Source organism: Natrialba sp. SSL1 (assembly GCF_001861355.1).
Lineage (GTDB): Archaea > Halobacteriota > Halobacteria > Halobacteriales > Natrialbaceae > Natrialba.
In genome coordinates this window covers 1-112,667 of sequence record NZ_MASN01000001.1, presented here as the reverse complement: position 1 = coordinate 112,667, position 112,667 = coordinate 1, and the positions used below count along the sequence as shown (strand labels likewise).

The 112,667-nt window shown below is 60.0% G+C and carries 117 protein-coding genes, 2 tRNA genes and 4 pseudogenes (1 of these 123 running past the window's edge); 50 read left to right on the top strand and 73 right to left on the bottom strand.

The genetic code is table 11. The features are described from left to right. The 3 genes from BBD46_RS00585 to BBD46_RS00575 form a co-directional block, all read right to left on the bottom strand. A protein-coding gene (locus tag BBD46_RS00585) for an alkaline phosphatase family protein (RefSeq protein WP_071399831.1) crosses the window boundary here: on the bottom strand, positions 1-389 show its 5' end (the start). 955 nt of this gene lie to the left of the window's left edge; the window shows 389 of its 1,344 coding nt (coding positions 1-389); the start codon lies at positions 387-389; the stop codon falls past the left edge of the window. 606 nt (positions 390-995) lie between these two features. Then, positions 996-1,157: a hydrolase gene (locus BBD46_RS00580; protein WP_071399830.1), complete on the bottom strand. Its 162-nt coding sequence runs from the start codon at positions 1,155-1,157 to the stop codon at positions 996-998. Positions 1,158-1,354: 197 nt separating this feature from the next. Further along, positions 1,355-1,888, bottom strand: a complete 534-nt coding sequence (locus tag BBD46_RS00575) for an inorganic diphosphatase (protein WP_006168057.1) — start codon at positions 1,886-1,888, stop codon at positions 1,355-1,357. A gap of 203 nt (positions 1,889-2,091) precedes the next feature. On the opposite strand from BBD46_RS00575, the gene BBD46_RS00570 reads away from it, so the two are divergent. Further along, positions 2,092-2,451 (top strand): PadR family transcriptional regulator, encoded by a 360-nt coding sequence (locus tag BBD46_RS00570; RefSeq protein WP_006168056.1) that lies wholly within the window; start codon positions 2,092-2,094, stop codon positions 2,449-2,451. A gap of 198 nt (positions 2,452-2,649) precedes the next feature. Here BBD46_RS00570 and BBD46_RS00565 read toward each other — a convergent pair whose 3' ends face one another. Both BBD46_RS00565 and rnhA read right to left on the bottom strand, forming a co-directional pair. After that, positions 2,650-3,264: a DUF7108 family protein gene (locus BBD46_RS00565; RefSeq protein ID WP_071399829.1), complete on the bottom strand. Its 615-nt coding sequence runs from the start codon at positions 3,262-3,264 to the stop codon at positions 2,650-2,652. 79 nt (positions 3,265-3,343) lie between these two features. Beyond that, on the bottom strand, positions 3,344-3,937 hold the full coding sequence (gene rnhA, locus BBD46_RS00560; RefSeq protein WP_071399828.1) for a ribonuclease HI: 594 nt from the start codon (positions 3,935-3,937) through the stop codon (positions 3,344-3,346). Between the two features lie 162 nt (positions 3,938-4,099). Here rnhA and BBD46_RS00555 point away from each other — a divergent pair, with 162 nt between their 5' ends. Then, complete coding sequence (locus tag BBD46_RS00555) at positions 4,100-5,062, top strand: transcription initiation factor IIB (RefSeq protein ID WP_004213785.1); 963 nt, start codon at positions 4,100-4,102, stop codon at positions 5,060-5,062. 147 nt (positions 5,063-5,209) lie between these two features. Here the strand turns inward: BBD46_RS00555 and BBD46_RS00550 are convergent, their stop codons facing one another. After that, complete coding sequence (locus BBD46_RS00550; protein WP_071399827.1) at positions 5,210-5,740, bottom strand: SPW repeat domain-containing protein; 531 nt, start codon at positions 5,738-5,740, stop codon at positions 5,210-5,212. Between the two features lie 267 nt (positions 5,741-6,007). Here BBD46_RS00550 and gyrB point away from each other — a divergent pair, with 267 nt between their 5' ends. Both gyrB and gyrA read left to right on the top strand, forming a co-directional pair. Next, positions 6,008-7,939 (top strand): DNA topoisomerase (ATP-hydrolyzing) subunit B, encoded by a 1,932-nt coding sequence (gene gyrB / locus BBD46_RS00545; RefSeq protein WP_071399826.1) that lies wholly within the window; start codon positions 6,008-6,010, stop codon positions 7,937-7,939. 13 nt (positions 7,940-7,952) lie between these two features. Beyond that, positions 7,953-10,469, top strand: coding sequence for a DNA gyrase subunit A (gyrA, locus tag BBD46_RS00540; protein WP_071399825.1), 2,517 nt, complete (start codon positions 7,953-7,955; stop codon positions 10,467-10,469). Between the two features lie 301 nt (positions 10,470-10,770). Here gyrA and BBD46_RS00535 read toward each other — a convergent pair whose 3' ends face one another. The 3 genes from BBD46_RS00535 to BBD46_RS00525 form a co-directional block, all read right to left on the bottom strand. Then, a complete protein-coding gene (locus BBD46_RS00535) occupies positions 10,771-11,304 on the bottom strand; it encodes an Rrf2 family transcriptional regulator (RefSeq protein WP_006651567.1) in 534 nt (177 codons plus the stop codon). A gap of 205 nt (positions 11,305-11,509) precedes the next feature. Next, complete coding sequence (locus BBD46_RS00530) at positions 11,510-12,475, bottom strand: ZIP family metal transporter (protein ID WP_084777629.1); 966 nt, start codon at positions 12,473-12,475, stop codon at positions 11,510-11,512. Positions 12,476-12,689: 214 nt separating this feature from the next. Beyond that, the gene (locus BBD46_RS00525; RefSeq protein ID WP_071399823.1) at positions 12,690-13,370 is read right to left on the bottom strand and encodes a metal-dependent transcriptional regulator; all 681 of its coding nucleotides are present in this window, start codon (positions 13,368-13,370) and stop codon (positions 12,690-12,692) included. Positions 13,371-13,548: 178 nt separating this feature from the next. Between BBD46_RS00525 and BBD46_RS00520 the strand changes: the two genes are divergently transcribed. Beyond that, entirely contained in the window at positions 13,549-14,718 is a 1,170-nt protein-coding gene (locus BBD46_RS00520; protein ID WP_071399822.1) for an NAD(P)/FAD-dependent oxidoreductase, read from the top strand. 271 nt (positions 14,719-14,989) lie between these two features. On the opposite strand, the gene BBD46_RS00515 is transcribed toward BBD46_RS00520, so the two are convergent. Together BBD46_RS00515 and BBD46_RS00510 are read right to left on the bottom strand one after the other, a co-directional pair. Then, positions 14,990-15,556, bottom strand: a complete 567-nt coding sequence (locus BBD46_RS00515) for an acyltransferase (protein ID WP_071399821.1) — start codon at positions 15,554-15,556, stop codon at positions 14,990-14,992. A 96-nt stretch (positions 15,557-15,652) separates the two neighbouring features. Next, positions 15,653-16,480, bottom strand: a complete 828-nt coding sequence (locus tag BBD46_RS00510) for a hypothetical protein (RefSeq protein ID WP_071399820.1) — start codon at positions 16,478-16,480, stop codon at positions 15,653-15,655. Positions 16,481-16,579: 99 nt separating this feature from the next. On the opposite strand from BBD46_RS00510, the gene BBD46_RS22445 reads away from it, so the two are divergent. Then, entirely contained in the window at positions 16,580-16,738 is a 159-nt protein-coding gene (locus BBD46_RS22445; protein ID WP_171908124.1) for a hypothetical protein, read from the top strand. Between the two features lie 18 nt (positions 16,739-16,756). Here BBD46_RS22445 and BBD46_RS00505 read toward each other — a convergent pair whose 3' ends face one another. The 5 genes from BBD46_RS00505 to BBD46_RS00485 all read right to left on the bottom strand — a co-directional run bounded on the left by BBD46_RS00505 (position 16,757) and on the right by BBD46_RS00485 (position 20,271). Next, the gene (locus tag BBD46_RS00505; RefSeq protein WP_071399819.1) at positions 16,757-17,020 is read right to left on the bottom strand and encodes a HalOD1 output domain-containing protein; all 264 of its coding nucleotides are present in this window, start codon (positions 17,018-17,020) and stop codon (positions 16,757-16,759) included. A gap of 244 nt (positions 17,021-17,264) precedes the next feature. Next, a tRNA-Pro gene (locus BBD46_RS00500) sits at positions 17,265-17,335 on the bottom strand. Positions 17,336-17,487: 152 nt separating this feature from the next. Next, positions 17,488-18,480 carry an RNA-guided pseudouridylation complex pseudouridine synthase subunit Cbf5 gene (locus BBD46_RS00495; protein WP_071399818.1) on the bottom strand — a complete coding sequence of 331 codons (993 nt, stop codon included), beginning with the start codon at positions 18,478-18,480 and terminating at the stop codon, positions 17,488-17,490. Between the two features lies 1 nt (position 18,481). Next, complete coding sequence (gene cmk / locus BBD46_RS00490) at positions 18,482-19,057, bottom strand: (d)CMP kinase (protein ID WP_071399817.1); 576 nt, start codon at positions 19,055-19,057, stop codon at positions 18,482-18,484. Between the two features lie 257 nt (positions 19,058-19,314). Then, positions 19,315-20,271 carry a DUF106 domain-containing protein gene (locus BBD46_RS00485; protein ID WP_071399816.1) on the bottom strand — a complete coding sequence of 319 codons (957 nt, stop codon included), beginning with the start codon at positions 20,269-20,271 and terminating at the stop codon, positions 19,315-19,317. 152 nt (positions 20,272-20,423) lie between these two features. Between BBD46_RS00485 and BBD46_RS00480 the strand changes: the two genes are divergently transcribed. Both BBD46_RS00480 and BBD46_RS00475 read left to right on the top strand, forming a co-directional pair. Further along, positions 20,424-21,911, top strand: a complete 1,488-nt coding sequence (locus tag BBD46_RS00480; RefSeq protein ID WP_139173449.1) for a DUF7289 family protein — start codon at positions 20,424-20,426, stop codon at positions 21,909-21,911. Positions 21,912-22,209: 298 nt separating this feature from the next. Continuing rightward, positions 22,210-23,694, top strand: a complete 1,485-nt coding sequence (locus BBD46_RS00475) for a DUF7289 family protein (protein ID WP_420883929.1) — start codon at positions 22,210-22,212, stop codon at positions 23,692-23,694. A 12-nt stretch (positions 23,695-23,706) separates the two neighbouring features. Here BBD46_RS00475 and BBD46_RS00470 read toward each other — a convergent pair whose 3' ends face one another. Further along, complete coding sequence (locus BBD46_RS00470) at positions 23,707-24,342, bottom strand: adenylate kinase (RefSeq protein ID WP_071399813.1); 636 nt, start codon at positions 24,340-24,342, stop codon at positions 23,707-23,709. A gap of 59 nt (positions 24,343-24,401) precedes the next feature. Here BBD46_RS00470 and BBD46_RS00465 point away from each other — a divergent pair, with 59 nt between their 5' ends. After that, positions 24,402-24,914, top strand: coding sequence for a hypothetical protein (locus BBD46_RS00465; protein ID WP_071399812.1), 513 nt, complete (start codon positions 24,402-24,404; stop codon positions 24,912-24,914). Positions 24,915-25,012: 98 nt separating this feature from the next. Here the strand turns inward: BBD46_RS00465 and BBD46_RS00460 are convergent, their stop codons facing one another. Continuing rightward, on the bottom strand, positions 25,013-25,303 hold the full coding sequence (locus BBD46_RS00460) for an amphi-Trp domain-containing protein (RefSeq protein WP_006651548.1): 291 nt from the start codon (positions 25,301-25,303) through the stop codon (positions 25,013-25,015). Between the two features lie 602 nt (positions 25,304-25,905). On the opposite strand from BBD46_RS00460, the gene coxB reads away from it, so the two are divergent. The 4 genes from coxB to BBD46_RS00440 all read left to right on the top strand — a co-directional run bounded on the left by coxB (position 25,906) and on the right by BBD46_RS00440 (position 32,244). Beyond that, positions 25,906-26,937, top strand: a complete 1,032-nt coding sequence (coxB, locus tag BBD46_RS00455) for a cytochrome c oxidase subunit II (RefSeq protein WP_071399993.1) — start codon at positions 25,906-25,908, stop codon at positions 26,935-26,937. After that, positions 26,937-29,417 (top strand): cbb3-type cytochrome c oxidase subunit I, encoded by a 2,481-nt coding sequence (locus BBD46_RS00450; RefSeq protein WP_071399811.1) that lies wholly within the window; start codon positions 26,937-26,939, stop codon positions 29,415-29,417. Before coxB ends, BBD46_RS00450 begins: the two co-directional genes overlap by 1 nt. A gap of 159 nt (positions 29,418-29,576) precedes the next feature. Further along, a complete protein-coding gene (locus BBD46_RS00445) occupies positions 29,577-29,837 on the top strand; it encodes a cytochrome C oxidase subunit IV family protein (protein ID WP_006651545.1) in 261 nt (86 codons plus the stop codon). Between the two features lie 295 nt (positions 29,838-30,132). Then, positions 30,133-32,244: a hypothetical protein gene (locus BBD46_RS00440; RefSeq protein ID WP_071399810.1), complete on the top strand. Its 2,112-nt coding sequence runs from the start codon at positions 30,133-30,135 to the stop codon at positions 32,242-32,244. Positions 32,245-32,743: 499 nt separating this feature from the next. Here the strand turns inward: BBD46_RS00440 and secY are convergent, their stop codons facing one another. From secY to BBD46_RS00315, 25 genes are read right to left on the bottom strand one after another with little or no spacing between them, the layout of a single operon-like run. Next, on the bottom strand, positions 32,744-34,213 hold the full coding sequence (gene secY, locus BBD46_RS00435; RefSeq protein WP_071399809.1) for a preprotein translocase subunit SecY: 1,470 nt from the start codon (positions 34,211-34,213) through the stop codon (positions 32,744-32,746). A gap of 3 nt (positions 34,214-34,216) precedes the next feature. After that, the gene (locus tag BBD46_RS00430; protein ID WP_071399808.1) at positions 34,217-34,729 is read right to left on the bottom strand and encodes an uL15m family ribosomal protein; all 513 of its coding nucleotides are present in this window, start codon (positions 34,727-34,729) and stop codon (positions 34,217-34,219) included. 2 nt (positions 34,730-34,731) lie between these two features. Beyond that, a complete protein-coding gene (rpmD, locus tag BBD46_RS00425) occupies positions 34,732-35,199 on the bottom strand; it encodes a 50S ribosomal protein L30 (protein ID WP_071399807.1) in 468 nt (155 codons plus the stop codon). Further along, positions 35,196-35,861, bottom strand: a complete 666-nt coding sequence (locus BBD46_RS00420) for a 30S ribosomal protein S5 (protein WP_071399806.1) — start codon at positions 35,859-35,861, stop codon at positions 35,196-35,198. The genes rpmD and BBD46_RS00420 overlap by 4 nt, the downstream gene beginning before the upstream one ends. Then, the gene (locus tag BBD46_RS00415; RefSeq protein ID WP_006167995.1) at positions 35,858-36,406 is read right to left on the bottom strand and encodes a 50S ribosomal protein L18; all 549 of its coding nucleotides are present in this window, start codon (positions 36,404-36,406) and stop codon (positions 35,858-35,860) included. The genes BBD46_RS00420 and BBD46_RS00415 overlap by 4 nt, the downstream gene beginning before the upstream one ends. Then, entirely contained in the window at positions 36,406-36,855 is a 450-nt protein-coding gene (locus tag BBD46_RS00410) for a 50S ribosomal protein L19e (protein ID WP_006651538.1), read from the bottom strand. The genes BBD46_RS00415 and BBD46_RS00410 overlap by 1 nt, the downstream gene beginning before the upstream one ends. Beyond that, entirely contained in the window at positions 36,848-37,570 is a 723-nt protein-coding gene (locus BBD46_RS00405; RefSeq protein WP_071399805.1) for a 50S ribosomal protein L32e, read from the bottom strand. Before BBD46_RS00405 ends, BBD46_RS00410 begins: the two co-directional genes overlap by 8 nt. A gap of 3 nt (positions 37,571-37,573) precedes the next feature. Next, positions 37,574-38,107, bottom strand: a complete 534-nt coding sequence (locus tag BBD46_RS00400; protein WP_071399804.1) for a 50S ribosomal protein L6 — start codon at positions 38,105-38,107, stop codon at positions 37,574-37,576. A gap of 2 nt (positions 38,108-38,109) precedes the next feature. After that, positions 38,110-38,502, bottom strand: a complete 393-nt coding sequence (locus BBD46_RS00395) for a 30S ribosomal protein S8 (protein WP_006651535.1) — start codon at positions 38,500-38,502, stop codon at positions 38,110-38,112. Position 38,503: 1 nt separating this feature from the next. Beyond that, complete coding sequence (locus BBD46_RS00390) at positions 38,504-38,716, bottom strand: 30S ribosomal protein S14 (protein WP_004213682.1); 213 nt, start codon at positions 38,714-38,716, stop codon at positions 38,504-38,506. Then, positions 38,709-39,248, bottom strand: a complete 540-nt coding sequence (locus BBD46_RS00385) for a 50S ribosomal protein L5 (protein WP_006651534.1) — start codon at positions 39,246-39,248, stop codon at positions 38,709-38,711. The genes BBD46_RS00390 and BBD46_RS00385 overlap by 8 nt, the downstream gene beginning before the upstream one ends. Then, positions 39,245-39,943, bottom strand: coding sequence for a 30S ribosomal protein S4e (locus BBD46_RS00380; protein ID WP_071399803.1), 699 nt, complete (start codon positions 39,941-39,943; stop codon positions 39,245-39,247). The genes BBD46_RS00385 and BBD46_RS00380 overlap by 4 nt, the downstream gene beginning before the upstream one ends. Continuing rightward, positions 39,940-40,317, bottom strand: coding sequence for a 50S ribosomal protein L24 (rplX, locus tag BBD46_RS00375; protein ID WP_071399802.1), 378 nt, complete (start codon positions 40,315-40,317; stop codon positions 39,940-39,942). Before rplX ends, BBD46_RS00380 begins: the two co-directional genes overlap by 4 nt. 8 nt (positions 40,318-40,325) lie before the next feature. After that, positions 40,326-40,724 (bottom strand): 50S ribosomal protein L14, encoded by a 399-nt coding sequence (locus tag BBD46_RS00370; protein WP_004213668.1) that lies wholly within the window; start codon positions 40,722-40,724, stop codon positions 40,326-40,328. Beyond that, on the bottom strand, positions 40,724-41,167 hold the full coding sequence (locus BBD46_RS00365) for a 30S ribosomal protein S17 (protein WP_004213667.1): 444 nt from the start codon (positions 41,165-41,167) through the stop codon (positions 40,724-40,726). Before BBD46_RS00365 ends, BBD46_RS00370 begins: the two co-directional genes overlap by 1 nt. Next, positions 41,158-41,562: a ribonuclease P protein component 1 gene (locus BBD46_RS00360; RefSeq protein ID WP_071399801.1), complete on the bottom strand. Its 405-nt coding sequence runs from the start codon at positions 41,560-41,562 to the stop codon at positions 41,158-41,160. Before BBD46_RS00360 ends, BBD46_RS00365 begins: the two co-directional genes overlap by 10 nt. A gap of 15 nt (positions 41,563-41,577) precedes the next feature. Beyond that, positions 41,578-41,790 (bottom strand): 50S ribosomal protein L29, encoded by a 213-nt coding sequence (rpmC, locus tag BBD46_RS00355; protein WP_071399800.1) that lies wholly within the window; start codon positions 41,788-41,790, stop codon positions 41,578-41,580. Then, on the bottom strand, positions 41,790-42,767 hold the full coding sequence (locus BBD46_RS00350) for a 30S ribosomal protein S3 (protein ID WP_071399799.1): 978 nt from the start codon (positions 42,765-42,767) through the stop codon (positions 41,790-41,792). Before BBD46_RS00350 ends, rpmC begins: the two co-directional genes overlap by 1 nt. After that, a complete protein-coding gene (locus tag BBD46_RS00345) occupies positions 42,767-43,264 on the bottom strand; it encodes a 50S ribosomal protein L22 (protein WP_071399798.1) in 498 nt (165 codons plus the stop codon). Before BBD46_RS00345 ends, BBD46_RS00350 begins: the two co-directional genes overlap by 1 nt. 7 nt (positions 43,265-43,271) lie before the next feature. After that, entirely contained in the window at positions 43,272-43,697 is a 426-nt protein-coding gene (locus BBD46_RS00340) for a 30S ribosomal protein S19 (protein ID WP_071399797.1), read from the bottom strand. After that, positions 43,694-44,416: a 50S ribosomal protein L2 gene (locus BBD46_RS00335; RefSeq protein WP_071399796.1), complete on the bottom strand. Its 723-nt coding sequence runs from the start codon at positions 44,414-44,416 to the stop codon at positions 43,694-43,696. Before BBD46_RS00335 ends, BBD46_RS00340 begins: the two co-directional genes overlap by 4 nt. A gap of 2 nt (positions 44,417-44,418) precedes the next feature. Beyond that, positions 44,419-44,673, bottom strand: coding sequence for a 50S ribosomal protein L23 (locus tag BBD46_RS00330; protein WP_004213654.1), 255 nt, complete (start codon positions 44,671-44,673; stop codon positions 44,419-44,421). Beyond that, positions 44,670-45,422, bottom strand: a complete 753-nt coding sequence (rpl4p, locus tag BBD46_RS00325) for a 50S ribosomal protein L4 (RefSeq protein ID WP_071399795.1) — start codon at positions 45,420-45,422, stop codon at positions 44,670-44,672. The genes BBD46_RS00330 and rpl4p overlap by 4 nt, the downstream gene beginning before the upstream one ends. 3 nt (positions 45,423-45,425) lie before the next feature. Further along, positions 45,426-46,448, bottom strand: a complete 1,023-nt coding sequence (locus BBD46_RS00320; protein WP_006651522.1) for a 50S ribosomal protein L3 — start codon at positions 46,446-46,448, stop codon at positions 45,426-45,428. A gap of 4 nt (positions 46,449-46,452) precedes the next feature. Further along, the gene (locus BBD46_RS00315) at positions 46,453-47,403 is read right to left on the bottom strand and encodes a putative RNA uridine N3 methyltransferase (protein WP_071399794.1); all 951 of its coding nucleotides are present in this window, start codon (positions 47,401-47,403) and stop codon (positions 46,453-46,455) included. 288 nt (positions 47,404-47,691) lie between these two features. Between BBD46_RS00315 and BBD46_RS00310 the strand changes: the two genes are divergently transcribed. The 8 genes from BBD46_RS00310 (at position 47,692) to BBD46_RS00275 (ending at position 52,258) form a co-directional block, all read left to right on the top strand. Continuing rightward, positions 47,692-47,762 (top strand) — tRNA-Gly (locus tag BBD46_RS00310). Between the two features lie 415 nt (positions 47,763-48,177). Further along, entirely contained in the window at positions 48,178-48,543 is a 366-nt protein-coding gene (locus tag BBD46_RS00305) for a HalOD1 output domain-containing protein (protein WP_071399793.1), read from the top strand. 160 nt (positions 48,544-48,703) lie between these two features. Further along, positions 48,704-49,018: an MTH1187 family thiamine-binding protein gene (locus tag BBD46_RS00300; protein WP_071399792.1), complete on the top strand. Its 315-nt coding sequence runs from the start codon at positions 48,704-48,706 to the stop codon at positions 49,016-49,018. Between the two features lie 85 nt (positions 49,019-49,103). Then, positions 49,104-49,313, top strand: coding sequence for a heavy-metal-associated domain-containing protein (locus tag BBD46_RS00295; RefSeq protein WP_071399791.1), 210 nt, complete (start codon positions 49,104-49,106; stop codon positions 49,311-49,313). A 101-nt stretch (positions 49,314-49,414) separates the two neighbouring features. Then, a complete protein-coding gene (gene mch / locus BBD46_RS00290; RefSeq protein ID WP_071399790.1) occupies positions 49,415-50,347 on the top strand; it encodes a methenyltetrahydromethanopterin cyclohydrolase in 933 nt (310 codons plus the stop codon). Positions 50,348-50,445: 98 nt separating this feature from the next. Further along, a complete protein-coding gene (locus BBD46_RS00285) occupies positions 50,446-50,976 on the top strand; it encodes a hypothetical protein (RefSeq protein WP_071399789.1) in 531 nt (176 codons plus the stop codon). A gap of 69 nt (positions 50,977-51,045) precedes the next feature. Next, a complete protein-coding gene (locus tag BBD46_RS00280) occupies positions 51,046-51,732 on the top strand; it encodes an HAD family hydrolase (protein ID WP_071399788.1) in 687 nt (228 codons plus the stop codon). Positions 51,733-51,871: 139 nt separating this feature from the next. Further along, positions 51,872-52,258, top strand: a complete 387-nt coding sequence (locus BBD46_RS00275; protein ID WP_071399787.1) for a hypothetical protein — start codon at positions 51,872-51,874, stop codon at positions 52,256-52,258. Here the strand turns inward: BBD46_RS00275 and BBD46_RS00270 are convergent. Both BBD46_RS00270 and BBD46_RS00265 read right to left on the bottom strand, forming a co-directional pair. After that, a complete protein-coding gene (locus BBD46_RS00270; protein WP_071399786.1) occupies positions 52,255-52,608 on the bottom strand; it encodes a hypothetical protein in 354 nt (117 codons plus the stop codon). The two genes, BBD46_RS00275 and BBD46_RS00270, sit on opposite strands and share 4 nt — an antisense overlap. A 143-nt stretch (positions 52,609-52,751) precedes the next feature. Further along, entirely contained in the window at positions 52,752-54,353 is a 1,602-nt protein-coding gene (locus BBD46_RS00265; RefSeq protein WP_071399785.1) for a GTPBP1 family GTP-binding protein, read from the bottom strand. A gap of 137 nt (positions 54,354-54,490) precedes the next feature. Between BBD46_RS00265 and BBD46_RS00260 the strand changes: the two genes are divergently transcribed. From BBD46_RS00260 to BBD46_RS00250, 3 genes are all read left to right on the top strand, one after another. After that, positions 54,491-54,676 carry a hypothetical protein gene (locus BBD46_RS00260; protein ID WP_071399784.1) on the top strand — a complete coding sequence of 62 codons (186 nt, stop codon included), beginning with the start codon at positions 54,491-54,493 and terminating at the stop codon, positions 54,674-54,676. A 6-nt stretch (positions 54,677-54,682) separates the two neighbouring features. Further along, positions 54,683-54,979 carry a hypothetical protein gene (locus BBD46_RS00255; protein ID WP_071399783.1) on the top strand — a complete coding sequence of 99 codons (297 nt, stop codon included), beginning with the start codon at positions 54,683-54,685 and terminating at the stop codon, positions 54,977-54,979. Positions 54,980-55,146: 167 nt separating this feature from the next. Continuing rightward, entirely contained in the window at positions 55,147-55,773 is a 627-nt protein-coding gene (locus BBD46_RS00250; RefSeq protein WP_071399782.1) for an OsmC family protein, read from the top strand. Between the two features lie 173 nt (positions 55,774-55,946). Here BBD46_RS00250 and pyrF read toward each other — a convergent pair whose 3' ends face one another. Next, on the bottom strand, positions 55,947-56,747 hold the full coding sequence (pyrF, locus tag BBD46_RS00245) for an orotidine-5'-phosphate decarboxylase (protein ID WP_071399781.1): 801 nt from the start codon (positions 56,745-56,747) through the stop codon (positions 55,947-55,949). A gap of 171 nt (positions 56,748-56,918) precedes the next feature. Between pyrF and BBD46_RS00240 the strand changes: the two genes are divergently transcribed. Further along, a complete protein-coding gene (locus BBD46_RS00240) occupies positions 56,919-57,287 on the top strand; it encodes a hypothetical protein (RefSeq protein WP_071399780.1) in 369 nt (122 codons plus the stop codon). A 91-nt stretch (positions 57,288-57,378) separates the two neighbouring features. Here the strand turns inward: BBD46_RS00240 and BBD46_RS00235 are convergent, their stop codons facing one another. Further along, the gene (locus BBD46_RS00235) at positions 57,379-57,861 is read right to left on the bottom strand and encodes a VOC family protein (RefSeq protein ID WP_071399779.1); all 483 of its coding nucleotides are present in this window, start codon (positions 57,859-57,861) and stop codon (positions 57,379-57,381) included. Between the two features lie 210 nt (positions 57,862-58,071). Between BBD46_RS00235 and BBD46_RS00230 the strand changes: the two genes are divergently transcribed. From BBD46_RS00230 to BBD46_RS00210, 5 genes are all read left to right on the top strand, one after another. Further along, positions 58,072-58,440, top strand: a complete 369-nt coding sequence (locus BBD46_RS00230) for a methylglyoxal synthase (protein WP_071399778.1) — start codon at positions 58,072-58,074, stop codon at positions 58,438-58,440. A gap of 176 nt (positions 58,441-58,616) precedes the next feature. Then, complete coding sequence (locus BBD46_RS00225; RefSeq protein WP_071399777.1) at positions 58,617-60,413, top strand: cation:proton antiporter; 1,797 nt, start codon at positions 58,617-58,619, stop codon at positions 60,411-60,413. Further along, positions 60,406-62,064, top strand: a complete 1,659-nt coding sequence (locus tag BBD46_RS00220; RefSeq protein WP_071399776.1) for a cation:proton antiporter — start codon at positions 60,406-60,408, stop codon at positions 62,062-62,064. Before BBD46_RS00225 ends, BBD46_RS00220 begins: the two co-directional genes overlap by 8 nt. Before the next feature lie 138 nt (positions 62,065-62,202). Continuing rightward, complete coding sequence (locus tag BBD46_RS00215; protein WP_071399775.1) at positions 62,203-63,936, top strand: cation:proton antiporter; 1,734 nt, start codon at positions 62,203-62,205, stop codon at positions 63,934-63,936. Then, positions 63,923-65,611: a cation:proton antiporter gene (locus BBD46_RS00210; protein WP_084777628.1), complete on the top strand. Its 1,689-nt coding sequence runs from the start codon at positions 63,923-63,925 to the stop codon at positions 65,609-65,611. Before BBD46_RS00215 ends, BBD46_RS00210 begins: the two co-directional genes overlap by 14 nt. 101 nt (positions 65,612-65,712) lie before the next feature. On the opposite strand, the gene BBD46_RS00205 is transcribed toward BBD46_RS00210, so the two are convergent. From BBD46_RS00205 to BBD46_RS00185, 5 genes are all read right to left on the bottom strand, one after another. Next, positions 65,713-67,431 (bottom strand): cation:proton antiporter, encoded by a 1,719-nt coding sequence (locus tag BBD46_RS00205; protein ID WP_071399991.1) that lies wholly within the window; start codon positions 67,429-67,431, stop codon positions 65,713-65,715. Beyond that, positions 67,424-69,271 (bottom strand): cation:proton antiporter, encoded by a 1,848-nt coding sequence (locus BBD46_RS00200; RefSeq protein WP_071399774.1) that lies wholly within the window; start codon positions 69,269-69,271, stop codon positions 67,424-67,426. Before BBD46_RS00200 ends, BBD46_RS00205 begins: the two co-directional genes overlap by 8 nt. 230 nt (positions 69,272-69,501) lie before the next feature. After that, entirely contained in the window at positions 69,502-69,933 is a 432-nt protein-coding gene (locus BBD46_RS00195; protein WP_071399773.1) for a hypothetical protein, read from the bottom strand. Between the two features lie 131 nt (positions 69,934-70,064). Next, on the bottom strand, positions 70,065-70,523 hold the full coding sequence (locus BBD46_RS00190) for a DUF2240 family protein (protein WP_071399772.1): 459 nt from the start codon (positions 70,521-70,523) through the stop codon (positions 70,065-70,067). Between the two features lie 94 nt (positions 70,524-70,617). Continuing rightward, the gene (locus BBD46_RS00185; RefSeq protein WP_071399771.1) at positions 70,618-71,265 is read right to left on the bottom strand and encodes a reverse transcriptase-like protein; all 648 of its coding nucleotides are present in this window, start codon (positions 71,263-71,265) and stop codon (positions 70,618-70,620) included. A gap of 195 nt (positions 71,266-71,460) precedes the next feature. On the opposite strand from BBD46_RS00185, the gene BBD46_RS00180 reads away from it, so the two are divergent. The 7 genes from BBD46_RS00180 (at position 71,461) to BBD46_RS00150 (ending at position 79,780) form a co-directional block, all read left to right on the top strand. Continuing rightward, the gene (locus BBD46_RS00180; RefSeq protein WP_071399770.1) at positions 71,461-73,017 is read left to right on the top strand and encodes an ABC transporter substrate-binding protein; all 1,557 of its coding nucleotides are present in this window, start codon (positions 71,461-71,463) and stop codon (positions 73,015-73,017) included. 265 nt (positions 73,018-73,282) lie between these two features. Continuing rightward, the gene (locus BBD46_RS00175; protein WP_071399769.1) at positions 73,283-74,272 is read left to right on the top strand and encodes an ABC transporter permease; all 990 of its coding nucleotides are present in this window, start codon (positions 73,283-73,285) and stop codon (positions 74,270-74,272) included. After that, positions 74,269-75,279, top strand: a complete 1,011-nt coding sequence (locus BBD46_RS00170) for an ABC transporter permease (protein WP_071399768.1) — start codon at positions 74,269-74,271, stop codon at positions 75,277-75,279. Before BBD46_RS00175 ends, BBD46_RS00170 begins: the two co-directional genes overlap by 4 nt. A gap of 1 nt (position 75,280) precedes the next feature. Beyond that, positions 75,281-76,567, top strand: coding sequence for an ABC transporter ATP-binding protein (locus BBD46_RS00165; RefSeq protein ID WP_071399767.1), 1,287 nt, complete (start codon positions 75,281-75,283; stop codon positions 76,565-76,567). Beyond that, on the top strand, positions 76,567-78,030 hold the full coding sequence (locus BBD46_RS00160) for an oligopeptide/dipeptide ABC transporter ATP-binding protein (protein ID WP_071399990.1): 1,464 nt from the start codon (positions 76,567-76,569) through the stop codon (positions 78,028-78,030). Before BBD46_RS00165 ends, BBD46_RS00160 begins: the two co-directional genes overlap by 1 nt. A gap of 203 nt (positions 78,031-78,233) precedes the next feature. Next, complete coding sequence (locus BBD46_RS00155; protein ID WP_171908123.1) at positions 78,234-78,611, top strand: DUF7344 domain-containing protein; 378 nt, start codon at positions 78,234-78,236, stop codon at positions 78,609-78,611. A gap of 230 nt (positions 78,612-78,841) precedes the next feature. Further along, positions 78,842-79,780: a DMT family transporter gene (locus BBD46_RS00150; protein ID WP_071399765.1), complete on the top strand. Its 939-nt coding sequence runs from the start codon at positions 78,842-78,844 to the stop codon at positions 79,778-79,780. A 79-nt stretch (positions 79,781-79,859) separates the two neighbouring features. On the opposite strand, the gene BBD46_RS00145 is transcribed toward BBD46_RS00150, so the two are convergent. After that, positions 79,860-80,240 carry a hypothetical protein gene (locus BBD46_RS00145; RefSeq protein WP_071399764.1) on the bottom strand — a complete coding sequence of 127 codons (381 nt, stop codon included), beginning with the start codon at positions 80,238-80,240 and terminating at the stop codon, positions 79,860-79,862. Between the two features lie 436 nt (positions 80,241-80,676). Next, positions 80,677-82,905 (bottom strand): CDC48 family AAA ATPase, encoded by a 2,229-nt coding sequence (locus BBD46_RS00140; protein ID WP_071399763.1) that lies wholly within the window; start codon positions 82,903-82,905, stop codon positions 80,677-80,679. A 407-nt stretch (positions 82,906-83,312) separates the two neighbouring features. Here BBD46_RS00140 and larC point away from each other — a divergent pair, with 407 nt between their 5' ends. Beyond that, positions 83,313-84,668 carry a nickel pincer cofactor biosynthesis protein LarC gene (gene larC / locus BBD46_RS00135; RefSeq protein ID WP_071399762.1) on the top strand — a complete coding sequence of 452 codons (1,356 nt, stop codon included), beginning with the start codon at positions 83,313-83,315 and terminating at the stop codon, positions 84,666-84,668. 83 nt (positions 84,669-84,751) lie between these two features. On the opposite strand, the gene BBD46_RS00130 is transcribed toward larC, so the two are convergent. After that, the gene (locus BBD46_RS00130; protein ID WP_071399761.1) at positions 84,752-85,144 is read right to left on the bottom strand and encodes a hypothetical protein; all 393 of its coding nucleotides are present in this window, start codon (positions 85,142-85,144) and stop codon (positions 84,752-84,754) included. Between the two features lie 690 nt (positions 85,145-85,834). Between BBD46_RS00130 and BBD46_RS00125 the strand changes: the two genes are divergently transcribed. The 4 genes from BBD46_RS00125 (at position 85,835) to BBD46_RS00110 (ending at position 91,018) form a co-directional block, all read left to right on the top strand. Next, complete coding sequence (locus BBD46_RS00125) at positions 85,835-87,388, top strand: hypothetical protein (protein WP_084777627.1); 1,554 nt, start codon at positions 85,835-85,837, stop codon at positions 87,386-87,388. Positions 87,389-88,073: 685 nt separating this feature from the next. Further along, positions 88,074-88,820, top strand: a complete 747-nt coding sequence (locus BBD46_RS00120) for a hypothetical protein (protein ID WP_071399760.1) — start codon at positions 88,074-88,076, stop codon at positions 88,818-88,820. A gap of 308 nt (positions 88,821-89,128) precedes the next feature. Continuing rightward, positions 89,129-89,977 (top strand): DUF4330 family protein, encoded by an 849-nt coding sequence (locus tag BBD46_RS00115; protein ID WP_071399759.1) that lies wholly within the window; start codon positions 89,129-89,131, stop codon positions 89,975-89,977. Positions 89,978-90,118: 141 nt separating this feature from the next. Beyond that, on the top strand, positions 90,119-91,018 hold the full coding sequence (locus BBD46_RS00110; protein WP_071399988.1) for a hypothetical protein: 900 nt from the start codon (positions 90,119-90,121) through the stop codon (positions 91,016-91,018). Between the two features lie 11 nt (positions 91,019-91,029). Here BBD46_RS00110 and BBD46_RS00105 read toward each other — a convergent pair whose 3' ends face one another. The 5 genes from BBD46_RS00105 to BBD46_RS00085 all read right to left on the bottom strand — a co-directional run bounded on the left by BBD46_RS00105 (position 91,030) and on the right by BBD46_RS00085 (position 96,337). Beyond that, positions 91,030-92,082, bottom strand: coding sequence for a PAS domain S-box protein (locus BBD46_RS00105; RefSeq protein ID WP_071399758.1), 1,053 nt, complete (start codon positions 92,080-92,082; stop codon positions 91,030-91,032). Between the two features lie 258 nt (positions 92,083-92,340). Beyond that, positions 92,341-94,515 (bottom strand): PAS domain S-box protein, encoded by a 2,175-nt coding sequence (locus BBD46_RS00100; protein ID WP_071399757.1) that lies wholly within the window; start codon positions 94,513-94,515, stop codon positions 92,341-92,343. 93 nt (positions 94,516-94,608) lie between these two features. Further along, the gene (locus BBD46_RS23460) at positions 94,609-94,896 is read right to left on the bottom strand and encodes a type II toxin-antitoxin system RelE family toxin (protein ID WP_071399756.1); all 288 of its coding nucleotides are present in this window, start codon (positions 94,894-94,896) and stop codon (positions 94,609-94,611) included. Continuing rightward, positions 94,886-95,179, bottom strand: coding sequence for a ribbon-helix-helix domain-containing protein (locus tag BBD46_RS00090; protein WP_071399755.1), 294 nt, complete (start codon positions 95,177-95,179; stop codon positions 94,886-94,888). The genes BBD46_RS23460 and BBD46_RS00090 overlap by 11 nt, the downstream gene beginning before the upstream one ends. A gap of 171 nt (positions 95,180-95,350) precedes the next feature. Beyond that, positions 95,351-96,337: a GDP-mannose 4,6-dehydratase gene (locus BBD46_RS00085; protein WP_071399754.1), complete on the bottom strand. Its 987-nt coding sequence runs from the start codon at positions 96,335-96,337 to the stop codon at positions 95,351-95,353. Between the two features lie 400 nt (positions 96,338-96,737). On the opposite strand from BBD46_RS00085, the gene BBD46_RS23325 reads away from it, so the two are divergent. Then, positions 96,738-97,052, top strand: coding sequence for a HalOD1 output domain-containing protein (locus tag BBD46_RS23325; protein WP_171908122.1), 315 nt, complete (start codon positions 96,738-96,740; stop codon positions 97,050-97,052). Positions 97,053-97,198: 146 nt separating this feature from the next. Here BBD46_RS23325 and BBD46_RS00080 read toward each other — a convergent pair whose 3' ends face one another. After that, complete coding sequence (locus tag BBD46_RS00080) at positions 97,199-97,549, bottom strand: growth inhibitor (protein WP_071399753.1); 351 nt, start codon at positions 97,547-97,549, stop codon at positions 97,199-97,201. Beyond that, positions 97,546-97,926, bottom strand: coding sequence for a MarR family transcriptional regulator (locus tag BBD46_RS00075; RefSeq protein WP_071399752.1), 381 nt, complete (start codon positions 97,924-97,926; stop codon positions 97,546-97,548). The genes BBD46_RS00080 and BBD46_RS00075 overlap by 4 nt, the downstream gene beginning before the upstream one ends. A 394-nt stretch (positions 97,927-98,320) precedes the next feature. Between BBD46_RS00075 and BBD46_RS00070 the strand changes: the two are divergent. The 4 genes and pseudogenes from BBD46_RS00070 to BBD46_RS00060 all read left to right on the top strand — a co-directional run bounded on the left by BBD46_RS00070 (position 98,321) and on the right by BBD46_RS00060 (position 100,910). After that, positions 98,321-99,667, top strand: a pseudogene (locus BBD46_RS00070) (RNA-guided endonuclease InsQ/TnpB family protein). Between the two features lie 29 nt (positions 99,668-99,696). Then, positions 99,697-99,840 (top strand): hypothetical protein, encoded by a 144-nt coding sequence (locus BBD46_RS22435; RefSeq protein ID WP_171908116.1) that lies wholly within the window; start codon positions 99,697-99,699, stop codon positions 99,838-99,840. 229 nt (positions 99,841-100,069) lie between these two features. Then, a complete protein-coding gene (locus BBD46_RS00065; RefSeq protein WP_071399751.1) occupies positions 100,070-100,672 on the top strand; it encodes a hypothetical protein in 603 nt (200 codons plus the stop codon). Beyond that, positions 100,650-100,910 (top strand): hypothetical protein, encoded by a 261-nt coding sequence (locus BBD46_RS00060; RefSeq protein WP_071399750.1) that lies wholly within the window; start codon positions 100,650-100,652, stop codon positions 100,908-100,910. The genes BBD46_RS00065 and BBD46_RS00060 overlap by 23 nt, the downstream gene beginning before the upstream one ends. 51 nt (positions 100,911-100,961) lie before the next feature. Here BBD46_RS00060 and BBD46_RS00055 read toward each other — a convergent pair whose 3' ends face one another. Both BBD46_RS00055 and BBD46_RS00050 read right to left on the bottom strand, forming a co-directional pair. Continuing rightward, the gene (locus tag BBD46_RS00055; RefSeq protein WP_171908121.1) at positions 100,962-101,411 is read right to left on the bottom strand and encodes a hypothetical protein; all 450 of its coding nucleotides are present in this window, start codon (positions 101,409-101,411) and stop codon (positions 100,962-100,964) included. Positions 101,412-101,435: 24 nt separating this feature from the next. Beyond that, positions 101,436-101,774, bottom strand: a complete 339-nt coding sequence (locus tag BBD46_RS00050) for a toxin-antitoxin system TumE family protein (protein WP_171908120.1) — start codon at positions 101,772-101,774, stop codon at positions 101,436-101,438. A gap of 107 nt (positions 101,775-101,881) precedes the next feature. Here BBD46_RS00050 and BBD46_RS00045 point away from each other — a divergent pair. Continuing rightward, positions 101,882-102,163, top strand: a pseudogene (locus tag BBD46_RS00045) (ArsR family transcriptional regulator); the annotation flags it as partial. A 174-nt stretch (positions 102,164-102,337) separates the two neighbouring features. On the opposite strand, the gene BBD46_RS00040 reads toward BBD46_RS00045, so the two are convergent. The 5 genes and pseudogenes from BBD46_RS00040 to BBD46_RS23620 form a co-directional block, all read right to left on the bottom strand. Then, positions 102,338-102,544, bottom strand: coding sequence for an antitoxin VapB family protein (locus tag BBD46_RS00040; RefSeq protein WP_071399747.1), 207 nt, complete (start codon positions 102,542-102,544; stop codon positions 102,338-102,340). Positions 102,545-102,776: 232 nt separating this feature from the next. Then, entirely contained in the window at positions 102,777-103,217 is a 441-nt protein-coding gene (locus BBD46_RS00035) for a DUF3368 domain-containing protein (protein WP_216094812.1), read from the bottom strand. 57 nt (positions 103,218-103,274) lie between these two features. After that, positions 103,275-103,523 carry a UPF0175 family protein gene (locus BBD46_RS00030; RefSeq protein WP_071399746.1) on the bottom strand — a complete coding sequence of 83 codons (249 nt, stop codon included), beginning with the start codon at positions 103,521-103,523 and terminating at the stop codon, positions 103,275-103,277. A gap of 511 nt (positions 103,524-104,034) precedes the next feature. Then, a pseudogene (locus BBD46_RS21375) lies at positions 104,035-104,382 on the bottom strand (zinc ribbon domain-containing protein); the annotation flags it as partial. Between the two features lie 72 nt (positions 104,383-104,454). Continuing rightward, complete coding sequence (locus BBD46_RS23620) at positions 104,455-104,613, bottom strand: DUF7563 family protein (protein WP_420883928.1); 159 nt, start codon at positions 104,611-104,613, stop codon at positions 104,455-104,457. An 807-nt stretch (positions 104,614-105,420) separates the two neighbouring features. Between BBD46_RS23620 and BBD46_RS00020 the strand changes: the two genes are divergently transcribed. After that, complete coding sequence (locus BBD46_RS00020; protein WP_071399744.1) at positions 105,421-106,101, top strand: IS6 family transposase; 681 nt, start codon at positions 105,421-105,423, stop codon at positions 106,099-106,101. Between the two features lie 23 nt (positions 106,102-106,124). On the opposite strand, the gene BBD46_RS00015 is transcribed toward BBD46_RS00020, so the two are convergent. Further along, a complete protein-coding gene (locus BBD46_RS00015; protein WP_171908119.1) occupies positions 106,125-106,958 on the bottom strand; it encodes an FkbM family methyltransferase in 834 nt (277 codons plus the stop codon). A gap of 563 nt (positions 106,959-107,521) precedes the next feature. Here BBD46_RS00015 and BBD46_RS21370 point away from each other — a divergent pair. Further along, entirely contained in the window at positions 107,522-108,682 is a 1,161-nt protein-coding gene (locus BBD46_RS21370) for a glycosyltransferase family 2 protein (protein WP_084777635.1), read from the top strand. Between the two features lie 298 nt (positions 108,683-108,980). On the opposite strand, the pseudogene BBD46_RS23000 reads toward BBD46_RS21370, so the two are convergent. The 3 genes and pseudogenes from BBD46_RS23000 to BBD46_RS21990 form a co-directional block, all read right to left on the bottom strand. Continuing rightward, positions 108,981-110,155 (bottom strand): annotated as a pseudogene (locus BBD46_RS23000) (IS4 family transposase); the annotation flags it as partial. 37 nt (positions 110,156-110,192) lie between these two features. Beyond that, positions 110,193-111,329, bottom strand: a complete 1,137-nt coding sequence (locus BBD46_RS21365; RefSeq protein WP_084777626.1) for a glycosyltransferase — start codon at positions 111,327-111,329, stop codon at positions 110,193-110,195. Between the two features lie 645 nt (positions 111,330-111,974). Then, on the bottom strand, positions 111,975-112,637 hold the full coding sequence (locus BBD46_RS21990; RefSeq protein WP_171908118.1) for a sulfatase-like hydrolase/transferase: 663 nt from the start codon (positions 112,635-112,637) through the stop codon (positions 111,975-111,977). Positions 112,638-112,667: the final 30 nt, after the last annotated feature.

Sequence of the window (112,667 nt, the reverse complement as noted above, 5' to 3'; positions counted from 1 at the left end):
CGCTGAACGTTGCGCTGCGGTGGGAAGGTGACGGGGACGTTCAGCACGGTGGCCCGCCGGCCCTCCTCCTGGACGCGGTCCCAGACGCGGTCGGCCTGGACTTCGTTACCCATTGGGACGTAGGTGTCGTAGGTGCCGACCTCACGGTCCTGGAAGCCGTAGACGCCGGTCTCACCGGGATTGACGCCGGTCGTCAGCGACGGCCAGCAGGCGCTCGATTCCGGCGGGACGATACTCGAGATTTCGCTCGCCGTCCCCTCGTCGGCGAGTGTTGCAAAGTTCGGGAACAGGTCTTCGTTCTCCGAGAGCAGACTGTACGGCACGCCGTCGACCCCGATAAATGCGACGCGGGGGGCATCATCGCCCCGCAACCGGTCGAATAGACCCATGGACGGACGTAGTTCAACCGTATACAAGAAGGTTCGTTTCGGGACACTCTTTTGAGAAGGACGAAACCGTTCTCAGTTGAATCTGGAGTCGGCGGCGGTCTGATCGGTAGTGTGTTTTCGGTATGGCAGTAGTGTGGGGTTCAGGTATGACAGATAGATGGATTCGGTGTGATAGATGGATGGTTTCGGAACGACAGATGGGTGAGCGATTTCGGTATGGCAGGTGGGTGGATTCGGTTTGACATCCTCCTCCGCGTGAACACGGAGGAATCCTGAGTCAAGCGAATCGAGGATTCGCGTACGTCGCAAACCTCCGGTTTGCTCAGCGTTGGAGATTTTAGGTTTACAGCTCCACCGACCATCCAATCAGTACGAATCTGAGAGGGATGCTCGTGGTCTGTAGCGGGTGGGACTGCTGGGAGTGCCAAGACCCCGGTACTCCTATCCTCGACTAGGTTCGACCCTCGTGGTTGTTTTTGCCCGGCAAGGGTCGAGTCAGTGTCACCAGACTCGGAGTTACTATAACAGGTGTATTCGTGGTGTGAAGGAGAAACTGGTCGATGTGGAGACAGTGCAGGAGGACGGCACACAAACGCGGAAACCGGCTCAGTCGTCCTGACCGTCGGTATCGCCACTGGCGACGGAATCGGTATCGGTCTCGGCGGCTTCGAAGTTGGTTGGGACGACCGTCACGTGATGCATGCCGACACCGGCTTCCTGCTCGTCGACCGGTACCGATTCACGCGAGGACGGGTTGGTTACTGCCATGACGGATCAGTGTACCACCTACACGGGGTTAAAATTACCCATGCTCATAATGCATGAGCCACCCGTGACTGGATAACCACGGTGAATCGACTCGCCGAGCGGTGTCAAACTGGCGTGCGTCGGTCGACGTAGAAATGCTGAGAAACCGCAAGCAACGGCGAGAAACGGTGAGAAACGACGCAAAGAGAGCGACGTCGTTACTCGAAGTTCTCTTCGTAGAGATCCTGGGCGTGCTCGATCGCGTCGTAGGCTGCTTGCTTGTCTTCCCAGCCCAGCGTCTCGACTTCCTTGTCCGCTTCGAGGTTCTTGTAGGTCGCGAAGAACTCGTCGATCTCGTCGAGTTGCTGCTGTGGGATGTCCTCGAGGTCTTCGATATGATCGTAGCGTGGGTCCTCCGTCGGAACGGCAATGACCTTGTCGTCCTGCTCGCCGTCGTCGTCCATCTTCATCAGGGCGACGGGGCGGGCTTCGATGACACAGCCGGGGAACGTCTGGTCTTCGACGAGGACGAGCACGTCGAAGGGATCCTCGTCGTCGTAGTACGACTGCGGGATGAACCCGTAGTCACTGGGGTAGTGGACGTTGCTGTGGAGTACGCGGTCGAGGACGACGCCCGGCACGTCCTTGTCATACTCGTACTTGTTCCGTTCGCCCTTGAGACACTCGACGACAGCGTAGATCTCTTCGGGCGGATTCGGTCCGGTCTCGATATCTTCCCAGAGATTGACCATGCACCGCACTCTCCACGGTGGATCAAAAAGTACTTTCCTAATCACGTTTCACATTCTACGTGACGGTTGCCAGACAGCCGACACACACGGGCACCGAGTACAGGCCCGCCTGTACTCATCGTCACCGGTTAGATGCAATCTAACCCGACGATATTACCGAATGGTTGGCAAGTCTTAAATAGTCTGGTGACATTTGCACAGGTATGTCAGAGGCACAATCAATCACCGGCGAACAGAGTATTGCACGAGAACTTACAGCGTTCCAGAACAACATCCTCGTCATCCTCGCCAAGGAACCGATGTACGGCCTGGCGATCAAGCGCGAACTCGAGGACTACTACGGAACCGAAGTCAACCACGGGCGTCTCTACCCAAACCTCGACGAACTCGTCGACCTCGGGCTGGTCGAAAAGAGTGAACTCGACAAGCGAACGAACCAGTACTCGCTGACCGACGACGGCTACGACGCCGTCCTCGACGGACTCAGCTGGACGCTCTCGAAGGTCGTCACGGGCGACGACCGCGCAGACGAGATCAGCGAGATCATCGAGAACAGCTACTGAACTGTCGGGCAGTTCGGTACTCCGTTTTGCGGTCAGCGCGACAGTACGACGGTAGATCGCGGGTAGTGTGGCGTCAGTACAGCGACGGTCACAAGAGCACACCACCGCTCCAACCGACCGCAGTACAGCACTCGACGCCCTCTCACGGGCGCTTCACCTCCAGAGGCGTCTTCAAAGGCAGTCCTCCTCTCCAACCCCCTACTCTCGGTTACCAGAGACAGAATCGTCCACCGTCGACGGCTCCACCTCTCCCGTCGCTTCCGGGTGCGGTTCGTCAGCGGCGTCGAACACCAACTCGAGTGACTCCGCGAGCGCAGTCTCTTGCGCGTCGGTCGGCCACGCGTTTCGAACGACGTACTCGGAGCGGAACTCCGCGAGTTCGTCGGGAGTCAGCGACGTGATCGGCTTTGCGTAGTGATTGCCAGCGAAGTCCGCGAGTAGGCGCGCGTTTTCGCCGTGAACGTCGCCGTGTTCCTCGCAGACTGCGTCGACGAGTTCTCGGTTGGCGGCGTCGACGGTCTCCCAGTCGTCCGGATCGGCGGTGCCCTCGAGTTGGATTTCGACTGCGCGCGAGAGGTCGTCGATCCGGTCGGTTCTGATGACGCCTGCCTCGCTGTCGTGCCACTCGGCGGGGTGGAGCACGAGGACGGCGTCGCCGTCGTCGCGGATGCGCGCGCGGTACTCGTGGGTGGCGAGCAGGTCGTCCCGGCGGCCCTCGTAGGCTGCGGCCTCGTTCTCATCAGGAGTCTTGCGCGCGAGACGAGTGAGGCGCTCGGCATCCTCGACGACGGTATCGGGGAGATCAGCAGTCATACGAGAGTGTTCGTGCGCGAGGATTTGTGGCTTGCTGATCCGGCGTTCGATCGGTCATCGGCGGGCCTGACCGACGTGCTTACGAGCCATCCAGTGCTTCGTTCGCAAGCTCGTCCGCCCGACTGTTGACCTCGCGGGGAACGTGCTCCAGTGTCCACTCGTCGAACGCGCGCAACAGTTCGTGGACCGTCACGCGCCGCTCCCGCAACTCCGGATTGTTCGTGTTGTACTCTCCGCGCACTTGCTTGACGATGAGCTCCGAATCCCCGCGGACGTGAATTTCATCGTAGTCGTAGTCGCGCGCGGCCTCGAGTGCAGCGATCAGCGCCTCGTACTCCGCTTGATTGTTCGTCGCGCGCCCGATTCGTTTACTGCCTTCCGCGACAATCCCCTCGCTGGTGACGATCACCCAGCCGATTCCGGCCGGGCCGGGGTTCCCGCGCGCGCCACCGTCGAAGTAGACGTGCGCTCGGCCTCCGCCCTCGCGAAGGATGGACTCGAGTACCCGGGGCTCGCTGCCCTGGATAACGATCTTGTCGTCGTAGGCGACGGCGGTCGCGCCGCCGCGGCTCGCACGCCAGCGCTCGTGGTCCGTGTTCCCGGATTCGACGGGGACACCGGCGTCTGTGAGGCGTTCACGCGCGTCGTCGACGTCACACTCGATAACCGGCATTCGGTGCTGTGGTCGGCCAGTTTCGGATAAAGGCTTTCCGGTTTCAAATCGTAAACCAGGTATCTTAGCCCTCAGAAGTCGTGATTTCGGGCGTCTTCCGTCAATAGTCGAAACAGGTTACCAAAGGTTTATGTATGCTGGTGATACTACTATAAAAGTGCGATGACACGGTCCACCCGCCAGCGGGAGCGAACGCGTGAGAAGGACGAGACCGAGGATCAGGAGGGGGTACGTGCCTGCCCTGAGTGTGAATCGGATAATCTCGTAAAGGACTCCGACCGGGGTGAGCTCATCTGTGAGGACTGTGGGCTCGTCGTGGAGGAAGAAAAAATCGACCCAGGCCCTGAGTGGCGGGCGTTTAACCACCAGGAACGGCAGGAGAAGTCCCGTGTCGGTGCCCCAACGACACAGACGATGCACGACAAGGGGCTGACGACGACGATCGACTGGAAAGACAAGGACGCCTACGGACGCTCTATTTCCTCGAAAAAGCGCAGTCAGATGCACCGACTGCGCAAGTGGCAAGAGCGTATTCGTACGAAGGACGCTGGCGAACGCAATCTGCAGTTCGCACTCAGCGAAATCGATCGGATGGCATCCGCGCTCGGTGTCCCGCGCTCGGTCCGCGAAGTCGCGTCGGTGATCTACCGCCGCGCGCTCAAAGAAGACCTCATTCGCGGCCGTTCGATCGAAGGTGTCGCAACGTCTGCGCTGTATGCTGCCTGTCGCAAGGAAGGCATTCCACGCAGTCTCGAAGAAATCTCGGAAGTCTCACGCGTCGAACGCAAGGAGATCGGTCGAACGTATCGGTATATCTCGCAGGAACTCGGCCTCGAGATGCGCCCCGTCGACCCGAAAAAGTACGTTCCCCGCTTCTGTTCTGAACTCGAACTGTCCGAAGAAGTCCAGACCAAGGCCAACGAAATCATCGAGAAGACGGCCGAGGAAGGACTCCTCTCGGGCAAGTCGCCGACCGGGTACGCCGCCGCTGCGATCTACGCTGCGTCGCTTCTCTGCAACGAGAAGAAGACCCAGCGCGAGGTCGCAGACGTGGCCCAGGTGACCGAAGTCACCATCCGGAATCGGTACCAGGAACAGATCGAAGCGATGGGAATCCACGGTTAACACCGTTCGCTCGCGGTTGCGGTCCAACAGTTACAGTCCTTTTTTGGCGGCTGCTCCCGCTGATCGGCGACCGACTGGTGGCGGGTGACGGGTAACAGATAACGGGTAACGGATAACGAGTGGCGGTGACAGGTCCCAGATCACGGATCACTGCCCGCGTCGGTCGTACACCGCAGTTTCGCGAGCAGCAGCGTCTCGTCGCCGCGCCCGTGCTGTGACGGCACTGTAACTTCCGACCCCAAATACAAGGAGGCCGACGGCGGCAATCACTGCTGCGCTGACGTCGTTCGCCGCCGCGACGGTGCCGGTCTCGGAGCCGATGACGAACGGCGATGCGACGAGCCAGAGGCCGAGAATTGCGGTGAGTGTCGCGACACCGACGCTTCCGAACGCTGCGTCCGCTCTCCTGGCGTAGTTGTACGCACCAGTTGCGATCAGTGCTGCACCGACGAGAATCGCGTTCCAGAGCTGACTCGCGGCGATATCGAAGGCGACCGCCTGCACGATCGCGACGGCTCCCAGAACGACGATACCCACCGAGAGCCATCGTCCGCGTCGGTCCGGATTTGGGTTGTGCACAACGATATCTCGCGCAGTTGCACCGTCGCCGGAACGCCCGCGCTCGTCGTGTTTCGCGCTTGATTCGTGCTCGTCTGCCTCCCAGTTCGGTCTGGTCATCGGATATGCGGCGCTCAACTCCCGGTCAAAAAGAGTCTGGTGCTCACCCCTGCAGGGACAGGCGGAGAGCGTCTGGCCCGCCTGCCTGTCCACTGCATATCTCCACGCACGGAACAGGTGGGAGAAGCGGTGAGGATAGCCCACAGGTGTACGCTGAGAGCGACGCTGTGCGGGCGAGAAACGAGTCGTCGCTGCCGTTCGCGCTCGCGCGCGTACGTGAGTTTTATTAGGGGTCGGCCGCTATCCGAAGACAGGTTTTAGAGTTATATGTCCCAGGAAAGCGAGTACGGAGCCGGTCAGATCCAGGTCTTGGAAGGCCTGGAAGCCGTGCGCAAGCGGCCGGCGATGTACATCGGTTCTACCGACTCTCGAGGCCTCCACCATCTCGTCTACGAAGTGGTGGACAACTCGATCGACGAGGCACTGGCCGGACACTGCGACGAGATCACCGTCTCTATCAACGAAGACGACTCGATCAGCGTTGCAGACGACGGCCGCGGAATCCCCGTCGACACGCACGAAGAGTACGACCGCCCCGCACTCGAGGTCATTCTGACCGTCCTCCACGCGGGTGGCAAGTTCGACAACAAGTCCTACCAGGTCTCCGGCGGCCTCCACGGTGTGGGTGTGAGCGTCGTCAACGCCCTCTCGAGTCGACTCGAGACGACCGTCAAACGCGACGGGGGTGTCTACGAACACGCCTTCGAAATTGGCGAACCCATCGGCGACATGGAGCGCGTCCGCGACATGGAGCCAGACGAGGAGACCGGCACCGAGATTCAGTTCTGGCCGGACGACGATATCTTCGAGACGACCGATATGTCGTTCTCGACGCTGTCGAACCGGCTTCGGGAACTGGCCTTCCTCAACTCGGGCGTCCGTATCACGCTCCGCGACGAGCGCGAGCGCACCGAGGACGGCGAGGCCGTCGCAGAGACCTACGAGTACGAAGGTGGCATCCGCGAATTCGTCGAGTACCTGAACGAGACGCGCTCGGCAATGCACGAGGACATCATCTACTTCGAAGACGAGGACCAGAACGTCCGCGTCGAAGTGGCGATGCAGGCAACCCAGGAGCTCCAGGGCTCGATTCACGCCTTCGCGAACAACATCAACACCCGCGAGGGCGGGACCCACCTCACCGGGTTCAAGACGGCGCTCACGCGCGTCATCAACGACTACGGCAACGAGAACAATCTGCTCTCGGATATCGAGGAGAACCTCAAGGGCGAAGACATCCGCGAGGGCCTCACCGCCGTCGTCTCCGTCAAACACCCCGACCCGCAGTTCGAGGGTCAGACGAAGACGAAACTCGGCAACTCGGAGGTCCGCGGAATCGTCGAGGGTGCCATGCACGACCGCCTCGGTACCTACTTCGAGGAACACCCCGACACCGCCCAGGCCATCGTCATGAAGGCCGTCGAGGCGGCGAAAGCACGCAAAGCCGCCCAGAAGGCAGAAGAACTGACCCGCCGCAAGTCCGCACTCGAGTCCACCTCGCTGCCGGGCAAGCTCGCGGACTGTCAGACCAAGGACCCCGAGGAGGCAGAACTGTTCATCGCGGAGGGTGACTCCGCAGGTGGCAGCGCAAAGCAGGCTCGGAATCCGGAGTTCCAGGCCGTGCTCCCGATCAAGGGGAAGATTCTGAACGTCGAGAAACACCGCCTCGACCGCATTCTGGAGAACGACGAGATCCGGAACATGATCACCGGGATCGGCGCGGGGATCGGCGACGAGTTCGACGTCGAGGACGTCCGGTACAAGAAGATCATCATGGCGACGGACGCTGACGTCGACGGGGCGCACATCCGGACGCTCATGCTCACGTTCTTCTACCGGCACATGCGGCCGCTACTCGAGGGTGGCTACGTTTACGCGACCCAGCCGCCGCTGTACCGCATCCGCTATCGCGGCGAGACCTACGACGCGATGACGGACGCAGAGCGAGACAAAATCGTCGAGGAGAAGTGTGACGGCAGCCCCTCGCAGGTCCAGCGGTTCAAGGGTCTCGGCGAGATGAACCCCGAACAGCTCTGGGAGACGACGATGAACCCGGAGAATCGCATCCTCAAGCAGATCACGGTCGAGGACGCGGCCGCAGCGGACAAGATGTTCTCGGTGCTGATGGGCGACGCCGTCGAGCCGCGAAAGCAGTTCATCAAGGAGAACGCGCCGGAGGCAGAGTGGATCGACATCTAGTGGTGAGACAGACATGAGTTCAGACGTACCCGATCCGACAGACGTAGAGGCTCGTGCGGTCGAAAACGTCCGCATCGAAGACGAGATGGAACAGAGCTACATCGACTACGCGATGTCCGTCATCGCCGGTCGTGCCCTCCCGGACGTCCGGGACGGCCTGAAGCCCGTCCACCGGCGCATCCTGTATGCGATGCACGAGATGGGCGTCACCTCGCGGTCGTCCCACCGCAAGTCCTCCTCGATCGTCGGGGAGACGATGGGTGACTACCACCCCCACGGCGACAGCGCGATCTACGACACCCTGGTCCGCATGGCCCAGGACTTCTCGATGCGCTACCCGCTCGTAGACGGGCAGGGGAACTTCGGCTCCATGGACGGTGACCCGGCCGCAGCACCCCGGTACACTGAGGCCCGAATGGCCGCCGTCTCCGAGGAGCTACTCGAGGACATCGACAAGGATACGGTCGACTTCTCGTCGAACTACGACGACCGTCTGCAGGAACCGGACGTCCTTCCGTCGGCGTTCCCGAACCTGCTGGTCAACGGCTCCTCGGGCATCGCCGTCGGGATGTCGACCAACATCCCGCCGCACAACTTGGGCGAGATCATCGACGCGACGATCGAACTGATCGACGACCCCGACGCGACGGTCGAAGACCTGATGGAGCACGTCAAGGGGCCGGACTTCCCGACCGGAGCGAACATCGTCGGTCGCGACGCAATCTACTCGGCGTACAAGACCGGCCGCGGGCGCATTCGCGTTCGCGCCGAGTTCGAGGTCGAGGAGTGGAAGTCGGGCCGCGAGCGGATCGTCATCACCGAACTCCCCTATCAGGAGAACAAGGCCCGCCTCGTCGAGCGCATCGCCGAGGACGTCACCGAAGGTGATATCGAGGGGATCTCGGACCTGCGCGACGAGTCCGACCGCGACGGCGTCCGCATCGTCGTCGAGTGCAAGCGCGGGGCGAACGTCGAGGTCGTGAAAAACAAGCTACTCGAGAACCATCTCGAGCGGACCTTCGGCGTCATCAACCTCGCGCTGGTCGACGGCCAGCCGCAGGTGCTCTCGCTGAAGGAGACCCTAGAGGAGTACATCGCCCACCGCCGCGAGGTCGTTCGCCGGCGCAGCGAGTACGATCTCGAAGAGGCAGAAGACCGCGCACACATCCTCGAAGGCCGGCTAAAGGCCGTCGAGAACGCGGAGGATGTCGTCGATCTGATCCGCAACAGCGAGACCCGCGACGACGCGAAGGCGGCGCTGCAGGAAGCCTACGACTTCTCCGCAGAGCAGGCGACTCACATCGTCCGGATGCAACTCGGCAGCCTCACCTCGATGGAGGCCGCAGAGATTGAAGATGAGTACGAAGACGTGCAGGCCGAGATCGAGCGCCTGACGACGATCCTCGAGAGCGAGCAGGAACTGCTCTCGGTGATCAAAGCGGAACTCCGCGAGATCAAAGACGAGTACGACGACGACCGTCGGACCTCCATCATCGAGGACCAGGGGACGGTCACCCACGAGGACCTCATCCCGGAAGAAGAGGTGTTCGTCGTCATGACCGAAGACGACTACGTCAAGCGGATGCCGATCAGCCAGTTCGACCCCCAGGGTCGAGGCGGTAAGGGGATCATCGGCGCGGACGTCAAGGAAGACGACCGCGTCGCAACGGTCTTCCGGGCGAACACCCACGACTACCTGCTCTGCTTTACGAATCAGGGCAAAGTCTACCAGCTCAAGACCTACGAAATTCCCGAGATGGGGCGCACGGCCCGCGGGAAATCCGCAGTCAACATCCTCGACCTCGATCCCGGCGAGGATATCACGGCCATCGTCGACACCGATGCCTTCGGTGACGAGGAGTTCGTTACGATGGCGACCCGACACGGCTACGTCAAGCGAACCGCCGGCTCGGAGTTCGACAACATCCGTTCGACCGGGATCATCGCCGCCGACCTGCAGGATGGCGACGAACTCGTCGATGTCGAGGTTACCGACGGCACCAAAGACCTCGTCATCGCCAGCGAGAACGGCATGACCATTCGGTTCGACGAGGACGAAGTCCGGGCGATGGGGCGCAACGCTCGCGGGGTCAACGGCATCGACCTCCAGAGCGACGACGCCGTGGCCGGACTGGTCGCCACCGACGAGGGCGACGAGCAGGATCTGCTGACCGTAACGCAGAACGGCTACGGCAAGCGGACGCCGCTCTCTGAGTATCGCACCCAGTCTCGCTACGGCAAGGGGCTGATCGACATCAAGACGGGCGAGCGAAACGGTCCCGTCACGACCGCGAAGGCGGTTTCGGCAGATGACCAGCTGGTGATGATGAGCGAGCGCGGCCAGATCGTTCGCACCCGCGTCGACGAGATTTCGACGGTTGGGCGCAACACCATGGGCGTGATCGTGATGGACGCCGAAGACGGCGATGCGGTCGCTAGCGTCGACGTTATTCCGGCGGCAGTGAGCGAGGCGGATGACGAAGGTGAAGACGAAGGAACAGAGACGGTCGAAGCGGACGCGGCGAACTAACTCAGGCTGCATTCAGGCAGGGCAGGTTGAGTCAGCTGAATCGACCGCATTCAGGCCATTGCCCACTGCCACTCCACAAACCGGTCTGATCACTGCTTTTGGGACGGTTCGAGCGACAACGCTGGTGACGACAGTACGGCGTGAGTCGGACGACAGCAGGACGGTAGCAGTTCGTTTCCACTCACCAACAGCGCAGTTCACTGCAAACGGCGGCTGTAGTCGGGAATTGTACTCAAACCAGTGGCACTGCTAGGTGAAGCGAGAGAACAGCAGATGAGAGAACAGATTCGACTGTGACCCCTCAGTGCTCAGGTTCTTCGGCCGGCGCGAGCATATCCTCGATACGCAGGATGAGAATATTGTTCGTATCGTCCTTCCCGTCAACGCGACCGTCGATAACGAGCTTCGAAAGCGGCGTCGGGCCGACGGTTACCTCGTCGTCCTCGTGAATCCCGCTGATCGCACCCTGCATGTGAATCTCGGCACGGCAGAGCTCTGGATGGTGGACACTCGAGAGGTCGATCTCTTCGACGATGACGTCGGTGACCGGTTCGCCCTCGTGCTCGAGTGGGACCGAGGCGGGGTCGTCCATCTGCTGGATCTCGAGTGCCTCGAAGGCGGCGGCGGTTGGCTTGTAGCCGCCCTTTGGGCCGGGGACGCCCTCGACGAGCTGGAGGGCTTTGAGACTCTGCATCTGGTTGCGGATGGTGCCGGGGTTGCGGTCTACCTGTTCGGCGATGTCCTCGCCTTTAATGGCGTCTTCGGACTCTTTGTGGAGGTTTGTAAGCGCGCGAAGGATTTTCTTCTGACTGGGGGTCAGTTCGATTGATGACATGGTGAATTATTCGTAATTGGATTCCTTAAACCCGACGGGTACGGTCGGGCAGTGGCAGGGTTTTGACGTGGGAGCGAGCGACAATGACGCAGCGTCGCGATGGACCAGTGTCAGTAGCGACTCCGATCGGTGACGAGGGTCGGGTAGGACACCCAATAAGGAAAACGGGAGGCGTTGTGCGACGGACAGGCGAACCAAAGCCGACTCAGACCGGTATCAGCCAGCCCTCGAGAAGCACGTCGACGAGGACGTCCTCGAGCAGGAACATGAGGGCGAATCCGATACAGAACGTCGCCGTATTGGTTCGGGTGAAGACGTCCTCAGCGTCGAATCGGATGAGGTCTGCAACCTCGATGAGCACCTGGAGGATCGCACCGATCGCGATCGCAAAGCAGAGGACGGCGAGGATGTTCGACTGGGCGAAACTGCCGAGCCAGCCGCCGAGGATGACCGGACCGCCAGCGATGATGCCCATTGCAGCGAAGTGTCGCAGCGGCGGCGTCGCTCTGTCTCGGGCGACTGCAGCGACGACTGTCGGTCCTTCCATCACGTTGTGCATAACGAACGCCAGCACGAGCAACATGAGCAGCGTCGCGTCACCCTGGATGTAGGCGACGCCGATTCCCAGCCCCTCACCGATGCTGTGCAGTCCGAGTGCGAGCGCGACGAGATAGGCGATTTCGAGACCGCTCTTCTCGCTTTCCGTTGCCTTGCGCTGACGCCACTCGCTTGCGGCGTACATGACGGCGAACGTTCCGCCGACGCCGACGACTGCGGTTACTGCAGCAAGCGTCGACCCGCCGACAGAGAGACCAGCTACCGTAGTATCAGTGACTTCAGTGCTGTAATCGAAGATCAGATCTTCCACCATCTCGACGGCGATGAACGCGAGCACACCGCCAGCCAGCGCCAGGAAGGCGTGCAGATATCGTGGATCGAGGTCGCGGATGAACGGGAACCAGAGCATCCCGATAACGACCGGAATAATTCCCGCGATCGCACCGATGATCGTCAGCATCCAGAGGATCTCGAGTGTGCTTGCTTCCTCGACCCCAGAGAGGTCACCGAACGGCGATGTCAGGTACAGTACTCCGAAAACCGCGATGAGGATTGCAACGGGACCGATAGCGAGGACCCACCGTGGGACGCGATCGTACATATAGTCACTCACGAACGATCCGCCTCCACAGCATCGATTGGCATCTCATTGGTAGAGGTTTAGACGGCTCTAAACTTATAGTTTACTCACGGGATGTACCGTTAGATACAATCTAATCCGCAGAAATAGACCAACTCGAGTGTGAGGACGATCGGGCAAGACAGTGGTGGAACAGGCGAGAGAGCAAAGCCCTGCTGATCGGGACGGCACGGACTGCGGTGAGGAATTACGATTCGACTTCGGCGGGCGGGCTTACTCGAACGTGGTGGGCGACACCCTCTGGAAGCGACACGTCCTCCTCGCCCGCACTCGAGCGCGCGGTCACCATGCCGAAGGGTGCGACCTCGAGAATCTCGAGTTCAACGCCGGGTTCGACGCCATGGTTTGCGAGATAGGAGAGGACCTCCGGATCACGGTCGGCCACCTCCTCGACCACGACGACGTCCCCTTCCGAGAACTCGGTGACTGATTTGCCGTCGGGCCGCTCCGGTGGTTCGAGGTCCGCGCTCGGGATCGGCGACCCGTGTGGGTCGACTGTTGGTTCGCCCAGGGCGTCCGCAACGCGCTGTTCGAAATCCTCGCTGATGTGGTGTTCGAGGCGGTCTGCCTCGGCGTGGACTTCGGACCAGTCGTAATCGAGGTGCTCGGTGAGGTACGCCTCGAGCAGTCGGTGGTGGCGAACGACCTCGAGTGCGACCGTCTCACCTTCATCGGTGAGCGTGACCCCGCGGTACTTCTCGCGGTCGACGAGTCCGCGGTCTTCTAGCTTCTCGAGCATGCTGGTGACGGTCGGCGACGTGACATCTAGTGCCTCTGCGATTTCGGACGTTTTGATCCGTTCGTCGTGGTCGCGCTGGAGCTGATAGATCGCCTTGAGGTAGTCTTCCATCACGTCGCTCAGCATCATCCTATTCGGGTTTAGACCCATCTAACCCTAAACCTGTCGACGCCACGACGGTGGGTCCGGAAGTGGTGTGGACGACAGTTAGTGTGGCAGTAACTGCCACCACTGGTGGTGTGTCATCACAGAACATACAGACACGAGTTCCAACACCTTTGTATCGTAGTGTTTCAGAGTGTGACGTATGACTGATAACGTCGTCGTGCTCGGTGCTGGATACGCCGGTACCGGTGCGGTTTCCAAGCTGCAGTCGGAACTCGGTGGCAGCGCGCGGCTAACCTGGATTGCTGACGTGGACTACCATCTCGTTCTCCACGAGGCCCACCGCGTCGTCCGCGACCCGGACGTTCGCTCGGACATCACGTTCCCGGTCGACCAGATCGCCGATCCGTCGACCCGGTTCATCCAGGACGATGTCGTCGGTCTCGACGTCGACGAACAGGTCGTCGAACTCGCCGAGGGCGACGACGTCGACTACGACTACGTGCTCGTCGCACTGGGCAGTCAGACCGCCTACTACGGCATTCCCGGCCTCGAAGAGCACTCGCTCACCCTGAAGAGCCTCGACGACGCTATGGCAATCCATGAGGAGATCACCCAGGCCAGCCAGGACGCGACCCGCGGCGAGCCCGCGCAGGTCGTCGTCGGCGGTGCCGGTCTCTCCGGGATCCAGACCGCCGGTGAAATCGCGGAGTTCCGCGACAACCACCGCGCTCCGATCGAGATCCACCTCGTCGAGGCACTCGACGAAATCTTCCCCGGTAACGATCCCGAAATTCAACAGGCGCTTCGCGACCTCCTCGAGGACGCCGGCGTCCGCATCCACACGGACGACCCGATCACGGAGGCCAAAGACGACGTCATCGAGTTCGACGAGGGCGAACCACTCGAGCACGACGTGCTCATCTGGACCGGTGGCATCACCGGTCGCGACGCGCTCGACGAGGCCGAACTCGAGAAGGAACACAACCGCGTCAACGTCGAGGCGAACTTCCAGACAACTGAGGAAAACGTGTTCGCAATCGGTGACTCTGCGCTAATCGATCAGGGTGACCGCCCTGCACCACCGACTGCACAGGCTGCCTGGCAGGCGGCCGAGGTCGTCGGCGAGAACATTTCGCGTGCGATTGAGAACCGCCCGCTCAAGACCTGGGAGTACGACGACAAGGGGACCGTCGTCTCCGTCGGCGACAAGGCAGTAGCCCACGAAGTCAAGCCGGCATTCGGCGTTTCGCTGCCGGTCGACACCTTCGGCGGCATTCCCGCAAAGAACCTGAAGAAAATGATCGCCGCCAAGTGGATCGCCAGCGTCACCTCCTGGAACGAGGCCCGCAAGTCCTGGTCGTCGCTGTAGACGAGCCGGAACGCGGACAGAACGGAATCACTGTCCGGGTCGAATCAGAACAGAACAGAACAGGTCCTGACATCGGAACCGAGAACGAACTCGACGCCGTTTTTCGTCCGACTCACTGCCAAAGAGTGGTAACTCGATCAGTGAGTCCGTTTCAGTTTCGTCTACCACCCTCAGCACGCTCCATCGACGAGCGACATCGGTACGCAACACCGCCGGCAGTGCACCAAACCGTCACACGACAAACCACACCAAATAACAATCGAAAACCGACTCACTCCGATCCCGCAGCCCCGTCGTCACCGTCCGACTGGTCACTCGAGTGCCCGCCCATCGGCCGTGCGGGTACACCCGCGACGGTGGTCCCCGGGGGCACGTCCTGGGTCACCAGCGAGTTCGCCGCCACGCTCGCATCCGCACCGATTTCGACACCGGGAAGGACGATCGCACCCGCCCCGATCATCGCCCGTTCGCCGACGACGACCTCGCCCGTCCGATACTCGTCCTGCAAGAACTCGTGGCAGAGCAACGTCGCATCGTAGCCGACGATTGCGTGGTCCTCGAGTGTGATCAGTTCTGGCCAGAAGGTATCTGGGGTCGCCTCGAGTCCCCAGGAGACGCCAGTGCCGACAGTAACACCGATGCGGCGCAGACACCAGCGGCGAAGACGGAGGCTCGGCGAGATGCGGGCGAGCCAGACGAAAATGTAGTTGATCGCGACGCGGAGCGGGTGTTTCGCCGACGTCCAGTGGGCGAGGGAGTTCCGTGCGCCCGGTGTCGGATGGCGGCGAATGCGGTCGTGGCGGGACGATCCCGAACTGTCGGCGGTGTCGTCGGTCACTTGCGTGGTCTTCGGGGGATCGCTACAAGAAACTGACCGATTCTCTCATCGGACGTACGGAGTCAGGACGGACAGCAGATGGGCACGAGCGACGTGTCAACGTGTGCTCGAGCGACCAATCGCTGCATCCGGGTCGGTTCTCTCTTCGAGCGGCCCAACTAGCCGTCTAAACTCTTCGCCCGTACACTCACAGCGGTAGGCCGGTTTGTACATCATATTCTCGCCACCTTCCGTGACTGCCCACTCCGCTGCGATTTCATCGCGAAGGTAGTACTGTGCGCGCTCGTTGCCCGGTTTAACCTCGTACTCACTGAGTCGAATCGGGTGCCGGTCGAACAGCCCACCCGGTTCGCGGCCGTCGATGAAGACGACCGACTTATCCGCGAGATAGAGGCCATCATCGCGGGCCCGCTTCGCGTGGGCATTGTCCGAATGTGCTGCCAGAATCTCCGCACGCTCGGCCGCAGGCGTCTCCGGAGTCACGACATCGACTCGGTCGACCGTGACGTAGCCGATCAGATACCGGTGAGCACGGCCACCGTCCGGTCGACGAAGTCCGGCGTAGAAGCCGACAGCATCACCCGACTCGAGTGCACTGAGTCGCGACAGGTACCCGCTGGTTCGGTGTTCGCCATACGTCAGCGCCTCGAAATTCGGGTCGTGGTGAAACGGCCAGTTCTCGAGTGCGTCACCGGAGACCGTTTCGACGCCGCCGCGGACGGGTTGGGGTTCAATTCGGGTTGTAAGGTCGGCAGCGGTGCGGTCGTCGTGCTGGAGCGTCCAGGAGCCGAGCGTTTCGGATTCCGTCGTCTTACTCGTTTTCTCTGGGATCGGAATATACTCGAAACGGCCGTCGTCGTACAGCGGCCCGAGCGTTCCGAGGTTCGTGCTATCGGCACCGACACCGGCGAGGACGACAGTCATCGATTCGTTCGAGTGGTTCGAGGGCGGCGAGTTAAACCACTCGGTCCGGGTATCCGGTGGCCGGCCAACTCTTTTCGTGCTCACCCGCGTGCAACGCATATGGCGTCCAGAGCACCCATCGAATGTCCTCTCTGTCGGGAGTCGCCACAGGAGGTGCGACTCGAAGACCATCTCGTCGAATCCCACACGAAGCGAAAGCTTGCACGGTACGTCGTCTCGGAAACGACGGCAAGAACTGAAGGCGACATTTCGGAGTGAGGCGGAGGGAACGCGATCTTAGCCCGTCGGTTCGACCGAAACCGAACCGGACGCATCGACAGTGACGCGATGCTCGCAGTAGGTGAACGTCACCTGGCCAGTCGGCCGGTTGTGTGTTGCAGTCGATGCAAAGAGCTTACAGACAGCGTCCGGTTCAACGGCATTGTACAGCGGTGGGAGGTCGGTTACATCGCACTGTTCGTGTGCTGCAACCGCCTCGACGATCCGGCGACAGAGCTCATCCGTGGTGATTGGGGACTGGGGTTTCGGGGAGGTTGCCATCATTCGTATGAGTGGGCTGTGCCGGATAAGCGTAGTCCAAGTATTCGCCCCATATCGTACTGGAATCGAACTGGATTGCCCATTTCCGGTGAGAGGGTGATAACTGCGCCCGAATTCGATTGGTTCGGTGATGTTCGCTACTCGCTTCTCTAACCGGTGCCATCAGCTCACAGGTGATTTCGAGTGGGACCCACCGAGATGCCGCGAAGCTGCATCTCGTACTCCCATTTTACCTTCGGAAAAGTGGGACCGCCGAGAATTGAACTCGGGTCCTACGGACCCCATCCGCAGAGGATACCACTACCCCACGGTCCCGCACGTGATACGATGAGTGTCTGCTGTTTAAGCGTGTCGTTTCAGGCTCCGTTCGAGGCATGCTGACCGCTACGGGAACGCGAATCTGAACGGAAGACACTGGCTGCGACACGCTATGATGACGGTGTGGCGGGGCGGGGGATAACCGCAACTCAAACGAGGACACGTTCGAGATCCACGACGACACCCGATTCCGCATCGGGATCACCAACGAGTTCGCCGAGACAGACCGCTGAGCCAACCTGAGTATAGCAGGCCACGAGATCGCCGCGCTCGAGTACAGTCTCAGCGTCGACCTCCTGTACCCCCGGTGCGTAAACCGGCGCGCCTTCTGCGACTTCCCGTGCAGCCGTCGAGTCGATTATGACGCGCGGAACCGCCTCGAGGATCCGTTCGGCGGGATCGACGATGTCGTACAGCAGGCTTGGATCGTCGTCCTCGAGCCAGAACGCCAGTGCGTCGAGAAACTCCGTCGCGGTGTAGAGATCTGTATCGTCGAACGGCGAGGTCGCTGTTCGTCGGAGGTGTCCCATGTGGCCGCCAGTCCCGAGTGCCAGCCCGAGATCGTGACAGAGCTTTCGGACGTAGGTACCGCTCTCACAGCGAATCCGTACCAGCAGTTGGCGGTCGCCCTCTTCGAGGACTTCCAGATCGTAAATCTCGCGGACGCGAAGCCGGCGCGAGACCGCACTCTTTCGCGGCGGCTTCTGATAGATCGGCCCCTCGAATTCGGCGACCGTCGATGCGGCGTCCGCCGGAATCGAGCCGTGGCACTCGAGTACCGCGACGTACTCCTTGTGTCCCTCGAGGAAGACCTGTGCGAGGCGGGTTGCATCGCCAAGCATGGTTGGGAGGCAGCCGGTGACTTTGGGATCGAGTGTGCCGGCGTGGGCTGCCTGATCGATTGTTGGGGTGGTATCACTGTCACTGTCACTGTCGCTGTTGCTGTTGCTTTTGCTGTCACTGCCGCCCTCCCCACCGTGATCAGCCTCCGCCAGCGCATCGACAACGGCATCGCGAAGCCAGCCGCTAACCTGGTGTGAGGACGGACCGGGTGGCTTATCGAGATTGACGACGCCGAACTGCAGGAGTTCGGCTGGTGTGCGGTCGCCCGGTGCGGGGCGGAGACGCTGGCGTCGAGTCATGCTAGATATCGTACTCGAGTGGGACGGCAGCCTGGCCCTCGTCACCTGTGGCATCGTACTCCTCGACGGCCGTGACGAGCATGTCGAGGACGGCGTCGGGCTCCCAGCGAGCCGTATTGACCGAGAGGTCGTAGATGGTCAGGTTACGAATGTCGATCCCGTAGTACTCCTCGTAGCGCTGGGCCTCGCTCGCTTCGCGAGCCTGGGTTTCCTCCGTCGCACGGTCTGGGTCCTTGTCCTCACGCTCGCCGATTCGCTCGCCACGAACCGCTGGCGGCGCATCGAGCCAGAACCGAAAGTCCGCATGGTCGCCGGCGAGCCAGCCAGCCAGCCGGGACTCGAGTACCAGGTCGTCTTCCTTGACGGCGATTTCACGGAGTCGCCGGTCGAGATCGCGGTCGATTTGGTCGTTCTCCTCTGCGAGTTTGTTGAACTCGAGTGGGGTGTAGCCGCGTTCGTCCGCGAGCTGGCGAAAGATGTCGCCGCCGCTGACGTGGTCGAGATCGAACGCGTCGGCGAGCAATTCGGCGGTGGTGCTCTTCCCGCTGCCTGGCGGGCCAGAGACGGTCAGTAACATATGTTATCTGTGCCGTGCCGGGTAAAATGGGTTTTGAATCGGTGGAGTGGTGTGAGTGGGGGTTTGGGCGTGGGCGTAGGTGTGAACACTCTCGAGCATTGGTCAGCAGCGGAGATGCGTCCACGAGCTGGGTGGACAGAGAGTACGTGATTCGAGAGTTCACGGGGTCTGAGAACAGAGCAGAATAGAACAGAATCGATGCGGGATGGGCACGACACCCACCAGTTACGATCACCGAATCGGTGTGGGTCCCGACGTCAGGTCGTCGACGGGGTCATATCGATGTTGAGCGACTTCCGGAGCAGCTGGGTAAAGCCCATCGAGCACAGGAAGTACCAGAGGATCCAGGCCGGCATCGGGCCGATAACGCCGTCGGTCCAGTCAACGACACCGACGATCGGCATCACGACGGTCCACTCAGCACCGGCGACGTTTCCGCCGTGGATCTTCCAGTACATCCACAGGAAGATCGGGATCGTAAACAGCATGATCCAGACCATTGGACGGATCTGTTCTTTGAACATCCCCATGTTCTCGGCCATCGCCTCCATCTGCTCTTCGCGGACCTGTTCGAGTTCGTTTTCGAGTTGCTCGAGTTCGGCCTCGCTCGCACCGCGTTCTTCGGCTTCCTGCTTGCGGTCACGAACGTCCTGCTGTTTGTCCTGCATCGCCTTCATCCGCTTTTGGTACTTGCCGAGCACCTCGGGGTTCATCAGATTTGCCTGCAAGAGCGTCGAGTAGAGCCCCGTCAGGAGTGCAACGGAGAGGATGACGGCGTAGAACGGCAGCGCGGCATCGAGCGGTCCGAGCAGGAGATTCAGCGTTCCACCGACCGTGTCGCGAACCGGGTCGAGCCAGTAGCCGAACATCAGCAAGAGCGAGCCGACCCCGGCGAGTTTGTCCCACTGGGACCACTTGGATGCTTCTGCGTCGATATCGACGTCGGCGTCGGGGAAGGCCGAACCGGTTCCGTCACCGTCGAGCGCCTCGTCGTAGGCTTCGCGGTCGGCGATTTCGAAGCCCTCATCGCCGTCGACCAATACGCCCTTCTCGATCAGTCGACCCCACTGGCCGCTCGTCAGATCGTCACTGACGTCGCCCCACTGGACTTCGCCGCCGTTTTCGTCGGCTGTCGCCCGGATGGACTCGAGTGCCTCGGTCATCGAGGAGTCCTCCCGAACGAGTGCATTGATCTTTTCGGCTGTCCGTGTCATCTGGGTATGTTAGGGCTAGGGCAGGTTCGGTATACAAGTGTTTATCTTCGGGCGTCCGTCCTGGAACGTACTCACCACAGGTGACAGGAGATACATAATAGAGTTCTTACTATGCGAACGTTTTATTATACTGATAGTCAATACACTGGACAATGATCGGACGAGACTGCTGCGGGTGGGGTGCTGTCTCGCAGCGCGGGCAGTCGGCACTACTTGGCTTCGTCCTGTTGGTGGGGATGGTCGCAGCAGTTAGTGTTGGTGTCTTGCTCGTTGCTGGCGAGACAATAACCGGAACAGAACAGCAAGCTGAGACCGAGCGTGTCGAACAAGCGTTCGTTGAGATGAGCCAACAACTGTCTTCAACTGCGGTGAACAGTGACATCACCCAGTCGATGGACATCGAAACCGGTGAGGACGGTGCGATAGTACTGAAAAATACGGGGAATATTCACATATACGGTTCATCGTTCGATGAAAATATTTCGATCGGTGCAATCGAGTATGAAGGGCAAAACGGCGACCGAATAGCCTATCAGGCAGGTGGTGTCTTCAGAGAGACGATGGACGAAACACAGGTGGTTTCTGCACCACCGGTTCATTTCAAAGATCAAACACTCTCATTCCCAGTTGTCGAACTCGATGATGAAGGCGCACTTGACTCCGGGAGCATGCAATTAGATCACGACGGAACGACACTGATCAGTGATAGTGACGTTATCGAGAACGACGTCGTGACGATCAATATTACGAGCCAGTACTACAAAGGGTGGGAAAACTACTTCGAGCGACAAGCGGGAGAAAATGCCATCACAGAATCGGAAGCGATCAACGAAACACACGGCTACGTCACAGTCGAATTGGGATACACTGGCATTGAGGCCGTCTTCGAAAACGCAGTCGTCTCGGACGAACAACCGGCTGATCCAAACAACCCTAATGCCGGAATACATGGGAATCTGATGTACGGTGAAGAGGTGGAAATCGACCCCATCGATAGTGAGATAGAGTCGATGGTCGAGAACGCCGAGACCGAGTACGACGAACTCCCAACAGATTCACAGCAAATCACAGCGGGTGACTACTACGTTGGTGATAACTTCGACACAACATCGTATGATGTGAATGAGTTCAACGTATCCAACGGGAATATCACAGTTATCGTCGATGGCGATCTCGAGGTTCACGACGAAATTCGAGTCGAGGGATGGGAAGAAACTTCGGGCGAGGTTCAGTTCTACACCAACGGAAGCTTTGACTTAAACGCTGATATGTACGTCGGAGAGTCCGCGTACAGTCCGGGAGCGGGACAGGGAAGTGAACCCGACGAATCGAACCTGCATTCCAGGTATCTCCAGGTATACGGCACCAGTGATTTCGAGATGCAACTCGGTGGAAACGATCACTACGAAGGGATCGTTTACGCACCAGGCGGGACCGTCAAATCCGATGGCGGTGGTGGGACTGCGGATATCTACGGCTCGGTCGTCACTGGAACTGTCGACATTAGCGGTGGAAACAGCGAAATCTGGCACGACACCGACCTCACGAACTTCGAGCCCCGAATGGAAGATGGTGGACAACTCCCACCACAGATTACGTATCTGAACGTTGCAAAACACGACGTGTCCGTCGACTCGTAATCGTCTCATCTCACCAACTCTTTCGTCGTCTGATTTCGCTCCCGTAATCGTCTGGCAGTATCGTTGGCTCCGCCCAGTTGATTCTCGTTGACGACTACACACAGATTTCGTCAGCAGAGTCGTATTGTCGTGAGAACGTTGGGATCGTTCAAAATCGTCCACTCGGGTGTCGGCCACGGGCGACGGTAGAATCGGTATCTTACCAATGCATATAACTATCGAAGAAACGAATGTGAACTGTTCTGAATGGTATGATCAAACGATGTAATTCATGTACTGACGAGCGAGCGGGAATGCTATGCTCAGACGGAGTTCGGGAGTTCAGTCCCGACAGTCATCACGGGCCCAGTCCGCTATGATCGGGTTCGTGATACTGATCGGAATGGTTGCAGCAGTTAGCACAGGTATTTTTCTCGTCGCCGGTGAAACCGTCACCAGTCTCGAGCAGAGTTCCGAGCAGGAGCGCGTCGAAACCGCGTTCGTGGAACTGAGTCAACAGATGAGTACTGCCTCGTCAAATACTGATGTACTCCAGTCGATGGATCTCGAGGTTGGCAACGACGGCGCAATCGTAAAGAAAGATACCGGAAATATCACTGTTTCCTCGGAGGCGCTTGATAAGGACATCGACCTCACCATCGGAACGATTGAGTACGAAGGAGAGGATGGAACGATTCTAGCATATCAAGCGGGAAGCGTTTTCCGCGAAACTGGCAACGAAACGCGAGTTATCTCTTCTCCACCAATCTATTACGAAAAGACCACTGAAACGCTGACGTTGCCAGTGGTCACGGTGAGCGGCGAACAGGACCTCGGGACCGGGGGTGTCGGTATCAGCCACGAGGAGACGACGACGTTTCGTGAATCTGCCGTCGTCGAGAACGAGAGCGTAACGATCACCGTCGAGAGCGAATACTATCGCGGTTGGGAGTCCTATTTCGAGCAGCAGGCGGGTGACACGGTTGTCCGAAACGTCGACCACGATAATCGGACCGTCGAAGTCCGGGTTGGTTACCTGAACGTTGATGAGGCGTTCGAAGACGGTATGGTTGTCTCCGAGAACTTCGATGACTTCGAAAACGCCGACGTAGAGAACGGGACTGTCAGAGAGGGATCGATGCCCGAACTTGATCCAGTCATCGAGGAGATGATTGACGACCACGAAGACGACGATTCACTTCCGACGACGAATGGAACCATCGCCGGCAACAAGACGTACTTCGAGGACGAAATTACGATCGACGGTAAAGATGAACTGGTCGTCGACACGTCAGCCGGGAATACGACGATTATCGTCGATGGAAACACGAGTGTCGAAGGCCAGCTTGTCGCGGATCCTGACGGTTCGGATAACGAACTGCGAATATATACGACAGGCCATCTCGATATCGAAGGCGGAAACGTTTCCGTAACGGACGGGAACGCGGGTCAGTTACAGTTGTACGGGACTTCGAATACTCACGTTGGCATTGGGCCTGGAGAATCCTCCTTCCACGGAACGATCTATGCCCCGCGTGATGAACCCTGGGGTGACACAGAGAACGAGGTGTTCCACCAGGGACAGTGTTCGGAACAGGTCTGCATGCAGTCGGACGTCGATTTCACTGGTGCGCTCGTTGCGTCATCGACAAACGTCCACTCTGCCTCAGTCTCCTTCAAATACGACGACGAACTCGAGAACAACGAAATCGATCTCTACCCAGACACCTACACATTGCCGCCGCAGCTAACGTACCTCAACGTCGCTCATCACGAAGTGAATATCGATAACCGAGGGAGATAGTCCGTAGTTCGTCTACGTTGTCGATTCGATCGTCTCTTTCACTGACTCCCAAACGTCGTCGGGTGCCTGCTCGCCGTCGACGCGCTCGAGTGTCCCCTGGTCGTCGTAGTACTCCACGACCGGTTCCGTGTTCTCTCGATAAACGCGAAGTCGTTCGCGGACGGTCTCCTCGGTGTCGTCCTCACGCTGTTCGAGTCGGTCTTCGACCTCGGGATCCTCCGGCGGGTTATACTCGACGTGGTAAATCTCACCCGTCTCGGGATCCATCCGCCGGCCGGTAAGGCGGTGAACGAGTTCCTCCTCGCTGACATCCAGATAGAGCACAACGTCGAGATCGGTCATCCCCTCGAGTTCCTCCGCCTGCTCTAAGTTCCGCGGATAGCCGTCGAGGACGAAGCCGTCGGTCTGGGAAAGTGCTTCATCGACGATAGCGTTGACGACCTCGTCGGGGACGAGCTCGCCCTGGTCCATGTACTCGCCCGGGGTGTCGTACTCCGTGTCCATGTCGGAGATATCCATCTGCTTGTTCGAACGGAGCGCATCACCAGTCGTGACGTGTTCGACGTCGAACTCGTCGGTGATATTCGCACTCTGTGTCCCTTTGCCTGCCCCGGGAGCCCCGAGAATCAAGATTCGTGGCTGTGCCATATCTGCTCGTTCAGCGCCAGCGCATAAAGGCTTAAAGAAACGGGCACATCTACTGCTGTATGACCAGATTCGATGCCGAAGCGCCCGCAGATCGCCGAAATCTGTACGTCGACGCCATTACAGCACACCGAACGCGTGCAAGCGGATTCGTCACGTTCGAAGCGGACGAGAGCGTGTTCGACTCGAGTACGACTGAGAATGAGACGGCACTCGAGAGCGACGATGCTGGTGACGACGAAGGAAGCGGGTCGGAGAGTGGGAATGTAAGTGAAAGTGAGGCTGAAGACGACCTAGAACTGGACCCGTCACTCGGTGTTCCGTGGCTGCAGTTCGGTGACGGCACGATCAACCTCGACTGCACCGACCAGGAGCTCGACCGTCTGAAACAGCTGTTGAACGACTTCCCTGTGTTCAAAATTGAGGAGATTACCCGGCCCGAAGATGCCGACGGCGTCAACGTCCACGTCAGTGCAAAAGCGGATCCGAACCGGATCGGTCAGTTTATCGACGCCGTCTTTCGGACGGTATATGGGTTACCGTCGTCGTTTCGGGTGTGGGTCGTCGAACTTTGATTTGAGCCGGATTGGTAGTTAGACGGGATCAGTATTCTCGGTAGGCAGCTGTTTTGTACCCGTAGGTAGCTGTGCTGTAGACGTATTTCAGGATCAGCTCACTCGATCTGCAGCGAGCCATCCGCCGAGTCGTCGGTGTCTGCGCCCTTTTTCCACTCGAGTTCGAACTCGATACTGAGTTCGCCGGGATCGGACTCGTTCGAGTACTCGTGTTCGGCTTTGATCTCGAACGTTGGGTTTGCTGGTGGCGACATGGTGACGGAGTCGGAGCCGGCAGAGAGGGTGATGTCCTCGCCCTGTTCTAAGTTGTCGGCTGCGGCACGGAGGTAGGCGGCGATCTCGTCGCGGCTCAGTTGCTGTTCGAATTTGAAGAGAACGTCTTCTGGCATACGTCGTGGTTAGAGAGCAACAGTATAGAGGGTTGCGCTCTGTCCAGTGCGCTGAGAGAGGTGGGTATCGGGTATCGAGTGTCGGGTATCGTGTATCGGGCCTTTGCACGTCGCTGCGAAGACTGGTAGTACCCGTTGGACGGTACGTTGTGGGGCTTTGCGCGTGTATACTGTGTCTCTCTGTGAGTGTGTGTACGGTCAGGTGAATACCCTTCCACGACCGACTCTCTGATTTCAGTAGGCATCCGCGCGCGAGCGTAACTCGGTGTGAGAGACGGAGTTCGGTGTGTACACAGCCACAACGTGAATCAGCTGTGCCGAACCTGTTCGCATCGGTCGCCTCGCGGCAGGGAAATACTCCGGGTTTCTAACGAAAATCGCGCATCGCCAACGATAGAAAGAAGAGGACAGACTCCAACAGGCAACCCGAGGACCATGTCGACGGGCAGACTATGCTGACGCGAGCCATCGACAGACAGCATCCGGCAAATCTGAACGCGTCGGCCCGTTTCCAAATAGATAAGTGGTCCCGGAAACCACCGTCCGACATATAGGCGGCTCCAATAGAGGTGAATACGATCTTCAACGCATACACGACTCCGATGCAGGTGCAGACCCGGGTCGATATCTTCGAGGAAATTTTCCTCGTGTTCCTCGGTCTCGGGACGCTCGTCGGTGTCGTCGTTGTCGCGTACACCTTGTACAACGCGTACAAGTATCGTGATAACGGCGACTCGAAGGCCGACGAGGATCTGCCGACGCTCGGAGAACTTCCGACAGGCGGACAGGGCGGTAAGAAGCTATTCCTCTCGTTCGGACTGAGTGCCATCATCGTCATTTCGCTGGTTGTGTGGTCCTACGGGATGCTCCTCGTCGTCGAGGACGGACCGGACACCCCTGACGAAGAGGCACTCGAGGTCGACGTCGAAGGCTGGGCCTTCGGCTGGGACTTCGAATACGAGAACGGTATCGAGACCGGCGGTGAGCTCGTCGTTCCCGCTGATACACCGATCTGGACAGAGGTGACATCACGGGACGTCTGGCACACATTTGGGATCTCAGAGCTTCGCGTGAAGGCTGACGCGATCCCAGGCGAGACTGACGAAACCTGGTTCGTCGCCGAAGAAGACGGCGACTACCTGATCGAGTGCTTCGAGCTGTGTGGCTTCGGCCACTCCGGTATGGTTGCCGACGTGACGGTTCTCCCTGAAGACGAGTTCGAACAGTGGGTCGACGAACAGCTCACGATGGAGATAACACTCGAGGACGAGAACGAAGAGCGCGTCACTGACGGCTTCGAACTCGAGCTCGTCCACGAGGAGAACGACCAGTTCGAGGAGGACCTCAGCTTCACGTACACGGACGATGAGTTCGAGAACGGCTCCATCACGATCGGCGAGATCGAACAGGGTGGGCCGTACGAGCTGACCATCACCTCGACTGACGACGAGTTCGAGACGATCGAGGAGACTGTCGACTTCACCGAGCCAATTGACGAGACCTACACGGTCGAGTTGGGAGCTGAAGACGACGAAACTGATGATGAGGATGAGGAAGAGGAAGCTGACGAAGAAGACGAAGAAACGAACGACGACGGTGACGGCGAGGAAACCGACGAGGGAGGTGACGAATAATGGCTGATCTCCCACCAATGACGACGGTCAAGCGCTGGCTCGTCACGACGAACCACAAAGACGTCGGGATCCTCTACATCGCTACCGCTATCTTCTTCCTCCTGCTCGGCGGCGCGATGGCGCTGATCTTCCGGATCCAGCTCTGGGAGCCAGGCGGAGTCGGTATCCTGTCCGGGAACGAGTTTAACCAGGCAGTCACCACACACGGGCTGTTGATGGTGTTCTGGTTCCTCTCACCGATCGCCTCCGGATTCGCAAACTACCTCGTGCCGCTGCAGATCGGTGCGAAGGACCTCGCGTTCCCGCGGATGAACGCCCTGAGCTACTGGTTCTACCTGTTCTCGGGCGTACTGCTGATCATCTCGTTCTTCCAGCAGGGCACCTTCGCTGGCGGGTGGACGATGTACGCGCCACTGAACGTGCCGACGTACACACCCGCGATGGAGGCGACGACGGGTGGCAACGCCGTCATCCTCGGGCTCATGCTGTTCGTGATTTCGATCACGATCGGGACGGTGAACTTCCTCGTAACGATTCATCGCTCCCGTGCGGAGGGGCTCGGCCTCTGGAACATGCCGATGTTCACCTGGTCGTGGCTCCTGACCGTCTGGATGATGCTGTTCGCGTTCGCAGCGCTGCTCGCTGCACTGCTGTTGCTGGTGAGTGACCGCGTCTTACTGACGCAGTACTTCGCGACAGATCAGGGGTCGAGCCTGCTGTGGGCACACCTGTTCTGGTTCTTCGGTCACCCGGAGGTGTACATCGTCTTCTTCCCCGCACTGGGGATCATGTTCGAGACGTTCCAGACGTTCACCGGACGACGCCTCGTCGGCCGCAAGTGGGTCATCATCGCGATGGTCCTCGTGGCCGTCCAGTCGTTCCTCGTCTGGATGCACCACATGTTCCTGACGACCATCAACCTGGAGATCAAGACGTTGATGATGGCGACGACCATCGGGATCTCGCTGCCGTTCGACCTGATGGTCTTCGCGCTGATCTACACGATGGTCAAGGGTCGCGTGCGATTCACGACCCCGTTCCTGTTCAGCCTCGGTGCGCTCGTGCTGTTCATCCTCGGCGGTATTACCGGGGTCTTCCTCGGTGCCGTCGTGCTGGACTACGAGTTCCGTGGCACCTACTGGGTCGTCGCACACTTCCACTACGTGATGGTCTCCGGTGTGACCGCACTGGTCGCCGGCCTCTACTACTGGTGGCCAAAGATCACCGGAAAGATGTACTCCGAAACGCTGGGCAAACTCAACTTCGCGGTCTACTTCATCGGGTTCAACATGCTGTACTTCCCGATGTTCCTCGCCTGGGAAACGCCACGGCGTGTCTTCCACTTTGCCGAGGGTGCCCAGACCTACCACCAGGTTGCGACCGTCGGGGCGTTCATCCTCGGCGCGTCGTTCCTGATTATGATCCTGACGTTCGCAAAGAGCTGGGTCTCCGGCCCCGAGGCTCCCGACAACCCGTGGGAGTTCTCCCGAACGGCCGAGTGGGCGATTCCATCCCCACCGCCGCTCGAGAACTGGGACGGCCGACCAAGCTACGCCAGCGGCCGACTCGAGTTCGTTGAGGACTCGCCGGCTGCGACGGACGGCGGGGTCGCACACGGACAGGGTAACCAAGCCGAGGCCGGAATCGAGCACGAAGAGGAACACGCCGACCACGCCAGCATCTGGCCGTTCGGTATCGGTGTTGGGACGTTCGTGTTCTTCCTCGGCCTGTCAGGGCTGACGCCCTACATTGTCGACTTCGCCGAAGGAACGCCAAACCCGCCCGAGGGACTTACTACCGTACCCGAACCGAGCATGCTGTATCCGATTCTGACGGTGCTCGGGATCGGTATCATGGGTGTGACGCTGTACAAATTCGGCATGGAGGACTTCGAAGTGCCGGAGATGAACATCGCAGAGCGCTGGCCGTTCGGCGGTGTCGGCAACACCAAGTTCGGTGTCTGGGTGTTCCTGGCATCTGACGTCGTCGTCTTCGGTGCCATCATCGGTGCGTACGTCTTCATGCGCATCCACATGGGCTGGCACGAGTGGACGACTGTGCCGTTCGCTTCCTGGCCAGGTCTGCTCAACACCTACGTGCTGCTCACGTCGAGTTTCACGGTCATCCTCGCGCTCGTGATGGCCGAACGGAAGAGCAAGAAGGGGCTGCTCGGCGCTATGACGGCGACCCTCCTGCTTGGGCTGACGTTCATGGGCGTGAAGGCCTACGAGTACAGCGTGAAGTTCGCTGACGGCGAGTACTGGTGGTACGGCCTCGAGTACTCGATCTACTACGTCACGACCGGCCTGCACGCACTCCACGTGATCCTCGGACTGTTCATCGCCGTGTTCATGATCTACCGGATCATCAGCGTCGATGCGTATCTCGAGGATCATCGCCCGGTGGAGTTCTTCGGACTCTACTGGCACTTCGTCGACATCGTGTGGGTCTTGCTGTTCCCACTGTTCTACCTGATGTAGCGCCGGTTCGCTACACAGGTTTCTGATTTTGCGTTTTGGTTCGTTTCCAGTAACCAGTGAGCGACGACGCCAGCTGTACGCGAACATAATCGCCACCACACCGGTGTGACGGGGCGCATGAGGAAGGTATAAGTAACCGACGCTCACAATTCTACGCTAATGGCTGACCTTCGAACGTACACCATCATTTACGTCCTGCTGTTGGTACTGGGTACGGGGAAGTTCGTCTTCTTCGAGTTCGACTTCGCGTACTCGATCGCAATTGGCGGGACGATACTGCTCGCAGTAGCCAAGATTGGACTGATCGCTGCCTACTACCAGCACCTGATCGAAGAGCCGCGGTCCATCACGTACATGATGGCGACCGCCGTGTTCATGGTGTTCCTGCTCACCATCGCAGCGGGATACTCCATTCAGTAATCGGTCTCCCAGCGGGTATCGGCCGACGACCGGTTCGTTTTTGCTCGTATTTCTCACCCTCTTTCTCGCGCTCTGTCTCTCACCGCTCATCCCTCAGCTATCCGTTCGTTACGTATTCGTTCCCCTCCTCTCCATTCGTTTCGTCTATCCAGTGACAATGGCGCTCTGACCGTACGACAGCGCCAGCGTACTCACACGTTCTGCACCATCCGTAACAGAAAGAGCGACAGTCCACGCTCGTGGACGATCACACATACTATCGTGTTTTATAACGCCCGGGTCGCAACTGCATCATATGACACGGTGGCGCTTCCAGCGTGACGACCGCGGCTCGACGAGCCGGCGAGAGCTCCTCATCGCCGTCGGCATCGCCGTCCTCGCTGGAATCGCCGTTCTGGGTCTCGGATTTACGTACACGTACGGCGAGGCTCCATCGGAGACGCTGCTCACCGCCGACACACCACCGCACATGACGGCCTACGACACCCCCGAAGCGGCTGCAGACGAGATGGGGGAGGCGGACGAACTCTACCTCCTGGCTGACGACAGCGGTGTACTCGTCTACGAATCCGATTCGGCGGACGGATCGACCCAGCTCGGTGCGGACGTCACACAACAGCTCACGGAGCTCTTACTGGGGCTGTCAGGCGGGTCCGCAAGCGAACTCGAGTCAGCAGGTGAGTCCGGCAGTTCTGCCGGCGGTGACGAGCCGACGGCAACGACGGCACTGGGCTCGTTCGACCTCGAACAGGACCTCGACCAACTGTTCGCCCAGCCCACCGGCGAGACCGCGCTGACGATCGATGTCGACGGCGAATACTCGCCGGACGCAAACGAATTCGACGCCTCGCTCTCGAGTACAACGGCGATCACCGAGATGCCGGGACCGATGGCTGCAGAGGCGACGGAGACGACGCGAGCACAGCACGGGACACCGGTACAGACCGTTTCGGAGCCGCCGACGGCCGCGGAAACGAGCGGCACGATGGAGATGACGCCCGAAACCGTTACCACGAGCGGGCAGTGGGCCGTCGTTCACGAGCGAGCCTCGAACGCAGCGCAGGACGGGAACACGACGCCCGCTGCGAGCACCGAGCTCACGCTCACTGACGACGGACTCTCCGACGGCTACCGGCTCTCGGTCAGCCAACTCGAGTACGTAAACACGAGTGACGATGCGATCCTTGCCGACCAGACGGCACTCTCGAACGCGCTCGAAGCAGAGTACGACACCATCGCTGCAACGTTCGACGGCGAAAGCGACGTAGAACTCCACCACCACGAGTACGCGGTCGTGGAGACCGACGGGGTCGAAAGCCAGAACGAAACGGCTCGACTCGAACTCGAGTACACCGTGACGTACACGGGGATCGACGACGGAATCGAGGCGATGGTAGCGACCGAACTGGCTGACCACTCCCAGGTGTCCACACAGGAGGCGTCCGAGATCGCGAGCGGGGTGACGGCGCTCGACCTCGAGACGGTCACGGTATCGCGGACGACGACGCAGACGGAAACGGAGACGCGAACAGTGGTCGATTGGGATGTCGCGGTCGGGAACTATCAGGAAACGGCGCGGGCGCTGGCGGATGTGACTGCCCCCGGAGACGAGAACGGGACGGCTACCAACACGACGGACGACGCGTCAGCAGCGAATCTGACACCCGACGAACGCGTCGCGGAGACGCTGGCTGCACAGGCCGCAGCGGATCTCCGGACGACGACCGAGTGGAACGCGTCGGTCAATGTGATCGATGCCGACGAGGCGGGAGACGACGATCACGAGCAGACGGCGGCCGTCCCGCAGGCGACAGTTGACGCGACAGTGACCGGGACGACCGACAATTGGAGCGAGTACGTCGAGGAGCGTACGGACCGCGGGTTCGAAGAGCCTGCAGCGGTTTCGTTCTCGCTCGCTGCCACGGATGTCGATGGGGAACTCGACCTGCACGGCGAGTTCGAACTCCCGCGATCGACGGTCGCGGACAGAACCCTCGGCTTCATCACGGAGTCGCTCGGTCCGGACCCGCTCGGCGGTCAGACCGGGTCGGAGTTCGTCGACATTCTCGAGGAGTGGAATCTCGACCTGACGCGAACGAGCGTCGAACTGGGTGACGATACCGTCCGCATTACCAGCGGCGCAACCGTCGAGGATCTGGGAACCCTGGTCGATCAGGTCGGGCCGGCCGAGCTCGTTCCGGGCGGAACGGCGGTTGAAGACCAGCCCGAACGGACGTACGTTCACGTCGCCGACCTCGGTCTCCCTGAGTCAGTGGACCGGGATGCGCCTGGACAGGAACTCGAGTCGTTGCCGGTCGTCGACGAAGAGACGACGCTCCACGGCGTCGGTGTGTGGGACGGCGAGGAGATCGTCGTCGAAAGGGAAACCGAGAGCGGAGAGGGGTGAGTCCGAGACTGTGAGTCGCTTTCGCGTCGACCGGTCTGACGTTCGGTATTCCGATGTCGTTCACGTTCTCCTGACTTGAATTGGGCACGAGTCATACCGGACTCGAGTCCGGTGGTGTAGCTGAGCGAACTGTGGCTCACTGTCGCTGGCTGTGGAGACAACACGAACGACTAGAAGGTCATGGGTTTGAACGGGAGACAGCCATAGTAACGCGAGAGTTGCGAGTCGAGAGCTGAGAGTGAAGTGGTGAGTGATGGGAGCTGAGAACGGAGTCGTGAGTAACGAGAGACGAGAGCGGAGTGGTGAGTGATGAGTGGGAGTGATGAGAGCCGAAAGACGCGGGATGAGCGAACAGCACCGCCGGACGAGGAAAACAGTACACCACTGCACGGAATCTACTGAGACGCGTCTCACGAGACGAGACGGCGTGGAAAAGAACAGACCGCAAAACAGCGATAGACTAGCAATCGAAGAACTGCAAGAGACTGCGTAGGGCAGTCTACTCTTTACCGAACATCTCGCGCATCATCGGGTGCATCTCCATCATCTGCTCTTCGGCGATCTCCTCGTAGAGCTTGTAGGTGATGGAGACGGCCAGCAGCAGGCCGGTCCCGGTAACCGCACCGATCGTGCCGAGCATGTTCGCCCAGACGGCGAGCAGGCCGACGAGTGCGCCACCGATGACGGTCACCTGCGGAATGTACCGCTCCATGACCTTCTCGATGACGCCGACGTTCTGTCGGAAGCCGGGGATCTGCATACCGGAGTTCTGAATCTGGCGGGCGGTTGCGTCAGGCCCCATGTTGGTGGTCTCGACCCAGAAGATGGCGAAGATGGCACCGCCGATGACCATGAACGTCAGGTCGACGCCGATGCGGATCATCACCATCCAGGCTTCCTGGGCGACCTCACCGGTCCACCACATCCAGTCGTCGGGCGAGTAGATCGGTGCCGTGTAGTAGAAGAACCCACCGACGGGCTGGCCGTCAGGGCCGAAGGTTCCGAGTACGGACGGCATGCTGTCTCCCAGCTGGGAGTACATGATCTGCCCCATGAACTGGATGTTGGCCTGCAGCGCTCGAACGAGGATCATTGGCAGGACGCTCGCGTAGATGAGCTTCACTGGGAAGCGACCGCGAGCACCCTTGACGCGGGCGTGGCTGAGTGGGATCTCCACTCGCACGGACTCCGCGTAGACGACGATTGCGAAGATCAGCAGCGTCGTCAGGAGCGCAATGATCTGTCCGCCATCACCCATCAACAGGGTGTACAACCCGTCACCGGAGACCAGCGAACCGACCTCCATCTGACCCGTGAGGATCAGGTACCAGTTGTAGAAGAACCCACCTTCGGTGGGCTGGATGAACCCGGTCACGAGACGCTGGCTCACGCCGGCGATGATGAACAGCCCGATCCCGCTGCCGACACCCCACTTGCTGACGACCTCGTCCATGTAGAGGATGAGGACGCCGCCGATGAAGATCTGGGTGAACATCAGCAGCTGAATCTGGGTGTGATCGAAGGTGAATCCGCCGAGCGTGAGCGACTGCTGAGCTGGCAGGAAGCCGCCGGCGAACACCATCGGAAGCGCAGTTAACGCCGTCATCACGATGACGAGCAGTTTCTGCAGTCCCTGGTAGAGGACCTGATCACGTGGGTCGTCCGTATCGAGACCCAACAGGTTCGCACCACCGAGCAACTGCAAGACGATGCTTGCCGTGACGATCGGTCCGATACCGACCTGCAGCAGGGACATGTGCTCGCCCGCGAGGACGGCACGGAACTCCCCGAAGAGGTCGTCTGCCTGCCCGGCTTCGATGCCGAGCAGCTGGATGTTCGTCAGGAAGAAGTACAACATCAGGATGCCGGCCGTCCACGCCAGCTTGCGCTTGAAGGGGACGTGCCCCTCCGGACGGCGCACTGCGGGCATCCGTGTTAAGACCGGTTCAGCGGCTTCCTTCCATCCCATATGTTACTCCTCGTCCTGTTCGGCGTCGTCGGCGTCTTCAGCGTCGGCTTCCGCCGCTGCTTCGGCTGCTTCCTGTGCACGCTCGGAAAGGACGGCTTCGCCATCGGCAGCCTCGATCTTCTCGCGGGCTGCATCGGAGAAGGCATCAGCCGTCACTTCGAGTGCGTTCCGGACCTGTCCGGAGCCAAGCACCTTGACGACGTCGACCTCGTGACCATCCTCGACGATATCGCGTGCGTCGAGTCGGTAGCCGTCGTCAGTCTCTTCGGCTTCATCCTCGGCGACGTAGAGGATCGCATCTTCATCCAGTTTCTGGATGTCGATCTCCGCGACGTTCTCGCGGATCCCCTGCGGTCGCTTGAAGCCGTGTTTGCCCTTCGGTTCGTAGTTGTGGAACTCGTGTTTGCTTCGCCCGGCGCGTCCGCGTCCACCACGGTGGCCTGCTCCACGTCGATTCTTGTGGGAGCCACCGCTGTGGGTGCGCGATCCACGCTGGCGTCGTTTTTTACTCGTCATTGTTATCGCATCGATTCTAACAGGACGTTAATTTCCTCGGTTGTATGCTTTCCGAGTTGGCCGCCCTCCGCGGTCGGCTTCTTGATCCCGTCGTGACCGCCACGCGGCGGGTGCAGTCGCAGCGTCGGCGACAGTCCCTGCTCGCGAAGCGTCGTCTCCTCTTCGAGTAGCGCCTCGGCGAGCGCACCGAACTCGTCGTAGTCGGTGTTCTCGGCGAGCCACTCCTCGTCCACGTCGGACTGGCGCCCCTCGAGTGGCTCCGCTCGCTTGGCGAGCAGCGTCTCGAGTACCTCGGCGTCAGGCTCCCCGTGGGCAACGAAGTCGTTGACCTTGTTGACCATGCCGACGTAGGTGTCGGTCTCGGGAATGAGCGCGCAGTGGTTGTTTTCGTGGATGTTGAGCATCTCCAGGGTGTCCTGGATATCCTGGTTGCGGTTTACCTCACCACGGACCTGGACGACGGCCTTCATTGGTCAGCCACCTCGGCTTCGTCGCTGTCACTGTCAGCGGCTCCGCGAATCTGTGGCTGGCGCGACTGCGAAGCGTTCTCGAGTGCGTTGAACGTCGCCTTCGCGAGGTTCACCGTCGTGCGGGTGTTGCCGTGACTCTTGGTCCAGGCGTTTTCGATGCCGGCGAGATCGAGGACGGCGTGAACCGTGTCACTCGCGGCGAGTCCGAGCCCTTCGGGAGCTGGAATGACCTCGACCTCGACGGAGCCGGCTTTGCCGGTCGTCTGGCGGGTCAGCGAGTGTGGACGGTCCGAACGGTCCTCCCACGAACCGGAGCCACGCGGGACCTTGATGATGTTCAGCTTCGCGATACCGATTGCCTTCTGGATGGCAGACCCGACCTGGTCGTCTCGGCCTTCCGCGTAGCCGACGTAGCCATCGCGGTTGCCGACGGCGACGACACAACGGAACTTCACGCGTCGTCCGGAGTCGGTCATACGCTGGACCATGTTGATGTCCAGCACTTCGTCGTCCAGTCCGGGGAGGAGCTGGTCGACGAGTTCGGGCTCCTTGAGCGGGAGTCCGGAGTTGAGGGCGGCCTCCATCGTGTCGATTTCGCCCTCCTGAACCATCCGACCGAGACGGGTAACGGGTTCCCATCCGCTGTCGTTGTAGTTGCTCATTCGAGAATCGCCTCTCGTACCTCGTCGAAGTGTTCTGGCAGTTCTGTTGCGTCGAAGTCGCCGCTGTACAGCGGCTCATCGAGCTGTGCTGCGTACTCGGCGATGTGTTCGCCGCGGGTACGCGACCAGTCTGCGAGCACGCTATCGTTGTGCGGGATCTCGAGACCGGCGTCGATTGCACCTTCCTGCACTGCGAACACCTTGTTACCGGGCGTCGCCGTGTTGAGGCCGATGTCGAGGACTGCCTCCTCGACACCGTTCTCGACGGCGCGCTGGCCGGCCAGCAGGCCGGTCAGGTACGCCGCGGAAATGTTACTCGTGGGTGCGTCCCAGCCGTACTCCTCGAGATCACTCGAGTGTGCGCTTGCGAGCGTCTCGTCCCCCTGAGGTCCGGGAACGATCAGCTGCGCCGTAGTGTGCTTGTTGCTCTTGCGGGCAACGAGGCGGGGCTTACCCGATTTCAGCAGGCGCAACCTCTGGTGGTAGTCCGTCCGGACCTCACGGCGACGCCGCATCGGCACTTTGTATCGTGGTCCTGTCGCCATTATTGGTCACCGTAGTTTTCGTCGATGTAGTTCAACAGGTACCGGACGCTACGGAACTCCCCACCGCCAGCTTTCTTGTAGAGCTCGCGGTACTGCGTGGGCGTCAGTTCGCCCTTGTCGCGGAGTTCGCGCAGCTTCCGTCGCTGTGCGCGGATCTTGTTCTGCCAGTCGTCTTTCTCGTTCTGGCGTGCGCCCTTCTTGCCGCGGCGCTTGCCGGGCCCCTTCTTGTGGCCGTAGGCACGCTTTGCGTTGCGCTCACGTGCGCGGCCGCGGGAGTTGCCCGTGGCGTCTTTCGCCTGAATGCGACCGTCCTGGACGAGTTCGCGGATCTCGTCACGGGTGATCGCTTCGGCGATGTCAGCCTGGGAGTCAGGGTCGAACCAGACACGATTCTGACCGACGTCTAAGACGTCGGCTGCGAGTCGTTTCTGTGCGGACAGATCAGTCATCGGATTCCACCTCGACCTCTTCGTACGTTGGGTTCAGGACGCGAACGCCCTGGTCTTCGGCGACTTCCTCGATACGTTCGCGCTTGCGTGCGCCAACGGAGGAGGAGATACGGGCCGCTTCCGTATCGCCGTCGACTCCTTCGAGGTCGTCGACGTTCTCGACGTAGACTTCCTCGAAGCCGCTCGGGTGCTTGCCCCGAACGGATTCTGGGGTGCGGTAGCCGGCCTGGACCGTCGGGCCCTTGCCTTTGACGCCCTTGCGCTGCTTCGAGAGCTGACCGCGTGGGCGTCGCCAGGATTCCGGCGTGCGCTTTTTCTTGTGGTAGTCCTGTCGGTTGAACTGCGGCTTGCCTTCGCTCTTGCGGCGCTGGAGGAGCCGTTCTTCCTCGTCGGAAAGCTCCGGCGTCTTCTCGGTCAGGCCGCGGGCCTGCAGTTCGGTTTCGACGTCGTCGTCGACTTCTTCGTCAGCTTCGTCGACGCCTTCGTCTTCGATCTCGGCCTCGGTCTCCTCCGAGACCTCGAGATCGCCGACGTCAGCCTTGATACGCGCTGCGAGCGCGTTGCCGACGCCGTCGGCTTCTGCCAGTTCGTCCTGGTCGGCTTCCTTGACGTCCTCGATGGACTCGAAGCCGGCCTCACGAAGGGCGTCTGCCTTGCTGGCACCGACGCCGCTGATGTCCTCGAGTTCCTGTGGACTGTCGTCTTCGTCTGCCATCTATCAGGCACCTCCTGCGGCGGGTTTTTCGGTGATGTAGACCCCGTCCTGGAAGACGCGGGTGTCCTTGCCCTTGACTTTCGTCAATTGCTCGATGTCTGCCGCCGTCTGGCCGACGTCCTCCTTGTTCGGACCGGAGAGGACGAGGCGTTCGTCGTCGACGGAGACGTTGGTGTCACCGTGGATAGTCGTACGTCGCGCTGCCTTTTCGCCGAGGAAGTTCTCGATGACGACTTCGTCGCCTTCGGCGCGGACCTGCATCGGGAAGTGAGAGTAGAAGACTTCCATCTTGTACTCCCAGCCGGTGGTCACGCCGTGGAAGGCGTTCTGGATGTGGCTTTCGAAGGTGCCGACGGTCGCGTTCGTCTTCGCGTCCTCGGCGTCACTTTCGATAACCACGGTGTCGTCCTCCACGTCGACGCTTACGTCGGGGTACCAGAGGCGGCGGGTAACGCTGCCTTCCGGTCCGTCGACGGTCACGTCGAGGTGGTCGATCTCGACGGTTACGTTGTCGGGGATGTCCAGTTCAACTCGCATGGTTAGTAGACGTATGCGATCACCTGGCCACCAATCCCCTTCTCACGAGCCTCGTAGTGGCTCATGATGCCGTCACTCGTCGTGACGACCAGCGCGCCGAAGTCTCGAGCCGGGAGGAACCGCTTCTCCCACTTCTCGAAGTCTTCAGCACCGGCGCTGTAGCGGGGCTTGACGGGGCCACACTCGTTGATCGCTCCTTTCAGTTCGACCTCGAACTGACCGGCTTTACCGTCGTCGACGTACTCGAAGCCGTCGATGTACCCGCGGTCGTAGAAGACCTCGAGTACGCTGCCGATCTCGTTCGAGGCGGGTGTTACCTCGTGGCTGAGATGCCCCACGCTCTCGGCGTTGTCGAGTCCCGAGAGCGCGTTGCTGAGTGGATCGTTTCCAGTCATATTATCGATACTTCTTGAATCCCATGTCGCGGGCAATCTCGCGGAAGCACTGGCGACAGAGGTTGATGTCGTACTTGCCGACAAGCCCCTGTTTGCGGCCACAGCGCTGACAGGCCGCTTCCTGTCCGGTGCGCTTTGCGGCGTGCTCTCCGGTGCGGTCGCCTGCGTCAGTCGCTTCCGATTCCGTTTCCGGTCCCTGTTCGCTTTCACTCATCGTCGTCCTCCGTGGAGACGTCTGCGTCGAAGTTCGCCTCGATGAACGCGATTGCGTCCTCGGGGGTGAGTCGGTGACTCGACGGGATCGAACGGCTTGCCTTGTCGCGCTTGGCGACGCGGTAGCCTGGACGGACCAGGTTGACGGTGACGTCCATCCCGTAGATCCCGACGTTCGGGTCGTACTCCTGGCTCGGGAACTCGGTGTGTTCCTCGACGCCGAAGCTGAAATTGCCCGTGTCGTCGAACTGCGTCGCGGACAGCGTCGCGAGCGGCAGTGCCTTCTCGAGGAAGTCGTACGCGTCCGTTCCGCGAAGGGTGACCTTCGTCCCGATCGGGTCGCCCTGGCGGATACCGAAGTCAGGCTCGGTCCGCTTTGCCTGCGTACGGACACTCTGCTGTTCGGTGACTTCTTCGATGATGTCTTCTGCCTTGCCGAGTTCGCGACCACCCTGACCGACGCCCATGTGGACGACGACCTTCTCGACGCGCGGTTCGCGCATCTCGTGGAATCCGCTGTCGGCTTCGCTCATTCGTCATCACCCGTAAAGTTCTCGTCGATGACGACGACGTACTCCTCGACGGTCTCGAAGGCACCGTCCTCCGTTTCCACGGTGACGATGTTCGATCCGCTGCTCTGAGCGACCTCGATATCGACGATCTCGCCGATCTTGCCGCCGTGGTTACCACGGATGGCCGTCACGAGCGCGCCCTCTTCGTACGGGAAGTGGGCGACGATCGACTTGTCGTCGTTGTCGACGACGATCGAGTCCTTGGCACCGTAGTCGTCCTCGTCGACGAGGACGTTGGTCCCGTCGTGCAGCGTCAGCTGGGTGTCGCCACCCGGGATCTGCTGCTTGCCCTCGATCTTGCCGAGGCGGCTGTCTGCCGATTCGGCGTCAATCTCGGTCAGTGCGAGGCGGCCTCCCTCGTCGGGGAAGACGCGGTAGTACTCCTCGCGGCCGGGGAACGCGATGATGTCGAAGATACCGATCGGACGCTGTTCGTCGTTGATCGGTTCGCCGTTGATGAGGATCGAGTCCTCGGACAGCGCGTATCGCGCTTCCTTCTTCGAGTCCACGTAGCCGAGTACGTCCCGCAGGAGGACGACGAGGGGAACACCCTCTTCGCCGTGGGGACCAGCGCCGGCCTTGACCGTGAAGACCTCAGTCTTGCGTTCGACCGGCCAGGATTTCGGTACTGACAGTCGTTTCTGGTGTTTCGTCATTCACTATCACCTTCTGCGTCGTCTGCATCGCCTTCGAGGCGTGCCTCGCGACGCTCGTCTTCGAGGTCGAGTTCGGTGATGCGAACGTTCGATGGGTCGAGCGGACGTGGCACCTCTTCGCCGTCTGCCGTCTCGACCGTGACCTCCTCGACGTGGATGGTGCCGTCTTCAAGGATCGCTCGAAGGACTTCACCTTCCTCGCCAGCGTGGTCACCGCGCATGACCTCGACTGTGTCCCCCGCGTTGACGCGGGTTCGACGAGTGTCGTACTCCTCGCGGAGTTCGTCCGAGAGCGTCGCGTGAAGCTGCTTCTGTCGCTTGTGCAGCGGCGCACGCTCCGTCTGGGTTCGCTGTTTGTGTGGTTGTTTGCTCATAACTATCCTTAGACGATCATCGTCGCGGTAGATGCGATTGCTCCGAAGCGCTCTGCGACTTCGCGGGCGATCGGCCCCTTGATCTCCGTACCGCGGGGCTCTTCGTTCTCGTCGATGATGACCGCCGCGTTGTCCTCGAACTTCAGGCGCGTGCCGTCCGGTCGGCGGATCGACTTCCGCTGGCGGACGATGACGGCCTCGAGAACCTGGCGGCGCATCTCCGGGGTACCCTTGGTCACGGAGACCGTGACCTTGTCACCGAGTCCCGCCTTCGGCTGGCGGTTCTTGGTGCCGTGGTATCCCGAGACGCTGATGACCTTGAGCTCACGTGCGCCGGTGTTGTCGGCACACGTCACGAGCGAGCCCTTCTTGAGTCCCTGGGTGACGTCGGCTTTCATTGCCTCCATTAGGCATCACCTTCGTCCTCAGCGTCCTCGCCGCCGAGATCGTCGGCGGACAGCTGTGGGTCCGGCTCGCTCTCGCCGGTCAGCGCTGCCACGTCCTCGGCAGTCGCTTCCTGAGTTACTTCGACGACCACGTGCGATTTCGTCTTCGACAGTGGTCGGGTCTCTGCGATCTTGACCGTGTCACCGACCGAGAGCGGCTCGAGCACACCCGGCACGTGTGCCGGAATGCGCGAGCGTCGCTTCATGTAGCGGTCGTACTTCGGAACCGCTACATCGTACTCTCGTTCGACGACTACGGTCTTGTCCATGTCCGTCGAGACGACCTGTCCTTCGAGGATCTGACCTCGAACGGAGAGCTCGCCGTAGAACGGACACTTCTCGTAGTCGTATTCCTCCGGGTTTGCTGGTTCCGGAGGGGTTTCAACGTCTAGTCCTATTGCCATGGTGAGTCACCACTTGTTTCCGTGCGTCGGGCGGGTCGTGAGAGCAACCGCGATCCATCGACCGTAACGTAGGCCACGCCCTCGCCAGCACAGTCCGGCGTCTCCGATTGCTCGGTCTCGCCAGGTTGAGTGTCGGCCAGTTTGGACGCGGTCCCCGACTCCTTCGCGGAGTCGGCGGCTTCATCTGTGATCGCGAACTCGAATACCGAGCCCGACTTTGGCACCATGACGACCCGAGACTCGCCGTCGCGTCGAACTTCGATCGAGAGGGTGTTGGTCGTCTCGATGACGACCCGCCCCTCGAGTCCCTCGCGGACATCGTCGTCACTCTCGACGACGCGGACCGGCAGTCCGTTGAGTTCGTGTCGCGGCAGTGTCTCGGGTGTCAGTGCCATTGTAATCTCTCTCTGTTATTCGTCGTCGAGGTCGCCTTCTTCTCGCTGGACCGTCTTGATCCGCGCGATCGTCCGGCCGAGTTCGCCGATTCGGCCAGGATTTTCCGGCGCACCACCGGCGGCGAGAACGGACTTCTGGTTCAGCAGTTCCGTCTCGAGTTCATCGAGTTCCTCCTCGCGTTCGGCGGGCGTCATGTCGCGGATTTCTTCGACGTGGAGAATTGCCATCAGGCGTCACCTCCTTCGTCGTCAGCGTCGGCGTCGGCGTCAGCGTCCGCTTCCATCTCCTCGACAAGTTCCTCAGCCTCTGCCTCGACGTCCTCCTCGAGTTCCTCGAGGTCTTCGTCGTCAGCGTCAGCATCGGCATCGGCGTCAGCATCAGAGTCGTCTTCATCATCGTCAGCCGCAACTTCCTCTTCGATGACTTCCTCGACGACTTCCTCGTCGAGCTCCGCTTCGTCGTCCGCTGCGGTCTCGACAGTTTCGTCGGCTGCAGCTTCGACGCCCTCGTCGGCTGCCTCGGCCTCCTCGGGTTCGCCCTCGAGAAGATCCTCGACACCTTCGGCCTCGTTGGCCTCGACGGCTTCGGGGACGAGCTCTTCCGGATCCATGTCCTCGTGAATCTGGAAGTCGTCCGGCAGCTCGGCGTTTGGCGGGATAATCTTCACCGTAACACCGATCGTGCCAAGCTTCATGACGGCCGTTCCCTGGCCCTCGTCGACGATTTCCTCTGCAGGCTCGCCGTTGTGCTTGATGTAGCCACGGTTGAACTTCTCCACGCGCGAGCGTGCACCCGTGACCTTCCCGGAGAGGACGATCTCTGCACCGAGCGCACCGGCTTCCATGATCCGGTCGATCGTCGTGTGACCGGCCTTTCGGAAGTACCAGCCGCGCTCGAGTGCGTTTGCGAGACGGTCCGCAACGATGCGTGCGTTCAGGTCGGGTTCGTCGACCTCCTGCACGTCGATCTGTGGGTCCTCGAGATTGAACTTCTCCTCGAGTGCGGTCGTCACTTTCCGGATGTTCTCGCCACCTTTGCCGATGACCATCCCGGGCTTCTCTGCCTTGAGGACGATCTGGGTTCCCATCGGCGTCTTGGCGACGTCCATGCCACCGTAGCCCGCGCGGCCGAGTTCTTCCTGGAAGAACTCGTCAATCTGGGACCGCTGCAGGCCGTTTTCGATGAACTGTTGTTCGTCAGCCATTAGTTGTCACCCTCCGCGTCCTCGGTTTCCTCGGCAGTCTCGTCGACATCTTCGACGACGATCTCGACGTCGACCTGCGGCGTGTTCCACGCCGAGGCACGCCCCATTGCGCGGGGCTTTCGACCGACCGATTCGCCGACCTTGTGGGCGGCGACGTGGGCGATCTCCATGGATTCGCCGTCGAATCCCTGGCTGTCGGCGTTGGCTGCGACGTTCTCGAGCAGGTCGAGGAAGGCCTCGGAGGCCTTCTCCGGGTACTTGCCCGCGTCCCAGCCCTCGATGTCAGATCGGTGGCCGGCACCGGTGTTGTGCGACTTGAACGGCACCGACTGTTTCTCGTCGATGACGTCCTGGAGGTACGCCTGCGCGTTGCCGACGGTTCGGCCCTTGAGTTCGCGGGCGATCTCCTTGCTGTGCTTGTGGCTCATGTGACGCTCCCGAAGCATCGCTTTCGCGGTTGTGTCCGGGTCCGCGTCGACTGAGTAGTTGATTCCCATGCGTGGATCACTTCAGTGGGACGAACTTCGACGAGCGAGTTGCACCGATTCCTGCCTGTCCGTGCTCGACGGACGTGCGGGTCAGCTGGAACTCGCCGAGATAGTGTCCGATCATCTCGGGCTCGACGCGAACGCGCTCGAAGGACTGGCCGTTGTAGACCTCGAAGGTCAGTCCGACGAACTCCGGCAGCACCGGCATGTCGCGCAGGTGCGTGCGGATCGGCGCGTTTGCCGTCTCCTGCTCGTCTTTGCCGCGGGCCTTCTCCAGGAGCTTCTGCTTCTCAACGGAGAGACCGCGCGTGATACTTCGCCGCTTGCGTGCGGGCAGCAGTTCCGCAACCTCTTCGAGCTCCAGATCCTGCAGCTCGTCGAGCGTGTGACCGCGGTAGGTGAACTCCTCACCCTCACGGCCGGTTCGGTACTCCTGACTCATTTGTTTCCACCTCGTCCGGTACGGCGCGAGGAGATGTCACCGACCTTCCGCCCTGGCGGGGCATCCCGCGAGACGGACTTCGGTTTGCCGGGGTGCTGGCGGCCGCCACCACCGAATGGGTGATCGACGGCGTTCATCGCAACACCGCGGACGCGAGGCCACTTCGTGCCTCGGGCCTTCATCTTGTGGTACTTGTTCCCTGCCTTGACCATCGGCTTCTCCGTGCGACCGCCACCGGCGACGACGCCGATGGTTGCACGACACTGCGGATCGAGGCGCTTGACCTCGCCGCTTGGGAGCTGGATGACCGCAGCGTTGCGGTCGTGGGTGATCAGGTCCGCGTTGACACCCGACGAACGGGCGAACTTACCGCCGTCGCCCGGGTTTGCCTCGACGTTACAGACCGGGACACCCTCCGGAATCTCTGCGAGTGGGAGCGTGTTCCCGGCCTTGATCTCGGCCGAGACACCAACCTGCAGCTCCTCGCCGACCGAGATACCCTCGGGGGCGAGCACGAGCCGCTGGTCGTCGTCTTCGAACTCAACGGCTGCGACGGGTGCAGAGCGGGCTGGGTCGTGTTCGATGTCCACGACAGTCCCGCGGATCACGTCGTCGTCTTCCTCTTTCTTGTGGTCGAGCTTCGCCTTGTATCGGTGCGACGGGGCACGGAACGTGGAGGTACCGCGACCACGTCGTTGTCCGAGAATGCGTCGTCCCATCGTTAGAACACCCCGATGCGCGAGGCGACTTCCTGGGCGTCGTCATCCTCGGCGAGTTTGACGATTGCCTTCTTTTTGCCCTTCATCGTTACCTGTGTGTTAATGTCCGTGACCGAGACCTCGAAGCGCTCTTCGACTTCGTCGCGGATCTCGGGCTTGGTGGCGTCGGGATTGACGACGAACTGGAGCTTGTTCTCGAAGTCCATGTCGTTCATCGCCTTCTCCGTCACGAGCGGGTGTTCGATCAGTGTGCTCATCGGTCTGCCACCTCCTCGAGTGCGCTTTCGGTCCAGACGGTCAGTCGACCTGGCTGTGCGCCAGGGGCAAGATCTTCCGCGTTGACCTCGGCGGCCGTCGCGACGTCTGCGCCAGCGAGGTTCCGGGCCGCACGGGACGGGCCGGTCTCGCTCGACGTGACGAAGAGGATCGATGTCGGCGTCTTGTACTTCCGGCCACGGGCTTTCCCCTGTCCGGCGCGGACGCTTCGACCCTCGTCTGCGCGCTCGATGTCGGCCTCAAGGCCTGTTGCCTCGAGGAACTCGACGACCTCCTGTGTCTTGTGGAGGTCTTCGAACTCGTCGGAGACGACGACCGGAATCTCGGCGTCGTCATCGAACGCGTGACCGCGCTCGGCGACGATTTCGGCGTCGGTCGTCGCAGCGATAGCGCTGCGGACGGCCAGTTTCTTCTCTTTCGTGTTGATCGATTCAGACCAGTCCTTCTCGGCCTTCGGCGGGTGACCCTTGCGACCCTTGACAGCCTGCGGGACGCGTCGTGCGCGTCCATCCTGTCGTGGGACGTGGGCCATGCCGCGGCCGCTGCCGAACGATTCGGCCGGCGTTCGCTTGCCGGCGAACTCGTCGGCACCGTAGTCCTGTTTGCGGTTTGCCTGGGCGACGCGAACGGCGCGGGCGATCAGGTCCGGGCGGTACTGCGTGTCGAAGACCGCCGGGAGGTCGACCGAACCCGCGTCGGAGCCGTCCAGGTCTCGTACTGTTGCTTCCATGTGTTATCCCTGGTTAGATGCGGTGGAGACGTAGCGAACCTCGGGATCGAGGCGTGGCTGGTCTCCAGGTCGGATCGCCGGGCGGAAGCGCACGAGGCGCTTGTTCGGCCCGGGGAGCGAGCCCTTGATCAGCACGTGCGGTCCGTCGACTTCGCCGTAGTTGACGAAGCCGCCGTCGACCGTCGCGTCGGCACCGTCGCCGATATCGACGAGGCGCTTGTTCAGTTCCGTCCGCTGGTGGTAGCCGGTCTGTCCCTGCTGTGGGACCGTCGACCGGACGCGGGACGGGTTCCAGGGGCCAAGGTTGCCAATGCGGCGGCGCCATCCCTGCCGGGCGTGCTTGCCCTTGCGCTTCTGGACGCCCCAGCGTTTGACGGGACCCTGGGTCCCCTTTCCTTTGGTGACACCGCTGGCGTCGACGTACTCGCCGGCGCGGAACACGTCGTTCATGACGTGCTCGCCACCGTCTTCCTCGACCAGTTCGAGGGCGTAGTCGACGCGCTCCTCAACAGAGCCGCCGCCGACGCGCGTCTCCATCACGTCCGGTTTCTTCTTCGGCATCGAGGGAACGTCCCCCGGAACCGTGTGCGTGATGACGCGAACGTCGTCGACGCGTCCCTCCTCGAGGAGTCCGCGGAGCTCGTCCGCGGCAGCGTCGGTGTCATAGTCGTCACCGGGAAGGTCGAGGACGCGGTCGAGTTCAGGAACGAACTCGTCGGTCCAGACTTCGGTGACCGGTTGCTTACCGTATGGCGTGTCTTCGTACGCACGCAGGGCGACGGCGCGCATTGGCGGCGTCTCCACGATCGTGACGGGAACGGTCTCTTCCATTCCCTCGGTCGGCGAATTCGACTTGTCGTCGACCATCACAACGTGGGTCATGCCGGCCTTGTAGCCCGCGAAGCCCTGGAGCGTCGGCTGTCCGTCGTCGTCCGGCCACGAGTTAAAGCGCGGAACCTCCGAGGAGGCGCGCTGTCGTGGGCCGAACCCGAGTGAGCCTTTGCGTGGTGCGTTTGGTTGTGGCATTCTATCACTCTCTGAGTGAGAGGGGAGCGAGCGTCGCGAACAGAGCTTCTTCCGTTCGCACGACGTCGCTTCCCTGGTCCGGAACCGTGTTCAGCCAGAGGTCGAACCCTCCTGGATCGGCTGCATCTGCATCGGTCTCTGCAGCGACAGTATCGTCGTCGCCGGCTGCCGATGTGGGTTCGACTCCGTCTTCGTCCCCGGCAAGCCACGATGGCCATGCCGACAACGACTCGACGGTGGTATCCTCGAGTTCGAGGATGGCAGGCAGCCCTCTTTCGGGCGCACCGAACGCGATTGTGTATCCGTCGCGGGTAGTATCGCGTTCTGTGTGTCCGGCCAGCGTTCCAAGCCGCCCGACGGTGAGTTCTGCACCGAATCGGGAAGCCGCAATTCGAACGCCGGCGTCCTCACGGCTGAGAGCCGCCTGAAGGTCCGTCCGCTCGACGGTAAGCCCCGGGAGGGGCTCGTCGACGAGTTTCGCCCGGACCGGTCGTCGCGAAGAGATCCTGATAGTCACGCGCTCTCCCTCGGAGACCGCCATTTTCGGCGGTACGTTGAGGGAGATCGGGTGTTGCAAGCCGCAATTGACCCGCACGCGTTGATCAGGTCCGACCTCGGTCACGATCCCTTGTCTTAACGACCCCGAACCGTCTGATTCGGAGCCGGTCTGTGACGTGGCGCGGAGCGGGGGCAGTACGCCCACATACTCCAGTTCGTCGCGCATCCCCCATGCCTCGTTGCGGAGGTATGGGGGCGTTGCGGCGTATCGCAAGACGGTGCTTACGAATCCGTCGCCGAATCGCCCCGTGTCGCCTTCCCGATCTGGGTAGACGATGAGGCGGTCAACACGGAAGATCGTCGCCGCGCGGGCGACGTATCCGAGCTTGCGAGTTGCCTCGCGTTTGTCCTCGGCCTCCCGAGTGAGCGACGACGGCACGAGTACGCTGACGGTCATGCCGTGACGCTTCGGCGCCGCGTCACTAGACTGTAGCGATGTGTTGCGCTCAAGGTCTTAAAAGAATAGCGGATTCGATTGCGGCTGTGAACGGCTCACACTCGTGAATTCGTGCCGAACAGGCACACACTTGGTTTCGGTGAGTAGTTGCCTCAGTTATCCATCTCGGAAAATATTTCCGCAATCGGGTGGCCCGAGCCAAGAATCTCGTCATGGGCAGGCATGCCGATGCCGGATCGATTCGCAACCCTTATACATCCATCCGGCAGTAGGTGTAAGTGCAGCAGGGCGCTGGTAGTGTAGTGGTATCACGTGACCTTGCCATGGTCACAACCTGGGTTCAAATCCCAGCCAGCGCACTTCTCCGAACACAACATCACGAGCACTGCGTAGCAGTGCGAGTACTCGTGTTCGGAGAAATCGTTCTTGGATTTGAACGAGAGAAGTCACAGCCCGCACAGCGAACGGAGTGAGACGACCATCTATCCGTGGTTCAAATCCCAGCCAGCGCAGTGTTCTGACGGAGGCTGTTCATCCAACTGCCGGTTTGTACTCCATCTGCACCAGCCGCGAACTCCGCTTCTGCCCTCTGCTCAGTCCGAAACCAACTCGAGTACGGTGTCTCAAAACCCGCCAGTCCTCGCCTGGCGAGAGGCCCACGGAAACGAACCAGTCAGCAGCACATGTGGTCAGGAATGTCAACCGATATCACGACCGAGTGAGTTTTATGCCAGAACGAGATACGAGGGTATAGACGACCGCACCACTTCTCCTATGCAAACGGAATGCTCACCCGCAGACGGCGCGGCCGATCACCAGTACGACCAGACGAACGACCGGTACGTCTTCCAGCACGACCCCGACGGAACCGCGTTAATCACGACGACGATCGTCCACGCGCTCTCGTCGATCGCGGACACCGACGTGTCTCAGGGGGAGTTCTCCCTGTACGATAGCGTCGATCCAGACGCGCTCAACCGGCTGTTCGCGTCGAAGGCAGATGGCACCGAGCGATCCGGCGGCCACGTCGCGTTCACGGCACTCGAGCACGAGGTGTACGTGTACGCGAACGGTGACGTGATTATCTACCCGCCCTCGGAGGCGAGTGCAGGTCGGCCACGACCGCAGCCACAGCGCTAACGCGCCGCTGGGTTGTGGGCGGTATGGGCGGTATTCTGGTGCGTTTTTTGAAGCCAGGAGTGACAGTCAGATCAACGGCAGACCCGTGAGTGGCCACACGGTTCCAAGTTCCAAGGGGACGGTTTTAGGATAACACCGAACGTGGTGAGAGACAACCGCTATGACCGTAATCGCACTCCTGAGCGTTGCACCGGTAATCGAAGACAGCATGTCCGCGGAGGTCGCGAAGGCAGTCGACGCACTCGAGGAGTACGACGTCGAGTACGAGACGAATCCGATGGGGACCGTGATCGAAGCCGAGAGCACGGACGAACTCTTTGCGGCGGCGCAGGCGGCACACGATGCTGTCGACGGAGATCGTGTGAGCACCGTGCTGAAAATCGATGATAAGCGCACGCGTGAGGTGACCGCGGCCGAGAAGGTCGATGCCGTCGCGGCCGAGTTGGGACGGGAACCGACGAACACGGACGAGTAGGGCCGACAGACGAGGAGGATCACTAGCTGGAGGAGACCACCGCTGTGAGCGCAAGGTTCAACCAGAACTGGCACAAACGACGCGTATGGAACAGACGACACTCGAGGTAACCGGCATGTCCTGCGGGGGCTGCGAATCGAACGTTATCGACGCCGTCGAGTCGCTCGAGGGCGTTTCGTCCGTGACGGCGAACCACGAGGCAGACGAGGTCCGCGTCGAACACGACGACGCGGCTATCGACGAGTCTACAATTGCGGACACCATCGCCGACGCTGGCTACGAGCCAGCGGCCTGACATCAATTCACTGCGACAACCCCTCCGTCCGCACCGAGCGTCTGACGCAAGTCAGACTGGAACTGGCAAACTGTTTTATGCCGGACGCTGAAGCGTAGCCTATGGAGAGTCTCAACCGAATGGCGATCGAGTTGGTCGACGAAGCCCTCGAGTACGCCGAGGAACTCAACATCGGCGGCTACGATCTCGACACCGAGTCGACCGTGCTCGACTTCGGACTCGAGTTCGACGGTGGGATCGAGGCGGGATTGTTGCTGACGGAGATTCAGACGGCGGGGCTAGCGACGCCGAGCTACGAACTGGGCGAACTCGGCGGTGCGACGATCCCGTACATTGAGCTGGCGACCGACCAGCCAGCGCTCTCGTTGCTCTGTTCGCAGAAAGCCGGCTGGGAGCTCATCACTGAGGACTTCGAGGGGCTCGGCAGCGGGCCTGCACGGGCGCTCGTCGCCGAGGAGGAGGAGTTCCGCCGCGTCGGCTACACGGACGCGTTCGACCTGACGGCACTCGCCGTCGAGACCGAAGATCACCCGACCGAGTCCGCAGCCGAACAGGTCGCCGAGCTCGCGGAAGTCGAGACGAGCAGCGTCTTCCTGCTCGCCTACCCGACAGCGAGCCTCGCCGGGAGTATCACGAACGCCGCACGCGCGGCCGAGCTTGCGACGTTCCGGCTCGCCGAACTGGGGTACGACCTGCACGATATCGTCTCGGCGACGGGCCGCGCGCCGGTTGCACCAGTGCCCGAGGACGAGCGGACGGCCATCGCGCGCACGAACGATGCAATCGCCTACGGCGGCTCGGCACATATCACCGTTCGCGAGGACGCGGACATCTTCGACTCGGTGCCGTCGACGGCCGCCGACGAGCACGGCAGGCCGTTCGGCGATATCTTCGACGACCTCGACTGGGACTTCGAGGAAGTGCCCTCGGATCTGTTCGCACCCGCGACGGTGACGATCGACGTGCTCGGCGGCCCAACCTATGTCCACGGCGAGCGCGACGAGGAGCTCGTTGCCGAGTCGTTCGACCTCTGAGCAGCCACGCGCACGAACACAGCCACACTCACCCACACTCACCCACGCTCATCCGCGCCCACACTCGCTGAACCTGCTCCAACACCACAACACAGCACATGTCCCTCACGTTCAAACCGATTCCAGAGCCACCCCACGACGCTGCGGACGTACTCGAGTCCATCGCCACAGTCCGGGCCACCCTTCCGGCCACGGAGGCCGAGGCGGCAGACACGCCGGACTGTTGTGCGCGGGTGCTGGATCGGAGTAACGAGAGCGCGGGGAGACAAATTCAGATCCGAGACCGCGACGACGCCGCAACCTGGCTCACCTTCCTTCGCGCGCTCGAACTCGCCGTTGACGGAGCGGAAGGCTATCGCCGGGCAGAACAGAAACTCGAGTTGGCCCCGATCCAGACGGCGTTTCAGGACCGTGTCCACGGCGCTCAGACAGTACTCGACGTACTCGGCGCTGCTGCCGAACCGCTGTCAGCGGCGACCGTCACGGAACGCGTCGATGCAGCCTCGCGCCGACCGGTGCAACGGGAGCGCGTGGGGAGGGTACTCGAGTGGGCTGCGCTACTCGAACTCGCGGAGCAGGTTACAAGCGAGGACGAACCCCGGTACCAGATCAGTACCGCCACACCGTAGGCTGGGATCGAGCGTGGACGTCGATCGGAGACAGCGCGTTTTATCGGGACCCGCGACAATTCAGCAGCCGTGACTGAGACGAACGATACCGACGTCGTCTGTTTCGATCTCGACGACACACTGTGTACCTACAGCCAGGACGGCGAGGAGGTACTCGCGGCGGCGTTCGAGCGCGCCGGCGTCGCGCAGTGCTGGGACATCGGCGCGTACTACGACCGCTACCGCGACTACCTCGCGGACAGTACGGATATTCTCGACCTTCGACGGCAGTGTTTCGGCGATCTAACCGTCACCGCGGGCCACGACCGCGCAGCGGGCGAGGCAGTCGCGGATGCGTTCGAGGAACTTCGCGACCAGGAGCGCATCGAACCCTTGCCAGGGGCACGGCAGGTCGTCGACCAACTCGCTGGAGAGTACCGGCTCGGGCTGATCACGAACGGCCCACCCAAAATGCAGCGGACGAAACTCGAGGCGATCGGTCTCGACGACCGGTTCGAGACCGTCGTCTGCGCTGGCTACGACACAGCGCCGAAACCCGCGGCCGAACCGTTCGACCTCGCACTGGAGCAACTCGAGTCCACGCCGGAGCGTGCGGTTTACATCGGGAACTCGCTCTCGTCGGACATCGCGGGCGCTCGGACAGCTGGACTGCGGTCGGTGTGGATTCCAGCGACCGACGACGCGCCGTCGGAGCCGACTCCCGAACCCACGCACACGCTAGGCTCGCTCGAAGAGTTGGCGACGACGCCGTGGTGAGTCCGAAGTCCGGAGTCTGAGGTCCGGGGTCTGAAGTCCGGGATTCACCGTCACTTGCTAGCGTTGCGTCGACGTTTCAGAGCCAGGAGCAGGAACCAGGAATCGGCCGACTTTACTCGATTGCTGCGCAGATCACACTATGACCAACCACGCGATCAACTTCCAGTCCGTCGTCGACGAAATCCGTGAGACTGGGAGGACAGACGGCCCTGAGCCGTCGCTCGTCACCGTCGACGCACCCGACGTGATCGACGTCTGCCGACAGTTGTTCGACGCACTCGAGTCACGGACCGACCCGACCACCTGCGAGTTCTACCTCCATCCGAACAATCGGCGGGTACTCGAGCGCCGCCTGCTGGCCGATGAGCTCGCGGTCGAGTCGATGCCGTTTCTCGAACGCCAGCTCTGGACGGATGTTTCGATGCCGGAGGACGTGATTCTCTTCATGCACCCGGATGCGGTGACGTTGGGTGGAACGGTAATCGGTGATCACCCGGTGGGAGTGGGTCGGATCGGGGACGATTAGCTCGACTGGTGGGGTTGCTGATCGTGGGTCTCGTGCGGATCCTGACGGTCGTGTCGACCGCCGTGATCCTCGTAGTAATCGATGAGCAGCGTCCCGCCACGAACGATGATATAGAGCAACGACGTGAGCACCGCCAGCGGAACGACAAGACTCCAGAAACCGGTTATCGGCTGGACAAACGCGGGCGCAGGAGGCGCGACGAATCCGAGCAGTTCGAAGGGAACGAAGAAGATCCTGATCGCGATCGTCATGACAGTGGTGACGGCGACCCAGAACAGGAAGATGCCAAAGAGGACGACCGATTCACTGATCGCCCACCACAGTCGATCCGACGGGGAGTCAGGGAGCATGGCCGAACGAGGTGGCAGCTAGTCGAAAAGTGTGTCGGAACAGAACGATGGGGCCGCGGGGTGACCGTGTTCCGGTGACGTGTGCGGATGCCATGCGCGGATGTCGTGTTCGGGTAGTGTACCCGCGTGGTATGCGAGCGGTACTACTCGAGTGGCTGGACGTCAGTGACCGTCCCGACGCCCTTACTCCGGCCCTCGCGGAAGACGAACTTCTGGCCCTCCTCGACGAGGTACGGTCGGAATTTGAACCGGACGCTGGTCTCGCCCGTATCGCCCGGAAGCAGCCGGCCTTCGTCGGGGTGGAACGCGGCTGCCTCGCCGATCGTCTCGAGGTGGACGACGGGTTCGTAGCCGTCGCCGATCCGGGTCGGGTGGTTGAGTACCATGACTTCGGCCTCGAACTCGCGGACTGGGTCCGGATCGGCGTCCTGTGGTAGGAGGACCATCCCGCGTTCGATTGCGCTCTCTTTGATGCCCTTGAGCGCGATGCCGACGATGCGGCCGGCCTGGGCCTGGTCAACCCGGTGGTAGTGCATCTCGATCGAGCGGACTTCGACTTCCTGGAAGCGGCCGTCAGGCATCGGACCGATCAGGAGTTCGTCGCCGGCCTCGACTTCGCCGGATTTGATAGTTCCCGAGGCGACTGCGCCGACGCCGGTCACCGAGTAGCTGCGGTCGACGTACATCCGGAACTCGCCGGTGTCCTGCGAGGTCTTGGGGAGTCGGTCGAAGAGTTCGTCGAGCGTATCGAGACCGTCCATCGTAATGGCGCTGGTCTCGACGATCGGAACGACGCGCTCGCCGATCTCCTCGATTGCGGTGTCGACGCCGTGGCGGGCGACGCGAAGCGGCGACTTCTCGACCTCCCGGAGAAGGTCCTCGACCTCGCGTTCGACTTCCTCGACGCGCTCCTCGCTGACGGCGTCGGTCTTCGTGATCGCGACGATCGTCGGGAGTTCGGTCGCGAGCAGGACGCCGAGGTGTTCGCGGGTCGTACGGGTCGGGCCGTCGTCGGCAGCGACGACCAGTAGTCCGTAGTCGAGTTTCTGCCCGACGAGCCCGCGAATCGTCGTTCGGAGCCACGGCTCGTGGCCGACGGTGTCGACGAACGAGACGAGGCGGTCTGCCTCCTCGACGACGCCTGCACGGTCTGCCTTCCGGTTCGGGTTGCGGACGCGGACGGGACCATCCTCGTCGAAGCCGTAAACCGCGTAGGAGAGGTCAGCCGAGAGCCCGCGCTCGACTTCGTGCGGCTGTACGTCGAGATACGCACGCGTTGCGCCGTCGCCGTCGTCCGGGTTCCCGGTGACGAGCGAGCCGACGAGCGTGCTCTTGCCGTGGTCGACGTGTCCTGCAGTACCGACGACGACGTGTTCGTCGTCCGTCTCGAGGACGCTGCCTTCGTTGATCGTTGCAACGCCGACGAGGCCCTGGTTGACACCCCAGGTCTGGACGTCATCGATGTGTGCGTCGGCCTCCTCGGCGAGCAACGAGAGAACGTCCATCGTCTCGGAGAAGGTATCGGGGTCGATGCCGGCGAGTCCGCCGTCGTCCGTCACGCCGACGACGTAGGTCGCCTCTCCGTCACCGGAGAGCAATCGGTGTCGAAGTTGGGCGGCCAGGCTCTCGCGTCGCCCACTCTCGAGATGAACGTCACGTGAAAGCCGTTCCTTGAACTCGACGCTGCCACCGTCCTGTTCGCCACGGTCCAGGGCTCGCTCGAGAAGAGCCCGGTCACGGCTCATACCAACCGGTAGCGGGCCACACGGCAAAAGCCTTCTCGTCTCTAGTTACCATTCCACATACCAAACATCGATGTATGTCACCCTCGAGAGGCTGACGCCGGCTCCAGTTTCAAGGTACTCGAGCCCCTACTGTCCGTATGAGCGTCAGCGGCCTCTGTCAGATCTGCGAATCGCGTCCGGCCCAGGAGCGCTGTGACAACTGCGGCACGCTCGCCTGCGAACAGCACTACGAGCGCGGGAAGGGCCTCTGTGCCGACTGTGCAGCACAGGCCGAGCCAGGACGGGATCCGAACTCGGATGACGTGGATATTCACCGGTTTTGAGACACCATGACCTCGATTCGTAACCAACTCGAGTCCGCCGTCGGCGTCGGCGAGCGGTTCCGCGTCGCTCTCGAGGAGCGCGATGGGGAGTTCGTCGCAGCCCATCCACTCGAGTCTAGTCCGCTTCCGATCGTCGTCGGTGAGAAACTGCCAGCGGAGCTGGATGCGAAAGCCGAGGCAGCCGCCGTGCCGATCGAGGTCACGGTCGAGATTACCGATCGGGTACGCGATGGACGCGTGGTTGGTCGGGTTGTCGAGTGGGAGGAAGGACGAGACGTGCGAGAAGAGCAATTTCGAATCTGACCGACTGCGAGTAACGAGAGTTCCGTACGGAACCGACACCGACGCGACATCCACGGGAGACGATCCGGCGCGAAACGCACCGCGAGGCGGTCATCCGGTCGAAAGCCGCGCAGTCGCGCCGTCGCTCCTTTATTTTCGACCGACGCGTATCGCAGTTGGTGAATCCGATGGGAACGAACACCAACCAACGACGACCGACACGAGCGACGACTGGTATCGACCACGGCGTCGATACCGCCGCACACGCGGACTTCATCGACTGGCTCGCCGCAAACCCGACCGACGGCATGCTCGAGTTCCGCGCAACCGGTGCCAGCGAGAGCGTCACCAACCGAACGACCGCCACGATCGGCATGTGGGAACTTGGCGGCGAGGAAATGGGTGGCGACCGCGAACACACACTCGAGTTCGGACTGCCGCCGGAGCTCGAAGATGCGATGGGGTATCTCGAGCCGACGGACCGCTACGAAGCCATCGAGGGGGCACTGGCAGCCCTGACGGCCTGTATCAACGGCACGATCGGTTACAACGCGATCCGTGAAGGGATCGCAATCGAGGACGTGACGACGACAGTCCGTGCACCCGTGGATCTCCGGATGCTGTTCGGGATCCACGATCTCGACAGGGCCGACGAGATGTACGGTGAACTCGAGATCGAGGTCGACGTGACGGGGGATCTGACGGCAGAAGAACAAGCCGCCGTACAGGCGTATCCGCAGCGCTCACCGGTGTATACGCTCATCACGCTCGCACAGCCGAATACGCCGACTGTCGAGGTTCGGTCACCTGCGTGATCGGGTTTGCGACGGCGGTCCCCGGTTTCGTTTTTGCGGAGTCGTGGCGGTGAGTCAGCCCACTGCAGTTCAGTGTGGTGCAGTGTGGTGCAGTGTGGTGCAGTGTGGTGCAGTGTGGTGCAGTGTGGTTCGGTGTGGCTCGGTCTGGTTCAGTACAGTCTGTCTGGTATAACTCAGTCCCGGTACTGATTGAGCCGCTTCTTGAGCCGCTTCGCCGCCTGGCCGCTCGCTGCGGCGAACTCCTCGCCGTCGTGTTCGCCTGCAAAGATAATGCCACGCGAGGAGTTCACCAGCCCGACACCGTTCGCCAACCCGAACTCGACGGCTGCCTCGGCGTCGCCGCCCTGTGCGCCCACGCCAGGGACGAGGAACGGCAGGTCGGGCACCTGCTCGCGGAGCTCTTCGAGTTCCGCTGGTTTCGTCGCGCCGACGACGAGGCCGACGTTGTCGTTCTCGTTCCAGAGATCTGCGAGCGCGGCGACGCGCTCGTACACTGGCTCACCGGACTCGAGTTCGAGATCCTGGATGTCCGCGCCGCCGGGGTTCGACGTGCGACAGAGGACGAAGACGCCCGATTCCTCGTCGGCGAGGAATGGTTGGAGGGAATCCCGCCCCATGTACGGGTTGACCGTGATCGCGTCGACTTTCTCGAGAATCTGGGCGTACTGGCGGGTCGTGTTCCCGATATCCGCGCGCTTGGCGTCGAGCAGGACGGGGACGTTCTTGCCGTGGGCGTAGGCGATGGTCTCCTCGAGCGCGGCCCAGCCGTCGGGGTCCTCGTAGAAGGCGGCGTTCGGTTTGTAGATTGCAGTGTGTTCGTGGGTTGCGTCGATGATGCGGCGATTGAACGCCCATCGCGGGAGATCGTAGTCGGCGAGGTGGTCGGGAATGCGAGACGGGTCTGGATCGAGGCCGACGCTGACGACGCTGTCGACCGTTCGGATGCGGTCGTGCAGGCGGTCGAAGAAGTTCATGCACGCGAGTGGCTCCGCGGAGGTGGAAAAACTTCCTATCCGGCCCCAACACGGCGAACGAGAACGACGAGGCGGTGTGCAATCGATATGCAGTGAGTGGACGGGTCACACGGTCGGCCACCAAATATTTTAGACGGCATCTACTTCGGGGTCATTCTACATACACCATGTATGGACATTCGCCGGAAGATGAAGCCGTTGTTGCAGTTCGGTCGCGTTCGTGACCACGTACAGTCGACACTTCGGCGTGGGACGGGCCCCAGTACCGGCACACAACTCACGACGCGGGCTGGCGGGACGGCACAGTCCGACACTGATAGCGGAACCAGTTTCGGAATCAGGTCACTGCTCGGCGGCACTGATTCCACCGAGACGCCGTCGCCGGAAGCAGAATCCTCCGCCGACTCGAGAACCGGCGCGAGCGGCAACCTGTTCCAGTGTTCGACGTGCAAGGCGGTCTACATCGCCGAGGAGAAGGAAACCTGTCCCTCCTGTGAGACCGACGTCGAACAGGTCCGGTCGACGTTCGAACGTGAGTAACGCGCTGTCTGCTTAGGCTCTCTCCTGGGTCCCAGTGGCTGTCTCTGTGTTTGGTGATCGAGACTCGGCTACCGGCCACGATCATTGTTGCTCAGGACTCGAGTACTTCGACGAGATTCCCCTCCGGATCGCGCAGGAAGAGAATCGTCGTTCCGCTGTCGGTCGTTCGGGGCTCGCTCAGTGTCGTGACGTCGTCGTCGAGGGTCGCGTAGAACGAGTCGAGATCGTCGACCTGGAGGCCGACGTGCGTCGCACCAGGCTGATTGAGCCCTGCGGTTGGTGCGTCTCGAGCGGCAGGTTCGAACGAAACGAGTTCGATGCGGGAGCCGTGCCCGCCCTCGCCTTCGAGATGGACGAACGTGCCGCTCGCGTCTGCAACGTTTATCGCAGCGGCAAGTTCGTCACCGGCGACACTGAACTCGTCGACGACCGTAAGGCCGAGATCGTCGCGGTAGAACGGAAGGACGGTGTCGAGATTGTCGACGGTGATGCCGACGTGGTGGGCGTCGGGCTTTGAGGACGGCGCATCAGCTGGCGTCGATGGCGACGATGATGGTGGTGATGGCGCTGGCATAGCGAAAGCCGGACAGCCCGTGCGGAAAAACGTTCGCCTCCGTCGTTGCCGTCCCCGCGTTCGACGCACGCGGGTCTATCACAGTACGTCGAGCCAGTCACAGCTACCCGAATCAGTCACATTAGTCACACCTACCCAGAGCAATCACATCTACCTAGACCGCTCACATGCGAGTGAGCGACTTACCCGTCAAGCGGTCGACCACGCCGTATGGGCCGCATCGCACTGATCGCTCACGACGAGAAGAAACCCACACTGATCGAGTTCGCCACCCGCTACGAGCCGACACTCACCGACTGCGACCTCGTCGCGACCGGGACGACCGGCAAACGACTCCAGGAGGAAACCAATCTCGAGGTCGAGCGCAAGGAGTCCGGCCCCTACGGCGGCGACCTGATGATCGGCGGCGAAGTCGCCGCGGACGAACTCGACGGTATCGTCTTCCTGCGCGACCCGCTCCGCGCCCAACCCCACGAGCCGGACATCTCTGCACTGTTGCGGATCTGTGACGTCCACGACGTTCCGCTCGCGACCAACCTCTCCTCGGCGGAGTTGCTAGTCGAGGGGTTACTCGAGTAGTCACTGGCTGACTGGTAGACCAGGTGTTATCGGCGCATGCGTGCAGCGCGAACGCTTTTCCGATGGGACGAGGTAGCTGGGTGCGACAGAGGCTGTTTCAGGTGCTCGGCCGTCGGAACCGTCGTGGGACTCGGTGTGGTCCGATCGCACCCGTCGGCTACTGCTAGCTCTCGATCATGTCGCTCGGTGGAATCGCACTCGCGACGGACTTCGCGTTGCTCATCGTCGCTGCCGCCGTCCTCAGCTACGCCGCCAGACTGACCGGCCAGCCCACGATCGTCGCCTACATCCTGACCGGTGTCGTCGTCGGGCCGATCGGACTCGGCATCGTCGGCGAGGACCAACTGATCGAGATCCTCTCCGAACTCGGGCTTGGCTTCCTGCTCTTCTTGCTCGGCATCGAGATGCGGTTCGACGATATCCGGGAGATCATGCGCCCGGTCGGCGTGATCGCCGTCGGCCAGGCGGTGTTGCAGGCAATCGCCTCGACCGCAGTCGCGCTCGCCCTCGGGTTCACACTCTTTCAATCGCTGATGCTCGCACTCGCCACCACGTTCGGCGCGACGCCGATCATCGTCAAGGTACTCGGCGACAAGGGCGACCTCAAGACGCTGTACGGCAAGGCAGACGTCGGTATCCTCATCTTCCAGGACATCTACCTCGTGCTGGCGCTCGCCATCCTCACCGTCGGTACCGTCGACGACACCGCCGAGATCGCCACGAGCATCGGCCGGGTGCTCATCCTGATGGTCGCCATCGGCCTCGTCGCCTACGCCGCCAGCAAATACGTCCTTCCGTCACTGTTGCGGGCGAGCGCCGCAAACAAGAGCACGCTGTTCACCGTCGGTATCGCCTGGGCGTTTGTCTTCATCTTCGCCGCGGAGGCACTCGAGTTATCGGTCGAGCTGGGCGCGTTCATCGCGGGCCTCTCGCTGGCACAGCTGCCCTACAGCACGGAGCTCAAAGAGCGGATGCGGCCGGCGACGAACTTCTTCATCGCCGTCTTCTTCGCGAGCATCGCGTTGCAGATGGAGCGCGGCCAGTTGCTCGCCTACTGGCAGGAGGCACTACTCGCCTGTGCGGCCTTGCTCGTGATCAACTTCGGCATCGTTTTCGGGCTGTTCTACAGCCAGCGCTTCGACATGGAGACCTCGTTCCTCGGCACCATCTCGATGTTGCAGGTGAGCGAGTTCTCCGTCGTCCTCGGGGCGCTCGCGGTCAACGAGGGGTTCGTCGAGGAAGGGATTCTCGGCTTTCTCAGCCTGATGGCCCTCGTGACGATGCCGATTTCGACGTACTACGTGCGATACAACCGGGAAATCTTCGATCGAGTCGAACCGTTCCTTTCGCGGTTCGAGCGCGAGGACACGATCGAAGCCGATCCCGTGGAGTACGAGGACCACGCCGTCATCGTCGGTTACAATCGGTTTACCGCAGAGCTCGCGACGCTACTCGAGGACGCCGTCGAGGACGTGGTCATCGTCGAGGACGGTGCGGAGTACGTCGAGGAACTTGCCGAAGGCGACCACGAGTTCATCTTCGGGAACGCCAGACACGGCGAGATCAGACAGGAGGCGAACGTCGCCGAGGCGGACGTGCTCGTGAGCGTCGCTACGCGGGACGACGTCAACCGGCGGCTGGTCGAGGAGACGCCCGAGACGATCTCGATCGTACGAACGACCACCGAAGCGTCGGCCCAGCGGCTTCGCGACCACGGCGCAGACTATGTCGTCGAGACCGCTGGGCTCGTCGGCACTGAACTCGCCGAGTTGCTCGCAACGTTCGACGACCGCGAGGCGTTCGACCAGCGGCTGGCAGAACTGTCGGAGCGAGCGCGAAGCGAGACGCTGCGGGCGAACGAGTCAGTCGATCCGGCGTCGACCAGTCGCGACGACGGCCGGGATCGAACTCGCCACCGCGACGAGGAACGGGATCGACGAAACGACGAAAACGGAGGTGAGACCGATGTATGACGTTCTGTTCGCGCTGACGCTCATCTTCGGCATCGCGGCAGTGCTTCTGGTCGTCGCCGCACAGCGATCGTTGCCGGTGATTCCGTTCTACCTGCTCGCCGGCGTTCTCGTCGGCGTCGTCATCGACGAGTCGCAGTTGCTCGACCTCGCCCAGTGGGGCGTCGCCTTCCTCGTGTTCCTGTTCGGGATCCACGTCGACCTCGGTGCCGTCCGTTCGACGGGTCGAATCAGCGTCGCCGTCAGCATCGTCCAGGTCGCGGTCGTCGGCGGTCTGGCCGTCGGTGCGGGACTCGTGTTCGGCCTCGACGCGACCAACGCCGTTTACCTCGGCGTCGCCGCCGCACTGAGTTCGTCGCTCGTCGCGACCAGTTATCTCGACAGCGCAGCCGACACCCGGCCGACGTACGCCAGACTCGCCGAGTCGATCCACTTCACCGAGGACGTACTTGGCGTGCTCATCGTGCTCTCGCTGAGCGCGTTCGTCTACGCGGCGACGCCAGCCGTCGAACAGTTCGCCGCCGCTGGCGGCATTCTCGCGCTCGCGCTCATCATCCGGTACGCTGTCTTCCACCGGTTGACAGCCCGCCTTCGGGGTGACTCGGAAGTGATGATGCTCATCGGCATCGCCTTCGTCGTCGGCTTCATCGCCCTCGCCGAGGCGGCAACCCTCTCGATCGTCGTCGGCGCGTTCGCCGCCGGCATCGCCGTCGCCGACGACTACCCACATTCACTCGAACTCGTAGACACCGTCGACGACCTCGAGGACTTCTTCTCGCCGATCTTCTTCGTCACGCTCGGCGCGTTGCTGACGCTCCCGGGACTCGAGTCGATCGGCTACACGCTCGTCCTCCTGGTCGCCATCGTCGTACTCAACCCGCTGCTCGCCGCTGCGTTGCTCCTGCGGACCGGCTTCGACGGTCGCACGGCCGTGCTGACCGGCCTCACGCTCGACCAGGTGAGTATCTTCAGCCTCTTCATCGCGATCGAGGCGCTGGCGGCGGAGCAGATCGCCGCCCCCGTTTTCGAGGCGATCATCCTCACCGCCGCGATTACGATGCTCTTGGCGGCGTCCACCGGTCGACACGCCGAGTCGATCAACCGCTGGCTCCGCGAGCGCGGCGTCGTCAGCGCGCTCGGTGAGTCCGTCGGGAAGCGAACGCAGGTTTCCGACGACCTCTCGAATCACGTCATCGTCGTCGACTTCGAACACGGCGGGCGCGAACTGGTGGACTCGAGTACGGCCCACGAGCGAGAGCGACCGCTGCTCGTCATCGAGGACAATCCGGCGCTGTACGACGAGATCCGGGAGGCCTGCGAGAACTACGTCTACGGCGACGTGCTGAACGAGCAGGTCTGGAAACAGGCTCAGCTCGAGGAGGCTGCGCTCGTCGTTGCGCTCACACCGCGGCAGGCACGGGCCAAAGCGGTGGCCGGACTCGAGACGGACGTGCCGCGCATCGTCCGTGTCGACACGACTGAACAGGCGGCCGAGTGTAGCGAGCGCGGGGCGAGCGGCGTGATCTATCCGGACGTGCTTGCGGCCGAACGGGTCGGCGACGATCTCGTGGCGGTTCTCGAAGGAGAGATTTCGCGCGAGGAGTTCGTTGAGCGAGGCCATGATCGAGAGCGAGCCGAGATGGGATCGGAGTAAGGGACAAGTGGGACACTGTCGGAGTAGGAGGACACGGCCATCCTGCAAAATTTGCCAAGAATGGCGGAAGGGCCAGTGACAACGGACAACAACGCATAAAGGTCGGATACACGAAAGCCCATCCGAGCTGGATTTTTGATGAGTGAAATCGCCCTCGCTGCCGACTTTGCGATTATTATAGTGACGGCGACGACGATCGGCGTCATCGCCCGGCAGTTCGGGCAGCCGACGATCATCGCGTACATTCTAACCGGGCTCATTCTCGGCCCCGTGATGTTCGACATCGTCACCGAGGAGGGACTCGTCGAACTCATGGCCGAACTCGGGCTCGGCTTCCTGCTGTTCTTGCTCGGGATGAAGATGCGCTTCGACGACATTCGGGAGATCTTACGCCCGATCGTCAACATTGCCGTCTGGCAGACGATCCTGCAGACGGCGCTGGCGCTGGCAGTCGCGTGGGCGCTCGGCTTCGATCCCACCGAAGTCGCCATCATCGCGCTGGCCACCGTCTTCGGCGCGACGCCGATCATCGTCAAGATCCTCACCGACAAGGACGAGATCACCTCGCTCCCGGGCAAAATCGACGTTGGCGTCCTCATCGTTCAGGACATCTACCTCGTCGTCGTCCTCGCACTGCTCAGTGCCGAGGAACTCGGTAGCGCGAGCGAAATCGCAACCACACTCGGCGTCATTGCCGTCATGATGACCTTCATCGGTGTCTTCTCCATTGCCTCTTCGCGTTATCTCCTCCCGCGACTGTTCCGGCGCATCGCGGACAACAAGGACGTCTTCCTCATCGTCGCCATCGCGTGGGCGTTCCTCTTCATCGCCATCTCCGAATACTTTGACCTCTCGCTCGAAGTCGGCGCGTTCCTCGCCGGGATCAGCATCGCACAGCTTCCCTACAGTAAGGAACTCGAGGACCGGATCACGCCGATCACGGACTTCTTCATCCTCGTCTTCTTCGCGAGTATCGGCCTGCAGCTCGCGGCGGACGATCTGACCGCCTACTGGCTCGAAGCGATCGTCGCCTCCGCAATCCTGATGGTCGGCAACTTCTGGATCATGTTCTACCTGATCGACCGCGAGGGATTCAGCGTCGGAACGTCGTTCCTCGGCTCGATCAACATGGTCCAGGTCAGCGAGTTCTCGCTGGTCGTCGGCGCGCTCGCAGTCACGCAGGACTTCATCGAAACCGACGTACTCGGCTACCTCAGCCTGATGGCACTGCTGACGATGAGCCTCTCGACGTACATCATCAGCTACAACCACACCATCTACGACCGCGTCCAGCCCTGGTTCGAACGGTTCGAGTCCGAAGACAAGGACGACGTCGAACTCGAGTCCCACTCGGATCACGTCATCGCGATCGGCTACGACGAAATCACTGAACGCGTGCTGCCGAGACTCGAAGACGAGTACGGCGATGTCGTCATCATCGACCGGCAAACGGATCACATCGAATCGCTGGAAGCGGAGGGCCAGTACGACTCCATCTACGGCGACTTCCGCCACGGCGAAATCCGCAAGGAGGCGAACCTCAAGGACGCTGCCTTCGTTTTGAGTTCGACCGTCCAGCCCGAGGTGAACAAGGCGCTACTCGAGGAGGCCCCGGACGACGCGACGGTCTTCGTCGAGGCGGAGCGAATCGACGACGCGCGCGAACTCTACGACCGGGGTGCAGCCTACGTCATCATGAGTACGTACCTGACTGCAGAACGGCTGAGCGAGTACATCGAACAGTACGTCACTGACCGGGAGGCGTTCGAGCGGTCAATCGCGGACGACATCATCCGTATCGAACGCGGAGACGGGGCACAGTCTGCACCGTCGGACCCGTCTCGCCAGCAGGGAGGTGATGACGATGACTGATCTGATCACCTCGCTCGCGATCGTGTTCATCGCGGCCGGCTTGTTCTTGCTGATTGCGAATCAGCTATCGCTGTCGCCGGTACCGTTCTACCTGCTCGCGGGGTTCGTCATCGGGGCCGGCGAACTCGTCGCTCAGGACCAGTTGATCGAACTCGCACAGTGGGGCATCGCGTTCCTCGTGTTCACGTTCGGGTACCGGTTCGATTTCAGCTCGGTGCAAGCGGTGCTTCGGGACGCAGAAACGGCTGCTGGCACGCAACTGATCGTCGTGGGGCCGATCGCGTTCGTCGTCGCCACGCTGTTCGGCTTCGGCACCGAGAACGCCGTCTACTTCGCGATTGCGGCGACGCTCAGTTCGACGATCGTGGGCTCCGAGGTGCTCGAACAGGAGATTCGGAACAACCTCGTCCACGGCCGACTCGCCTCGTCGGTACATTTCTTCGACGACCTGCTCGCGATCGGACTGATCGTCATCCTCTCTGCAGACCAGTACACGACGACGCTCGTCACCTCACAGATCGGCTTCGCCGTCCTCCTGTTGCTCGCCTCGATGCTCGTCTATCGCCACGGTTTTCCGCTGCTCGTTCGCCTCGCCGGCGACTCCGACGAACTCGTCATGATGGGGAGTATCTCCATCCTCATCGCCTTCCTCGCCGGTGCCGAACTCGCCGGCCTCTCGGCCGTCGTTGGCGCGTTCGCCGCCGGCATCGCGATCCGCAGCGACGACGTCTCCTCGCTCGGTGTCCGCAACGGTATCGCCTCCATCCGTGACTTCTTCGTCGCTATCTTCTTCGTCACGCTCGGCTCGCTCGTCACGATTCCGAGCTTCGACGTGTTCGTCATCGGGGCCACGCTCACTGCCCTCGTCCTCTTCGTCAACCCGCTCGTGATGACGCTCGCGTTCGTCTTCGAGGGGTACGACGTCCGAACCGCGTTCCTCTCGAGTTCGAGTCTCAATCAGGTGAGCGAGCTCTCGCTCGTTATCGCGATCGAGGCGCTGTTACTCGGGGCCATCTCTGAGACGCTGTTCGAGGGAATCATCCTCGCTGCGGCGGCGACGATGATCCTGACGTCGGTCGCCAGACGATACGAGGAACCGGTCTATCGATCGATCGTCGAACGAGTCGTCGCGGGCCGCCAGACCAGAAAGATCGACGACCGAAGCGACGTCTCCGAGGGGCTGACCGACCACATCGTCGTCGTCGGGTACGGGCGACAGGGGCGGCGACTCGTCGAAACCTGCGAGCGACGCGACATCGACTACGTCGTCATCGAGAACGACCCCGTCCTCTGGGACGATATTCAAACGGAGTGTCGCAACTACGTCTTCGGAGACGCGCTATCTGTCTATCCCTGGGAGAAGGCGGCCGTCGAAGACGCCTCGCTCGTGGTCTCGACTGTCGATCACAGTCTCGTCTCCGAGGCGGTCCTCGATATCGACACCGACGCCGACGTGATCCTCCGCGCCGGTACCTCTGCTGAGGCGCGTGACCTGCTCGACGACGGCGCGACCTACGTGAGTGTCCCCAACGTACTCGCCGGCGACCAACTGGACGATGTTGTCGACACCATCGAAGCCGACGAGGGTGACGCCGACGCGGTCAGACAACAGCACCTCGAGATGTTCGAGACACTCGAGCGCTACGGATTCGCGAGTCGCAACGAACGCATCTGAACAGGCGAAGACAGAATCCGAATCCGGCGGCAGGTCCGACATCCGAACCTTGCTGTGGTTTCGATAGAAGGAATGTCGCTATCGATACAGTCCCGTTACTGTTACTGGAGGTGGTGCTGAATCACATCTGCACGCAACGCCAGATCAGCCTGCCGTTCTTCGCGAAGATCCGCAGCGGTCAGGTCGCCCTCGAGGAGCGCCTCGACGTGTTCGGCGAGTTGCTGGCCAGCGAGCAGTTCCGAGACGCTGACGTAGAGGGCACCGGACTCAAGCAGGGTCCGCGCCTCCGACTGGTCGGTCGCCCGCAGCACGATGTCGGCGTCGAAATTGTAGGAGAGCAGCCGTCTGGAGACGGGCTTTGACGCGACCGTCGAGAGGATGATCCGGGCGTCCTCGACGTTCGCTTTCTCCCAGGTGTAGCTCTCCATTGCATCGCCGACGACCACGGCGTCAGACTCCGCCGCGACCGTCTCCCGGCGTGCCGGATCGTTCTCCACGACGACGTACGGCTGGTCGAGGTCGTCACAGGTCTGGGCCAGTCGCTTCCCCTGGCGACCGTAGCCGACGATGATGACGTGATCGGAGAGATCATCCGGGACATCGCTCCACGCGTCAATTTTGCCGTGTGCACTCGGGAGCAGCCCACGGTTCACGAGCGCGCGGTAGAGCTGTTCGTCGTAGCGTTGGCTCAGACTCGAGGTGACCATCGTCACCGCAGCGGCGAGGATGATCGCATCGAACAGCGTCTCAGAGATTTGCCCCAGCAACAGCGCCTGGATTGCGATGATCAGCGCGAACTCGCTGACCTGATCGATGCTGATGGCGGTGAGCGTCGCTGTCCGTCGCTCGTAGCCTCTGAACAGCAAGACCGCCGTCGTGATCGCCGGCTTCACGACCGCCGTCAGCACGACGATCCCCCCCGCGACGAGGAGTTTGCCGACGGATTCGTCCCAGGCGGCTTCGACGAACGGGAACGTGATGAGCGCACCGACCGTCACGAAGAAGATCGCGACGAAGAAATCACGGACCGACTCGAGTCCGTTGAACAGGCCGAGATACTCGATCGGATCGTGTCGGATCGCGAGACCGGCGGCGAACGCACCGACGATGATCGAGATGTCGGCAGACTGGGCTGCGCCGACGAACGCCGCGAGCAGCGAGACGACGCCGAGAATCATGAGTTCGTCCGAGTCGCCGGCGAGTCGGCCGATGGCGTCGAACAGATACCGATTGACGAGGAAGGCGGCTGCGATCAGCGCGAGCCCGTATCCGACGGCCATCGCGACCGGACCGGCCCCGACCGTTCCTGTGCCGAGTCCGGTTCCGAGGACAAGCACGAGCAGGATCGCGAACAGATCCTGAACGAACTGGATCGAGTTCGAAAGCCGACCGCGGACGAGGCGTGACTGAATGTCCGTTTGTACCAGCCCGCGTCCGACGATCGTCGACGAGAGCGCCGCCGCAATGCCGACGTAGATCCCCTCACTGGGCGTAACACCGAGTGCAACGCTCAGTGCGTACCCGACTGAACCGACGACGAGAATCTGGGCAAGCGCGGCGAGTTCACTGTCCCAGATCACCGAGCGGACAGCGGAGATATCGATACCGACACCGAAGGAAAAGACGAGCAACGCGATACCGTACTGGGCGATTTCGAGAGTGAGCTCGTCAGGGATACCGAACGCATCCAGCCCGAAGCCGGCGGCGATGCCCGCGAGGATGAAAAACGGCACCGTCGGCAGATCGTATCGATTGGCCACGAGCAAGAACGGACCGGTGACGATGAACATGATCGAGACGGCGGTGAGCAGGTCACTCATCGAGACCACCTCCATTGCCACTTCCACTACCACTGTCATTGCTATCGTCAGTTCCAGAGCCAGAACCAAGACCAGTACCAGCACCAGTCCCCGTTTCAACACCACCAGCAGGCCCCGGGAACGGTTCAGTACTATCCAACAGTTCGATATCCGACTCGAGTGCCGCCTCGAGTTCGTCGTCGCTGCCCTCCTCGAGGTACGTCTCCAGATACTCTCCGAGTCTGTCGGCCGCGAGATATGGGGTCATGAGCACACAGTGAACACCGCTTTCGTAGAGCAGACGCGCGTCTTCGAGTCGCTCGGCTTCGACGAGGACAGTCGCCTCCTCGTCGACCGACTCGAGTAACACCGAGTTCACCGCCGGATCGACCGACGACGAGAGAACGAAGTCGGCCTTCGAGACGGCGACATCCTTCCGAATCGTCGCGTTGCGGAAGTCACCGTAGACGGTGTCGTATCCTTCTGCCTCGAGCGTCTCGATGTGTTCGACCGTTCGATCGATGACGACGACGTCGTCGTAGTGGGCCGCGAGCAATGGGAGCGCGTTTCGGGTCACCTCGTCGTAGCCGACGACGACCGCGTGATCCCGATACTCCTGTTTGCCGCCCTCGAAGTCGCCCTCACTCGTAAACCGCGTGATCGTCGGCTCGAAGCGCTCGAATAGCTGGTGGCTGAACTCGATGAGGTACACGGAGACGGCCATCGTGAAGATCGCCAGCAGCGTCATGAAGCCGAGGATTTCGGGCTCGATGAAGCCACCCTCGACAGCGACGGCGGCGACGATGATCCCGAACTCGCTGACCTGAATCATGTTGATACTGCCGAGGAACGTCGTCTCGGAGCCAAAGCCCTGCCAGTCGAGTAGTGAGAAGAAGATGAGGAACTTCACGGGCATCAACACCAGCGCGGCGATGATCGCCTCCGGGGCGTACTCTAAGAGTTGTGCCGCCTCGAGGTCGATCGCGACCGAGACGAAGAAGACCATGACGAACAGGTCCGTCAGCGGGTTGACCCGGTCCTGTAACTCCTTGCTGTACGGAAGCTGTGCGATGGCCACGCCGGCCATGAACGCTCCCATCTCGATCGAGAGGTACGCCGTAATCCCGAACAGTGGCTCGAGAAAGAGGTTGATGTTGTCGGAGACGAACACGAACAGGAACGCCCACGCGATGGCGACGAGGAAGAAGATCTCCTCGTTGTCGGCAATCCGGCGGAAGACGACCGGCAAGACCGTTCGCGAGGAGACGAGAGCCGCAATCGTCACGAGCGCAACGAGGACCAGCACGACGGCGAGGGTCGTCGCAACCTCGGCGAGGCTGTCCGGCTGTCCAGCCGCGAGGACGGCCAGGATAATGACGACGACGACGTCCTGCACGAGCAAGACGCCAACGTCGAGCTTTCCGTGGAGCGAGGTCGCCTCGTCCTTGTCCGTGAGCATCTTGATGACGACCGCGGTCGAACTGTACATCACCGCCAGACCGATCAACACCGACTCGACGAGGCCGAAGTTGAGCGCGAACGCGATGCCTGCACCCACGAGGAAGACCGCGATCATCTGCGGGATCGAGATTTTGACGATCGACGAGAGAACGTGACGGATCTCCTCGAGTCGCATCTTGATCCCGAGCAAGAACAGCAAGAACGCGAGTCCGAGTTCGGAGAGCAGTTCAGTCAGTTCGCTGACCTCGACGATCCCGAGCGCCGCTGGGCCGATTACGACCCCAGCGAGAATGTAGGCGATGATCGTCGGTTGGCCCGTCTGTTTGGCGACGAATCCGGCGAGTGTCGCACTGAAAAGAATAATAGCGAGATCGACGGTAAGCGCAACCTCAGTAGCCATTCTGTTCGAACGATACGAGCGTAGGAAAGTAATAATGTCGAAAGGCGATACCGTAGTTGTCGATTTTGGGTTGGAAACGCCAGACAGTGATCTGCGCCCGGCTGTTCAGAATACCTGATACTACCGGTTGCACCAGGCGAGCATTCCCAATACGACCTCGTCCGTCCGGTTGACCACCTCCGTCTCTATCACGACCGCCGGACCGCAGCCATCACCGGTACACTGTCCAGCTAGTCTGCCGTCTGGACGGCGCTGAGAACTGCCTGCACGACATCCGTTGCTCGCTTGACCTCCGCACCGCTCTCGACGAACACCAGCGTCCGCGGCGGCTGGGTCGCCTTCGGCCGAACGCGAAGGTCGGCCTCGGCGGCCGCCTCAGCCGCACCGTCCTGTCCAGCGGTGAACTTGAGTCGGGCGCGATCCGGCTGGACGAACACCTGGGCGAGTAGTGTGGTGTCGTCATCACCGCTCTCGCCTGCAGCAGTATCCACAGCTCTAGTCATCGTCACATCGTACGCACGCGTTCCATCCGCCGTCGGCTCGACATCCGTGTCCGCGTTCGTGACGGCGAGGGACTCGAGTCCCCCGTCTTCTCGGCCGTCGAGTTCGGAGGAGAGCAGTTGTGCGATTCGGGTGCCGTCGGTGATCCGGTCCTCGACCATGAGTGAGTCTCTGGTAGCTGTTCTGGGTGTGGCGGTTAACGCTCTTCGGCTTCTGGCTTCGGGTTGCTGGGTACTAGCCGCAGGATACTGACCGCTGGTTTCCGGGTGCTGACTTTTAGGGTAGCCGACACCTAGCTGTCTGCGTCAGGGACGAGCGCCGAACGCGCAACCGGAATCAACTCGTCGATGTCGAGCCCCTCGCGGCGGGCGTAGATCACTGCTGCCGTCTCGATCGTGACACCGAGTTCGCCCTGGAGTGTGTTGATCGCCCCGACGGCCTCGTGTTTGGCCATGCCTTCGGCGACGAGCGCGTCGAGGACGCGTTCGAACGCGGAGCGCTCCGTGAGAATATCTTCGTCCGGAACGAACGCTTCCGGAATCGTCACCTCGGTGGGGTCGAACCCGGCGACGAGTTCGTTGCCATCGGGTTCGAGGAGGCCGTCCTGCGTCGCCACGTCGATCAGGCGTTTTGACTGATCGGGCGAGAACCAGTCGCGGTCGAGCGAGAGCGCGACGACGAACTCGTTCTCCTCGAGTCGGTTCGTGCCGTTCTGGACGAACGGGGCGGCGACGGCGACGCGAAGGCTCATCGAAGACGACTCTCTGGAGCGGCGAAATAACGATGGCGGTTCGGCTGCGCTCGGCCTACACGATACCCGATACTCGATGGCGGTGGCGGTTTCGTCAGTCAGAGGCCTGACTGCCACCACCGTTGTTCCGGTTCGCACGAGATGGTGGCGGGAACTCGGTCGGGGACGGCTCCGACTGTGGCGGTTCCGGGAGCACACAGCGGTCGGGTTCGCGGTTGACGTGCTGGTACTGACCGGGTGCGTTCGCGAGCGGATGGGCCGGGTTCTGGTCGCTGTCGATTCGGGCAGCACGGACCTCGCCGAAGCCGGTGAGCCGTGCTTGGATGCCACGCCAGTGATAGCGCGTTGCAGCCGGAATCGAAACCGGTTGTGGCGGTTTTCCATCCGGGTGACTCGTCGCCAGGATCGTATTGTTGACGTTGCTCGCCAGCGCGTCGTGGTCGATGAGGACGCCAACAGATGCGTCCCGCGGCGCGCGTGCGGCGAGTACGTCGAGTCCGAGGTGAAGCGCCCGATACTCGGCGACGTTGTTGTCCGGCGGCGTATCCGCGGTCGCAACTCTGGCGACGCGGGTGCCGTCGCGCGTTTCGATGACGGCGCCGAGCCCGCCACCCGACTGGCGGAAGGACCCATCGGTAGCGACGTAGAAGTCTCGGTGATGGGTCCGCGGGGGGTGGGCGATGTGGGGCGTCGGCGACTCGTCGAACAGGTCCCGCAGTGCGGACCGGCCGTGAGCGGCCATACTCGTGGTACGTCCTGTGTCGCACTTAAACTTGTGGCACGTCTCAGGTGGTGAATCCGTGACAGTGTTCTCTCCCAGAATGTGCCGAGAAAGTGCGTATTTGTCCGCGATACCTAGAGAAATGAGACACTTACGCACGAGATATGTGATGCCGTACCAGTATATATAAATAACAGCCCTTCTATGAGTCAACGTATGCAGGGTGCCAATTATTCACTCGACCGCCGGACGCTACTGCAGCGGACCGGAGCAGCGACGAGTATTGCTGGGCTTGCAGCAATAGCTGGCTGTATTGACGACTCGAACGGTGATGGTGACGACGAGTTCGTCGTCACGCAGGGGGAGTTTGCGACAACGGTCGATCCGAACGACCACAACGACTCGCCGACGTACAACGTGCTCGACCAGGTGTACGAGCCGCTCTGGGACATTACGTCCGACGGTGAACTCGAGCCACGAATCGTCGAGGAGTGGGACCACCCCGACGACAACACGATGGAGCTGACGGTTCGAGACGATGTCGTGTTCCACGAGGGCCAGGAGATGACGGCCTCGGACGTCGCGTACACGATCAACCGTGCCGTCGACGAAGACGTCGGCATCGTCAGCGAACAGGCCGACCGCTACCCCGGTGTCACCGGCGCTGAAGCCGAGGACGACACGACCGTGCTCGTCGAACACGAGTCCGTGGCGTCGCTGGTCGAGTTCAACCTCGCTACCGTCGCGACCGTCGTCAGCGAGGAGTGGATGGAAGACCAGGACCAGCCCGCAAACGAGGAACTGAACGGAACCGGGCCGTACCAGGTCGAAGAGTACACGCCGGATCAGGACATTATCTACACGGCGTTCGACGACTACTGGGGCGATGTCCCCGATATCGACCGCGTCCGCTACCGTGCAGCCAGCGAGGCGAGCACGCGAGTCTCCGAACTCGAGACGGGCGAGAGCGACCTGATCGTCAACGTCCCGCCGACGGACACTGCGGGAATCGACGAACTCGATGACGCCGATATTCGGACGGTCACCAGCCTCCGAAACATCTTCCTGGTCATGCCGAACGACGACGAACCGTTCGACAGCCAGGAGTTCCGCCAGGCGATGAACTACGCTGTCGACGTCGATTCTATCATCGACAACGTGCTCGACGGCTTCGGTGCACCGAGTTCCCAGCCCCTCCCAGAGGGTGTCTTCGGCTACAACGACGAGCTGGACCCATACCCACACGATCCTGAGGAGGCCGAAGCGCTCGTCGAGGAGAGTGGCTACGAGGACGTCGAAATCACACTCGAGTCGCCCGAGGGACGATACCTCAACGACACCGAAGTCGCGGAGACGGCGGCCCAGCAGATCGACCAGCTGGACAACGTCTCCTGTGACTTCCAGATCGTCGACTTCGAGAGCCTCACCGAGTCCTCGCTCGACGGCGACCCGTCGACGTCGCCGGACTTCTTCCTTATCGGCTGGGGGAACCCGACGTACGACGGCGACTACGGCCTTACCCCGTGGTTCGTCGAGGGACAGGCGTCGTACAACTTCATGGACGACGACATCGAGGAGATGATCACCGAGAGCCAGAGCGTCGACGATCCGGACGAGCGCGAAGAACTCCTCCAGGAGATCAACGCAGAGCTCTACGAGGCAGCGCCGTGGGTCTTCCTCCACCGCGAGGAGAGTATCTACGGGATCCGCTCTGACGTCGACTGGGAGCCACGCGCCGACGAAAGCATCTTCCTGGACGAGATGCAGCGGTAGGGATCAAGAACAGGACACGAAACACGACTCGCCACTCGCCACTCGTGCCCGTCGACCGTCACTGACTACTCGCCACCCGAAACACGCGATGCCTGCTGGGGAGGCAGCTTCCGCGACTTCGGGTAGCGGTTCGGTGATCGGTGATCGGTGTCGGACCCACACGACGTGGCGAACCGACACCAACGTCGGACCAATGTCAAGACACGCACAGCAGACGTACCAACAGACGATCCATCTTCGCACGATTCGAACGCATACATAGTCGATGTCTCTTGCCAAATTCCTTATTAAACGAACACTACAGGGTATCTTCGTCGTCTGGGGAGTGGTCACGATCACCTTCGGACTTCGGGCTATCGCACCTGGTGACCCCGTCGACCTGATCGTTGATCCGGCGACATCCCCCGAAATCCGTCAACAGGTTCGCGAGGATATGGGACTCGACCAGCCGCTGCTCATCCAGTACATCGAGTACCTCCAGGGCATCCTGGTCGGCGACCTCGGATTCTCGTACCAGTCTCGCCGCGACGTAACGACCATGGTTATCGAACGAGTGCCAGCGACACTCGAGTTAGCGATCGCCGCAACGATCGTCGCGATCGTCATCGCGATCCCACTTGGCGTGATCAGCGCAACGAGGCGACACCAGCCCTCGGATTACAGCGCAACGATGTTCTCGCTGGTTGGGATCAGTACGCCGAACTTCTGGCTGGGGATCATGTTGATTCTCGTCCTCTCGGTGCAGTTTGGCGTGTTCCCGGTGAGCGAGCGCCCGGTTGGCTTCGTCGAAGCCGTGACCGTGCTCGTCACGACCGGCTACTTCAACGATCTGATTACCTGGTTCCGCCATATGACGCTGCCCGCTCTCACACTAGGGACGTACTTTACAGCCCTTATTACGCGACTGACACGCAGTGGTATGGTTGACGAACTCGGAAAGCCCTACGTGACGGCGACCGAAGCGAAGGGACTGCCGAGCGTGCTGATCAGATACAAGCACGTCCTTCGGAACACGATGATCCCGATCATCACGGTGCTCGGCCTTCAACTCGGGACGCTCATCGGTGGCGCGGTCATCACCGAGTGGGTTTTCGACTGGCCGGGACTCGGTACGAGGCTGATCAACGCCCTCTATGCCGGTGACTGGCCGGTGATCCAGGGCGTGCTCATCTTCATCGGGATCGGGTTCGTCGTGATCAACATCGTCGTCGACTCGCTGTACGCCTACCTCAACCCGCGGGTGGTCGACGAATGATTTCCGATCGGCTCAAATCGAGTCTGAAGCGGGAGTTCGACCAGAGTCTGATGGCGAAACTCGGACTCGCGATTGCGCTCGTCATTATTCTGGTCGCGACCTTCGCACCGATACTTGCGACCCATCATCCGGGTCAGACCGGTCACTTCGACGAGGAGGGCAGTTCCTACCCACCGATCGGGTTCGACTACGAGACACACGCCTGGGAGGATGGTGACGACGGCCGTGAACGCATTCCACACACGGTCGAGCCAACCTCCGAGCACGTACTCGGGACGAACAACCTCGGACAGGACGTCTACTCGCGGATGCTGTTCGGTGCGCGAACGTCGCTGTTAGTCGGGTTGATCGGAACCGGTCTGGCTGCGGCCTTCGGCGTGCCGTTCGGGCTGGTTGCGGGGTACTTCGGCGGGCGGACGGACGACTCCATGATGCGGGTTGCGGACATCATGCTCGCGTTCCCGTCGCTCGTCCTCGCAATCGCCCTCATCGGGGTGTTCGGCAGAAGCGTCCAACACATACCGGATCCGATCGTTATGGCCGGGTTCGCCGATGGGATGCCCGAATACGCGGTGCTTCCCGGCACTGTTACACTCGTCGTTGCACTCGTCAACTGGGTGTGGTTCGCCCGCGTCGCCCGCGGAGAGGCGCTCGCGATACGCAACGAAGAGTACGTGAAAGCCGCACGAAGCCTCGGCGCGAGCAACTGGACCGTGCTTCGCAAGCACGTCCTGCCGAACAGCCTCACGCCGATCATCGTGCTCGCGACGATCCAGGTCGCCGCGATCATCCTCCTCGAGAGTTCGCTGTCGTACCTCGGGTTCTCCGGGACGACGCTCTCGTGGGGGTACGAGATTAGCCAGGGCCAGGACTACCTGCGAACCGCCTGGTGGATCTCGACGATCCCCGGCATCGCGATCGTGCTCGCCGTAGTCAGCATCAACCTGCTCGGCGACTGGCTCCGGGACGCCCTCGACCCGAACATCGAGGGAGAGGGAGGTGTCTAACATGACTGAGGATATTATCCGCGTCGAGGGACTCTCGACTCGCTTCTTTACGGAACAGGGGCAGGTAAACGCAGTCGACGACCTTGACTTCCGCATCGAACGCGGCGAGGTCTTCGGCATCGTCGGCGAGAGTGGCAGCGGGAAAAGCGTGACCGCCCGCTCGCTCATGGACCTCATCGAGTCGCCCGGTCGGATCACGGACGGGCGTATCTGGTTCAACGACGCCGAACTTGCCGACCACATCGCCGAAGACAACGACGAAGCCGTCGACGGCGACTTCGTCGACCTGCTCTCGATCACCGAACAGGAGCGAACGGCGCTCCGGGGAACCTCCTTCAGCATGATCTTCCAGGACCCCGAGAGCAGCTTCAACCCCAGCTTGACCGTCGGCGAACAGCTCGCCGAAGCCGTCGAGGTCCAGCAACGCGCCAGTGCGAACCCACGCTCGACGAAGGCCAAGACACAGACGGCCGACTACTCCTTTAGCAACTACCTGCTCTCGACGATGCTCCCCTCCCAGCGATTCGTCACCGACGAAAGCCGGGAGCGAGCGATCGAGCTACTCGAGTTAGTCGGCATTCCGGACCCCGTCGAGCGAGCCGACGAGTACCCACACGAGTACTCGGGTGGGATGCTCCAGCGGGCGATGATCGCCCAGGCGCTTGCGGGTGAGCCGGACGTACTCGTCGCCGACGAGCCGACGACGGCGCTGGACGTGACGATTCAGGCCCAGATCCTCGATCTGCTCGACGACTTGCAGGAGGAGACGGGCATGACGATCCTGTTGATCACGCACAACCTGGGTGTCGTTGCGCGGATGTGCGACCGCGTCGGCGTGATGTACGCCGGCGAGATCGTCGAGCGGGGGACACTCGAGGACGTCTTCGACGACCACGTCCATCCCTACACGGAGGGGCTGCTCGGCTCGATTCCAGACCTCGAGAGCGCTGGCGGTCGGCTCCAGCCGATTGGCGGGAACGTCCCCAGCCTGCTCGATCACGAGATGGGAGACCGGTGTCACTTCGCCGACCGGTGTCCGAAGGCGATGGATCAGTGTCTGGAACACCCGCCCGAGTACGCTGCCTCGGGCAGTAACGACCACACCGTCCGGTGTGTGCTCGCAGAGCGCTCGTACGACGAGCGGGATGCGGTACCGGCAGGCTACTTCGACGAAACCGAACGGCCAGCGGGGGACAAGCACGAAACGCCCGACCAGTCCGCGGGCGAACCGCCGGAGGAGCGAACGCAGCCACAGACGACAATCGAGGAGTCCGGAGGTGAGTCATGATGAGTTCCGATGAGCAACACGACCACACGGCCGAGACAGCAGGGACGGAGTCAGGAGTGAACGCTGCCGGTTCCGGGTCCGAAACAGAGACGACGTCCCGAACGGGAGTCGACAGCGATGCCCACGCCACCACGTCGGCTGTAACGGGTGCTGAAGCACCGCTGGTCAGCGTCCAGAACCTCGAGAAGTACTTCTGGGAGAACGACTCGCTGCTCGACCGACTCCTGGGCGGCGAGCCAGTCGCCGTCCGCGCCGTCGACGGCGTGAGCTTCGACATCCACGCGGGCGAGACGCTCGGTCTCGTCGGCGAATCCGGCTGCGGGAAGTCGACCACCGGTGAAACCCTGTTGCGCCTCCAGGAGCCGACCGACGGCCGCGTCGAGTTCGGCGGCGAGAACGTCTACGAGATGGACGACGGATCACTCACCGACTTCCGCCAGAACGCACAGGTCGTCTTCCAGGACCCCTTCTCGAGTCTCGACCCGCGGATGACGATCGGCGACATCGTCAAGCAGCCACTCGACATTCACGACGTCGGTACCCCGGACGAACGCCGTGCCCGTGTGCAGGACCTCCTCGAGCGCGTCGGCCTCTCGACCGACCAACTCGACCGCTACCCCCACGAGTTCTCCGGCGGCCAGCGCCAGCGCATCGGCATCGCCCGCGCGCTCGCACTCGAGCCGGAGTTCCTCGTGCTCGACGAGCCGACGAGCGCGCTCGACGTCTCCGTGCAGGCACAGGTCCTGAACCTCCTCGAGGACCTGCAAAACGAGTTCGACCTCACCTACCTGCTCATCAGCCACGACCTCTCGGTGATCCGCCACATCTGTGACCGGGTCGCCGTGATGTACCTCGGTGAGATCGTCGAGGTCGGCCCCGTCGAGGAGCTGTTCGACGATCCGAAACATCCCTACACGAAGGCGCTACTCGAGAGTGTCCCGAGGGCGACGACCGAGGAACGAGAGCGCGACCGAGAGACCCTCGCGGGAGACGTGCCGTCGCCGCGTGATCCGCCGAGTGGCTGTCGGTTCCGGACGCGGTGTCCGATGGTGATCCCACCGGAGAACCTGCAGATCGAACAGGAGACCTTCCGCGAGATCATGACCGCTCGAGAGCGGGTCGAGAGTCGAGACATCTCACTCGAGACCGTTGGTGGCGACCAGATCGAATTTGAGGACGGGTCGGTTCCGTCCGAAGACGTCCCGGCGTTCGTCGATCTGCTCCACGAGCGGTTGTTCGACGAGCCGTTGCCGGATCGCCACCGCGAGGTCGTCGACGAGGCCTTCGCCGAACTGGCAGACGCCGACTGGGAAGCAGCCGAGTCGATCCTTCGGATGGAGTACGAGAGCGTCTGTGAGCGCGAGAACCCGGGTCTCGGAGAGGGCGCACATCCGGTTGCCTGCCATCTCTACGGTGAGGGCGGCGCTGGCGATCACGCAGTCGATCCAGATACCTGGAGCTAAGCGCTCACACACCCTATATTCAGGGAGTACAGAGTGTTCAGTTGCCGTAACTCGAATAATGGTATTTCTTCACACACGAGTCCCCATTTTCCGGTCGTGAGTGGCTCCAGCATCGGAATTTCGAAACGGGTTCGAAATACTGAACGAACGGACCCAATCTGTATTGGCAGTAGGTGTAATACCGTCACTAGCTTGGCATAGATATGAACCAAACCAGCGCCTCTCGGATGGAAGCGGCATGCTCACTGCTGTCAAAATCTGAGCGTCGGTATCTGCTGTATCAACTGTCGGACGGTCGCCGAGCGAATATCGACGCCCTCATCGATCAGATTGCAGCCTGGGAACTCGAGGGCGACCGGCAGGGAGACCACGACGCGGTCGACGAGGAGACGCGCCAACAGGTGTATATTTCGTTGATCCACAATCATCTGCCACGACTGGCTGATTACGAGATTATCGACTACGACCTCCGAAGCGGTGACGTCGTCCTCGACGACGGGTTCGAGGACATCAAGCCGTTACTCGAGCAGTTCAGGCAGACGGAAGAGCATCCGGAACTGCGAAAGCGAGCGACGCTGTAGCGGCGACGATCGACCACGTGGAGTCCACCGAGAGCCCCTGCTGACAGTGTGGCTGTGGCGAAACGGCGTGGGAACGACAGGGTGAGACCCAGGCCGTCTCTGTTTCTGCCGGTGATCTGGTTCGGCCCGGTCTGGTATCACCAGTGTCCATCTTCGAATCGTAACCAGCATCGGATTCTGCCCATCTTCGAATCGTAACAGATAGTGTCACAGACAGGCGAGTTGCTCCTGTGAGCCGCGCCCGAAACACCGGACTCTTTCTCGTTCTCGCTGCCGCCTGGGGAACCGCATTCGTCGCTATCAGCGCCGGACTCGAGCACTTCCCGCCGGTGCTGTTCGCTGCCTTACGCTACGATATCGCCGGCATCCTGATGCTCGCGTACGCGGCCTACGCCGTCGATGACTGGTACCCCACGGGCCGCGCAGAGTGGGCCGTCGTCGCCGTCGGCGCGACGCTGCTGATCGCAGCCTACCACGCGTTCCTGTTCGTCGGCCAGCAACACACGACCGCCGCCGCAGCCGCGATACTGGTGAGTCTCTCACCCGTTCTGACGACCGGTTTCGCCCGCCTGCTGATGCCATCCGACGCGCTCTCGGCGCTCGGCGTCATCGGTGTCGGTCTCGGACTCGTCGGTGTGGCAGTGATTTCACAGCCAGAAACCGGTGATCTGTTTGCCCCAGACGTCATCGGCAAGGTACTCGTCTTCTGTGCGGCCGCCGCATTCGCACTCGGCAGCGTTCTAACCCGCCGCATCGACGCTGCACTGCCGATCGAGACGATGGAAGCCTGGTCGATGCTCGGCGGCGCACTCCTGATGCATCTCCTCAGTCTCGCCCTTCGGGAACCGATCGAGCCGTCGGCCTGGACCGACCCGCAGGCACTCGGCGCACTCGGCTATCTCGCCGTCGTCGCGAGTGCGCTTGGCTTCCTGCTGTACTTCGACCTCCTCGAGCGACTCGGTGCCGTCGAAATCAACATGGTCTCCTACGTGGCCCCGATCTTCACGGCAATCGTGGGCTGGCTCTACCTCGGCGAGGTCGTCGACGCCGCGACGCTGGGCGGCTTCCTCCTCATCGCACTCGGGTTCGTCCTCGTCAAACGACGCGCGATTCGTGAGACGCTCGGTCGTACTCCTGGCGGGGACTCGAGTACGGGTGCTGACGACTGACGGTGCTGACGTACCAGACTCGGACATCTTCGAATAAAACGATCGGAACGGGGCTCGATGCCCGACGCCGATTTCTAAATCAGTGGTCGTTCGACTGACAGTGCTCGTGACCCACATAGAGTGCGACGAGGTTACAACCAAGCAAGAACAGGAAGAGCATCGACTCGACCCACGTCGAGAGGCCAGTAAGCAAGAGCGGGACGTACACAAACGGCAGGACGATCGCAGACCAGAACGCGATGGCACGAACGCGGAGCGAAAGCGGCTGTGACGCTGCTGGCGTGTCACGGCGGTCAGCCGGAGAGTGGGAGGGGTCGCTTGTCTGGTTCATCTGGTGGGGTGGCGTCGTGGGCCGTTCGGCCTGGGAGGTCGGCGACTCGTTGTGGTCTCGATTCGCTTGTGAGTCCGCTGTCGACGACGACTCGGCAGTTCGATCAGGGGCGACAGAAGGCTCTGACATCGACGAGTGTCTCAACGATGGGCGAGAGGCGGCATATAGGATATCGACCGTTTCGGTTCATTCGAACCCATTCGAGAGAATTCAACCGAGTGTGGGGCAAGCCTGAACACGAACTGCACCCGATTCATCACGAGAACCACCACGAGAACTCACGACGAGAATAGCGGATACTCGAGTCGGCTGCCGATTTTACCGCGACGAAACGACAGCCGCGATGCGAGCACGGTACTCGAGACGGACAGCCACTGCGGGTGTGACTAAGTCGATGTTAGCGGGGAGTAAGCACTGCTTACGGTGGTGGGCCAGCAGTCATGTGCCCTCTTTCGGTCTCGCTACAGGCGGGGACCGATACAAAACACACGGGTGAGTTGTCACTGGTGTCGGCAAGCAGCGGACGAACGCAAAACGGCGGCAGAACGAAAGCGACCGGGACGGACTACTGGAAGCCGATCCGGCTGCCGCGGCGGCCGGTCGGGTCGGGGCCACTCGAGCCGCCCTTGAACTCCTCTTCGATGCGCTCGTAGTAGTCGAGGATGTCGTCCGTGATCGTCGGACGGACGTTCTCCATCGCCTGGCGGAAGTGGCGCATCTCGACGATGTCGGCCTCATGATCCTCGCGAAGCGCCTCGATGGCAGCCTCGCGGGCGATCGACTCGAGATCGCTGCCGACGTAGCCGTCGGTGATCTCCGCGATTTCGCGGAGGGTGACGTCCGCGGCAAGCGGCGTCTCTCCCGTGTGGATGTCGAGGATGCGTTCGCGGCCGTCGACGTCGGGTTCGCCGATCATGACGAGCCGGTCGAATCGACCCGAGCGCAGCAGTGCGGGGTCGATCATGTCCGGACGGTTCGTCGCGCCGATGACCATCACGTCCTCCATTTCTTCTAAGCCATCCAGTTCCGTCAGGAGCTGGTTGACGACACGTTCGGAGACGTTGGATCCGGTTTCGCCACCGCGGCCGGGGGCGAGCGCGTCGAGTTCGTCGAAGAAGATCACCGTCGGGGAGACCTGCCGCGCCTTGCGGAAGGTCTGGCGGATGGCCTTCTCCGATTCGCCGACCCACTTCGAGAGCAGCTGTGGGCCGCGAACCGAGATGAAGTTCGCGTTGGTCTCGTTGGCAACGGCTTTCGCCATGAGCGTCTTCCCTGTTCCGGGCGGCCCGTACAGCAGGACGCCCGCTGGCGGGTCGATGCCCAACCGACTGAACCGATCGGGGTTGTTGAGCGGCCACTCGACAGACTCCTGGACCTGCTCTTTGGCGTCGTGAAGGCCGCCGACGTCGTCCCAGGAGATCTTGGGGAGTTCGACCAGGACTTCTCGCATCGCCGAGGGTTCGACCTCGCCGAGTGCGCCGCGGAAGTCCTCGCGCTTGACGATCATCCGGTCGATCAGGCTCGGCGGGATGTCCTCCTCGTCGAGATCGATCTCGGGGAGGTACCGACGCAGTGCCTTCATCGCGGCCTCCTTGGTCAGGCTCTCGATGTCAGCACCGACGAAGCCGTGGGTCTCGTCGGCCAGGTGCGAGAGCGCGACATCGTCCGAGAGCGGCATTCCGCGGGTGTGGATCTGCAGGATTTCTTCACGGCCGACCTCGTCCGGGACGCCGATCTCGATTTCGCGGTCGAAACGGCCCGGTCGGCGAAGCGCGGGGTCGACGCTGTCGACGCGGTTCGTCGCCGCGATGACGATGACTTGCCCGCGGGCCTCGAGGCCGTCCATCATCGTCAGCAACTGGGCGACGACGCGGCGTTCGACCTCGCCGGTGACGTCTTCGCGTTTTGGCGCGATGGAGTCGAGTTCGTCGATGAAGATGATCGCGGGCGACTCCTCACTCGCGTCCTCGAAGATCTCCCTGAGCTGTTGCTCGGATTCACCGTAGTACTTCGAGATGATCTCCGGGCCGGCGATCGAGAAGAACGACGCGGAGGTCTCGTTGGCCACGGCCTTCGCGAGGAGGGTCTTCCCGGTCCCCGGTGGACCGTGTAAGAGGACACCCTGTGGTGGCTCGATCCCCAGTTTCTTGAAGATCTGCGGGTGTTTCATCGGGAGTTCGACCATCTCCCGCACGCGCTGGATCTCGCCCTGGAGTCCGCCGATGTCCTCGTAGGTGATCCCGCCCCCGGTCTTCTCGAAGCCCGAAATCGGTTCCTCCCGGAGTTCGACGTCAGTATCCTCGGTGATGAGGACGACGCCCTCTGGTTCAGTCTCGACGGCGATCAGGGGGATTGCCTGGCCCGGCGAGCGCATGAACGGGTGGTTCGTCGAACTCATCACGGGCACGATGTCGCGGCCGACGACCGGCCGCTTCAGGATCTGGCGTTTGACCATACCCGCCGCGTCGGAGCCGAACTGCACCGAGGCCTCCTCCGGCGGCGCGAGCGTGAGTTTGTCCGCCTTCGTCGCTTCCGCCTTTCGAATGGTGACCCGCTCGCCGATACCCACGTCGGCGTTCTGTCGCGTGAAACCGTCAATTCGGACGGTATCCGTGTTCCAGTCCTGCCGGTCTGCACGCCATACCTTCGCTGCAGTCGTGTCTGCACCTTCGATCTCGATGATGTCGCCCGGACTGAGCTTTAGATGTAACAGCGTGTCCGGGTCGAGTCGGGCGATACCACGACCCGAGTCGTTCGGGTACGCCTTCGCAACCTCCAGTTGAACTTCATTCATGATTCAGGATGCACGGCAATGTCTGTGACTCCGATTCCGGATCGGATAGGTTTTTTGCTCGTCAAAGTTTGCTAGGTGCTACCAAAGCAATGTTTGGCAGGTAGATACATAGAAGTGTCGACGGCGGTGTGATTTGAGAGAACCAGCGTGACACTCACGTACCTGGAGTCAGTTCGCGGGCGCACCCGATTCAACTCACGTCTATAGTCGGACCACTCCCAGCCCGGCAGCCGGACCACTTCCAGCCGACCGCTGGCGAGACACCCAGAATCACCATCCGAGGAGCACGTCCACGAGCGGCCGCAGACAGACCGCAGACGCAACACGAACACACCACGAACCAACACAGACACACCACAGACACCAGAGAAGCATGGCTTTTTGCGCACGCTATCCCTCCTCTCTGTATGCACGTTCTCGCCTTCGACGGCCGCATGGGCGCAAGCGGCGACATGATCCTCGCTGCCTTACTGGATGCTGGCGCTGACCCGGACGTACTCGAGTCCATCACGGACGAACTCGACGTCGCGTATCGGATCGAGGAGACGGTTCGGTGTGGGATTTCGGGGGCGACGGTGGATGTGGTGCTGACTGGGGAACACGGTGACGGTGAGGACGAGCAGGGCGATGCGGACGCCGATGAGCAGAGTCATGTGCACGATCACGACCATGGACACGAGGATACCCATTCCCACACTGACAGCCACGACCACGCACACGAGCACACACACGACGACCATGAACACACCCACGCCGAAGGACACGGCCCACACCGCAGCTACACCGAAGTCCGCACCATCGTCGAAACCATGGCCCTCCCCGACCCCGTCGAGCGCGACGCACTCGCCATCTTCGAACGCCTCGGCGAAGCCGAAGCCAACGTCCACGGCAAGGCACTCAAGTCCATCCACTTTCACGAGGTCGGCGCGGACGACGCCATCGCGGACATCGTCGGTGCGGCGGCGCTGGTTCACGATCTCGCGCCGGATCGCATCGTCACCACGCCGCTATCGACCGGCGGTGGGACAGCCTCGATGGCCCACGGTGAGTACCCGATTCCCGCACCGGCGGTCGTCGAAATTGCGCAGGAAGCCGACTGGGCGCTTCGCGGTGGCCCTGTCGAGGCTGAACTACTCACGCCGACCGGCGCAGCGATCCTTGCACACCTCGCCGACGGCGTCGACTCGCTTCCCGAACTCGACGTGACGGCCGCCGGCTACGGCGCTGGCGGGTACGAACTCGACCCCCACCCGAACGTCCTCCGAGTGCTGGTCGGCGAGGGAGCCGGCGGATTGTACAAGGATGAGATCGCGGTACTCGAGACGAACCTCGACGACGCGACGCCGGAGGTGCTCGGCGGCCTCCAGGAAACCCTGGCTGAGGCGGGTGCACGAGATGTCTCGATTCTCCCGGCGACGATGAAGAAGTCACGGCCCGGGCATCTGGTGAAGGTGATTTGCAAGCCCGAGGACCGAACGCGGGTTGCACGGCGACTCGCCGAGGAGACGGGCACGTTGGGGGTTCGTGATTCGGGTGTGACCCACCGCTGGATCGCCGACCGGGAGTTCGAGACGGTGGCGGTGGAGCTGGATGGGGAACAGTACGAGGTGGCGGTCAAAATCGCCCGGGATAGTGACGGTGCGGTGTACGACGTGAGTGCAGAGTACGATGAGGCCTCGCAGGTGGCGTCGGAAGCCGGTGTCGCGATCCGGACGGTACTCAAGCGTGCAGAACACCTCGTAGCGGGTGCGGAGATTCAGTAACGCATGCAGCGCAAAGCGGCGTTTTGACTGACGATGAGAAATTGAAAGAAGGTGGTTATCGTCGGCGGTATCGACTGTTGTTATCAGTCGCCGTTGCCGTTGAAGTCGAGGTCAATGTCGCCGACATTGACGTTGTCACCGCTCTCGGCCGTCACGTCACTGACTTCGGCGTTGTTAACCTGAACCGCGGTCTGGTCCTGGTTCACTTCAGCGTTAGAGGCACTGAAGGAGGATGCGCCGGTCGAGGTGCCCCACTTGCTGTCAGAGGCCGATGCACCAAGGGCGAACGAACTGGAGTGCGACTCAGCGATGCCTACCTGTGCGTTGTTGTTGTTCTGGTCGATTCCGATCTCGACGCTCGCGTCACCCGTCTCTTGATCGACGTCGTTCTGTGCTGCTGCCGTGCCGGCGAACCCCATGAACATGAGGCTGCCGATGAGCGCTACCGTCAGTGTAATTGCGAGTGTTCGCTTCATGTGTTGTAATCCTGAGGCACGCTCCACGACAGACCGGGGCCCCTCGTGACGACGAGTTCAGTGTTCAAGCCACTGGTGGCCCCGATTGCTGTGGCGCGTTGCCCGGTCATAACCCAACAGCGAGGAGTACTTCAACCCGAACAACGGTTTCACGGCGAATACTCCGATTAGCCCGATTGAAGCCGAAACTATCGCTCTGTGAGCCATCCTACACCTCGCTGAAACGCGTGTTTCTCTGGAACGATGACGACAGTCTCTCAGCCCCGTCGTTGACCGGCCATTGAACGGTTGCAACAGACGAGTGTAGCCAGACACAGAAACGGGGTGACTGTTTTGAGAACGGTAACGCCCTACTTTGGTCGCTGTAACAATCATCGGGCAGTGACCGTTCAGGTGGGACGAATCCGAACAGGGTGGTTGTGTGTCTGTAGACACCGCTCTAACCGGATGCAGTCGGTCCGCTGTTTCGGTGGCTACCACCGTCGAAAGCACTCCATTCGGAGGCAGAAGTCGCCGTCTTCCGTTCGGTAGGCGCTTCCATCAGTTCGACAACAACCAGATAACAAAGTCTGTCATCAGGATACGAAGGTTTGCGCCGTGGAGATGCAGAAACAAAAGACTCTCACGGCTCAGATCAAACGAAACATGAGTAACACAACGACAAGACGGTCACAGTATACGACCGTCCTGATGGCGTGTATCGTCGCCCTATCGATGATTGCGATGGGCGCCCCCGCAGCAGCAGCCGGCGAGGACGTGAAGTCGAACGGTGACGTTCACGCACTCGAGAACGGTGAAGAACTGTACCTGGTCTTCGGTGCTGAGCTCGACGGGATGACACTCGACGAGTATATCGAAGCTCACGCGTCCGGCGAAGCTGACGCGACGGTGAACCAGTACCAGGATGTTGATCAGGTGAACATCAACCAGCAGTCGAACGCAACCTCGATCGCGATCGACGGCGGTGAAGCAACCGCGATCCAGGAGGCGAACCAGTACAACGACAACGAGCAGTTCGCCGAGGCACTCGCGGAGACGCAGGCTGGCCAGTTCACCTCCTTCGAGGATGTCGGCACCGTCAACGTCGTCCTCGGTAACGGTGACGGCAAGCAGTTCGACGGCTGGGGTATTGCCGACAAGAAGGGCCACAAGGACAAGGTCGACACTGATGCCGATCAGGTCGCCGAAGCTGAAGTGACCCAGAGTCAGTACGTCGGTCAGCTGAACTACAACGAACAGAGCACTGCGTTCGCTCTCGCGGACAACGAGAGCGAGGCGCTCGCGATCCAGCAGTCCCACCAGACGAACCAGAACCTCCAGCAGGGAGTCGCGAACGCGACGAACGTCTACGCTGGTGGCGGTGACTTCATGGACCAGTCCGCTGACGCGACGGTCAACCAGGAGCAGGCGGCCTACCAAGAGAACGTCAACCAGCAGGACAGCGCAGTTGCGATCGCCGTCGGTGAAAACAGCACCGCAACGGCGATTCAGCTCACCGAACAGTCGAACTTCAACGAGCAGATCGGTGCCGCAGACGCCTCGAGCGTCTTCGCCTCACTCGCCGGCATGAACATCGCGACGGCCGGTATCGACGACGCCGCTGCGATGGAAGACACCGCACAGGCAGTGAGCGCGCTCGATGAGAAGGCGGACGAGAAGGACGCGAAGTACGACGACAAGAAGCATGACGATAAGAAGGACGACAAGAAGGACAAGGACCACCACAAGAAGGGTGCTGACGACGGCGACGGACAGACCGCAACCTCCGGCGTCGCTCAGGCACAGGAAGTCGAACAGATGAACGTCAACCTCCAGAGCACTGCGATGGCGATCGCGACCAACGGCAGCGACGCCACTGCAGTCCAGCTCGCCCACCAGACGAACATCAACGCACAGATCGGCTTCGCTGACGCGCTGAACGTCTACGCCGGGCCCGGCTACGTCCACGACAGCACCATCCACTCCGAGACCACCAGCATGACGCTCGGTGGCGGTGATGTCGAGGGTGCACCCGGCATCGCGTTCGACACCGACGCACAGCAGACTAACGACGTCGAGCAGGAGGCGACCGCCGCAATTCAACAGCTCCAGTTCATCAACCAAGAGAACATCAACGAGCAGCAGGCTGCAATCGCCGTCGCCGACGACGGTGGCAGCGCTGACTCCGCACAGGTCGTCCTCCAGGAGAACGAAAACGTTCAGTTCGGAGCGGTCTCCGCAACGAACGTCTGGGCCGGAGCCTAATTCGCGCTTCTGCGCATACGTTCGGCCGTATTCTGCTATTCGACTCTTTCTCGTTTCTTCGGTACGACCATCGGAAGACCGGCCAATGCGGTTGGAGAGACAGACCCTGATTTTCAGAGCCCCAATCGTTCAGAGTTCAGCGTTCAGCGTTCAGAGACGCATCGCGAGCGAGTACCACGTTTGTCTACGTCCACGAAGGTATCGAATATTCATAATCAATCTACTGCACCACCATGCCACGACAGACGACCGGATCACAGAACAGAACGCTACTCGAGTGCAGTGCCAAATGAGCGCTCAGAACAGTCTCGACTACGGAATAGTGACTTGTTCGTCGCGGTGGTATGATCGGCGGGTAGCCGTGACGACGTCAGGCAGTGTGTCACAGTCAACTGCCTCGAGGTCAAGCCCCGAGGTATCCGCCTTGAGTTTTGATGAAGGAGACCGAGCCACGGGTAGGAGCATCCTACCAGGTAGCAGAACAGGAGACCTCCGTCGACGGCTAGTCGCTATCGGCTTACTGGCTCGGTCCAGTTCGCTATGAGGCGATCGAGGCGAGAATCGGAGAGTGAGGGTTCTACGCGACGAATAGGGAAACCGAACACAGCACAGTGACGAGACAACCGTTCTGACAGTCATCGGTTCGTGAAAAACTACCATTACGTCGGTCGTGTGGCTCCCCAGTATGGCCCGTACTCGTGCCCCGCTCGCCGTACTCACCGTGACCGCGCTGCTTGTGACGAGTGTCTCCAGACGGACGTTCGCGACACTGGCCGGGAGCACCACCCTCGCACTGCTCGCAGGCTGTCTCAACGAGGATGGCACGTCCGGTTCGACGACGCCGAACGGGACCGGCACGGCAACCGAATCAGACACATCCGACGACCATGCCGCCACTGACAGTACCGGCACGGAACCCAGCCAGATCGATTCAGACCAACTCGAGTCGCTCAGCAACGACAGCGACGTACTCGAGCAGGCGACGATTCAGACCGAGTCGGAGCGCGAGGTCTGGGAGTACAGAGAAGGGACGTACAGCGTACAAGTCGTGAATGCGGTGTCGGATGGTGTCGAGGTGACGATGACTGTCGAACACGACGGAGAGCGGGTAGTGGATGGATTGATTCAGATTCCCGGGGCTGGGGCTGTCGTACTCGAGTTCGGTGCAAGCGGAACCTACGACCTTGTGGTAGCGACGGAGACGGCAACTGCTGAAACGACTGTGGACTGGCGGCTGGCAGACTGTTCGGTGGGGGTGACAGAGATGGCGGTTGGGTCAGGTGGGGCCAGCGAGCTGGGTGGGGAGGATGGAGAGGATGGGGTGGACGGCTTCGGCGTGTCAGAGAGAGCGGCTGAGTCGGTCGACGCAGATGGGGCAGACGGCGCGGATGGAGCAAACGGGATCGAAACGAGAACCGCATTGCAATGCTGAAATGAGAGGATCGTGACACAAGACTGTATCAATATGAAAGAACGAGGTAGCCAGCTGCTAACTCAAACGTCACAGAAAGAGTTCTTGACCCATTGACACACCTACATTGCAATTGCTAATTCCCGAAGGAGAACCTATTTAGTATCGGGTGCGCAGAACTGTGGCATGAACACCAGTGAGCCCGCCCGGGATCGCAACCACACGACGGGCAGCACAGCCCCCACTGCGAGAGCAGTGAGCAAGAGCACAGTCAACAGAAAGAAACCGGTGCGGTGTCACCGGAATCAATCACGTCACCGAGCAAACCAATGGCACTGATCGACGAAGACGGCAACATCTTCGGGGTCGTCAACGTCGTCGACGCGCTCGTCATCCTCATGGTGTTGGCCGTCGTCGTGGCGGGGGCCGCACTCGTTCTGGGCAGTGGTGACGAGCCAGCGGCGGACGACGAATCGGAGAGCGGACCCGACGGGGAGTCAGAGACACGCTACGTCACCCTCGACCTCGGTGACCAGCCCGACTACGTTGCCGAGCGCCTGGATAACGGAACGACCGCCACGGTCGCAGGTACCGGTGAGCAAGTGACGCTGAGCGACGTCTACGTCACGGCACCGCCACCGAACGGCCCGCAAGAGGCGCTCGTCCGTGCAGAGGTCGACGGATTGGCGAGTACGGAGAACGACCGCGACGTGTTCCGCGTCGGATCGGAGCCGCTTCACCTCGGCGAGAGCCTTCGCCTCGATCTCGGCTGGTACACCACGAACGGCACGGTCACTGCGGTCGATGCCGACGACGACACGCTCGGTATCGAGCCGACAACGACGACCGCGACCGTGTCTCTCTCGAACGTCGATCCGAGCGTCGCGGACCACCTCTCGGAAAACATGACTGAAACCGCACACGGCGAGACCGTTGTAACGGTCACCGCCGTCGAACGTGACCCAGCAACCGTCGTCGCCGAAACCGAGGACGGGGAACTCTACGAAACCGAACACCCACAGAACGAGGACGTAACGCTCACCGTCGAGCTAGAAACGACAGAGCGGACTGGTGAAGCGGGTGTTTACTTCCGCGGTGACCGACTCACGGCCGGAAGCTCTATTGCGTTCGACCTTGAGTCCACGACTGTTAGCGGTACCGTCACCGAACTCGAGTGACGGCGTCATCTGTCGTCCTATGTTCGCTCTCACTATGATCTTCGCTCATTGCGAACGCTTCGCAGTCTGTCGAGCGACAGCGCTCGGGCCGCGAGTGATACGGCGACCCTGGCCGCAGCCATCGACCGAGGTGCGAACACGATGAGTGATCGATCGGAGTCGACCACCGACTCAGATACCGATCACGACACCGATGAACGGGCTCGAAACACCGACGAGATGGCGGGCGGAGCGGCCACTGAAGACGCGGGTCGTGAACCACCGACGACGGACGCCGATGTGGCGGGCGTGGTGGATACCGCCACTCGGCCAGACGAAGACGCTGGCACCTCTCGCGTCGCCCAACTCACGGATACGGCTCGCGAATCAGCCGCACAGTCGCGGCTGGCCGACGTATCGGCGGCGTTCTCGCGCGTCGAATCGCGAGCGACGGCGGTGGCAAAACAGTCACGGATCGCCTCGATCGGTGCCATCTGGAAACACTACGTCGAACAGTCGTACTGCTATCGCTGGCTTACGGCCGAACCCGATCCCGACGTGATCGTTATAGACCTGCGCGAGACGTGGACCGTCGGGCCGGTGATTCGAGTGCTCGATCGCGTGCTCGCACGTCTCGACGTTGCACTCGAGTCCTCCGGACTCGCAACGCGAGGGCGTCAGGGGTGGGCCGCGATTCGTGACCGACCGATTCGGATCGTGAGCCTCCTGGTTCTTCCCCTGCTTCTCATCTCACTGTTGTACTCGGTTCTGAGTGGAACGGCCCCGTCCGAACTGGCAATTGTCTTCACGCTCGGTGTCTCGGTCCTGGCAGCAGCGGGAACCCGGTCACAGCGGAGTCTCGACGAGTTGGTGGAGACGCGGGCCGGGCAATGGCTTATCGCGGCGTTCGAGCCGCCTGAGCCGCCAGAGGCGGCCGGCCGAAGCGACGAACTGGACTCCTCGGAAGCGAGAGCGGAAGGAGTGGGGACAGACCGAGAGAGAACGGAGGAGGCAGACGGGGATGCAGAGGTCACAGGAGAAGGACGCAGCGACGAGACGTAGCTGAGGAACGTCTACTCGATGTAGAATTCGAACCGCGCTCCGCCAGTGCTCTCGCCGAGTTCGATCTCCCAGTCGTGAGCGGAGGCGACTCGTTCGACAATCGAAAGCCCAAGACCGGTTCCGTCGCGGTGTGTCGTGTATCCGTGATCGAAGATCGATTCGCGTTCGTCCTCGGGGATCCCGTTCCCATCGTCTTCGACGTAGAACCCAGTGTCGGATGCGAGCCAGCCGACCTCGACTGTCACGTTCGGGCCGCCGTGCTCGACGGCGTTGTTGAACAGGTTCTCGAGTAACGACTTAAACTGTGTTTCGTCGGCCTGAACTGGTCGGACGTCGTCCGTGATGGTCAGCGTCGCGTTCTTCGTATCGACCCAGCGCCAGGATTCAGTCGCGACATCCTCGAGTGAGACACGCTCGCGAGAGTGGGCCTGATTTTCCTGTCTGATGAGCGTGAGCATGTCGTCGTGAAGTTCCTGAATTCGCGTGAGAGCGTCCATGATCTCGTCTAATTCGGCCCGGTCGAGATCGGTCATCAGGTCTGTTGTGTACCCCTGCGCGATGTTGACTGGATTCTGTAGGTCGTGTGAAAGGAGGCTCGCGAACTCTGTGAGGCGCTCGTTCTGTTCCTGCAGGCGATTTTCTTTTTCCTTCCGATTAGAGATATCTTGAAACACGCCGGTGAACAGCCTGGTTCCCTTGTACTCATGCTCCCGGAGGCTAACCGATACTGGAACCTCGTGTCCATCCTTGTGGAGTGCAGGCAACTCCATTCCGTCCCAGTCGATATTTCGCTCACCGGTGTCGATGTACTTCGCGAGTTGGCGCTCGTGAACCGGCCGCAATCGCTCAGGGATGATCTCGAGTTTCGAACTCCCGACCAGTTCCGACGGCGTGTAGCCGAGAATGTCCTCGATAGCGGGATTTGCAAATAGAATCTGGCTCTGTTTGTCGATTGTGAGCAGTCCTTCCGACGTGTTCAGTGCAAGAATTCGAAAGAAGCGATCGTCGATATCGGAGAGCTCATCGGAGATATGCTCATAATCAGATATGTCGTCCCCAGTCATTCGACTCTACTAGCGATTCATGCGGTATAAACCTTCAGTCAAACTAGTTTGTGCTCATGGCCGAATAGTCTGGTTGCTGACTGTATTGCGAATCTTGTTTTGTGTTGGCTATTTCCATCCCAGGACAGGTCGCCACTGCGAACCGGTCGCTGGCTTTCTCGTATAGTGGGTTCGGGTGCAGTCCTGGACGATGGGCACGCTGTCGTCACTCTCCGTCAGTCAGTCCAGGTCTGGGTTGCGCACTCCAGTACGATCCGCTCAGGAGCGCTGTGGTTCCGGACGCAAGAGCGCGACCGAAATACGGTTTCCGCCACCATCCATCGCCTCGTGTTCGATCATCCCTCCGGACATCGTGACCAGCCAGTTGACCAGCCAGAGACCGAGTCCCGACCCGTGGTGGACCGGTGATTCGTCGTTCCCGAGCAGCCTCGTCCGATCCATCTCGGCGATATGCGGATTCGTGTCCTCGATCCGTACGACGACAACCGCAGCCGTCCGCCCGTCCGATGCAACCGTCGTCGTCTCCGTTTCGACGGTGATCGACACGGTGGGCGAGGCGTCTGTCGCATGGCGAACCGCGTTTTCGATCAGTTCGCGGAACGCAACGGCAACTTCCGGCGGAGCCAACACGGTCGGATCCGCTCCATCCTCTCGCGAAACGTGGACACTCTCCCCGCCCTCCGGAAGGCTGGCACTCGAGTACGCCTGATCGAGCAGCGACGAGATCGGGACGGTGTCCGGATCGAACGAGGCCGACGAGAGGACCGATTCGATCCGGCGGGCCTTCTCGCTCGATTCGAGCAGGCTGAGCGCCGGCGCTCGAACGTTTTCTATGACGGCCTCCTCACTCGACGCCGAGTCGAGCAGTTCCTCGAGTTGGGCGAGCTGGACGTTGAGATGGTTTCGGATGTTGTGGCGGAGTATCCGGTGGAGCACCGCAATGCGTCGCTCGTACTCGATCCGTGCCGTGACGTCGGTCTGGAAGCCGACGAAGTACGACACCGAGCCATCGTCGTCGAACACCGGCGTGATCTGCACGTTGTTCCAGAAGGGGGTACCGTCGCGTCTGTAATTGAGGATGTCGACATCGACTGGCTCCGCGTTGTCCAGTCGCTCGCGTATTGTGTCGACTGTCGACTCCGCGGTGAGCGGGCCCTGCAGAAATCGGCAGTTGCGACCGAGCGCATCCCCCCTGTCGTAGCCCGTCAGTTCGCAGAATTGCTCGTTGACGTAGGTGATCGGCATGTCGGCTTCGGTGGGGTCGGCGATAACGATCCCCATCGAAGCTTCGTCCATCGCCTTGGTCTTCCACTCGAGTTCCCGCTTGTGTTCCTTGCGTGCGGTGATGTCGGTGATCAACCCCTCCAGCGCAGTGACCGAGCCATCCGCATCTGTAATTCCTCGGCCGCGGTCGATGACCCACTTCGTCTCGCCAAACCGCGTTTTGAGCCGGTAGGTGAACTGGAACGTCTCGCCACGAGACACCGCCTCTCGAACGGTCTCCCACACCATCTCGCGGTCCTCGGGGTGGATCACATCGTTCCACAGGAGTCGCTGTGTCTCGAGCGAGTGGGCCGTGTAGCCGAGAAACTCCTCGACGTTCCCGAGGACGTGTTGCATCGGCCAGTCGGGATCGTACCCGCAGCGATAGACAACGCCCTGGAGGTTGTCCGCCAGCGTGTCGAACTGCTGTTCGCGAGCCAGTTGCTCGGAGACGTCGCGGACGACACAGACGTGTCCACCGTTTTCGAGACTCGTGAGCGAGAGTTCCTCGGGAAACGTCTCACCAGTGATTCGCTTCCCTCGACTGCGTCCGCTCCACTCACCGTTGTGGCGGAGTGCCGGCAGGATCTCGTCGGTGAAGCGCTCGATTTCGTCGGCTGGATAGAGGTGTTTCCAATGGGTCCCGATGAGATCCTCGGGTTCGTAGCCGTACACTGCTGCGTACGCATCGTTGACGTAGATGTACCGATTGTCCGGCCCAAGCAGTCCGACCCCTTCGGTCGCACTCGCGAGTGCCTGATAGACCCTGTCCCGTTCCTGGGTGGACCGATGTCGGTCGACGAATTTCTCGATCCGATTCAACAGCAGGTCGTAGCGTTCTGTCCCGCCCGTTTTCTCCAGATAGTCGGTCGCACCAGCCGATATCGCATCGCTCACGATCCGCTCTGTTCCCTCCGCAGTGAACAGGACAACCGGGAGCTCAGCGTGTGCGTCCCGGACACGCTCGAGTAACTCGAGTCCGTTCGACTCGGGAAGATCGTACTCGGTTACCAGACAGTCAATACTGTGGTCGTCATCGGCGAGGTACTCGAGTGCGGCCGCTGCTGTGTCGACAGCTGTGACCGTGACCGACGCGTGTGTAGCCGCTGTCGACACATATGTCGCGAAGGCAGCGTCGGTGTCCACATGCAGAATGTGGAACGGGTGCATGTCCCCAACTGGTGTTCGCTGTCCGGATAAGTGTTCACGCTCTGTGACTGGTTCAACGGATGACGTCTCAAGGTTGTCTACAGCCAATGAGACTCAATCGTCGTCGGCGGTATACGCACCGCTTCGATGTTCGATTCGATGGACTTCGAGTGTGTCCGCCCCGTGGTTCGGAATACAAGCCACCCTGTACTGCCCAATGCGCAGTTTATCGAATGGCCCACCGGTCAACGGTTCGAGGAAGTCGTCCGGATCTCGCCATTCGGAGTTGACGATCTCGTCGAGTTTCGTAACGATCCGGTCTTGCGTGTGCGGATCGAGGGACTCAAATTGAGTCGCTGCCCGGGAAGTGAATTTCCACGTCCAGTTGCCGTCACTCGTCATCGTCTGCAGCCATCAACTCGAGAACGTCCTCACGCGAAACAAACTCCGCCTTGCCGGTTCGCAGTTCGTGTTCGCCCGCAGCGATCTGTTTCCAGCCCTCTCGAGAGAACTCTGGGTGTTTGATGGCGTCACGAGCGGCATAGCGAAGGAATTCACTCCGGGAATTGAATCCCTGATCCTTCCAGTTCTGATCGATGTCCTCAAGGAAGGCTTTGCTCACACGGAGATTGATCTGGACCGTTTCCGGTTCGTCTCCGCCGTTGGCTGTATCTGTACCGGACATTATACACACATGCTTTACACAGGTGTCGTAATAAGGGTTCTCACGTGATGGCGCCGTGACAGCTACTGCTGATCAAGTCGTGTCTGTAACGATGGTAGGGCGAGACCAGAAAGGGGTTCCAAAATCCTCCATGGTCGTGAAGCCAGACGCGATACGACCAGGAGACTCTGCTTACGAGTTCACGACGAGCGGCTCGTACCACTCGCGGTTCGTCTCGTACCAGTCGATGAACTCCCTGACGCCCTCGCGGATATCCCGACTCGGCTCGTAGCCGATCAGCTCGTTCGCCTTCGAGATGTCCGCGTGCGTGTGTTCGGCATCGCCATCTCGTGCTTCGGTGTACTCGACTGGGAGGTCGGGATCGATCTCGTCGCGGACGACCTCCGCGAGCGTCTCGATGTCGATGTTGTCCGTCGAGCCGATGTTCATCAGTTCTCCGTCGGCGCTGTCGTCGGTGAGCAGGCGGTGATTGGCGTCGACGACGTCCGCGATGTAGGTGAAGTCTCGGGTCTGTTCGCCGTCGCCGTAGATGACCGGCGGCTCGCCGCGCATACAGCGCGAGACGAAATTCGAGATCGCCATGTTGGGCCGCATTCGCGGCCCGTAGACGGTGAAATAGCGCAGGGAAACCGTCGGGAGACCGTACACCTCGTTGTAGACGCGCATGTAGTGTTCGGCCGAGAGCTTGGAGACGCCGTAGGGGGAGACGGGTTCGTTCGGGTGGGCCTCGTCGTAGGGGAGGTACTCCGGTTTGCCGTAGACACTCGAGGAGGAGGCGTAGACGACGCGGTCGACGTCGTTGGTGCGGGCCGCCTCGAGGACGTTGACGGTTCCCGTAACGTTGAACTCGTTGACCTTGTCGGGTTCCTCGACGCTCTTGCGGACGCCGGCCTGGGCGGCCTGGTGGTAGATGACGTTGGTTTGGGTGGTGAGCGAGGTGAGGAGGTCGGAATCGGTGACCGAGCCGTCGACGATCTCGCAGGAGCCGTCGGAGTCGGTAGCGGCTGCTTCGACCGCTTCGACGTTGTGTTCCTTGATCCCGAGGTCGTAGTACGGTTCGTAGTTATCCAGCACCGTAACGTCGTGGCCGGCCGCGGCGAACGACTCGGCGAGGTGACCGCCGATGAAGCCGGCACCGCCCGTGACGAGAATGTCCATATCCGGACGAACACGTGTATCAAGAAAAGTGGATTGCTCTCGCCGTTGAGACTAGTTGGCTGGAGGACTGAGACATGAGTAGGCCGACTGCGGGGTGCGACGCGAGTAGTGGGACACGCGTGCACCCTGCAGTCGGACCTGTGTCCGATTCACAGGGATAGTGGATCGGACAGCGGCAGTGGGCTACCGTCCGACGACGGTAGCGACGCGAAGAGGACGGTGTTGTCGACTCGTACGGTGGTTGTATCGGCAACGCCGCCTGCTTCGCTATCTGTGCAGTGGTATGGGGTGTGTATTAATCTACTGGCCGCCCATCGTGTAAACCGTGTGGTTTTAGAGGGGTTATGATACCCAACTGTATTGGAACCAGTCTCTTTGGACGATAGTCACACTCTCTAATGTGACCAACCCCAACAGCGGCTCCAATCCGGAGAGTGAGGACCTCCTCCTCCGTGTCAACGTCCAGGGGTCCGATTCACTCACAGCAGCGATTACGCGGGCGGTTGCCGCCAGAACCAATACTCCAGTGGCCGACCTCCCGCCGCTGCACGACCGAATAGATCCGGCGGCACTGGATTCGCTTGTCGACCACGCAAATCGTCACGAGTCACCCGTCCGTGTAACCTTTCGGTATTACGGCTATACGGTGGCTGTGACCCACGACTGTTGCGTACAGCTGTTTGAGCCCCACTCTGAGAACTGCGTCGAACGGTGAAGTGTGGAGGGGGCCCCCCTGAATCACGACACAGATCGGTATCGACCCGTCCGTTCAGTTGCACTGCATCATCGAAGCGACCAATCGACAGCCTGCTGTGTGGAGATGGAATTTGGCGTTCGGCAACAGGTCGTCATGGGTGAGGGTTACGATCGGAGGTACTCGACGAGGGACTCAATCGCGTCAGTACAGCAGCCCTCGGCGATTCGTCCCTGCCAGTAATCGATGTCCTCGCTCGTAATCGATTGAACCCCCCACGGAGCGATTCGGCTGTCGACAGGCGTCCCGCCACGGAGCCAGTCGTCAGACTCGATTTCGATGCGTCCGTCCATCCACGTTCTGGTCGTCAGGGTGACTGCAATATACTGCTCGCCGTGGAACGGTCGCCCGTCGTGGTTGGAGAGGATAAGCCACGGACGAGCCGCTTCGTCGCCTTTGTACGGGTCGTCACCATAGACGACGTCGCCGGGCTCGTAAATCGGCTCCGTCGCCGTCATCTATCGTCAGTATTGTCTTGCTGACTCGGATGCGGTTCATCGGGCGCGTGTGCTCGCCACTCCTCTCGCGCCTCTGTCCCAAGCTGGTCATTGAACAGCGCCGTCGCCCGGGCATAGCCGCCGTGCGCCTCGAGTCGCTCGACGTCCGTCGTAATCGCCCAGTAGGACCCCTTGTGCTCGACGAGGCTCCGATTCTTCAATCGGGACAGCGCCGTACTCACTGCACCCTCGTCCAGTTCGGTCCGTCGAGCAACCTCTTTCGCTTTGAACGCCGACTCATCGTTCGCAGCAAGAAAACCGATTACCTGATCGGTCGCCGATAGTCCCTCGAGTTCCTCCTCGCTCGAGTGCTCGAACGTGTCTCTATCTATCGGCATTACTAGTTGCTAGTAGCGGGTCGATCGGTGTTGGTGTTATCCTTGAAAGGAGTGTGACGTCCGTTAGTTCTGTGCTCCGATGAGTTGTGTTGTACGACGCTGTGGAAAACAGTCGACCTTGGTGGACTACCTTTCAACAGCGAGAGAGTCCCGCCGTTCACGGCGGGCGTGAATCGCGTAAGCTCCGGTGAGAAACCACCGAGTTACTGCTGCTCTTGAGTCTCCAACGACTCAAGGCCTGCTTCGATAACTTCTCGGTACGCTTCTTCGAGGGTTTGATCCTGTTGCTCGGCATAATCTTTCACCCTCCCGTTTAGAGTATGTGAGATGTCGATGTTCGGTCTCATCTGTGTCCAAAAGACATTTAGACAGAGAGGTACAAATGTCTGTTGTCGTGAAGCGTACCAACACGTTCGCAGTACGCCCGCTTTCCGAAACCGGAGAGCAACTGCTACGCAATCTGTTGGACGCTTCCGCCGCTCTCTGGAACGAAGTCAACTATCAGCGACTCATGCGGTACAACGACGAGGACGGCTTCGAGGGCGACGTATGGGACGCGGACACCGGGCGACTCGAAGGGCGATACAAAGGCGTTCTCGGTGCGTCCACCGCCCAACAGGTGATACGGAAAAACAGCGAAGCGTGGCGCGGGTTCTTCCGACTGAAAGACCAGTACCACGACGAGTCGAACACATCGGTTACTGAGCACCCGGAACCGCCGGGATTCCGTGGTAATGAAGACGATGGACGGCAACTCAAGACCGTCATCCGCAACACGTCGTACACCGTCGAATGGGGCGACCGCTCCCGACTCGAAATACTCGTCGGAAGTGAACTGAAAGACCGCTACGACCACACCGGACGACTCCGGCTCGAAATCACTGGCAACCCGAACTGGCCCGAGTACGAGAAACAGGGCCGACTCGACCTGTGGTACGACGAGACAGACAGCACCTTCCGAGCTTCACAACCCGTGACTGTTTCTGACGAAACACGGGACACTCCACTGGCCGACGAGAAGGCCGCTCTGGATATTGGTGCAAACAATCTCGTCGCCTGTACCACGACGACCGGCGAGCAATACCTGTACGAAGGCCGCGAGTTGTTCCACAGGTTCCGCGAGACGACCCGAGAAATCGCCCGGTTACAGTCCAAGTTGCGGGAAGGCCGATACAGTAGCGAGCGTATCCGGCGGCTGTACCGAAGACGGACCCGTCGCCGTGACCACGCCCAAGAAGCGTTGTGCCGTGATCTTATTGAACGGCTGTACGCAGAGGGCGTGGACACAGTCTATATCGGCGGGTTGACCGACGTCCTTGAGACACATTGATCGGTCGAAACCAACGCCAAGACACACAACTTCTGGGCGTTCAAGAAGTTCACCGAACGGCTGGCGTGTACGGCTCAGGAGTACGGTATCTCAGTCGAAGTTCGGTCGGAAGCATGGACGAGCCAAGAGTGCCCGCAGTGCGGGTCGACAGATCGAACAACACGCCATCAGGACACGCTCGCCTGTCAATGTGGATTCGAAGGCCACGCCGACCTCACAGCGTCAGAAACGTTCCTGAGACGGCAGACAGAACAGGCAGTCAGGCCGATGGCACGGCCCGTGTGGTTCGAGTGGGACGACCACCAATGGTCGGGGCCACCACGCTCTCACCGTCCCAAAGAACAGCGCACAGACCCGAGTACCGTCCACCGTGACGGGAATGTTGCCTCCGGGGACTCTCAAACAGTCTGAGACTCCCACGTCGGAGAGGAAACCCCGTCGTGAACGACGGGGAGGATGTCATGCTTGAGCAAGACGAGTTCGAGACGTACATCGGTGTGCTAGAAGAGGAGGCGAGGACGGCACATCCACCGAACAGTGAGCAGTTTCACCGCGCGATTGATGATCTCGAAGACCGGCGATGACCAGTGGGGGACAGCCCAGGAGATCCATTACGGAATTAGGGCCGAAGTCGGAGTTGTACATTGACGGCGAGGAAGACCGAGCGACGGTTCGCGGGGGCACTATTTCGTCGTGTTCGTGGGCGGAGGCCTCGGAGAAAGGCGACTACGATCGCAAACAGCCAGATCGAGCGAACAGCCTCGGATATCGCGGCTCCCGACGATTTATGCATCCGCCTGCTAACGAGCATCTATGGGCGGTATCGAACTACGAAATGGAACACTCGTCGTCGAGCGTGAACCGAACCGACTCGACGAGCTGGCGATTGGATTCTCCGAGATTCTCGGTCAGTTTGACATCGAACACGTCTACATCGCGGGGTACGTCTCCATACTCGCTGGTCGAGCACGCTCTACCGAAGACGTCGACGTCCTTATCGAACGGATCGACGAGGAAACTGCAGACGAACTCGCCAAAACGCTAGACGAAGACGCGTTCTGGGGGCCGGCAATGCCACTCACGTCGATGTACGAGATGCTCGACAACGGTGATAACATCTGGGTTGCCCCGGATGACCAGGTTACACCGCATCTCGAAGTCAAGTTTGCGCGCGACGAGTTCGACCGGGCGTCCCTCGAAAACGCTATCACGGCCACGGTCAGTGGCGAAGAAATCCCGATCGGTCCGTTAGAACTTCAGATCGCCTACAAACTCCACCTCGGCGCGCAGAAGGACATCGAGGATGCAGTCCACCTCTACACGCTCTTCGAGGAAAGTCTTAGTGTGCCCCGTCTCGAAGAATGGGTAACGCGGCTCGATGTCGAAGACGAATATGAGCGACTCAAACGTGCATGAACACCTCGACGCAAAGCACGACCGCAACCGCGAGCAGCGCATCGAGGGCATCAAGCGCTGGGTCGAGTATATCGAGTCTCACCCACCGGAGACGTGGGGACCACAGCAGAACGCCGTTGTCAATGACCAACTCGAAGCAGCCCAAAGCGTCCAGACGTCTGCTTCTCACCAGCAGCATGTGAAAGACGTAGCGGCAGAAATCCTCGACCCGAGCGACGAGTCCGACGACGCGTCGTAAGAGGGTTCGATTGTCGGCACATCTCTAGCGGTTCTCAGTTCCATAGGCAACTCACGGCGCTGCGGCTGCCGTGTCGCCAGCTTCTGGATCAAACGAGAGGTCGATGACAAGTTCGTCGAACCAGACGACCGGGCGCTTGCTCTGGCCGTTTTCCTCGAAGAAGATGATGCCCAGCTGTGCGAGCCGACTGAGTTCCTCGTGGACGTTCTTCACGTCTCGGTCAACAACTCGTGCGGTCTCGTTGATGCTGGATGGTTCTTCCCGGCGGATGGCTTCGATGAGATCGAGGACGCGCGGCGTCAGCGTCTCCATAAGATCGTCGTAGCTGGTAAACGAAAGCGTCGGCGGAGAATCCACCGCATCGCCCCGTTCGAGGGTCTCGATGCCGTCGGTGACAGCATCGTGGAACTCACTCGATGCCGTTACAGTCACGACGAGGGTTGATTCGGCCCGAAGCTGTTCGCGCTCCATTGGGTGCAGTGGTGGCGTGGTATCGTTCATGGGTATCACCGTCGTGTGATGGCCTCACTTGATTTCGAACTCGGATTTCGGGATCTCGCTCCAGAATCGTTCCCAGAGTTCGACCATCCCGGGAAACGTGAGTATGTCTGGGTCGGGATCCGGTGCGACGTGCAGTTCGTGCCCTTTGGTATCCTCGTGCGAGTTATCATATCGACGGATAGTGCCATCGTCCAGCGTGCGGGGCGGGTCCGGCTCCGTCGCGCCGTAGTGGAGTTTATAGGCCCACCCAGACGGGTACGCGTCACGGTCTGTCCGCATGCAAAACACACGGATAACGGTCCCGTCGGGGTACTTCCTCCCCTCGCTTACGCCATTGAGGTCGTCGCCGGTCAGTGAGGCCATCCTCATCCATTGGTACACAGGCCAATGGCATAAGACCATTGGTCAGGAGAACAATAGCAGTTGTCGCACTCCTACTACCCATATGATTTCGCCGGGTATCAGGCCGTATGACGTACATGAATCCTCGATTGAGTGATGACGCCATTCGTCGCCATCTCAAGATGTTAACAGACGTGGGCGTTGTGCAGTTGCTGGAGTTCGAGCCAGGAGCGCGCACTGGTGGCTTCCCTTACCAGTTTTTCGAGTTGTCTGCGGAGGCTCGTGCGTTGTTCGATCAGAACGGGTTGTTCCCTGAAGAAGCGTGGACGCGTCAGTGGCAGTCCGTAGAGAAAACGCCGCGAATTCGAGCTATCGAAGCAATGCCGCGCCCCTCCCCTAGCGACGAGTAACAGTGGGCTCCCTCCCCGTGCTGAAACGCGAGCATGCTCGGGTCATGCAGATCGGAGGCGAAAATTTGCGCTCGTCGCACTCCTTCGGTTTGCTCAGTTCGGGATAGTCGATGAGAAAATTCGCATCGGGTATCTTCACCCATTCTTCAACAGACAACGGCTCCTCGCATTCGACTACTCTGTTTCCTTCTTGCGCGCCTCACGAACGCGATCAGCGTGGTCATCCGACCACCGTCCGAACCCAGCGAGGAGATCGTGCTCACCGTCCTTTTCGAAGAGTCGCTCGAGTACATCGTTATAGCTCTCCCCTTCGCGTCTCCGGCGATCGAGGTGCCGTTTCACCCGGTCGCTAACTCGAATCTGTTCGTCAGCGGTCGACATCGGTACGTCAACGTTCGCAGTAATTCGACATAGACGTTAGGAACAGGTACTCTACAGGAACGATGAGAGTGGAACCTGCCCACCAGATTCCCGCAGCGTACGAGTTCCGCTCGGGTACTCGCGTAGTCGGCACGCTTCCGGTAGGTGCAGTCCTCGACGTTCCGTGCACTCGAGTACGGTTGGTCGCCAAAAGCGGGCCACAAGGTGAGAGGGACAGTGCTCGAGGAGCGCCTCAGCGTCCGTCACGCGCTTGTTCGAGAACTGTCTCGTACAAGTCATCCGAAATCCAAAAGCCCGCTTCGCGAAGGCGGTCGAGTTCTGTTCGTACTGTGTCCATGTTGTCGACCCCGCGTAACAGAACTCCGATTGCCCCCGTTATCGAGAGTCCGTGTCGCCGAGCGGTTTGGCGTGCCTCACGCTCGTCTATGAGCACAAGATCAGCATCCGCTTCGATCGCGTACGCCAGTGCTGCGGCTTCTCCTCGGTCAATATTTCGACGAAATTCGGCGACAAGGGGTGTTTCCTCGAGCGAAACGATCTCGAAAACACCCTCGTCATGCGCAGCCTGAAGTGCCTCGAGACCGTCTCCCCCGTCCAGTAGTTCGTCCCAGACCTGTTCGGGAACAACGACCGTCGAGAACTGCTCACGGACGAGGTCGAGCCGGCCGATCAATGCAAGGGTGAGTTCGGAGACGTGTCAGCAACGACGAGGTCACTGTCACCGCCGCCGTCACCGTTGACCATACTCGAGATCTTCCGCGAGTTCCTCGGTCGTGTAGTGGCGCTCAACGTTTCGGTCGCCGAGCAGTTGGTGGAACTCCTTGCGAGAGAGGGCGGCGAGCTCACGCGCCTTTCCGAACGAGAGCATTCCCTCTCGATACAGTGTTACAGCCAACTCTCGGCGGAGTACGTCTTCCCGCTCGTCTTCCGGGACGGGTATGGAATCGTAGACGTCCGAGGGAACATCGATCGTCCGCATAGGGTATGATTGGCGGGACAGCTACAACAGTTCTCGGTTCAGGTCCGTATTCAGTCGATCACCCCATCACTCTCGGTCGAACCTATCAGCGTTCCGTGGGCACCTGTCGTCACTGCTGGCGTGGTGTTTGCCGTCGGGTTGTAAGCCAAAGGCTCGCGACACACTGTGCTATTCCCGATCTGCCGATCGACTGGACTCGAGTAGTGCCAATACTCGGCCGATGATCGCATCACTCCTCTCGTTGCGCAGGTAGTTTGTAGTTCGCGGAGTGTGAACTAGTGAGTGTGATGGCGACACAACAAAACACGACAGAGATCGAGGTGACAGACCTGCGTCCTGTCCTCGATCTCCTCCAAAAGCCGAAGCTAGCGGAGTTCTACGCCGTGCTTCGCAACGGGCCGACGACGATTCCGGCTGTCCTTCCGCAGGTTAGTATTGGGAAAACAGCAGCGTACGACTACTGTAAATTGCCTCGGGGTCAAGCCCCGAGGCTTTCGCGTGGACTCCCGCTCTATGCCTCAACAGAGGCAGGGGGTATGTACTCTCCACTCACGTTCAGCGTCCCGCGATTCAAGCGCACATCTACGGGTGCGCCTCCGTCGCCTGCATTTTGCCGACGACGGAGATACTGCAAACCGATGTTCTTCGCTGCGTTGTAGTCGGCGTGGTTCTCATACCCGCACTTTTGGCACTCGAACGATTCTTGATGGCGATTGTCGTCGTGGGTAAACCCACACGTCGAGAAACGCTTCGACGTATTGCGCGGGTCAACCTGTACGGCTTCGATACCGTGTTCTTCGGCTTTGTATCCGACGTACTCGTAGAGGCGTCGGAACGCCCAGACGTGTTGCCACGTCGCCCAGTTCGAACTCTGTGATTATGGCTGGGTGCGTGGAGTAGCTACAGTGGTGGTAACAGTGACGAGTGAGTGTCAGATGTACTCAAGTGGGGAGTCGGCGGGACTGCTGACAGGTGTGCCGTCGTGGTTGGCAGCAGCACCGTGTTGGAGGAGGTGGTTGTGTCTACACTCGATGCAGGCACGGGCCGTATTGGTCTCGTCACTGAAGACGCGGGCGAAGTCAGGCAACACAGGGCGTCGCAGTTCTGGCAGTGTTTCATGGAGTTGCTGTACAACCGAATTGCGGGAAGGGGAATTGACTGGTCAGGAGTTGAACCCGACACACCACGAGGACAGGAGTGTCTTACCGACGATTCGGGGTTCGGGTATTGAGTGTTGGCAGACGCGAAGGCGAATGAGTCGTGGGTGGATTCAGGGTAGTGTTGAGATGTGGTGTGGTGTCGTGCCTACACGAAGTCTGCTTGTATCGTTCGTATTGTCGCTGTGGTTGCTGTTGGTTCGTGTTGCGGTTCGAGTTGGGAGTTGCAAGTCAGGGACGGCTGGTCACGGCCGCCGGTGGAGTGTCTCACGGATAGTGGTCTCTGGTGGGTAGTGAGTGTCGAGTAGTACTCGACTGCTACCGCGAGAGCGCCTGAAAGTGGCTACCCGGCACCAAGGACTCACGGCGAGTCACTGGTGGAGCCAACACAACACATGACGTGAAAGGGAACATGTTTCTGGCGCGTGAGATTGGGGATGCAGGAACAGGTTGGGCCACTGTAACTGCACGGGAGAGCGGGCAATAAACAGTGGGTAGTGTAGGCGACCGACCACTTGGCACGAGTGGTCTTGGGTCTGGCTGTTGGGCTTGTCTTGATCCCTGGTCGTTTTCGAGCGGTTCGGTAGATGCCTCGCTCGTCACGTGCGTCCCGCAGGACTCGGTGGCTCAAACAGTCATTGGCATCAGTGCAACCCAATTCTGGTTCGAGACTGGTGTTCGGCGAGGGCACTGTCTAGATGAGGGTTTGAGGAATGAGCAGGTGGTGGCGAGAAGTGCCTATGCAACTCGCCAACCTGCTCAGAGAGACCTTAGACGTGGATTGTGATGAGGTTTGGGAGAACGAACGCACCCCGACACCCGTCAGGGTGTTTGGGGTGCGTCTCCATTCGATGAGATTGTCGGTTCGAGAGGTCGTCGCAGTGCTCGAATTACTCGGTATTGACCGTTCTCACGGCGCAATTTGGAACTGGACGCACACACTTTCAGAGGCACAGAGCGACCCGCCGACGGCCCAGCCGTCGCGGGTCGCGGTCGATGAGAAACAAATCGAGGTAGACGGCGAGAAAAAGTGGTTGTACGCCGCGATCGACACAGAATCGAAGCTTCTGCTCGAAATCGACGTCTACAGCCGCCGCGGGACTGACCCCGCGGCGGCATTTCTGCATCGACTCATCGAGAAACACGAAACCGACGAGACAGAGTTTCTCGTCGATGCTGCCGGCTATCTGACTGCCCTCGCGCGCCACGACTTGAGCGGTCAGCTCAATTACAGCGACCGAAACCACGTCGAAAAGTGGTTTCAGACTGTCTCAATGCGGATCGACCGCTTTCACTCCTTCTGGCGGGGCAGTCCAGCTAGCGCACGCCGCTGGCTCAGACGCTTCAGACACCATTATAACCACGATCGACCGAATCAATCACTCAATGGACGGACACCAGCTGAGGAGGTGCTGAACTAGACAGTGCCTCGGCGAGCGTATTATTATTGTGCGTGAATGAAAAACACGTTTTCGCGGTCGAAGAGCCGGTTGGCTGTAAACCCGTGAATCGATAGAAACTCGAACAGTGCCTCCACGTTCGCCACATCCTGCGGGTGGACCTCAATGAACAGGTCTCGGCAGTTGGGGAGTGTTTTCGTAAGACCTTCGAGCACCTGTAATTCGCCACCCTCAACATCGATTTTCATCACCGTAGGTAGCTCGAGTCCCTGATTCCGAACATAGGTATCGCCATGGGCGACAGTGATGGGGTCCCGTTCGTGTTGGTGTTTCTGTCCTTGTCTCTGTTTGTGTTCTTGCGAAATGTCGGTTGCCGGGTCATTGGTGATACGGCCACCAGATGTGAGGTAAGCGTTGGTGGACTTGTTGCTGAGGGCGACGTCGTGGATCGTGAATTCCGTGTCGTTTAGGAATTGGGTCCGGCGAAGACGGGTCCGGCGGTGGGGACCAGGCTCAAACGCATGGACCGTCGCCTCTGGTTCTGCTGTCGCGACGAGGGCGCTATACGTGCCGATGTAAGCACCGACATCATAGAACACGTCGTCAGGGCCGATGGTATCGACCACGGACGCCATTAACGGCTTTTCAGCGCCTTGGTAGTCATCGAAGCCATCGCGTTCAGCAACCGTCTCGAGTTCGAGATCTATCGTTTCTCCAGCCACATCAAACGAGATAACCGCCGTTGCTTCAGTGTCTACAGCATCGTAAACACGTTTGAGCTCAGCTTTCAAGCCCAGCGATTCGGCAGCACGGCCGGTTTTAGACTCCCATAACCACTGCAGGAGTGACCGAGCTTTCAGTAACGTCTCGTCTTTCACACCCATGCCACGCACATCCACACTGGGCGCAATAATGGTTGACCAATAGATACGAATATCAAACTGTTCTGTGGCAATTAACGTTAGCAACGTGGACGAGTTACGCCTAAACCCAGTCGCCACCGTGGTAAATGTAGGTATCGTTATTCGAGGTATCGGCAATGGTTACGCTCTCCCCACCCTAGCCGTTCCACTGGCCGGTCAAACTCAGTTGCCGCTGTTTTCGCCGACGCTGCGGAACGTCGTCCTCTGTACGTCACGGGATCTCGTCCGAACGAAAAAGGCGCTGCCGAAGAGTCGACAACGGAATAAACTGCGCCAGAACGGTCTTAAGCGGACCGACAACGCCATGACAGGGAATTATTCGGCCGACTTGGCGGGAATCCCTCGCCATGAGAGCGCTAGGCTGGTATCACCAGTCCGTGAATTGGACTTATGTTTCCACTCGTCACATAGAGATACTCTGTGCGCCATTCTAACCAACCCCAGTAGCTATCCAACAAGTAAATAACAATTCCCTGAAAACCGTACTATTTATGCTATTTGCTATCCGTCTTCAGAACATGAGTATAGTATTGGAATTTGTACTCCTGATGTCAATTTTTGGGCTTGTTCATACATACTTTCTATATCCAGTTTTACTATTTATAGTTGATGTGTTTATACGTGGTGAGAAGGGTAGAGGGCCGACTGGAGAATTGCCGAAAATTGCACTTGTTATTGCAGCGTATAATGAGGAGGAAGTCATTGGAGAAAAAATCGAAAATAGTTTAAGACTAGATTATCCCGAGGAAAAAATTGAAATAGTTGTATTCTCTGACGGATCTACAGATAATACTGATAAAATCGTTAAATCATATGAAGAAGAACGGGTGCACTTAGAACGGATTGAGGGAAGGGTTGGAAAGACTGAATGCCAAAATAGAGTCGTATCCAAAACAAAGAACGATGTTGAATATATTGTATTCTCTGATGCAAATAGTATGTACCACCGAAATGCTATTAATAAATTAATGGAGAAATTCGGTGATAATATAGGCTGCGTAGTTGGTGAATTGCGATATAGAGATTCTAGTGATATCGAAGGCGAATCATTCTATTGGCGATATGAAAATATAATAAAAAGGTTTGAATCGAGGGTGAATTCGCTAGTAACAGGGAATGGATCAATATATGCGGTTAAGAAATCCTCATATACACCTCTTCCACGTGGTGCTATCAGTGATTTTGCTGAACCTCTCGCCATTATACACAAGGGAGAGAAGGTCAAATATGCCCCAGATGCGATCGCTTGGGAAGATACTGCTGGGTCTATGGAATCAGAGATGGACCGTAGAGCAAGAATTGTCACACGGTCTTGGAATACGATTTCCAATTACCTTAATCTGCTAAATCCAATCCAGTTTCCTATTTTCTCATTCCAGATTTTTTCTCATAAAATTCTAAGATGGTTATCTCCGGTTTTCTTACTGTTAGCCCTGCTTTCCAATCTGATTATTGTTTTATTTTACAATTCTTTATTTTATGAGTTATTACTATTGAGTCAATTAATATTCTATATGCTTGCTCTTACAGGATTTGCGTACGGTAAAAAGTATTCTTCCCCACCTCTAATTTTCCATATCCCCTACTACTTTCTGATCTCTAATTATGGCTTGTTGATTGGTCTATGGAATTTCATACACGGTCAGAATATAATCACTTGGGAAACCGAAGATAGATGAATTAAACAAACCAAACATACTTGCACAACCTTTTCACTCCTTCAAAAAAGTGACCAGAATTCACTGTCCATTCTCCACACTTTTCGCATCCTTATTACGAGATTGCCTATGAGAACCGACCAAAGTGTTCTATTGGATAGCGGCGTTCAAGTCCGACGACCATTTCTGGCGGACTGGTTCATGGCAACCCCACCATAAATTCCACCTTAGTTTCATAGCAGTCACTCCGACAGGGTGCTATTCAACAGGGCAGACCAAAGAAGTTCAATATATACACTCTATTATCATCTGTGTTCGGTTAAGGCCAGACCTCTGTGTTGATGGCTTGAGGCACTCGTTTGTTCAAGGTGAGGCGTGATCTATCTGGTTGGTGAGCCACAACGCACCAGTTCAGGAAGATTCGGTGGTGGATGGCCCAGAGCAAGTCCGAGATCTGCAAGCACTAGCTGGGCGACGACTTTTTGATCGGTCGCCCAGCGTTCTTCTGGATACCCAACGTCCGTTTCAATCTCCTGAAACACCGCTAACAAGGCTCTGCTGACCACAAGCGTCAGCAGAGCCGCCGTCATGAGCAACTCTGCAATCGCTTCATTACCTATCTCGAACTTCTCCAGTCCATACCGCCACTTCAAATCCAGGAATAACAACTCAACCTACCATCGCAGGCTGTGCAAGGCTACTACTTGCTCTGGGGTGAACTCGTTCGGGAGGTTCGTCACGTAGAGGTGGTAGTCGTCGGTGTCCACAATGAGGACACCGACGACACGAAACTCAATGATAGTCAGAGACTGTTTCTCACCATACTTCCCGCGCTTAAACTCGAACTCACCAGTCACATCGGTGTGCTTGTGCGTGAGATTCGAGAGTCGGTCTTGGGGATGGGTTCCAGCCAAGTAAATGGCGCGCCCGCGCCATTCCCGTCGCTCGCCGACAATTCGTGGATTCGCGTTTGTCTTCAACCGACTCACGAAGAACTCATAGTTCTCGTAAATCAACGCGAAGTGGCGGTAGCTGTAAAACCGAGATTGAACACAAAGGGCCGTCCACGCAGCCAGTTCCACACGGGAACTGGCTGCTTTCATGGGTTCGTTCGTCAGTGAGCTTGAACTATACGAGTGTCTTTCATGTGACGTTATAGACAAGATACAGCTGCGCTCCGGATTGATCTTCGTGAGTTGTTGGAAATGTCGTAAGGAGAGGATGTAACCTGAACACGGTTGCATCGGCGATTATCGTATCGCGGAACTGGATGAGTTGCGGAGTGATGGTGTGCGGAACCGTGACCTCCTCAGGCACGCGCTTGAGGAGGTCACGGAGTTCCGGCGTAAATCCGTCGTAGAAACTGGAACGAGCCACAGTTTGGTTAGTCGCAGTCTGATAGCCCCGCTGAAACGCGGCGATAGAGCGGGTTTCGCCGTCCACGGCGAAGCCTAAGATGAGCGATCAGACGAGCATCGTGATATCAATCTGTTTGGCTGCTATTATAGTATTTTAGAGGATTACAACAGAACTACCTTATGTAGTGATTTTTTATTATTGAGGCGAATTTCTTCATTTGGGATTCTGGATTTAGAGAATCTGTTGTTTCAAGTCCACCATCGATAAGGCTCCGGTACAAATGCGGGGAGGAGTAGCCTCTCTTCATAGATTGTATTAAATCCTCTAATGATCTTTCCTCAAACAAGAGACTATTATAGTTGTGATCAACCGTAAATGGAATCCCACCACTATCTGCACATATTGGTACTACTCCTGCAGACATGGCCTCAAATTGTACTTTACCTTGCTTTTCTGCTGTCGAAGGCATTAATAGAAAATCATTTTTCGAGACTATATTGAAGAACTTTTCATCATCGTATACTCTGCCCATAAATTCCACATTCCTAGTGTCTAAATGATTGAATTTTGTTAAATCATCCATCCCTAAAACATTAAGTTTAATATCGATATCTATATTGTTCACTGCTTTAATAGCTAAATCGATACCTTTCTGATAGTTTTCACGGCCTATAAATATGACTTGTCGATTATATTTATAATTTACAACCTCATCATTATTATTAATTCTCATGAGGTATATAAATTCGTGTTGATTTTTATTCCCAATGTCATAAAGTGATTCCCCCGCATAAATAACAAGATTATCCCTAAAAATTCTTTTTGTTATTATAGGATATATGATAGACCCTGCAGGTTTAAGACTTTTCTTAGCGACATTTGTTACTACGCCCTCATCTTCTAAGGCAAATCGTCCCACCCAATCAGATATAGCCCTAATAACAAGATTTGTGTCTTTCAATTGATATGACATCATCATCCCTACTTTCATATATGGGTAATTAACTAAAAATATATCTTCTTCTAGATCACATTCTCTCTTTATAAAACCCATATATTTTCTGTGGTTTTTTATGTAATCCTTTCTATTTATCTCATTAAATAAATTGAATACCGTAATTTCATCCACAAATTGACAGTAAATGTCAGGATCAATATCTCCCTGAGGCCTTACACTACAGAATAAGTTAATATCGAAGTGTTTTGATAATTCATTAATGTAAAATGAATGAGTTCCCCAAATTTTGCCATTATGCTCAATACATTCTGTGTACCATAATATATTTAATACAGGTCGATCGCTCTCCATCTTTATCGATTTAATTCACAACCACTTATGAGTTCTGATGAGATTTGTACGTTTCGATTGAAACCAATGATTTATAACTCGTTTAAGCATATATCATTTTTCAACGTTGTAACCTCCAGCTATGATCAATAACTCCCGAAACTGTCCGAACCGGTCACGCGCTCGGACGGTGGAACCGTGTGAGAACTGTTGGGTGTTTATATTATCATGGGTTGAATGTTCAACTGATGAAACCGAGCGTAAGAGTTCAAAGAGACGGTCAAAAAAGTAGGCCATCGTGACTAAGATGCAACAGTCGTCACAAGTGATCAAACCTGGAAAGCGATTGGTGCAGACCTCTACAGGGCGTGGTATTCAGTTGGCAAGAGGCCGACAGTCAGCGTGCCGGCCTCTCGCAAGGGTCATATAGTGTGGCGAATCGTTTATCGGTGAGGTGACGATCTGCTTTCTAACCCCTCTCCAAGCGGAGTTCGGTGAGATGCTGGTGGTTCCGTTGATCAAGCGACGTACTTCACCGCCAAGGCGGGGAAAGACTTCGTGGCCGAGGAACCAATCGAGTTAGTGTATTTCCCGACCGGGGATAGAGGTTACCGCTGAGAGTTGTGAAAATTCCTAGTCCTCGGGTCTAGCTATTCGTCCCGTGTTTTAAGGACGGATATACCCGAGATCTTTTAGATGATCTTCAAGGCCCTCATCTATATCTGTAGACTTTTTAGTTACAAGCCCATTATTTTCCGAATTATTAAATTTCCCGCCCACATAATCATGGTTATCATGGGATATGACTTCCGCTTTTTGCGGACTATGAATGTCGAGAGTAAGGTAATAGTCACCTTTCTGTGCAAATTTGCGGACGCTGTTCTCATTATTCTTATAAACTGCTCTCCATGGTCCTACAAATCTCTCTACCCCAGATATCGACCCGAAGTTCTTAGCGGCCCTCTCCTCAAGCAGACGGTAAGTTGATGCAACCACGTCCTTATTAGTGAGGGCCATCTCTGGTTTTTCTTCCCTATTGACAACAGACCGAATGAGATCTGGAATGTGAGTCAAAGATGCAGCTTGGCGAATAGTACATCCGGCATCCTGACCAGGAAGCTTAATTACCAATGGAATATGTAGCAAACATTCGTGAATACCCCACGAGTGTCCCACAAGTTGAACTTGAGGGTCAACCCGGCTATATTCACCGAATGCCTCTCCGTGATCACTTGTTACAATAACTAATGTATCATCGATTTCACTTTTATCGGAAAGATTAGTGAGAAGATCTTTAAGAATTGGTATGTGTTTAGCCCGAAGGCTCAACAACCGGTACAGCGTGACGCCTTGAGATCA

Bases quoted from the DNA above. Each gene is read 5' to 3' on its own strand.
- BBD46_RS00300 (WP_071399792.1), top strand. From the start codon at position 48,704: ATGACCGTAATCGCACTCCTGAGCGTTGCACCGGTAATCGAAGACAGC.
- BBD46_RS00475 (WP_420883929.1), top strand. From the start codon at position 22,210: ATGCTCAGACGGAGTTCGGGAGTTCAGTCCCGACAGTCATCACGGGCC.
- pyrF (WP_071399781.1), bottom strand. From the start codon at position 56,747: ATGAACTTCTTCGACCGCCTGCACGACCGCATCCGAACGGTCGACAGC.
- rpmC (WP_071399800.1), bottom strand. From the start codon at position 41,790: ATGGCAATTCTCCACGTCGAAGAAATCCGCGACATGACGCCCGCCGAA.
- BBD46_RS00115 (WP_071399759.1), top strand. From the start codon at position 89,129: ATGGCACTGATCGACGAAGACGGCAACATCTTCGGGGTCGTCAACGTC.
- BBD46_RS00260 (WP_071399784.1), top strand. From the start codon at position 54,491: ATGAGCGTCAGCGGCCTCTGTCAGATCTGCGAATCGCGTCCGGCCCAG.
- BBD46_RS00320 (WP_006651522.1), bottom strand. From the start codon at position 46,448: ATGCCACAACCAAACGCACCACGCAAAGGCTCACTCGGGTTCGGCCCA.
- BBD46_RS00460 (WP_006651548.1), bottom strand. From the start codon at position 25,303: ATGCCAGAAGACGTTCTCTTCAAATTCGAACAGCAACTGAGCCGCGAC.
- BBD46_RS00230 (WP_071399778.1), top strand. From the start codon at position 58,072: ATGGGCCGCATCGCACTGATCGCTCACGACGAGAAGAAACCCACACTG.
- BBD46_RS00335 (WP_071399796.1), bottom strand. From the start codon at position 44,416: ATGGGACGACGCATTCTCGGACAACGACGTGGTCGCGGTACCTCCACG.
- BBD46_RS00550 (WP_071399827.1), bottom strand. From the start codon at position 5,740: ATGACCAGACCGAACTGGGAGGCAGACGAGCACGAATCAAGCGCGAAA.
- BBD46_RS00570 (WP_006168056.1), top strand. From the start codon at position 2,092: ATGTCAGAGGCACAATCAATCACCGGCGAACAGAGTATTGCACGAGAA.
- BBD46_RS00350 (WP_071399799.1), bottom strand. From the start codon at position 42,767: ATGGCTGACGAACAACAGTTCATCGAAAACGGCCTGCAGCGGTCCCAG.
- BBD46_RS00535 (WP_006651567.1), bottom strand. From the start codon at position 11,304: ATGTCATCAATCGAACTGACCCCCAGTCAGAAGAAAATCCTTCGCGCG.
- BBD46_RS22445 (WP_171908124.1), top strand. From the start codon at position 16,580: ATGGCGTCCAGAGCACCCATCGAATGTCCTCTCTGTCGGGAGTCGCCA.
- BBD46_RS00450 (WP_071399811.1), top strand. From the start codon at position 26,937: ATGGCTGATCTCCCACCAATGACGACGGTCAAGCGCTGGCTCGTCACG.
- BBD46_RS00555 (WP_004213785.1), top strand. From the start codon at position 4,100: ATGACACGGTCCACCCGCCAGCGGGAGCGAACGCGTGAGAAGGACGAG.
- BBD46_RS00125 (WP_084777627.1), top strand. From the start codon at position 85,835: ATGGCGTGTATCGTCGCCCTATCGATGATTGCGATGGGCGCCCCCGCA.
- rnhA (WP_071399828.1), bottom strand. From the start codon at position 3,937: ATGCCGGTTATCGAGTGTGACGTCGACGACGCGCGTGAACGCCTCACA.
- BBD46_RS00065 (WP_071399751.1), top strand. From the start codon at position 100,070: ATGGGCGGTATCGAACTACGAAATGGAACACTCGTCGTCGAGCGTGAA.
- BBD46_RS00190 (WP_071399772.1), bottom strand. From the start codon at position 70,523: ATGAGCCTTCGCGTCGCCGTCGCCGCCCCGTTCGTCCAGAACGGCACG.
- BBD46_RS00495 (WP_071399818.1), bottom strand. From the start codon at position 18,480: ATGACTCGACGCCAGCGTCTCCGCCCCGCACCGGGCGACCGCACACCA.
- BBD46_RS00390 (WP_004213682.1), bottom strand. From the start codon at position 38,716: ATGAGTGAAAGCGAACAGGGACCGGAAACGGAATCGGAAGCGACTGAC.
- BBD46_RS00285 (WP_071399789.1), top strand. From the start codon at position 50,446: ATGTCCCTCACGTTCAAACCGATTCCAGAGCCACCCCACGACGCTGCG.
- BBD46_RS00480 (WP_139173449.1), top strand. From the start codon at position 20,424: ATGATCGGACGAGACTGCTGCGGGTGGGGTGCTGTCTCGCAGCGCGGG.
- cmk (WP_071399817.1), bottom strand. From the start codon at position 19,057: ATGTTACTGACCGTCTCTGGCCCGCCAGGCAGCGGGAAGAGCACCACC.
- BBD46_RS00295 (WP_071399791.1), top strand. From the start codon at position 49,104: ATGGAACAGACGACACTCGAGGTAACCGGCATGTCCTGCGGGGGCTGC.
- BBD46_RS00275 (WP_071399787.1), top strand. From the start codon at position 51,872: ATGACCAACCACGCGATCAACTTCCAGTCCGTCGTCGACGAAATCCGT.
- gyrA (WP_071399825.1), top strand. From the start codon at position 7,953: ATGAGTTCAGACGTACCCGATCCGACAGACGTAGAGGCTCGTGCGGTC.
- coxB (WP_071399993.1), top strand. From the start codon at position 25,906: ATGCAGGTGCAGACCCGGGTCGATATCTTCGAGGAAATTTTCCTCGTG.
- BBD46_RS00395 (WP_006651535.1), bottom strand. From the start codon at position 38,502: ATGACTGGAAACGATCCACTCAGCAACGCGCTCTCGGGACTCGACAAC.
- BBD46_RS00060 (WP_071399750.1), top strand. From the start codon at position 100,650: ATGAGCGACTCAAACGTGCATGAACACCTCGACGCAAAGCACGACCGC.
- BBD46_RS00345 (WP_071399798.1), bottom strand. From the start codon at position 43,264: ATGGGAATCAACTACTCAGTCGACGCGGACCCGGACACAACCGCGAAA.
- BBD46_RS00265 (WP_071399785.1), bottom strand. From the start codon at position 54,353: ATGAGCCGTGACCGGGCTCTTCTCGAGCGAGCCCTGGACCGTGGCGAA.
- BBD46_RS00030 (WP_071399746.1), bottom strand. From the start codon at position 103,523: ATGCGGACGATCGATGTTCCCTCGGACGTCTACGATTCCATACCCGTC.
- BBD46_RS00085 (WP_071399754.1), bottom strand. From the start codon at position 96,337: ATGGACATTCTCGTCACGGGCGGTGCCGGCTTCATCGGCGGTCACCTC.
- BBD46_RS00575 (WP_006168057.1), bottom strand. From the start codon at position 1,888: ATGGTCAATCTCTGGGAAGATATCGAGACCGGACCGAATCCGCCCGAA.
- BBD46_RS00440 (WP_071399810.1), top strand. From the start codon at position 30,133: ATGACACGGTGGCGCTTCCAGCGTGACGACCGCGGCTCGACGAGCCGG.
- BBD46_RS00145 (WP_071399764.1), bottom strand. From the start codon at position 80,240: ATGTCAGAGCCTTCTGTCGCCCCTGATCGAACTGCCGAGTCGTCGTCG.
- BBD46_RS00485 (WP_071399816.1), bottom strand. From the start codon at position 20,271: ATGACACGGACAGCCGAAAAGATCAATGCACTCGTTCGGGAGGACTCC.
- BBD46_RS00160 (WP_071399990.1), top strand. From the start codon at position 76,567: ATGAGTTCCGATGAGCAACACGACCACACGGCCGAGACAGCAGGGACG.
- BBD46_RS00205 (WP_071399991.1), bottom strand. From the start codon at position 67,431: ATGAGTGACCTGCTCACCGCCGTCTCGATCATGTTCATCGTCACCGGT.
- BBD46_RS00580 (WP_071399830.1), bottom strand. From the start codon at position 1,157: ATGGCAGTAACCAACCCGTCCTCGCGTGAATCGGTACCGGTCGACGAG.
- BBD46_RS00185 (WP_071399771.1), bottom strand. From the start codon at position 71,265: ATGGCCGCTCACGGCCGGTCCGCACTGCGGGACCTGTTCGACGAGTCG.
- BBD46_RS00565 (WP_071399829.1), bottom strand. From the start codon at position 3,264: ATGACTGCTGATCTCCCCGATACCGTCGTCGAGGATGCCGAGCGCCTC.
- BBD46_RS00220 (WP_071399776.1), top strand. From the start codon at position 60,406: ATGTATGACGTTCTGTTCGCGCTGACGCTCATCTTCGGCATCGCGGCA.
- BBD46_RS00445 (WP_006651545.1), top strand. From the start codon at position 29,577: ATGGCTGACCTTCGAACGTACACCATCATTTACGTCCTGCTGTTGGTA.
- BBD46_RS21365 (WP_084777626.1), bottom strand. From the start codon at position 111,329: ATGGAGAGCGATCGACCTGTATTAAATATATTATGGTACACAGAATGT.
- BBD46_RS00405 (WP_071399805.1), bottom strand. From the start codon at position 37,570: ATGGCAGACGAAGACGACAGTCCACAGGAACTCGAGGACATCAGCGGC.
- BBD46_RS00365 (WP_004213667.1), bottom strand. From the start codon at position 41,167: ATGGCAATAGGACTAGACGTTGAAACCCCTCCGGAACCAGCAAACCCG.
- BBD46_RS00080 (WP_071399753.1), bottom strand. From the start codon at position 97,549: ATGACGGCGACGGAGCCGATTTACGAGCCCGGCGACGTCGTCTATGGT.
- BBD46_RS00410 (WP_006651538.1), bottom strand. From the start codon at position 36,855: ATGACTGATCTGTCCGCACAGAAACGACTCGCAGCCGACGTCTTAGAC.
- BBD46_RS00130 (WP_071399761.1), bottom strand. From the start codon at position 85,144: ATGAAGCGAACACTCGCAATTACACTGACGGTAGCGCTCATCGGCAGC.
- rpmD (WP_071399807.1), bottom strand. From the start codon at position 35,199: ATGAAGGCCGTCGTCCAGGTCCGTGGTGAGGTAAACCGCAACCAGGAT.
- BBD46_RS00120 (WP_071399760.1), top strand. From the start codon at position 88,074: ATGGCCCGTACTCGTGCCCCGCTCGCCGTACTCACCGTGACCGCGCTG.
- BBD46_RS00255 (WP_071399783.1), top strand. From the start codon at position 54,683: ATGACCTCGATTCGTAACCAACTCGAGTCCGCCGTCGGCGTCGGCGAG.
- BBD46_RS00465 (WP_071399812.1), top strand. From the start codon at position 24,402: ATGACCAGATTCGATGCCGAAGCGCCCGCAGATCGCCGAAATCTGTAC.
- BBD46_RS00215 (WP_071399775.1), top strand. From the start codon at position 62,203: ATGAGTGAAATCGCCCTCGCTGCCGACTTTGCGATTATTATAGTGACG.
- BBD46_RS00250 (WP_071399782.1), top strand. From the start codon at position 55,147: ATGGGAACGAACACCAACCAACGACGACCGACACGAGCGACGACTGGT.
- BBD46_RS00520 (WP_071399822.1), top strand. From the start codon at position 13,549: ATGACTGATAACGTCGTCGTGCTCGGTGCTGGATACGCCGGTACCGGT.
- BBD46_RS00180 (WP_071399770.1), top strand. From the start codon at position 71,461: ATGCAGGGTGCCAATTATTCACTCGACCGCCGGACGCTACTGCAGCGG.
- BBD46_RS00510 (WP_071399820.1), bottom strand. From the start codon at position 16,480: ATGACTGTCGTCCTCGCCGGTGTCGGTGCCGATAGCACGAACCTCGGA.
- BBD46_RS00195 (WP_071399773.1), bottom strand. From the start codon at position 69,933: ATGGTCGAGGACCGGATCACCGACGGCACCCGAATCGCACAACTGCTC.
- BBD46_RS00420 (WP_071399806.1), bottom strand. From the start codon at position 35,861: ATGAGCAACTACAACGACAGCGGATGGGAACCCGTTACCCGTCTCGGT.
- BBD46_RS00020 (WP_071399744.1), top strand. From the start codon at position 105,421: ATGCAACTCGCCAACCTGCTCAGAGAGACCTTAGACGTGGATTGTGAT.
- BBD46_RS00525 (WP_071399823.1), bottom strand. From the start codon at position 13,370: ATGATGCTGAGCGACGTGATGGAAGACTACCTCAAGGCGATCTATCAG.
- BBD46_RS00305 (WP_071399793.1), top strand. From the start codon at position 48,178: ATGCAAACGGAATGCTCACCCGCAGACGGCGCGGCCGATCACCAGTAC.
- gyrB (WP_071399826.1), top strand. From the start codon at position 6,008: ATGTCCCAGGAAAGCGAGTACGGAGCCGGTCAGATCCAGGTCTTGGAA.
- BBD46_RS00210 (WP_084777628.1), top strand. From the start codon at position 63,923: ATGACGATGACTGATCTGATCACCTCGCTCGCGATCGTGTTCATCGCG.
- BBD46_RS00040 (WP_071399747.1), bottom strand. From the start codon at position 102,544: ATGTCGACCGCTGACGAACAGATTCGAGTTAGCGACCGGGTGAAACGG.
- BBD46_RS00470 (WP_071399813.1), bottom strand. From the start codon at position 24,342: ATGGCACAGCCACGAATCTTGATTCTCGGGGCTCCCGGGGCAGGCAAA.
- mch (WP_071399790.1), top strand. From the start codon at position 49,415: ATGGAGAGTCTCAACCGAATGGCGATCGAGTTGGTCGACGAAGCCCTC.
- BBD46_RS00370 (WP_004213668.1), bottom strand. From the start codon at position 40,724: ATGGAGGCAATGAAAGCCGACGTCACCCAGGGACTCAAGAAGGGCTCG.
- secY (WP_071399809.1), bottom strand. From the start codon at position 34,213: ATGGGATGGAAGGAAGCCGCTGAACCGGTCTTAACACGGATGCCCGCA.
- larC (WP_071399762.1), top strand. From the start codon at position 83,313: ATGCACGTTCTCGCCTTCGACGGCCGCATGGGCGCAAGCGGCGACATG.
- BBD46_RS00315 (WP_071399794.1), bottom strand. From the start codon at position 47,403: ATGACCGTCAGCGTACTCGTGCCGTCGTCGCTCACTCGGGAGGCCGAG.
- BBD46_RS00240 (WP_071399780.1), top strand. From the start codon at position 56,919: ATGGACATTCGCCGGAAGATGAAGCCGTTGTTGCAGTTCGGTCGCGTT.
- BBD46_RS00110 (WP_071399988.1), top strand. From the start codon at position 90,119: ATGAGTGATCGATCGGAGTCGACCACCGACTCAGATACCGATCACGAC.
- BBD46_RS00235 (WP_071399779.1), bottom strand. From the start codon at position 57,861: ATGCCAGCGCCATCACCACCATCATCGTCGCCATCGACGCCAGCTGAT.
- BBD46_RS00105 (WP_071399758.1), bottom strand. From the start codon at position 92,082: ATGACTGGGGACGACATATCTGATTATGAGCATATCTCCGATGAGCTC.
- BBD46_RS00385 (WP_006651534.1), bottom strand. From the start codon at position 39,248: ATGAGCGAAGCCGACAGCGGATTCCACGAGATGCGCGAACCGCGCGTC.
- BBD46_RS00140 (WP_071399763.1), bottom strand. From the start codon at position 82,905: ATGAATGAAGTTCAACTGGAGGTTGCGAAGGCGTACCCGAACGACTCG.
- BBD46_RS00340 (WP_071399797.1), bottom strand. From the start codon at position 43,697: ATGAGTCAGGAGTACCGAACCGGCCGTGAGGGTGAGGAGTTCACCTAC.
- BBD46_RS00100 (WP_071399757.1), bottom strand. From the start codon at position 94,515: ATGCACCCGTTCCACATTCTGCATGTGGACACCGACGCTGCCTTCGCG.
- BBD46_RS00200 (WP_071399774.1), bottom strand. From the start codon at position 69,271: ATGGCTACTGAGGTTGCGCTTACCGTCGATCTCGCTATTATTCTTTTC.
- BBD46_RS00360 (WP_071399801.1), bottom strand. From the start codon at position 41,562: ATGGCACTGACACCCGAGACACTGCCGCGACACGAACTCAACGGACTG.
- BBD46_RS00400 (WP_071399804.1), bottom strand. From the start codon at position 38,107: ATGCGAGTTGAACTGGACATCCCCGACAACGTAACCGTCGAGATCGAC.
- BBD46_RS00055 (WP_171908121.1), bottom strand. From the start codon at position 101,411: ATGAACGATACCACGCCACCACTGCACCCAATGGAGCGCGAACAGCTT.
- BBD46_RS00155 (WP_171908123.1), top strand. From the start codon at position 78,234: ATGAACCAAACCAGCGCCTCTCGGATGGAAGCGGCATGCTCACTGCTG.
- BBD46_RS00165 (WP_071399767.1), top strand. From the start codon at position 75,281: ATGACTGAGGATATTATCCGCGTCGAGGGACTCTCGACTCGCTTCTTT.
- BBD46_RS21370 (WP_084777635.1), top strand. From the start codon at position 107,522: ATGAGTATAGTATTGGAATTTGTACTCCTGATGTCAATTTTTGGGCTT.
- BBD46_RS00175 (WP_071399769.1), top strand. From the start codon at position 73,283: ATGTCTCTTGCCAAATTCCTTATTAAACGAACACTACAGGGTATCTTC.
- BBD46_RS00090 (WP_071399755.1), bottom strand. From the start codon at position 95,179: ATGTCCGGTACAGATACAGCCAACGGCGGAGACGAACCGGAAACGGTC.
- BBD46_RS00430 (WP_071399808.1), bottom strand. From the start codon at position 34,729: ATGACGAGTAAAAAACGACGCCAGCGTGGATCGCGCACCCACAGCGGT.
- BBD46_RS23460 (WP_071399756.1), bottom strand. From the start codon at position 94,896: ATGACGAGTGACGGCAACTGGACGTGGAAATTCACTTCCCGGGCAGCG.
- BBD46_RS00225 (WP_071399777.1), top strand. From the start codon at position 58,617: ATGTCGCTCGGTGGAATCGCACTCGCGACGGACTTCGCGTTGCTCATC.
- BBD46_RS00170 (WP_071399768.1), top strand. From the start codon at position 74,269: ATGATTTCCGATCGGCTCAAATCGAGTCTGAAGCGGGAGTTCGACCAG.
- BBD46_RS00415 (WP_006167995.1), bottom strand. From the start codon at position 36,406: ATGGCGACAGGACCACGATACAAAGTGCCGATGCGGCGTCGCCGTGAG.
- BBD46_RS00330 (WP_004213654.1), bottom strand. From the start codon at position 44,673: ATGAGCACACTGATCGAACACCCGCTCGTGACGGAGAAGGCGATGAAC.
- rpl4p (WP_071399795.1), bottom strand. From the start codon at position 45,422: ATGGAAGCAACAGTACGAGACCTGGACGGCTCCGACGCGGGTTCGGTC.
- BBD46_RS00505 (WP_071399819.1), bottom strand. From the start codon at position 17,020: ATGGCAACCTCCCCGAAACCCCAGTCCCCAATCACCACGGATGAGCTC.
- BBD46_RS00050 (WP_171908120.1), bottom strand. From the start codon at position 101,774: ATGGCCTCACTGACCGGCGACGACCTCAATGGCGTAAGCGAGGGGAGG.
- BBD46_RS00380 (WP_071399803.1), bottom strand. From the start codon at position 39,943: ATGACGAAACACCAGAAACGACTGTCAGTACCGAAATCCTGGCCGGTC.
- rplX (WP_071399802.1), bottom strand. From the start codon at position 40,317: ATGAGCAAACAACCACACAAACAGCGAACCCAGACGGAGCGTGCGCCG.
- BBD46_RS00075 (WP_071399752.1), bottom strand. From the start codon at position 97,926: ATGCCGATAGATAGAGACACGTTCGAGCACTCGAGCGAGGAGGAACTC.
- BBD46_RS00270 (WP_071399786.1), bottom strand. From the start codon at position 52,608: ATGCTCCCTGACTCCCCGTCGGATCGACTGTGGTGGGCGATCAGTGAA.